110 protein-coding genes, 1 pseudogene and 1 riboswitch (1 of these 112 cut by a window edge) are annotated in these 110,272 nt (G+C 63.7%); of the genes and pseudogenes, 52 read left to right on the forward strand and 59 right to left on the reverse strand.

What is annotated here, in order from left to right:
- Positions 1 to 73: 73 nt before the first annotated feature.
- The 5 genes from ACGYLC_RS15515 to ACGYLC_RS15535 all read right to left on the reverse strand — a co-directional run bounded on the left by ACGYLC_RS15515 (position 74) and on the right by ACGYLC_RS15535 (position 6,345).
- On the reverse strand, positions 74 to 1,966 hold the full coding sequence (locus tag ACGYLC_RS15515; protein WP_394423746.1) for an NACHT domain-containing protein: 1,893 nt from the start codon (positions 1,964 to 1,966) through the stop codon (positions 74 to 76).
- A gap of 853 nt (positions 1,967 to 2,819) precedes the next feature.
- The gene (locus tag ACGYLC_RS15520) at positions 2,820 to 3,572 is read right to left on the reverse strand and encodes an ABC transporter ATP-binding protein (protein WP_394423748.1); all 753 of its coding nucleotides are present in this window, start codon (positions 3,570 to 3,572) and stop codon (positions 2,820 to 2,822) included.
- A complete protein-coding gene (locus tag ACGYLC_RS15525; RefSeq protein WP_394423750.1) occupies positions 3,569 to 4,513 on the reverse strand; it encodes an iron chelate uptake ABC transporter family permease subunit in 945 nt (314 codons plus the stop codon). Before ACGYLC_RS15525 ends, ACGYLC_RS15520 begins: the two co-directional genes overlap by 4 nt.
- Positions 4,503 to 5,450: an ABC transporter permease gene (locus ACGYLC_RS15530; RefSeq protein ID WP_394423752.1), complete on the reverse strand. Its 948-nt coding sequence runs from the start codon at positions 5,448 to 5,450 to the stop codon at positions 4,503 to 4,505. Before ACGYLC_RS15530 ends, ACGYLC_RS15525 begins: the two co-directional genes overlap by 11 nt.
- A gap of 4 nt (positions 5,451 to 5,454) precedes the next feature.
- Entirely contained in the window at positions 5,455 to 6,345 is an 891-nt protein-coding gene (locus ACGYLC_RS15535; RefSeq protein WP_394423754.1) for a siderophore ABC transporter substrate-binding protein, read from the reverse strand.
- A gap of 104 nt (positions 6,346 to 6,449) precedes the next feature.
- On the opposite strand from ACGYLC_RS15535, the gene ACGYLC_RS15540 reads away from it, so the two are divergent.
- A complete protein-coding gene (locus ACGYLC_RS15540) occupies positions 6,450 to 6,737 on the forward strand; it encodes a DUF2218 domain-containing protein (RefSeq protein ID WP_394423755.1) in 288 nt (95 codons plus the stop codon).
- Between the two features lie 84 nt (positions 6,738 to 6,821).
- On the opposite strand, the gene ACGYLC_RS15545 is transcribed toward ACGYLC_RS15540, so the two are convergent.
- The gene (locus ACGYLC_RS15545; protein WP_394423757.1) at positions 6,822 to 8,801 is read right to left on the reverse strand and encodes a TonB-dependent receptor domain-containing protein; all 1,980 of its coding nucleotides are present in this window, start codon (positions 8,799 to 8,801) and stop codon (positions 6,822 to 6,824) included.
- Positions 8,802 to 9,238: 437 nt separating this feature from the next.
- On the opposite strand from ACGYLC_RS15545, the gene ACGYLC_RS15550 reads away from it, so the two are divergent.
- The 4 genes from ACGYLC_RS15550 to ACGYLC_RS15565 are packed head-to-tail and all read left to right on the forward strand — an operon-like array spanning position 9,239 to position 13,159.
- The gene (locus tag ACGYLC_RS15550; protein WP_394401593.1) at positions 9,239 to 10,300 is read left to right on the forward strand and encodes an extracellular solute-binding protein; all 1,062 of its coding nucleotides are present in this window, start codon (positions 9,239 to 9,241) and stop codon (positions 10,298 to 10,300) included.
- A 60-nt stretch (positions 10,301 to 10,360) separates the two neighbouring features.
- Entirely contained in the window at positions 10,361 to 11,446 is a 1,086-nt protein-coding gene (locus ACGYLC_RS15555) for an ABC transporter ATP-binding protein (RefSeq protein ID WP_394423759.1), read from the forward strand.
- Positions 11,446 to 12,303, forward strand: coding sequence for an ABC transporter permease (locus tag ACGYLC_RS15560; RefSeq protein WP_209217402.1), 858 nt, complete (start codon positions 11,446 to 11,448; stop codon positions 12,301 to 12,303). The genes ACGYLC_RS15555 and ACGYLC_RS15560 overlap by 1 nt, the downstream gene beginning before the upstream one ends.
- Positions 12,304 to 12,307: 4 nt before the next feature.
- Positions 12,308 to 13,159 (forward strand): ABC transporter permease, encoded by an 852-nt coding sequence (locus ACGYLC_RS15565; RefSeq protein ID WP_394423761.1) that lies wholly within the window; start codon positions 12,308 to 12,310, stop codon positions 13,157 to 13,159.
- Here the strand turns inward: ACGYLC_RS15565 and ACGYLC_RS15570 are convergent.
- The 5 genes from ACGYLC_RS15570 to ACGYLC_RS15590 all read right to left on the reverse strand — a co-directional run bounded on the left by ACGYLC_RS15570 (position 13,156) and on the right by ACGYLC_RS15590 (position 18,995).
- Complete coding sequence (locus ACGYLC_RS15570; RefSeq protein ID WP_394423762.1) at positions 13,156 to 13,767, reverse strand: poly-gamma-glutamate hydrolase family protein; 612 nt, start codon at positions 13,765 to 13,767, stop codon at positions 13,156 to 13,158. The genes ACGYLC_RS15565 and ACGYLC_RS15570 overlap by 4 nt on opposite strands.
- A gap of 22 nt (positions 13,768 to 13,789) precedes the next feature.
- Positions 13,790 to 14,725 (reverse strand): class II glutamine amidotransferase, encoded by a 936-nt coding sequence (locus tag ACGYLC_RS15575; protein WP_394423763.1) that lies wholly within the window; start codon positions 14,723 to 14,725, stop codon positions 13,790 to 13,792.
- A 161-nt stretch (positions 14,726 to 14,886) separates the two neighbouring features.
- Positions 14,887 to 15,174 (reverse strand): SH3 domain-containing protein, encoded by a 288-nt coding sequence (locus ACGYLC_RS15580; protein ID WP_394423764.1) that lies wholly within the window; start codon positions 15,172 to 15,174, stop codon positions 14,887 to 14,889.
- Between the two features lie 60 nt (positions 15,175 to 15,234).
- Positions 15,235 to 17,631 carry a PAS domain S-box protein gene (locus tag ACGYLC_RS15585; RefSeq protein ID WP_394423766.1) on the reverse strand — a complete coding sequence of 799 codons (2,397 nt, stop codon included), beginning with the start codon at positions 17,629 to 17,631 and terminating at the stop codon, positions 15,235 to 15,237.
- 215 nt (positions 17,632 to 17,846) lie between these two features.
- Positions 17,847 to 18,995: an alpha-D-ribose 1-methylphosphonate 5-triphosphate diphosphatase gene (locus ACGYLC_RS15590; protein WP_394423768.1), complete on the reverse strand. Its 1,149-nt coding sequence runs from the start codon at positions 18,993 to 18,995 to the stop codon at positions 17,847 to 17,849.
- A 47-nt stretch (positions 18,996 to 19,042) separates the two neighbouring features.
- Here ACGYLC_RS15590 and ACGYLC_RS15595 point away from each other — a divergent pair, with 47 nt between their 5' ends.
- Positions 19,043 to 19,720: a DUF1045 domain-containing protein gene (locus tag ACGYLC_RS15595; RefSeq protein WP_394423770.1), complete on the forward strand. Its 678-nt coding sequence runs from the start codon at positions 19,043 to 19,045 to the stop codon at positions 19,718 to 19,720.
- Here ACGYLC_RS15595 and phnN read toward each other — a convergent pair.
- From phnN to phnG, 7 genes are read right to left on the reverse strand one after another with little or no spacing between them, the layout of a single operon-like run.
- Positions 19,696 to 20,247 carry a phosphonate metabolism protein/1,5-bisphosphokinase (PRPP-forming) PhnN gene (phnN, locus tag ACGYLC_RS15600; protein ID WP_394423772.1) on the reverse strand — a complete coding sequence of 184 codons (552 nt, stop codon included), beginning with the start codon at positions 20,245 to 20,247 and terminating at the stop codon, positions 19,696 to 19,698. The genes ACGYLC_RS15595 and phnN overlap by 25 nt on opposite strands.
- Positions 20,244 to 20,927 carry a phosphonate C-P lyase system protein PhnL gene (gene phnL, locus ACGYLC_RS15605; RefSeq protein WP_394423773.1) on the reverse strand — a complete coding sequence of 228 codons (684 nt, stop codon included), beginning with the start codon at positions 20,925 to 20,927 and terminating at the stop codon, positions 20,244 to 20,246. Before phnL ends, phnN begins: the two co-directional genes overlap by 4 nt.
- 52 nt (positions 20,928 to 20,979) lie before the next feature.
- Positions 20,980 to 21,750: a phosphonate C-P lyase system protein PhnK gene (gene phnK, locus ACGYLC_RS15610; protein ID WP_394423775.1), complete on the reverse strand. Its 771-nt coding sequence runs from the start codon at positions 21,748 to 21,750 to the stop codon at positions 20,980 to 20,982.
- On the reverse strand, positions 21,747 to 22,616 hold the full coding sequence (locus ACGYLC_RS15615; protein WP_394423777.1) for an alpha-D-ribose 1-methylphosphonate 5-phosphate C-P-lyase PhnJ: 870 nt from the start codon (positions 22,614 to 22,616) through the stop codon (positions 21,747 to 21,749). Before ACGYLC_RS15615 ends, phnK begins: the two co-directional genes overlap by 4 nt.
- A 47-nt stretch (positions 22,617 to 22,663) precedes the next feature.
- A complete protein-coding gene (locus tag ACGYLC_RS15620; protein WP_394423778.1) occupies positions 22,664 to 23,767 on the reverse strand; it encodes a carbon-phosphorus lyase complex subunit PhnI in 1,104 nt (367 codons plus the stop codon).
- A complete protein-coding gene (gene phnH / locus ACGYLC_RS15625) occupies positions 23,767 to 24,327 on the reverse strand; it encodes a phosphonate C-P lyase system protein PhnH (RefSeq protein ID WP_394423779.1) in 561 nt (186 codons plus the stop codon). Before phnH ends, ACGYLC_RS15620 begins: the two co-directional genes overlap by 1 nt.
- The gene (gene phnG / locus ACGYLC_RS15630) at positions 24,327 to 24,785 is read right to left on the reverse strand and encodes a phosphonate C-P lyase system protein PhnG (protein WP_394423780.1); all 459 of its coding nucleotides are present in this window, start codon (positions 24,783 to 24,785) and stop codon (positions 24,327 to 24,329) included. The genes phnH and phnG overlap by 1 nt, the downstream gene beginning before the upstream one ends.
- A 101-nt stretch (positions 24,786 to 24,886) precedes the next feature.
- Here phnG and phnF point away from each other — a divergent pair, with 101 nt between their 5' ends.
- Complete coding sequence (phnF, locus tag ACGYLC_RS15635) at positions 24,887 to 25,600, forward strand: phosphonate metabolism transcriptional regulator PhnF (RefSeq protein ID WP_394423781.1); 714 nt, start codon at positions 24,887 to 24,889, stop codon at positions 25,598 to 25,600.
- On the opposite strand, the gene ACGYLC_RS15640 is transcribed toward phnF, so the two are convergent.
- The 5 genes from ACGYLC_RS15640 to phnC all read right to left on the reverse strand — a co-directional run bounded on the left by ACGYLC_RS15640 (position 25,597) and on the right by phnC (position 30,212).
- Complete coding sequence (locus tag ACGYLC_RS15640; RefSeq protein WP_394423782.1) at positions 25,597 to 26,211, reverse strand: chloramphenicol acetyltransferase; 615 nt, start codon at positions 26,209 to 26,211, stop codon at positions 25,597 to 25,599. The two genes, phnF and ACGYLC_RS15640, sit on opposite strands and share 4 nt — an antisense overlap.
- Positions 26,211 to 27,446: a phosphonate ABC transporter, permease protein PhnE gene (gene phnE / locus ACGYLC_RS15645; protein WP_394423912.1), complete on the reverse strand. Its 1,236-nt coding sequence runs from the start codon at positions 27,444 to 27,446 to the stop codon at positions 26,211 to 26,213. The genes ACGYLC_RS15640 and phnE (ACGYLC_RS15645) overlap by 1 nt, the downstream gene beginning before the upstream one ends.
- 65 nt (positions 27,447 to 27,511) lie before the next feature.
- Entirely contained in the window at positions 27,512 to 28,390 is an 879-nt protein-coding gene (phnE, locus tag ACGYLC_RS15650; RefSeq protein WP_394423783.1) for a phosphonate ABC transporter, permease protein PhnE, read from the reverse strand.
- A gap of 73 nt (positions 28,391 to 28,463) precedes the next feature.
- Positions 28,464 to 29,372, reverse strand: coding sequence for a phosphonate ABC transporter substrate-binding protein (gene phnD / locus ACGYLC_RS15655; RefSeq protein WP_394423784.1), 909 nt, complete (start codon positions 29,370 to 29,372; stop codon positions 28,464 to 28,466).
- 45 nt (positions 29,373 to 29,417) lie between these two features.
- Positions 29,418 to 30,212 (reverse strand): phosphonate ABC transporter ATP-binding protein, encoded by a 795-nt coding sequence (phnC, locus tag ACGYLC_RS15660; RefSeq protein WP_394423786.1) that lies wholly within the window; start codon positions 30,210 to 30,212, stop codon positions 29,418 to 29,420.
- Between the two features lie 431 nt (positions 30,213 to 30,643).
- On the opposite strand from phnC, the gene ACGYLC_RS15665 reads away from it, so the two are divergent.
- From ACGYLC_RS15665 to ACGYLC_RS15690, 6 genes are all read left to right on the forward strand, one after another.
- The gene (locus tag ACGYLC_RS15665; RefSeq protein ID WP_209217383.1) at positions 30,644 to 30,898 is read left to right on the forward strand and encodes a hypothetical protein; all 255 of its coding nucleotides are present in this window, start codon (positions 30,644 to 30,646) and stop codon (positions 30,896 to 30,898) included.
- Between the two features lie 26 nt (positions 30,899 to 30,924).
- A complete protein-coding gene (locus ACGYLC_RS15670; protein WP_394423913.1) occupies positions 30,925 to 31,656 on the forward strand; it encodes a ChaN family lipoprotein in 732 nt (243 codons plus the stop codon).
- Positions 31,657 to 31,667: 11 nt separating this feature from the next.
- Positions 31,668 to 31,985, forward strand: coding sequence for an antibiotic biosynthesis monooxygenase family protein (locus ACGYLC_RS15675; protein ID WP_394423788.1), 318 nt, complete (start codon positions 31,668 to 31,670; stop codon positions 31,983 to 31,985).
- A gap of 160 nt (positions 31,986 to 32,145) precedes the next feature.
- Positions 32,146 to 32,322, forward strand: a complete 177-nt coding sequence (locus ACGYLC_RS15680; protein WP_156505605.1) for a hypothetical protein — start codon at positions 32,146 to 32,148, stop codon at positions 32,320 to 32,322.
- The gene (locus tag ACGYLC_RS15685) at positions 32,319 to 32,492 is read left to right on the forward strand and encodes a hemin uptake protein HemP (protein ID WP_394401531.1); all 174 of its coding nucleotides are present in this window, start codon (positions 32,319 to 32,321) and stop codon (positions 32,490 to 32,492) included. Before ACGYLC_RS15680 ends, ACGYLC_RS15685 begins: the two co-directional genes overlap by 4 nt.
- Before the next feature lie 81 nt (positions 32,493 to 32,573).
- Positions 32,574 to 33,002 (forward strand): YqaA family protein, encoded by a 429-nt coding sequence (locus ACGYLC_RS15690; protein WP_394423789.1) that lies wholly within the window; start codon positions 32,574 to 32,576, stop codon positions 33,000 to 33,002.
- Positions 33,003 to 33,005: 3 nt separating this feature from the next.
- On the opposite strand, the gene ACGYLC_RS15695 is transcribed toward ACGYLC_RS15690, so the two are convergent.
- Positions 33,006 to 33,527: a cell wall hydrolase gene (locus ACGYLC_RS15695; RefSeq protein WP_394423791.1), complete on the reverse strand. Its 522-nt coding sequence runs from the start codon at positions 33,525 to 33,527 to the stop codon at positions 33,006 to 33,008.
- Between the two features lie 142 nt (positions 33,528 to 33,669).
- Between ACGYLC_RS15695 and ACGYLC_RS15700 the strand changes: the two genes are divergently transcribed.
- Positions 33,670 to 34,398, forward strand: coding sequence for a UTRA domain-containing protein (locus ACGYLC_RS15700; protein WP_394423793.1), 729 nt, complete (start codon positions 33,670 to 33,672; stop codon positions 34,396 to 34,398).
- Positions 34,399 to 34,435: 37 nt separating this feature from the next.
- On the opposite strand, the gene hutU is transcribed toward ACGYLC_RS15700, so the two are convergent.
- From hutU to hutI, 4 genes are read right to left on the reverse strand one after another with little or no spacing between them, the layout of a single operon-like run.
- A complete protein-coding gene (gene hutU / locus ACGYLC_RS15705) occupies positions 34,436 to 36,103 on the reverse strand; it encodes a urocanate hydratase (protein WP_394423794.1) in 1,668 nt (555 codons plus the stop codon).
- Complete coding sequence (gene hutG, locus ACGYLC_RS15710; protein WP_394423915.1) at positions 36,100 to 36,900, reverse strand: N-formylglutamate deformylase; 801 nt, start codon at positions 36,898 to 36,900, stop codon at positions 36,100 to 36,102. The genes hutU and hutG overlap by 4 nt, the downstream gene beginning before the upstream one ends.
- Before the next feature lie 11 nt (positions 36,901 to 36,911).
- Positions 36,912 to 38,450 (reverse strand): histidine ammonia-lyase, encoded by a 1,539-nt coding sequence (gene hutH, locus ACGYLC_RS15715; RefSeq protein ID WP_394423796.1) that lies wholly within the window; start codon positions 38,448 to 38,450, stop codon positions 36,912 to 36,914.
- Entirely contained in the window at positions 38,447 to 39,655 is a 1,209-nt protein-coding gene (gene hutI, locus ACGYLC_RS15720; protein ID WP_394423797.1) for an imidazolonepropionase, read from the reverse strand. The genes hutH and hutI overlap by 4 nt, the downstream gene beginning before the upstream one ends.
- A gap of 85 nt (positions 39,656 to 39,740) precedes the next feature.
- Between hutI and ACGYLC_RS15725 the strand changes: the two genes are divergently transcribed.
- The 4 genes from ACGYLC_RS15725 (at position 39,741) to ACGYLC_RS15740 (ending at position 43,862) form a co-directional block, all read left to right on the forward strand.
- A complete protein-coding gene (locus ACGYLC_RS15725) occupies positions 39,741 to 41,099 on the forward strand; it encodes a formimidoylglutamate deiminase (protein ID WP_394423799.1) in 1,359 nt (452 codons plus the stop codon).
- Between the two features lie 109 nt (positions 41,100 to 41,208).
- Positions 41,209 to 41,427 (forward strand): hypothetical protein, encoded by a 219-nt coding sequence (locus ACGYLC_RS15730; protein WP_394401510.1) that lies wholly within the window; start codon positions 41,209 to 41,211, stop codon positions 41,425 to 41,427.
- Between the two features lie 120 nt (positions 41,428 to 41,547).
- Positions 41,548 to 42,537 (forward strand): ROK family protein, encoded by a 990-nt coding sequence (locus ACGYLC_RS15735; RefSeq protein WP_394423801.1) that lies wholly within the window; start codon positions 41,548 to 41,550, stop codon positions 42,535 to 42,537.
- Positions 42,538 to 42,584: 47 nt separating this feature from the next.
- Positions 42,585 to 43,862, forward strand: a complete 1,278-nt coding sequence (locus ACGYLC_RS15740; RefSeq protein WP_394423802.1) for a glycerate kinase — start codon at positions 42,585 to 42,587, stop codon at positions 43,860 to 43,862.
- 17 nt (positions 43,863 to 43,879) lie between these two features.
- On the opposite strand, the gene ACGYLC_RS15745 is transcribed toward ACGYLC_RS15740, so the two are convergent.
- The 6 genes from ACGYLC_RS15745 to ACGYLC_RS15770 form a co-directional block, all read right to left on the reverse strand.
- On the reverse strand, positions 43,880 to 44,968 hold the full coding sequence (locus ACGYLC_RS15745) for a zinc-binding dehydrogenase (protein WP_394423803.1): 1,089 nt from the start codon (positions 44,966 to 44,968) through the stop codon (positions 43,880 to 43,882).
- Between the two features lie 72 nt (positions 44,969 to 45,040).
- Positions 45,041 to 46,261 carry a TCR/Tet family MFS transporter gene (locus tag ACGYLC_RS15750; protein WP_394423805.1) on the reverse strand — a complete coding sequence of 407 codons (1,221 nt, stop codon included), beginning with the start codon at positions 46,259 to 46,261 and terminating at the stop codon, positions 45,041 to 45,043.
- Positions 46,262 to 46,381: 120 nt separating this feature from the next.
- Positions 46,382 to 47,185 carry a 3-oxoadipate enol-lactonase gene (pcaD, locus tag ACGYLC_RS15755; protein WP_394423806.1) on the reverse strand — a complete coding sequence of 268 codons (804 nt, stop codon included), beginning with the start codon at positions 47,183 to 47,185 and terminating at the stop codon, positions 46,382 to 46,384.
- 164 nt (positions 47,186 to 47,349) lie between these two features.
- Complete coding sequence (locus ACGYLC_RS15760) at positions 47,350 to 48,321, reverse strand: threonine/serine dehydratase (RefSeq protein ID WP_394423808.1); 972 nt, start codon at positions 48,319 to 48,321, stop codon at positions 47,350 to 47,352.
- Positions 48,318 to 49,139, reverse strand: a complete 822-nt coding sequence (locus ACGYLC_RS15765) for an alpha/beta fold hydrolase (protein WP_394423810.1) — start codon at positions 49,137 to 49,139, stop codon at positions 48,318 to 48,320. Before ACGYLC_RS15765 ends, ACGYLC_RS15760 begins: the two co-directional genes overlap by 4 nt.
- A complete protein-coding gene (locus ACGYLC_RS15770) occupies positions 49,139 to 49,825 on the reverse strand; it encodes a haloacid dehalogenase type II (RefSeq protein WP_394423811.1) in 687 nt (228 codons plus the stop codon). The genes ACGYLC_RS15765 and ACGYLC_RS15770 overlap by 1 nt, the downstream gene beginning before the upstream one ends.
- 193 nt (positions 49,826 to 50,018) lie before the next feature.
- Here ACGYLC_RS15770 and ACGYLC_RS15775 point away from each other — a divergent pair, with 193 nt between their 5' ends.
- Together ACGYLC_RS15775 and ACGYLC_RS15780 are read left to right on the forward strand one after the other, a co-directional pair.
- A complete protein-coding gene (locus ACGYLC_RS15775; protein WP_067261388.1) occupies positions 50,019 to 50,456 on the forward strand; it encodes a peptidylprolyl isomerase in 438 nt (145 codons plus the stop codon).
- A gap of 97 nt (positions 50,457 to 50,553) precedes the next feature.
- Entirely contained in the window at positions 50,554 to 51,669 is a 1,116-nt protein-coding gene (locus ACGYLC_RS15780; protein ID WP_394423813.1) for a class I SAM-dependent RNA methyltransferase, read from the forward strand.
- 243 nt (positions 51,670 to 51,912) lie between these two features.
- On the opposite strand, the gene ACGYLC_RS15785 is transcribed toward ACGYLC_RS15780, so the two are convergent.
- Together ACGYLC_RS15785 and fabB are read right to left on the reverse strand one after the other, a co-directional pair.
- Positions 51,913 to 52,704: an enoyl-ACP reductase gene (locus ACGYLC_RS15785; RefSeq protein ID WP_394401484.1), complete on the reverse strand. Its 792-nt coding sequence runs from the start codon at positions 52,702 to 52,704 to the stop codon at positions 51,913 to 51,915.
- 9 nt (positions 52,705 to 52,713) lie between these two features.
- Entirely contained in the window at positions 52,714 to 53,943 is a 1,230-nt protein-coding gene (gene fabB, locus ACGYLC_RS15790; protein WP_394423814.1) for a beta-ketoacyl-ACP synthase I, read from the reverse strand.
- A 163-nt stretch (positions 53,944 to 54,106) separates the two neighbouring features.
- On the opposite strand from fabB, the gene ACGYLC_RS15795 reads away from it, so the two are divergent.
- Both ACGYLC_RS15795 and ACGYLC_RS15800 read left to right on the forward strand, forming a co-directional pair.
- The gene (locus tag ACGYLC_RS15795; RefSeq protein ID WP_394423816.1) at positions 54,107 to 55,486 is read left to right on the forward strand and encodes an NAD-dependent succinate-semialdehyde dehydrogenase; all 1,380 of its coding nucleotides are present in this window, start codon (positions 54,107 to 54,109) and stop codon (positions 55,484 to 55,486) included.
- A 64-nt stretch (positions 55,487 to 55,550) separates the two neighbouring features.
- On the forward strand, positions 55,551 to 56,153 hold the full coding sequence (locus ACGYLC_RS15800) for an SDR family oxidoreductase (RefSeq protein ID WP_394423817.1): 603 nt from the start codon (positions 55,551 to 55,553) through the stop codon (positions 56,151 to 56,153).
- A 61-nt stretch (positions 56,154 to 56,214) separates the two neighbouring features.
- On the opposite strand, the gene fabA is transcribed toward ACGYLC_RS15800, so the two are convergent.
- On the reverse strand, positions 56,215 to 56,724 hold the full coding sequence (gene fabA / locus ACGYLC_RS15805) for a bifunctional 3-hydroxydecanoyl-ACP dehydratase/trans-2-decenoyl-ACP isomerase (protein ID WP_394423819.1): 510 nt from the start codon (positions 56,722 to 56,724) through the stop codon (positions 56,215 to 56,217).
- A 163-nt stretch (positions 56,725 to 56,887) separates the two neighbouring features.
- Here fabA and irrA point away from each other — a divergent pair, with 163 nt between their 5' ends.
- Positions 56,888 to 57,307 (forward strand): iron response transcriptional regulator IrrA, encoded by a 420-nt coding sequence (irrA, locus tag ACGYLC_RS15810; protein WP_394423820.1) that lies wholly within the window; start codon positions 56,888 to 56,890, stop codon positions 57,305 to 57,307.
- Positions 57,308 to 57,338: 31 nt separating this feature from the next.
- Here irrA and ACGYLC_RS15815 read toward each other — a convergent pair whose 3' ends face one another.
- The 4 genes from ACGYLC_RS15815 to ACGYLC_RS15830 form a co-directional block, all read right to left on the reverse strand.
- Positions 57,339 to 57,956: a class I SAM-dependent methyltransferase gene (locus tag ACGYLC_RS15815; RefSeq protein ID WP_394423822.1), complete on the reverse strand. Its 618-nt coding sequence runs from the start codon at positions 57,954 to 57,956 to the stop codon at positions 57,339 to 57,341.
- 1 nt (position 57,957) lies between these two features.
- Positions 57,958 to 58,737 carry a CDP-diacylglycerol--serine O-phosphatidyltransferase gene (gene pssA, locus ACGYLC_RS15820; protein ID WP_394401468.1) on the reverse strand — a complete coding sequence of 260 codons (780 nt, stop codon included), beginning with the start codon at positions 58,735 to 58,737 and terminating at the stop codon, positions 57,958 to 57,960.
- Between the two features lie 10 nt (positions 58,738 to 58,747).
- Positions 58,748 to 59,440, reverse strand: coding sequence for a phosphatidylserine decarboxylase (locus ACGYLC_RS15825; protein ID WP_394401465.1), 693 nt, complete (start codon positions 59,438 to 59,440; stop codon positions 58,748 to 58,750).
- 358 nt (positions 59,441 to 59,798) lie between these two features.
- Complete coding sequence (locus ACGYLC_RS15830; protein WP_394423823.1) at positions 59,799 to 60,668, reverse strand: hypothetical protein; 870 nt, start codon at positions 60,666 to 60,668, stop codon at positions 59,799 to 59,801.
- Between the two features lie 122 nt (positions 60,669 to 60,790).
- Here ACGYLC_RS15830 and miaB point away from each other — a divergent pair, with 122 nt between their 5' ends.
- Positions 60,791 to 62,095 carry a tRNA (N6-isopentenyl adenosine(37)-C2)-methylthiotransferase MiaB gene (gene miaB, locus ACGYLC_RS15835; protein WP_394423825.1) on the forward strand — a complete coding sequence of 435 codons (1,305 nt, stop codon included), beginning with the start codon at positions 60,791 to 60,793 and terminating at the stop codon, positions 62,093 to 62,095.
- Positions 62,096 to 62,150: 55 nt separating this feature from the next.
- Here the strand turns inward: miaB and ACGYLC_RS15840 are convergent, their stop codons facing one another.
- Positions 62,151 to 62,495, reverse strand: a complete 345-nt coding sequence (locus ACGYLC_RS15840) for a hypothetical protein (RefSeq protein WP_394423826.1) — start codon at positions 62,493 to 62,495, stop codon at positions 62,151 to 62,153.
- A gap of 457 nt (positions 62,496 to 62,952) precedes the next feature.
- Here ACGYLC_RS15840 and ACGYLC_RS15845 point away from each other — a divergent pair, with 457 nt between their 5' ends.
- The 7 genes from ACGYLC_RS15845 (at position 62,953) to metK (ending at position 69,181) form a co-directional block, all read left to right on the forward strand.
- Positions 62,953 to 63,495, forward strand: a complete 543-nt coding sequence (locus tag ACGYLC_RS15845) for an OmpA family protein (protein ID WP_394423916.1) — start codon at positions 62,953 to 62,955, stop codon at positions 63,493 to 63,495.
- Between the two features lie 13 nt (positions 63,496 to 63,508).
- Entirely contained in the window at positions 63,509 to 63,832 is a 324-nt protein-coding gene (locus tag ACGYLC_RS15850) for a hypothetical protein (RefSeq protein WP_394401456.1), read from the forward strand.
- 147 nt (positions 63,833 to 63,979) lie between these two features.
- Positions 63,980 to 64,969 carry a PhoH family protein gene (locus ACGYLC_RS15855; protein WP_394423918.1) on the forward strand — a complete coding sequence of 330 codons (990 nt, stop codon included), beginning with the start codon at positions 63,980 to 63,982 and terminating at the stop codon, positions 64,967 to 64,969.
- Positions 64,944 to 65,489: an rRNA maturation RNase YbeY gene (gene ybeY / locus ACGYLC_RS15860; protein ID WP_394401450.1), complete on the forward strand. Its 546-nt coding sequence runs from the start codon at positions 64,944 to 64,946 to the stop codon at positions 65,487 to 65,489. Before ACGYLC_RS15855 ends, ybeY begins: the two co-directional genes overlap by 26 nt.
- 27 nt (positions 65,490 to 65,516) lie before the next feature.
- A complete protein-coding gene (locus tag ACGYLC_RS15865; protein WP_394423828.1) occupies positions 65,517 to 66,419 on the forward strand; it encodes a hemolysin family protein in 903 nt (300 codons plus the stop codon).
- Positions 66,416 to 67,915 carry an apolipoprotein N-acyltransferase gene (gene lnt, locus ACGYLC_RS15870; RefSeq protein ID WP_394423829.1) on the forward strand — a complete coding sequence of 500 codons (1,500 nt, stop codon included), beginning with the start codon at positions 66,416 to 66,418 and terminating at the stop codon, positions 67,913 to 67,915. The genes ACGYLC_RS15865 and lnt overlap by 4 nt, the downstream gene beginning before the upstream one ends.
- 31 nt (positions 67,916 to 67,946) lie before the next feature.
- Positions 67,947 to 67,995: riboswitch (SAM-SAH riboswitch) on the forward strand.
- A gap of 4 nt (positions 67,996 to 67,999) precedes the next feature.
- Positions 68,000 to 69,181 carry a methionine adenosyltransferase gene (metK, locus tag ACGYLC_RS15875; protein ID WP_394423830.1) on the forward strand — a complete coding sequence of 394 codons (1,182 nt, stop codon included), beginning with the start codon at positions 68,000 to 68,002 and terminating at the stop codon, positions 69,179 to 69,181.
- Between the two features lie 44 nt (positions 69,182 to 69,225).
- On the opposite strand, the gene ACGYLC_RS15880 is transcribed toward metK, so the two are convergent.
- The 4 genes from ACGYLC_RS15880 to trmB all read right to left on the reverse strand — a co-directional run bounded on the left by ACGYLC_RS15880 (position 69,226) and on the right by trmB (position 72,498).
- Positions 69,226 to 69,852, reverse strand: coding sequence for a d(CMP) kinase (locus ACGYLC_RS15880; RefSeq protein ID WP_322329302.1), 627 nt, complete (start codon positions 69,850 to 69,852; stop codon positions 69,226 to 69,228).
- Entirely contained in the window at positions 69,849 to 70,352 is a 504-nt protein-coding gene (locus ACGYLC_RS15885) for a hypothetical protein (RefSeq protein ID WP_394401439.1), read from the reverse strand. The genes ACGYLC_RS15880 and ACGYLC_RS15885 overlap by 4 nt, the downstream gene beginning before the upstream one ends.
- A complete protein-coding gene (gene aroA / locus ACGYLC_RS15890; protein ID WP_394423832.1) occupies positions 70,349 to 71,701 on the reverse strand; it encodes a 3-phosphoshikimate 1-carboxyvinyltransferase in 1,353 nt (450 codons plus the stop codon). The genes ACGYLC_RS15885 and aroA overlap by 4 nt, the downstream gene beginning before the upstream one ends.
- A 95-nt stretch (positions 71,702 to 71,796) precedes the next feature.
- Entirely contained in the window at positions 71,797 to 72,498 is a 702-nt protein-coding gene (trmB, locus tag ACGYLC_RS15895) for a tRNA (guanosine(46)-N7)-methyltransferase TrmB (RefSeq protein ID WP_394423834.1), read from the reverse strand.
- A gap of 131 nt (positions 72,499 to 72,629) precedes the next feature.
- Here trmB and ACGYLC_RS15900 point away from each other — a divergent pair, with 131 nt between their 5' ends.
- From ACGYLC_RS15900 to ACGYLC_RS15920, 5 genes and pseudogenes are all read left to right on the forward strand, one after another.
- Positions 72,630 to 73,382 (forward strand): response regulator, encoded by a 753-nt coding sequence (locus ACGYLC_RS15900; RefSeq protein WP_394423835.1) that lies wholly within the window; start codon positions 72,630 to 72,632, stop codon positions 73,380 to 73,382.
- 397 nt (positions 73,383 to 73,779) lie between these two features.
- Positions 73,780 to 75,474: pseudogene (gene rpsA / locus ACGYLC_RS15905) on the forward strand (30S ribosomal protein S1); the annotation flags it as partial.
- 284 nt (positions 75,475 to 75,758) lie between these two features.
- On the forward strand, positions 75,759 to 76,043 hold the full coding sequence (gene ihfB, locus ACGYLC_RS15910; RefSeq protein ID WP_067261426.1) for an integration host factor subunit beta: 285 nt from the start codon (positions 75,759 to 75,761) through the stop codon (positions 76,041 to 76,043).
- On the forward strand, positions 76,043 to 76,393 hold the full coding sequence (locus tag ACGYLC_RS15915) for a lipopolysaccharide assembly protein LapA domain-containing protein (protein ID WP_067261428.1): 351 nt from the start codon (positions 76,043 to 76,045) through the stop codon (positions 76,391 to 76,393). The genes ihfB and ACGYLC_RS15915 overlap by 1 nt, the downstream gene beginning before the upstream one ends.
- A 9-nt stretch (positions 76,394 to 76,402) precedes the next feature.
- Positions 76,403 to 77,050: a phosphoribosylanthranilate isomerase gene (locus tag ACGYLC_RS15920; RefSeq protein WP_394414243.1), complete on the forward strand. Its 648-nt coding sequence runs from the start codon at positions 76,403 to 76,405 to the stop codon at positions 77,048 to 77,050.
- Positions 77,051 to 77,126: 76 nt separating this feature from the next.
- Here ACGYLC_RS15920 and ACGYLC_RS15925 read toward each other — a convergent pair whose 3' ends face one another.
- The 5 genes from ACGYLC_RS15925 to ACGYLC_RS15945 form a co-directional block, all read right to left on the reverse strand.
- Positions 77,127 to 78,623, reverse strand: coding sequence for a phosphomannomutase/phosphoglucomutase (locus tag ACGYLC_RS15925; RefSeq protein ID WP_394423836.1), 1,497 nt, complete (start codon positions 78,621 to 78,623; stop codon positions 77,127 to 77,129).
- A 27-nt stretch (positions 78,624 to 78,650) separates the two neighbouring features.
- Positions 78,651 to 79,484, reverse strand: a complete 834-nt coding sequence (gene kdsA, locus ACGYLC_RS15930) for a 3-deoxy-8-phosphooctulonate synthase (RefSeq protein WP_394423837.1) — start codon at positions 79,482 to 79,484, stop codon at positions 78,651 to 78,653.
- Positions 79,481 to 81,217, reverse strand: a complete 1,737-nt coding sequence (locus ACGYLC_RS15935; RefSeq protein ID WP_394423839.1) for a capsule biosynthesis protein — start codon at positions 81,215 to 81,217, stop codon at positions 79,481 to 79,483. The genes kdsA and ACGYLC_RS15935 overlap by 4 nt, the downstream gene beginning before the upstream one ends.
- The gene (locus ACGYLC_RS15940; RefSeq protein ID WP_067261436.1) at positions 81,195 to 81,854 is read right to left on the reverse strand and encodes an ABC transporter ATP-binding protein; all 660 of its coding nucleotides are present in this window, start codon (positions 81,852 to 81,854) and stop codon (positions 81,195 to 81,197) included. The genes ACGYLC_RS15935 and ACGYLC_RS15940 overlap by 23 nt, the downstream gene beginning before the upstream one ends.
- A gap of 230 nt (positions 81,855 to 82,084) precedes the next feature.
- Positions 82,085 to 82,708, reverse strand: coding sequence for an acyl-homoserine-lactone synthase (locus ACGYLC_RS15945; protein ID WP_067261478.1), 624 nt, complete (start codon positions 82,706 to 82,708; stop codon positions 82,085 to 82,087).
- 465 nt (positions 82,709 to 83,173) lie between these two features.
- Between ACGYLC_RS15945 and ACGYLC_RS15950 the strand changes: the two genes are divergently transcribed.
- Positions 83,174 to 84,577: a cell wall metabolism sensor histidine kinase WalK gene (locus ACGYLC_RS15950; protein ID WP_271691843.1), complete on the forward strand. Its 1,404-nt coding sequence runs from the start codon at positions 83,174 to 83,176 to the stop codon at positions 84,575 to 84,577.
- 129 nt (positions 84,578 to 84,706) lie between these two features.
- Here the strand turns inward: ACGYLC_RS15950 and ACGYLC_RS15955 are convergent, their stop codons facing one another.
- Both ACGYLC_RS15955 and ACGYLC_RS15960 read right to left on the reverse strand, forming a co-directional pair.
- Complete coding sequence (locus ACGYLC_RS15955; protein WP_394423840.1) at positions 84,707 to 85,738, reverse strand: permease; 1,032 nt, start codon at positions 85,736 to 85,738, stop codon at positions 84,707 to 84,709.
- Positions 85,731 to 86,072, reverse strand: a complete 342-nt coding sequence (locus ACGYLC_RS15960; protein WP_394423842.1) for an ArsR/SmtB family transcription factor — start codon at positions 86,070 to 86,072, stop codon at positions 85,731 to 85,733. The genes ACGYLC_RS15955 and ACGYLC_RS15960 overlap by 8 nt, the downstream gene beginning before the upstream one ends.
- A gap of 109 nt (positions 86,073 to 86,181) precedes the next feature.
- Here ACGYLC_RS15960 and ACGYLC_RS15965 point away from each other — a divergent pair, with 109 nt between their 5' ends.
- Both ACGYLC_RS15965 and ACGYLC_RS15970 read left to right on the forward strand, forming a co-directional pair.
- Positions 86,182 to 86,781, forward strand: coding sequence for a uracil-DNA glycosylase family protein (locus ACGYLC_RS15965; RefSeq protein ID WP_394401413.1), 600 nt, complete (start codon positions 86,182 to 86,184; stop codon positions 86,779 to 86,781).
- A complete protein-coding gene (locus ACGYLC_RS15970; RefSeq protein ID WP_394423844.1) occupies positions 86,762 to 87,568 on the forward strand; it encodes an SseB family protein in 807 nt (268 codons plus the stop codon). Before ACGYLC_RS15965 ends, ACGYLC_RS15970 begins: the two co-directional genes overlap by 20 nt.
- Positions 87,569 to 87,642: 74 nt before the next feature.
- Here the strand turns inward: ACGYLC_RS15970 and ACGYLC_RS15975 are convergent, their stop codons facing one another.
- The gene (locus ACGYLC_RS15975; RefSeq protein WP_394401407.1) at positions 87,643 to 88,260 is read right to left on the reverse strand and encodes a GcrA family cell cycle regulator; all 618 of its coding nucleotides are present in this window, start codon (positions 88,258 to 88,260) and stop codon (positions 87,643 to 87,645) included.
- A 374-nt stretch (positions 88,261 to 88,634) separates the two neighbouring features.
- On the opposite strand from ACGYLC_RS15975, the gene ACGYLC_RS15980 reads away from it, so the two are divergent.
- From ACGYLC_RS15980 to ACGYLC_RS15990, 3 genes are all read left to right on the forward strand, one after another.
- Positions 88,635 to 89,810 (forward strand): aspartate aminotransferase family protein, encoded by a 1,176-nt coding sequence (locus tag ACGYLC_RS15980; protein WP_394423845.1) that lies wholly within the window; start codon positions 88,635 to 88,637, stop codon positions 89,808 to 89,810.
- Positions 89,811 to 89,882: 72 nt separating this feature from the next.
- Positions 89,883 to 90,788: an ornithine carbamoyltransferase gene (gene argF / locus ACGYLC_RS15985; RefSeq protein ID WP_394423847.1), complete on the forward strand. Its 906-nt coding sequence runs from the start codon at positions 89,883 to 89,885 to the stop codon at positions 90,786 to 90,788.
- Positions 90,785 to 91,819 carry a 2-dehydropantoate 2-reductase gene (locus ACGYLC_RS15990; protein WP_394423849.1) on the forward strand — a complete coding sequence of 345 codons (1,035 nt, stop codon included), beginning with the start codon at positions 90,785 to 90,787 and terminating at the stop codon, positions 91,817 to 91,819. The genes argF and ACGYLC_RS15990 overlap by 4 nt, the downstream gene beginning before the upstream one ends.
- A 19-nt stretch (positions 91,820 to 91,838) precedes the next feature.
- Here the strand turns inward: ACGYLC_RS15990 and ACGYLC_RS15995 are convergent, their stop codons facing one another.
- Both ACGYLC_RS15995 and ACGYLC_RS16000 read right to left on the reverse strand, forming a co-directional pair.
- A complete protein-coding gene (locus ACGYLC_RS15995) occupies positions 91,839 to 93,320 on the reverse strand; it encodes an inorganic phosphate transporter (protein WP_394401396.1) in 1,482 nt (493 codons plus the stop codon).
- 160 nt (positions 93,321 to 93,480) lie between these two features.
- The gene (locus ACGYLC_RS16000) at positions 93,481 to 93,909 is read right to left on the reverse strand and encodes an NUDIX hydrolase (protein WP_231886276.1); all 429 of its coding nucleotides are present in this window, start codon (positions 93,907 to 93,909) and stop codon (positions 93,481 to 93,483) included.
- Positions 93,910 to 94,078: 169 nt separating this feature from the next.
- Between ACGYLC_RS16000 and gndA the strand changes: the two genes are divergently transcribed.
- Positions 94,079 to 95,527, forward strand: a complete 1,449-nt coding sequence (gene gndA / locus ACGYLC_RS16005) for an NADP-dependent phosphogluconate dehydrogenase (protein WP_394423851.1) — start codon at positions 94,079 to 94,081, stop codon at positions 95,525 to 95,527.
- Positions 95,528 to 95,674: 147 nt separating this feature from the next.
- On the opposite strand, the gene truA is transcribed toward gndA, so the two are convergent.
- A complete protein-coding gene (gene truA / locus ACGYLC_RS16010) occupies positions 95,675 to 96,448 on the reverse strand; it encodes a tRNA pseudouridine(38-40) synthase TruA (RefSeq protein ID WP_394423853.1) in 774 nt (257 codons plus the stop codon).
- Between the two features lie 89 nt (positions 96,449 to 96,537).
- Here truA and ACGYLC_RS16015 point away from each other — a divergent pair, with 89 nt between their 5' ends.
- Genes ACGYLC_RS16015 through ACGYLC_RS16025 form a run of 3 tightly spaced genes read left to right on the forward strand, consistent with a single transcriptional unit; the run spans position 96,538 to position 99,430 of the window.
- Positions 96,538 to 97,965, forward strand: a complete 1,428-nt coding sequence (locus ACGYLC_RS16015; protein WP_394423855.1) for a YcjX family protein — start codon at positions 96,538 to 96,540, stop codon at positions 97,963 to 97,965.
- Positions 97,962 to 98,426 carry a GNAT family N-acetyltransferase gene (locus ACGYLC_RS16020; RefSeq protein WP_394423856.1) on the forward strand — a complete coding sequence of 155 codons (465 nt, stop codon included), beginning with the start codon at positions 97,962 to 97,964 and terminating at the stop codon, positions 98,424 to 98,426. Before ACGYLC_RS16015 ends, ACGYLC_RS16020 begins: the two co-directional genes overlap by 4 nt.
- Positions 98,426 to 99,430, forward strand: coding sequence for a YcjF family protein (locus ACGYLC_RS16025; protein WP_394423857.1), 1,005 nt, complete (start codon positions 98,426 to 98,428; stop codon positions 99,428 to 99,430). Before ACGYLC_RS16020 ends, ACGYLC_RS16025 begins: the two co-directional genes overlap by 1 nt.
- A gap of 4 nt (positions 99,431 to 99,434) precedes the next feature.
- Here ACGYLC_RS16025 and ACGYLC_RS16030 read toward each other — a convergent pair whose 3' ends face one another.
- On the reverse strand, positions 99,435 to 100,214 hold the full coding sequence (locus ACGYLC_RS16030) for a sulfotransferase family protein (RefSeq protein ID WP_394423859.1): 780 nt from the start codon (positions 100,212 to 100,214) through the stop codon (positions 99,435 to 99,437).
- 148 nt (positions 100,215 to 100,362) lie between these two features.
- Between ACGYLC_RS16030 and ACGYLC_RS16035 the strand changes: the two genes are divergently transcribed.
- The 4 genes from ACGYLC_RS16035 to ACGYLC_RS16050 are packed head-to-tail and all read left to right on the forward strand — an operon-like array spanning position 100,363 to position 105,638.
- A complete protein-coding gene (locus ACGYLC_RS16035; RefSeq protein ID WP_394423860.1) occupies positions 100,363 to 102,414 on the forward strand; it encodes an HAD-IIB family hydrolase in 2,052 nt (683 codons plus the stop codon).
- Entirely contained in the window at positions 102,411 to 103,568 is a 1,158-nt protein-coding gene (locus tag ACGYLC_RS16040; protein ID WP_394423861.1) for a glycosyltransferase, read from the forward strand. Before ACGYLC_RS16035 ends, ACGYLC_RS16040 begins: the two co-directional genes overlap by 4 nt.
- The gene (locus ACGYLC_RS16045) at positions 103,540 to 104,484 is read left to right on the forward strand and encodes a glycosyltransferase family 2 protein (protein ID WP_394423863.1); all 945 of its coding nucleotides are present in this window, start codon (positions 103,540 to 103,542) and stop codon (positions 104,482 to 104,484) included. The genes ACGYLC_RS16040 and ACGYLC_RS16045 overlap by 29 nt, the downstream gene beginning before the upstream one ends.
- The gene (locus ACGYLC_RS16050; protein ID WP_394423865.1) at positions 104,481 to 105,638 is read left to right on the forward strand and encodes a glycosyltransferase; all 1,158 of its coding nucleotides are present in this window, start codon (positions 104,481 to 104,483) and stop codon (positions 105,636 to 105,638) included. The genes ACGYLC_RS16045 and ACGYLC_RS16050 overlap by 4 nt, the downstream gene beginning before the upstream one ends.
- Here the strand turns inward: ACGYLC_RS16050 and ACGYLC_RS16055 are convergent.
- Positions 105,635 to 106,384, reverse strand: coding sequence for a Crp/Fnr family transcriptional regulator (locus ACGYLC_RS16055; RefSeq protein ID WP_394401367.1), 750 nt, complete (start codon positions 106,382 to 106,384; stop codon positions 105,635 to 105,637). The two genes, ACGYLC_RS16050 and ACGYLC_RS16055, sit on opposite strands and share 4 nt — an antisense overlap.
- A gap of 373 nt (positions 106,385 to 106,757) precedes the next feature.
- Between ACGYLC_RS16055 and ileS the strand changes: the two genes are divergently transcribed.
- Positions 106,758 to 109,679 (forward strand): isoleucine--tRNA ligase, encoded by a 2,922-nt coding sequence (gene ileS / locus ACGYLC_RS16060; RefSeq protein ID WP_394423867.1) that lies wholly within the window; start codon positions 106,758 to 106,760, stop codon positions 109,677 to 109,679.
- Positions 109,680 to 109,936: 257 nt separating this feature from the next.
- Positions 109,937 to 110,272 carry the 5' portion of a methylated-DNA--[protein]-cysteine S-methyltransferase gene (locus ACGYLC_RS16065; protein WP_394423868.1) on the forward strand. 120 nt of this gene lie beyond the right edge of the window, so the window shows 336 of its 456 coding nt (coding positions 1-336); it begins with the start codon at positions 109,937 to 109,939; its stop codon lies off the right edge, out of view.

Raw genomic sequence — 110,272 nt, forward strand, 5'->3', positions numbered from 1 at the left:
CAAAACCTGCAAGTGCTCATCTTAATGAACCGTGATCTCGAGCGATGACCCACCTGTGGCCTACGCCGGATGCTTACAAAATATCGTCTGCCTTGAGGCTCCATTCGGCTTTTTGTGAGCTTATCCTAGCGAAATGGTCGATAGACTCAGACACGTACTCTGATAGCCCGACGGAAAAGTCGGCTACAGCGAGCTCTATTGAGGGTAAGCATTTATCAATAATTTGGTGCTTCTGGCGTTCTGACATGACACTTCCATCAAGCGTGTTGATCTCGAACCGAAGCTCTCCCGTCTGTCTCCAAGTTATTTCTAACGTGATCCCATTGGCGGGATAAAGGTTCTGAGGTAGCTTCTCGAGAACCTTAATTGAGCTGGAAAAGCGGGACAGTAGTGTAAGCCATTCTATCCTTCTGCCTCTAACCAGGTCCATAGCACTAAAAAATGTGCGAACTGCCTTGTCTGAAACCTCCGTGTTTGCGCTGCCGCCCCCTAAATCGCGCGGACTGATTACTACGTAGCTTGAGACTGCTAGCCTGTGCAAAATTCCCGGTGCGTCGTCTGAAGAGTTAAATGTGCCAGCGGCAAGCAGTTGAGCATGGATTGGCTCTAGAAAGTCCCAAATAAATCGGTCTTGCTGCATCTCGTAACACATCGAAAGAGTCGAGTCTGTATGCCGTTCACAGAAATTAGAAAGTACGCTTCGAAAATTTGAATCTGAAAGACTTGTGGCACATTCAGCAGCGAAAAATTCTTGGAAGGATCGATGTATGAAAAAGTAGTAGAACCCTTCTCTTACGATAAGGTTGGTGCCTTCATGGAAGTCCCTCCGTAGGTCCGCGGTTGAGATGTCGAGCAAGTCCGACATTCCAGAAAGGTTCACTACATGAGACTTGGCCTTCCCTATGTGCTCAACAAAATAGCTATCATCAAACTCGAACTTGTTGTCTAGGTAGGTCATCAAGCAGAAGATTCTAAATACCGCTCTGAACTTCTCTGGCGATATGCTGAGGTCCCTGGAGTAGCCATCCTTACTGGCGTCGTGCCACATTACCAGGGTATGAAAAGCCCGATTATAGAATTCGTTTAGGTTGGTTGGCAGCGAACCATTCTGCCCATAGGTCATTGCAAGCATTATAGAGAGAAGGGGTGTGGACAACAATTCCCCGTATAGATCGAAAAAGTCCTGTGAGAGGATTTTCAGGAAATTTTCTTTTAGGGAGCTTTCGAAATAGGCTCTTTCTATAACCTGTTGGACTTCTACGTAACTTAAACTGCAAAGATCACATGTAGAGAACCCAGCCCAGGAGAAAAAATGATCGTTGTCTCGGCCAGATACTGCTACCCCGCAATCGGGGTATCGCTCTGAAAGCTCAAGAATTTCGGTTTCTACATAGGTTCTCTGTTCTCGCGGGACTTCGTCGAAACCGTCGAAAAGAAAGATAAACTTGCCATCTTTGCAAAGTTGAGTGAAAACACTTTCCGAAAGGTTTCCGTCATCATATAGTGTTTTACGGCATAGATCGAGCAAGTTGTTGCTTGCTTTAGTGCTGTCAAATTTTCTCAGCTCGATGAGAATTGGTATTCTATTGTCATTGGATTTCATGAGGCTTAGGAATAACCATCTCATGAACATAGATTTACCGGAGCCACCTTTCCCTCTCAGAATGATCCGTCGTCCAGCAAGGATCGTTTCCAGGACTTCTTGGTCGCTGTACTGGGTGCCAAGACAGTCAAATCTTAATGATACATATATATCCTGCAAGTTTTGGGACACATCGCGAGCATTCAGAGTTTTTATGGTCGAACAGCGTCGTGCTTGCAGTATGTAGTACTTTTGAAAACTGGAGAAGTACTTCGCCTTTGTAACACCAAAGTGCTTTGTTGCTGCATCGAAGAAAGCGCCCAGTGTCTTGTCGACTAGAGTTTGGATTGCAGCGTTGCCGACATTATTGGAAAGATCAGCCATATTGGTTGTTACCTTTGCGGAGTAAGAAAATCTGACGCACCTGATTAAATTCAGTCGGACTTAGATGGCGATAGAAATTTGATTGCCATCAAATATAGCTCTTAGATGAACCGCATGGAAGCCATATCCTCGTTAGGTTCATCCCGGTTGATTTGCAAGTGTTGGTGCAAACGAGTAAGCTTTTACAACGAGCCAAATTGTTAGCAAGTCCGCTCGAGGTAGCGGCTATTCTGTTACCTATAACTCTCTCATATTTGCCCTGAAGCATCATAGTCGTTCATCTTGATCGGCGTCTACGTGTAAAACAGACAGTGGTATGAGTTACCTGCGAACTTTGCTTTGGTTTCTTTCATGAATTCCTTTTTCGATAGATACCCCATCGTTGGGCATCCTGTATCGTGCATGCCTTTGTCTTTTTGATCGAGTTGAAGGACGGGAGGAATCAGTATGGGTTCTTCGCAGGTGAACCGCAAAATGGGCCAAGGTCTTGATGCGGTAAATCTTCATAAAGTCTGGCGGTTTCCGTACCTTTTCTGAACCCTTTTGAGCGAAAATTCATAATTTTCGTGTGGTTCCCGCCAACTAGGCTGTCCCTTCTTTCCGGGAAAAACTTCTGTATAAACAATGATTTATCGAACTATTTCGAGGTTCTTGTTTAGCCTTGTCGCATCAGGTTCGATCCCTACCGCCGGGGCCAATTTCTCCAAAAGATCAATGAGATAATGCAGCCTTAGTAGGCGGCTTTTCTCGTTCTTAGAAGGGGATCGAACGCTCTTCTCGTCACGGCGCAAGACAAGAGGCAACCCCCGGCCAATCGCCCCCTGAACACCCCCCCCTCTCAAACACCCCCCCCTCAAACAGCCACCACAACCTTCTCCCCAATTCGATGCACCCGCGCCGAAGTCCCATAAACCTCCGAAAGCATCGCATCCGTCACGACCTCCCGCGCTGCGCCGTGATGTGTGATCCGCCCGTCCTTCATCGCCACGATCTGATCGGCATAGGCGGCGGCGTAGTTGATATCGTGCAGCACGATCACGATGGTCCGGCCATGGGCGCGGGCGAGGTCGCGTAGGCTGTGCATCAGGCCGCGCGAGGCCGCGATGTCGAGGTTGTTGAGCGGCTCGTCGAGCAGGATATAGTCCGTTTCCTGCGCAAAGGTCATGGCCACCTGCGCGCGCTGACGTTGACCGCCTGAAAGCGTATCGAGACGGCGCTCGGCAAGGGGGGTGAGGTCGAAGGTCGCCAGTGCCGCCTCTACCTTTTCGCGGTCCTCTGCGCTCGGGCGGCCCTTGTGGTAGGGGTAGCGGCCAAAGCTCACCAACTCGCGAACCGTCAGCAGGGGGGCCGCATCGCTGGTTTGGGGCAGGATGGCCAGGCGTCGGGCCAATGCGTCGTTCGCGCAGGCGCCGATTTGCAGGTCATCGATCATGATCTGCCCCTGCTGAAGCGGGATCAGCCGGGCGATCAGCGACAGCAGCGTCGATTTCCCCGCGCCGTTGGGGCCGATCAGCGCCGTGATCCCGCCGGTCTGCAAGGTCAGATTGATCTCGCGCAGGGTCGGCGTGCCGTCTCGGTCGTGGTTCAGGTCACGGATGCTGATCATCTGGGTTTCCTCCGCAGGAGCAGGATTAGAAAGACAAGGCCACCCAGCAGATCGACGATGACGACAAGCGGGGTCGAGGCCCGCAGGGCGCGCTCCAGCACCATCTGCCCGCCGACCAGCGTGATGGCCGAGACAAGACCCGCCGAAGGCAGCATGACGCTATGGAACATCACTGGCGTGATCTGCCGCGCCACGCTGACCACCAAGAGGCCAAGAAAGGCCATTGGCCCCACCAGCGCGGTCGAGACCGAGACGAGGATCGACACGAGGACCAGCACTTGGAACATGCCGCGTTTCGGGTCTTCGCCAAGGTTGACGGCGCTTTCATCGCCCAGCGACAGCACGTCAAGCCGGTGGCGCATCCGCCAAGCGGCGGCCAGCGCGCCGCCGGTCAAAAGGGCCGCGAGGGTGAGAAGCGGCGTGCCGACCCGGCCAAAGCGGGCAAAGGCATTGACCTGCACGACCATGAATTCATTGGGGTCGATGACCCGTTGCAGAAAGCTTGAGACCGAACGAAAGAGCCCGGCAAAGATGATGCCGGTCAGGATCATGCGAAACAGATCATGCCCGCCGCGGCGCAAGAGCGTGCCGAAAAGCGCCAGTGCGGCCCCCATCAGCAAGAGGCAGTTGACGAGGAACTGCGCGATCTCGGGCAGTTGGGTAACGGTCTGGCCGCCGAGCACGAAGATCAACACCGTCAGCGTCAGCAGATAGAGCGCATCGAACCCCATGACCGAAGGCGTCAGGATGTGATTGCGGGTGATGGTCTGGAACAGCACCGTGGCGGTCGAGACCGAGGCGGCGACCAGCAGCAAGGCGACCAATTTATTGGCACGAAACGATAGGACAAAGCCCCAGTTCCCCCGCGCGCCGAGCCCAAGGTAGAGCGCGGTGCAAAGGCCGAGCAGCGCCAGAAGCCACCAAAGGCGTTTAGGATACATGGCGGCTCGGCCCGTGCAGCAGCCACAGGAACAGGAAGGCGCCCACCACGCCGAAAACCGTACCCACGGGGATTTCGTAAGGATAGCGGATCAGCCGCCCAAGGATGTCGCACAGCAGCACGAGGCCCGCGCCGGTCATCGCGGTGAGCGGCAGGCTCCGCCGCAGATTGTCGCCCGCGAGCCGCGCCACGATATTGGGCACGACCAGCCCGACAAAGGGGATCAGCCCCACTGTCACCACGGTCAGGGCGGTAACGATGGAAATGGCCAGCAGCCCCAGCACCATCGTCTGCCCATAGTTCAGGCCAAGGTTGATGCTGGCCGTGCGGCCCATGCCGATGATCGCGAATTGATCGGCGGCGAGATAGGTCAGCGCCGCCACCAGCGCCACCAGCCAAAGCAGCTCATACCGACCCTGCAACACGCCGGAAAATTCACCGTTCATCCAGATCTCGACATATTGCAGCAGGTCCGCCTGATAGGCGATGAAGGTGACCGCCGCGCCGAGGATGCCGCCGTAGATCAGCCCCACCAGCGCCACCAGCAGGGGCTGGGTTGGGGGCAGGCGTTGCACGATGGCCAGAAATCCCGCGCCCGCCGCAAGGGCGGTGAGAGAGGCGAGGACCATCTTGACGAAAATGGAGGCCGCCGGCGCGAAGAGGGTGACCAAAAGGATGCCAAGCGCGGCCCCTTGGCCCGTGCCTGCGGTCATCGGTTCGACGAAACGGTTGCGCACCAGCATCTGCATGATGGCCCCGCTCACCGCCAATGCCCCGCCCGAGATCACCACGGCGATGGTGCGCGGCGCGCGGCTGACCACCAGCAGTTCTAGGGCCGCCGGATCAGACCAGAGCGCCGCCCAAGACAGGTCGATCACCCCGACAAAAAGCGAGGCGACCGACAAGATCACAAGGAGACAGGTAAGGGCAAGCGCCACGGGTTTACTGCTCCGTCAGGGCGGCGTTGATCCCATCCAGCGTGCGGGTCATCGACTGGATGCCGCCGCCCGCGATGTAAATGGGCGCGGCGCTCAGATGGACGACTTGGCCGGTTTTCCATGCGGTCGTCTCATGCACCAATGCGTTGTCGAGCGTGGCACGCGCGCCTGCGCTTTCCTGACCGATGGCGGCCATTCGGTCGATCACCAGCAGGATGTCGGGGTTGGCCTCGCGGATGAATTCAAAGCTGATCGCCTCACCGTGGTTGGCCATCTCGACATTCTGCACCGCTTCGGGCAGGCCAAGCGCCTCATGCAGCCAGCCAAAGCGCCCGCCGATGCCATAGGCGCTGATCTTCGGCCCATTGGTCATCACGATGAGCGCGCGGCCCTTGCCCGCCAGCGCTTCTTTGGTTTGGGCGAGCTTGGTCTCAAAAGCCGCCGTCAGGGCCGCGGCCTCCTCCTCTTTGTCGAAAACCTTGCCGTAGGCCTCCAACCGGGCAAGCCCTTCGCCGATGGTGTCTTGCCAAATGGTCATGTCCAAAGTGGGCGCGATCCGCGCCAGTTCCGGCACCTGTTCGGTGCTGCGCCCCCCGGCGATGATCAGGTCGGGATCGAGGGCGAAAAGCGCCTCGTAATCCGGCTCGAAAAGGGAGCCTATGACCTCGGTCCCCTTTGCCGCGGCTTCGAGGTAGGGCAGATAGACCGGGCGCACCAAGCCCTGCGGCGTGACGCCGAGCGCGGTGAGGCTGTCGAAGGCCGCCAGATCGTAGACCGCCACCGTGGCGGGAGTGAGCGGCGCCTCGGCAGGTCCGCGGGCGGTGTCGACGGTCACGGTCTCGGCCAGCGTGGGCGTGGCGAAAAGCAGGGCCAAAAGGGCAAGGGGTTTGATCATAGCGGTAACTCTTTCATCAGGGAGGAGGGGGAGCCGGGCCGGTGTTTACCATTCCCATGGCCCGGCTTAGGACTAAGGCAGAAAATACATCCGGAGAGAGCGCCATGCCGACGACCACAGGATTTTACCAGACCGAGAACGGCTCGAAATACTTGCAGCAGCTGTGCAAACATTTCGGCCATAAAATCGAGACCTCTTACGACGCCGAAAAGGGCTGGGCCGCTTTCGAGATGGGCACGGCCTATATGACGGCGGACAGCACGGGCCTCACCGGCACGGCGACGCTCGACGATCCCGAGATGGTGCCCGCGCTGCATAGTGTCATTGACCGGCATCTTGAAACTTTCGCCTTCCGGGAAGCAGAGAAGAACATGGTTTGGACGGTCGAATAGGCCGCCCCTTCACAGAAAATCCCGGCGCCGTAAGGGGCGCCGGGTAAAGGGCCAAACCGGAGTTCGGCCAATCGTTGCCTTGGATCAGAAGACGATCTCGGCGCTGAGGCGGATGGAGCGGCCCGGTTCGGTCAGCGGCTCCACTTCGCCCACGAACTCCTGGCCATAGGTGGCGCGGCTGCTGTATTGCTCGTCGAAGAGGTTGTTCACCTCGGCACGCAGGGTCAGGTTATCCATCCGTTTGGGCGTGTATTCGGCAAAGACATTGGCGATCGTGTAACCGTCCAACTCTGGCCCGCTGCCGCCTGTGGCGCTGTCATAGGTATCGTCAAAGTCGAAGGCCACCTGCACGTCGCCCCCCAAGAGAACGCCGTTGTTCAAACGATGCGCCACCTGGAAGGTCAGGAAATCCCCCATCGGCATGGTCAGGTAGTTGCCATAGTAGGAGTCGGCCGCGCGGCCATCAATCTCGGTGTCGATACGGGCAAAACCGGCGCGGAAGAAACCGTCTTCCCATGCGGTGCCAAGACCCAGTTCAAAGCCGCGCGATTGCACATCCGCCGTGAAGGCCGGGCCACCGCGATAGCTGGCGGCGCGGGCGTTGTCGATGTTGGTGGCGAACAGCTTGCCGTCGACGACCCATGCGCCCATGGTGTAATTTGCGGCAAGGTAGAGGTTGTCGGCGGTGACTTCCTCGATGCCGGAGCCATAGTTCCACGCGGGGTTGAGGATGTAGTTCTCGGCCAGTTCCAGACCGCCCCAGACGTGGGAATAGCCCGCGCTGATCGTCAAATCGCCCGAGACATCATATTCGCCCGAGATATTTCCCGAGAGGCCCGATTCAGACTGCGAGGAGCCATCGGTGCCCTCGAAATCCTGAAAATCGGCCCGCGCGCCGAAGGACAGACGCGCGTTGCTTGTGGGCTCCATCCGCGCTTGGGCGAAAAGACCGATGTTGCTGAGTTTCTCCGTCGCCGCCTCACGCGCGCCGGACGACAGGGCGAGATAGTCAAGATCGGCCTCATCGGAGTAGAAGTCGAGACCTGCGTTCAACTCACCCCAACTCAGTGCAAAGCGGTTTGAGAATTCGCCGCTCAGGCTCACCGTCTCACCGCTGGTGATCGAATTGGTGGACAGGGCCGACTCGTCGTTGACCAGTTTGGTCCCGCTATAGGCCAGCCGCGCGGTGGGGTTCCACATCGCGGTGGGCGTGGTGTCGCTGTAGCTCAGGACGATATTGGTGCGCTCCAGATCATAGGGGCGGTCTGCGGGAAGCGGGCGGCCCCCGACGATAGCGCCGATGTTCGCCCGGTAGGGGCGGATTTCATCGTCGACCACCCGTTCGTAGGATAGCTCGACCCGGTCGCCGCTTTGCGCCTCATAGGCCAGTTTGCCCAGCCCGCTGAGCAGGTCGGTGCCCGAGCCGATGATCTCATCGCCGTTGCCATCTTCGCGCAGCCCGCCTTCGGCGGCCTTTGCAAAGCCAAGGTATTCAAACCCGCCTTCGCGGCCATAGACCGACAGGCTGTTCGAGAAGATGTCGCCGTTGCTGTCGTATTCCAGCTTGTAGCGCCCGCCAAAGCTCTCGCCCGGGGCCAGCAGATCGCTTGCGTCCTTGGTCTCATAGGCCAGCGCGCCGCCCAATGCGCCCGGGCCCGCGTCCGCCGGGGCCACGCCGGGGTCGACGCGGGCGGCTTTCAGCAGGGCGGGGTCGATCAGCGTGGTGGTGTTGTGGTGGAACACCTTGTTGTTCTGCCGCGCGCCGTCGATGGAAATGGCGAGGTTGTTTTCTTCGATTCCGTTGACATAGACCTTTTGCGACATCGGGATCGAACTGCCCACCGCGATGGTCGGCTCGGCCACGAAAAGTTCGGACAGGTCCGCAGGATTGCTCAGCGCCAGCCCTTCGCTGGAGATGGAGATGTCATCGTCTTCCATCCCCGGAACGGCAGGCATCTCAAGAACGATGGTCCCTAGGAAGGCCTCGTCGTTATTGCTCTGCGCTTGGCCCGCGACGGGAAGCATCCCCGCGGCAAGGCAAGCAAATGCATGTGTCGGCTTCATCAAATTTCCCCTTATTCAAACGACCCAGACCCGGAAAATCACCCCCCGGACGGCGTTGCGGCGATTCCTTATAGAAATTGTCAGGAATCTCAAGAGGCTTGGTTTGAGCGGGGGGATGCCTGTGTCTTTTGGGTAAAGGTAAGGGGGTGGAAGCAGGGGGACGGGGCCGTCGACCACCTTGAAAAAGGGGCGGCTCGGACCGCGAAAAGCTGCACCCCCGGCTCCCGCGAAAGCGCAGGCAGCCCCATCAGCCGCCGGGCGCATGACCGCTGCCGCCGAAAGCAACCCTGCTAAAACAAACGGCATTTTTGGCCACTGTCACAAATCTTTAGCACGCGCAGGCCACAAGGAGCCGCGATGCGCCGAAGTATAAATTGACCAACTGGTCTAACATGCGCATTCTGCCGACAATGAGTACACTAGAAAGAGGATTTCCCATGACAAGAACCATTCTGATGGCCGGCACCATGCTGGCGGGGCTTGCCTCCGTGGCCCAAGCCGACACGCTGCGCCTTTTGACATGGGGCGGCTACGCACCTGAAGACGTGGTGGCGAAATTCGAAGAAGAGACCGGCCATACCGTCGAAGTCACGAAATCCAACAACGAAGAGATGATCGCCAAGCTGCGCGCCACGGGCGGCGGTGGTTTCGACCTCGCCCAGCCTTCGCAAGACCGCATCATGGGGCCGCAGATGGAATTCGGCATCTACAAGCCGATCGACGTCTCCAAGCTGAACAAAGAGCTTTTCATCCCCTCCATGCTCGACGCGACCATGGCCAACACAACCGTGAACGGCGATGTCTATGGCGTGCCGCATGTCTGGGGCACCTCCGGTCTGGTGATGAACACCGCCGAAGCGGGTGACACGGTCAAGGATTACACCGACCTCTGCGCGCCCGAAGTGGCGGGCAAAGTCTCCTACCGCCTGAAGCGTCCGACGTTGATCGGTTTCGCCTTCGCCATGGGCGAAGACCCCTTCGCCGCCTACGATGACGAGGCAAAATATGCCGAGATCATGGGCAAGGTCGAAGAGAAGCTGATCGAATGTAAAGAGAACGTCAAAACCTACTGGGGCGGCGGCGATGAGCTGATGAACCTGCTGCGCTCGGGCGAGGTGACCGCCTCCATGGCATGGGACACTGGCGGCTGGAAACTGAACGACGACAACGCCGACATCACCTTCGTGGCCCCGGCCTCGGGCGCTCTGGGCTGGATCGACACCTTCGTTCTGCCCGCCAAAGGGCAGGCCGACGATGTGGCCTATGCGTGGATCAACTTCGTCATGCAGCCTGAAATCGCGGCGATGATCACTGCCGCGGCGGGCAACTTCACCGCCTCCGCAGGCGCGGATGAATTTGCCGAAGACAGCCTGAAAGCCAAGTATCAGAACAGCTTCCCACAAGAAGCCATCGACAATATCAAATGGTATCCGCCGGTGCCCGCCGGTCTGGAAACCATCGAAGGCGAGGTGCTGGACCGCGTCCAAGCTGCCAATTGATTACTACCCTACGAGCGGCACCCTCCCATCGGGGGTGTCGCTCCTTTATACGGAATTCACATGACCCCAGATCTGGAATGCGTCGACCTCGTTAAGCGGTTCGGCGATACCACCGCTGTTAACAACGTCTCCTTCACGGTGCCGCCCGGCAGTTTCTTCTCCATCCTCGGGCCTTCGGGCTGCGGCAAAACGACGATCATGCGGATGATCGCGGGGTTTCTCGACCCTAGTTCTGGTGACATTCGGATCAAAGGCGGCTCGGTGCTCGACACGCCGCCGAACAAACGCCCGGTGAACATGGTGTTCCAACATCTGGCGCTATTCCCGATGATGACGATTGCCGAAAACATCGGCTACGGGCTGCGCCGCCGCGGCATGCCCAAGGCCGAGATTGCGCGCAAGGTCGATGAGGCGCTGGACCGGATCGGCCTGCCGGGCATCGGCGCGCGCAAGACCGATGAGCTTTCGGGCGGGCAGAAACAGCGGGTCGCCATCGCGCGCTGCATGGTGCTGGAGCCGGACGTGCTGCTGCTGGATGAGCCATTAGGGGCGCTGGACCTCAAGCTGCGTGAGCATATGAAGGTTGAGCTGAAGGCCCTGCAAGCCGCCTTTGACACGACATTCGTCTATATCACCCACGACCAATCCGAAGCGCTGGTGATGTCCGACCAGATCGCCGTGATGAGCGATGGCCAGTTCGAACAGGTGGGCCGGGGGCAAGACCTCTATTACCGCCCCGAAACACCCTTTGTCGCCGGTTTCATCGGAGAGTCGAACCGCTGGAAGGGCCGGATCGAACGGGTGGAGGGTGATGCCCTGCAACTGCGCACCGACAGCGGGCTTGCGATGCGCGCCACCGGCGCGGGGCTTGTCCAAGGGGCGCGGGCCGAGATTTTCGTGCGGCCCGAATCCATTCGGCTGGCTGCCAGTGCCGATGCGCTGTCGGGGTTCGACAATCAGCTAAAGGGCACCGTCACCAGCCTGTTGTTCAATGGCGCGGCTTCCCGCGTCTTGGTGCAGGATGATGTGGGTGAGACGCTCGAAGTCACGCTGCCGCAATCGGGGGAGTTCTCAAGCCTGAAACGCGGTGACGTGGTGCATATCGGCTGGGGCGCGGGGCAGGCGACCTGCTTTGGGGCCGCGTGATGCGCAGCCAATCCCGACTGACATTCTACCTGCTGCTGACGCCCTTGGTGCTGTGGCTGGGGCTTTTGATCATCATCCCGCATATCGACATGCTGCTGATTTCGCTGCGCGAGCGGATCAGTTTCGGCGTCTATGAAACCAGTCTGGCGCAATATGAAAAGGCGCTGACCGAACCGCTTTACCTGCGCACCTTCTGGCGTACGGCGGTAATGTCGGTGCTGGCAACCGCGCTGACGCTGCTGATCGCCTTTCCGGTGGCCTATTACATCGCCAAAATGGCGAAGGGGCGCTTGCAACAGGTGTTGTTCCTGCTCTGCCTGATCCCGTTTTACGTCTCGGAACTGGTGCGCACCTTTGGCTGGATGATCCTGCTGCGCGAGACCGGTCTCGTCTCGAACCTGTTGCAATGGGTGGGGCTGGCGGACCGCCCGGTGGAACTGCTTTACACCGATGCCACAATGATGGTCGGGCTGGTCTATACCTCCATGCTCTTCATGGTGGTGCCGCTCGTCACCACGCTGGAGAGCCTCGACGATAGTGTGATCGAGGCGGGTTATGATCTGGGCGGCAGCGGGCTTTCCGTCCTGCGTGAGATCATCATCCCCCATGCCATGCCCGGCATCGTGTCAGGCTGTATCGTCGTCTTCATGCTGAGCTTGGGCAACTACCTGACGCCGACGATGCTGGGCGGCAAGGACAGTCTGTGGTTCACCGAAATGATCTATAACCAGTTCATCGTGCGCTCCAATTGGGAGCTGGGCGCCGCCTTTGGCTTTATGCTTTTGGTGCTGTCTTCGGTGATCGTCTGGGGGATGCTCTGGCTGACGGGCCGGACCCTCAAGGAAACGATGGGGTGATCCAATGATCCCGACAATCCCGCAATCGCGCAGCTTTCGCATCGTCTATGGTGGCTATGTGGCGCTGTTCTTTCTCTATCTGGCCCTGCCGCTGACCGTGGTGGCGGTCTTTGCCTTTAACGACAGCCAGTTCCCCTCTCTTCCGTGGGAGGGGTTCACGTGGAATTGGTTCTTTGGCGCGGAGCGTCCGCAGATCGGCGTCTTTCACGAGCGCGGCATTCTGCGCGCGGTCGGCACCTCGGCCTTCGTGGCGCTTTGCGTGGCGGTGCTTTCCGTCTGCGTCGGCACGACCAACGCCTTTTTGTTCAACCGCTATGAGTTCCGTGGCAAGGGGTTTCTCTATGTGCTGATGCTGCTGCCGCTGGTGATCCCCGGCATCGTCTTGGGCATCTCGGTTCTGGTCTTCTCGTCGACGCTAGCCAATGGTGTCTGGGACTTGGCGCAGATTGACCTTCAGGCGCTGCGCCCCGGTCTGCTGTTGGTGATCCTTGGGCAGTTCAGCTTTATCACCACCATCGCCACGCTGGTGATCTCGGCCCGGTTGCAGAAATTCGACCGGACCTTGGAGGAGGCGGCGCTGAACCTTGGGGCGGACCGTCTGACGGCGGTGCGCACGATCACACTGCCGTTCCTTGCGCCTGCAATGGTCGGGGCCGTGGTGGTGGCCTTTTTGATGAGCTTTGAGAACTTCAACACCACGCTGATGCTCGTGGGTTCCGATGCGCCGCTGACCATCGCCATGTTCGACCGGCTGAAAGAGGGGTCGACCCCGCTGCTGAACGCCGTGTCGCTGCTTTTGATGCTGGGCTCGTCGCTTTTGGCGCTGCTGGTAATCCTGTTCCAGAAACGGGGCTAAGCCCCCTCGGCAGGCCCGCCAGCCGGGCCTGCCTCATCCGGCTGGAGTGCTGAACGTACCGCCCGGCTGAACCTTTCCAGAAAATTCGCATCCTGCGCCAATCGACGCCTCAGCGACCGGGACAGTTCAAGCTGTACCCCCGCGCCCTTGCGGGTGCGGTTGCAGATGTTCGTCTCATGCAGGCCGGGCAGGGTGGTATTCACCTCCGCCCCGAAGCCCGCCCTGCGCAGGGCGGCACCGATGGCATCGCGCATCGCCACGTCCCGCCCGCCGAGCCAGACCGTATCGCTGCCATCGTCCTTGCGGCCATGCACGGCGACGGCCCCCTCGGTGCCGCCGACAAGCGCCAGCGCCTGCGGCTCATCGAAACGGTGCGAGGTGATGTGAAAATCCCCATGCGCCCCCGCTTTCAACGCCTCGAAGAGGTAGAGCGACAGGTCCCGCCCCGCGATGGCCTCGGCGATCAGGCCCGTCTCGGGCTCGATCGTGCCGCCATGCGGGGCCAGAATGACGACCGCACTGCCCCGGTCCTCGGCTCGGATGCGGTAATCGACGCCATCGACCATTTCAGTGGAGAGGTCGGCGAAGTTTTGGAAACGATCTGTCATGGCCGGCTCCTGCTTGGGGCGATCACATGTCGAGCTTGCGGACCGTCTTGCGGATCCGCCCGTCTTTGCGCTCCAGAAAAACAATCTCGCCGAAGTCGATCTTCAGCCATTCCTCCCCGTTTTCGGTCAGCGGTTCCGACGCGAGGATGGCCGAGGTCGCCTCCCCCTCGGGGCAGGGGTCGATGTCATAGCTGTTGGCATAGTCCTGAAAGTTCGCCCCGGTCAGCAGATAGATCGGTTCGAGCAGCATGGAGAGGGGCAGATCCTCATCCCGCAGCTTTTGCCAATTGCCTGTGACATCCGTCTCACCCTCATGGCCGCAACCGAAGTTGACACCAATGATCCGCCCCTTGCTGACCAGCGCGATCTTGAGTTTGGTGATCGCCGCGAGGTCAAGGTCGCGGGCGGCTTTGCAGATCACCTGCAACAGCTTTTCGAACCCGCGCTGCACGTCTTCGTCGCTGTCGCCCTCCAGCAAGGACAGCAGCAGCACATAGAGGAATTCCGTATCCGTCGTGCCGCGCATCTGGGTGAGGTAACGATCCTTGCAATGAGGCAGGAGTTCGCGCTGCAACTGCCGCCAGTGGGGCAGGGCGCCGTTCTGGGCGATGATCCACGGCGTATGGTCAAAGGCGAAGGGGTGGCAGTTCTCATCGGCCTGCACCACGCTGGCGTCATAGGAGGCCGCGCGGATATGCGACAGCAGCGTATGCGCTTGCAGGCTGGGGATCACCGATCTGGCATTGTCGTCGTGAAAGGCGGCCTTGGGCCGGTGGTAGCGCAGCGGCGCGTCGGGGCGCAGCAGATGGTCGCTCCAAGCGGCGAACCCCCATCCGGCCAGTTGCAGACTGGGGTGCAGTTCCGGGTCGAGGCTTTGGTTCAGCAGGCTGTTCTCAGGGGCAAGGAGCAGCGACTCGATTGGCAGTTCAGGTCCGATATAGGCGAGGAAGCGGCACATGGTTTTCCTTACTCTTGAGATAGTTCAGCGACTTCGAAAAGGGTGTGAAGGGCTGAGATAGAGCAGGGCGCGCGAAAATCGACCAGGGACACGGCAGCGCGGTCTTAGCGCCGCGCCCGTCGGGGGGGCGACCCTCCAATCGGGCCGCCCAAGTTCATAAATCAGATGTCAGAGATATAATCCGCCGAGACATAGCCCTGCACCTCAGGCGCATCGGCGAGGGAGACGCGGCACCACAACTGCCCGATCTCGGTCACGCAATCGCGGCGGTTGAGGACGGTGCCGTCAGGCAGCCCCATGATGATCCCGAAATCCAAGCCCGGACCGGACCGCAGTTTCAAAAGCTCATTCGGCCCGGTGCGGTGCACCATCACGCGGTCACTGGCCACGCCCGCGCAACCTGCGATGAACATAGCGGTGGAAACTGCTGCGAATGTAATGCTGCGCATGATCTGTCTCTCTTTTGTTTTCTTTCTCATAGATCGAAAACCGGGCTGATCCTAGCCGCCTTATTCCGCCGCCGCCTTGCACTGCTCCAACGCCCGTTTCAACGAGTGTTCGTCATAGGGTTTCATCAAGCTGACATAGCGCGCCGCCTCTGCATCGCCTTCGGCATATTCCCGCGGATCGGCGCCCGAGGCGATGATCACGGCGATCTCGGGGCGCAGTTGCGTCACATGCTGCACCAGTTCCATGCCAGAGCCATCGGGCAGGCCAAGGTCGGTGAACATGATGTCGAACCGCTCGGCCTGAAGGCTGCGCTCCGCGGCGGCGACGCTGTCGGCCTCGGTCACCGCATAGCCCAGATCAGAGAGCATATCCGCAGTGGCCATGCAGATCAGCGCATCGTCTTCGACCAGCAGCACTTTGGGCGCGTCATCGGCGCTCGGCGCGGTCTCTGCGACTGGCGTGGCGGTCTCGGCGCTGGTTTGGCGCGAGAGGATCTCATGGATTTTCAGTGCCAGCCGCTCGCGGGTGTAGGGTTTGCTCAGCAGGTCGACACCTTCGTCAAGCCGCCCGGCATGGACGATGGCGTTTTGCGTATAGCCCGAGGTAAAAAGCACGCCGATATTCGGCAGATGCGCCTTGGCCTCGCGGGCAAGCTCGGGGCTGCGGATTTTGCCGGGCATGACCACATCGGTGAACAGCAGGTTGATCTGCATCCCGCTTTTCACGATCGCCAGCGCACTGTCGGCATTCTCGGCGGTGAGCACGCCATAGCCAAGATCGCGCAGCTGATCGACGGCGGTCTCGCGCACGGCGGCGTCGTCTTCGACCACAAGGATCACCTCGCCGCTGCCGGTGGGCGTGTCCGTGCTGGCGGGCAGCGGTGCGCTTTCCTCCTTGCGCTGCGTGCGCGGCAGGTAGACCCGCACGGTCGTGCCTTGCTTCTCTTCGCTGTAGAGCTTGATGTGCCCGCCGGACTGTTTAACGAAACCGTAGACCATGCTGAGGCCCAGCCCCGTGCCCTCGCCCGTGTCCTTGGTGGTAAAGAAGGGGTCAAAGACCTTTTCCATGATCTCGGGCGCGATGCCGGTGCCGGTGTCGGTGATCGCCAGCATGACATATTGGCCCGGCGCCACGTTCGGATGGTTCTGCGTATAGGCATCATCCAGCGCGGCATTGCCCACTTCGATCGTCAGCTTGCCGTGATGGGCCATCGCATCGCGCGCGTTGATGGCGAGGTTCAGGATCACGTTCTCCAACTGCGCCGGATCGACAAGACAGTTCCACAGCCCGCCCGAGATCACCGTCTCGACCTCGATCCCTTCGCCAAGGGTGCGGCGCAGCATGTCGTCCATGCCCCGCACCAATCGGCCAAGGTTCTGCGGTTTCGGCTCCAAGGGCTGCTGCCGCCCAAAGGCCAGCAATTGCGCGGTAAGCTTGGCCCCGCGCGACACGCCCGCCATGGCATTGTCGACGAACCGCCGCTTGGCGTCGCCTTCGGGCAATTCTTTCGACAGGAGTTGCAGGTTGCTGCCCACCACTTGCAGCAGGTTGTTGAAGTCATGCGCGATGCCGCCGGTCAACTGGCCCACGGCTTCCATCTTCTGCGCCTGCACCAATTGCGCCTCAAGCCGGTCCCGTTCGGCCATGGCCTCTTCGATCTTGGTTTTCAGCGCGTTGTTGAACTCGATCTCGGCATTGCGGGCGCGCAGTTCTTCGCGCAGGTCGCGCACCTCGATCACCGTCCCCACGGTCTTGCCGGTCTCGTCCTTCATCGGGGAGGCGGTGAAGCCTACGGGGTAAAAGCTGCCATCCTTATGGACAAAGGTCTCCTCCCCCTGGGTCTGGTGGTTCTCGGGAAAGGCGCGGTCGATGGGGCAGTCTTCGATAGGGAAAGGCCGCCCGTCTGGATGGGTGTGGTGGACCACGTCATGCAGCGGTCGGCCTGCGGTTTCCTCGAACCGATAGCCGGTCAGCTTTTCTGCCGCGCGGTTCATGAAAACGCATTGCTGCTTGTCGTCCATCATGAAGATGGCCATCGTCGTGTTGTCTAGGATCGCGTCCAGCCGGGCCGAGACTTTGGTCAGCGCCGCGTTGGCCTCTTTTTGTTTCGTGATGTCCTGAATGGCCGCGTAGAGGACCGTGTCATTCTCGGTAACGATCAATTGCAGATGGGTCAGTACGCTATAGCGCGACCCGTCCTTACGCTGGTGGATCGTCTCATATTCCAGCGTTGTCTTCTCACCGCTGAGCAGCGGTTGGACGAGTTCCAAAAACGCCTCGCGCGACAGGTCGGGCTTGATGTCCCAAGCCGCCATGCCGCGCAGCTCATCCATCGAATAGCCAAGGTTCTCGCGCGCGCCGCGATTGGCGAGAGTGAAGGTGAAGTCTTCGACTGAAAACAGGTAAACTTCGCTGGCCGCATCTTCGACGATCTGGCCAAGGCGATCACTCGCCAATCTGAATGCTTCTTGCACCATTTTCCTCAAGCTTGTCGGCCGCGATGACCGGCTAAATTATTCTGCAAGATGCAGGTTTGTTTAACCTAGCCTTATGGAGCGACAAGACGAGGGCAAAAAGCCACATTCGTATAAGGGGCGGGTTTTTGCGCAGATAAATGAGAGAGGCGCACCCGCCGAAACCAGCGGATGCACAAGGGGGGGGCGACGCGCGGTCACGCCACGCGGTTGCCCATCGCATAGACCGCGCGCAGGATCGGCGCGTCTTTCATGATGTCAAAGAGGATCAGATCGGCGCGCGCGCCCAAAGCGATCTCGCCCCGGTCGGTCAGCCCTGCATGATGCGCGGGCGTGCGGGTCACGGTGGCGAGGCCGCGCGCCATATCGCCCCATAGGGTGCCCAGTTGCACGGCGCCCAGCAAAAGCGCTGCGGGCACATAGTCCGAGGACAGGATGTCGAGCAGGCCCAGTTCCGCCAGTTCCCTCGCCGCGACATTGCCTGAATGCGAGCCGCCGCGCACGAGGTTCGGCGCGCCCATGATCGTGGCGATGCCTTGGGCATGGCACGCCTCTGCCGCTTCGCGGGTGGTGGGGAATTCGGCCAGCCGCACGCCATGGGCATGGCTGGTCGCGACCTGCGCGGCGGTGGTGTCGTCATGGCTGGCCAGCGCCGCCCCATAGCGCGCCGCCGCCGCCACCGCGGCCGCTTCATGTTTCGCGCCAAGCCGCTCTTGCAACCCATGCAGGAAGGTGACGTAATCGCCGAAGTCCTCGCGCGGCAGGCCGTTCTTGCCGCAGACGTAATCCTCGAATTTTTGCACGTCGCGGAATTGCCGCTGGCCGGGGGTGTGATCCATTAGGCTGACGATGCCGACCTTGTCGTCGGGGCCAAACTCGGCCAGTTCCTCCTCCAGCGTTTCCGAGCAGATCTCGGCGCGCAGGTGGATATGGTGGCTGATCGCCAGCGCCCCGCTGTCGCGCATCATCAGGATCTCATCGGCCATGTCGCGGGCGTATTTTCCGTAGCGTTTGCGCCCCGCGTCCGAGAGGATCGACCCCACCCGGATCGCATCGAAAACCGTGGTGATCCCGGTGCCCGCCAACTCGCGGTCATGGGCGATGATCGCGGCACGGTGCGGCCAGTCGACCTTGGGTCGCGGCTTCATATGGCGTTCAAGGTTATCGGTATGCAGTTCTACCAGCCCGGGGGCGAGAATGCGCCCCTCGCAATCGACCGCCCCTTTGGGCAGGGCGGTGCCTTCGGCGATATCGGCGATCATCCCGTCGCGCAGCACCACGCTGCCGGGGATCACCGCATCGGGCAGGATGATTTTGGCATTGGCGAGAATGGTTTCTTTTGTCATGTGAGCGTCACGCTTGTTGCGCATCCATGGATGCAGGGAGAAGATGAATGAAGTTCGACCGCTACGCGATCTATTACACGCCACAGGGCGCATTGGCCGAGGCTGGGGCCGCTTGGCTGGGGTGGGATTTGGCGCGCGGGCGTGCCGTGGCGCATCCTGAGGTCGCGGGGCTCGACGTGGCCGCCCTGACCCAGACGCCGCGCAAATACGGGCTGCATGGGACGATCAAACCGCCGTTCGTGCTGTCCGAGGGCACCACGGCTGACGGATTGCTGGCCGAGTTCGCGGCGCTTTGCGCGCGGCTTGCGCCGGTCACGCTCGACGGGCTCGCGCTCACCCCGCTGGGCCGCTTTCTGGCGCTGACGCCCGAGGGGGACACCGCCGCGCTCAACACCATGGCCGCCGAGGTGGTGCGCGGCCTTGACCCCTTCCGCGCCCCGCCGACCGAGGCCGATCTGGCCCGCAGGCGTCAGGCCAATCTGACCCCAGTGCAAGAGGCCAACCTCAGCCAATGGGGCTATCCCTACGTGATGGAGGCGTTCCGCTTTCACATCACCCTGACCGGCAAGCTGCCCAAGGGCGATCTGCCGCAGGTCACCGCAGCGCTCGCCCCCTATATCACGCCGCATCTGCCGCAGCCCTTCGTGCTGGACAGCCTGACGCTGGTGGGGCAGGCCGAAGACGGTATGTTCCATGAGGTTCACCGCGCGGCCCTTTCGGGATAAAGCGCCGCCAGCGCCTGTGCCACGGTCTGCGTGAGCGGACCGTAATTGTCGATCTCAATGGCGGCGATATGGTCGGGCAAGTCCCGTTCGGCGCGGGCCAGACGGGCGGTGATTTCCGCTTCGCTCTCGCGGCCACGGCCCCGCAGCCGCGCGGCCAGCACTTCGGGCGCGGCGGTGAGCGACAGCACCCCGAACCGGTCAAACCTGAGCTTCGCTTCGGTCAGCACCGCGCGCGAGAGGTTGGCCAGCACGTCGCGCCCCTCGGCCAGCGCCATATCGACCGCGATGGGAATGCCATAGCGCAGCCCATGCGCGGCCCAGCTGAGGGCAAAGGCGCCCTCTGCCTCCAACCGCAGGAATGTGTCCTCGTCGATCCCGTCGAAGTCTTCGCCGCCCGCTTCGCTGGGCCGGGTGATGGCGCGGCGGGCGAGGAAGAGGTCGGCCCGCGCTTCCGCCAGCGCTGCCATCACGCTGTCCTTGCCCACGCCCGACGGCCCCACCACTGCGATGAAACGCCCGCGCCTCATGCGGCCAGTCCGGGGGTGAAGCGGGTCACGTCCACTTCGCGGTCGCAGATTTGGTCGCGGGCGGCCTCATCATGGAAGATGCCCAAGATCGCCGTGCCGCGGGCCTTGGCCCCTTCGATCAGCGCCAGCACCGTGGCGCGGTTGGAGGGGTCAAGGCTCGCCGTCGGCTCGTCCAGCAGCAGGACGGGATAGGGATGCGCAAAGCCGCGCGCGATGTTCACCCGCTGCTGCTCCCCGCCGGAAAAGGTCGTGGGGCTAAGCTGCCAGAGCCGTTCGGGGATGTTGAGCTGTGCCAGCAATTCTCCGGCCCGCGCCCGTGCCTCGGCCTCGCTGCTGCCCACCGCGCGCAGCGGCTCGGCCACGACATCCAGCGTCGCCACCCGTGGCACGACGCGTAGGAACTGGCTGACATAGCCCAGCACATGACGGCGCAACGCCAGTATCTCGCGCGGGGCGGCTTGGGCGACATCCAGATCGCCCACCATGATCCGGCCCGAGGCGGTCAGGTAATTCCCATAGATCATCCGCATCAGCGTCGATTTCCCGGCCCCCGACGCCCCGGTCAGCGCCACGCATTCGCCCTGCGCCATGGTCAATTCGCCGCCGCGCATCACCGGGATCACCGCAGCGCCCTGATTGTGCAGGGTGAAGGATTTGCTTACATTTTCCACGCGTATCATGGTTTATCCTTGCTCGGTATACCGTTGGGATTGAAAGGTTTTCTTTGCATTTTCACACCTGTAGCACGCTAGAGACCAAAAGCTGCGTATAGCCGTGCTGCGGGTCGTCCAAGACCTGATCCGTGAGCCCGGTTTCCACTACATGGCCGTCCTTCATCACCATCAGCCGGTCCGCCAGCAGCCGCACCACCGCCAGATCATGGGTCACGATGATCGCGCTCAGCCCCATTTCGCGCACAAGCCCGCGCAACAGGTCGAGCAGCCGCGCTTGCACGCTCACGTCCAGCCCGCCCGTGGGTTCATCCATGAAGACCAGCCGCGGCCCGGTCACGAGGTTGCGGGCGATCTGCAAGCGCTGCTGCATCCCGCCAGAGAAGGCCGAGGGCCGGTCGTCGATCCGATCGGCGTTGATCTCAACCCGGCCCAGCCAATCGGTGGCGCTGGCGCGGATGTCGCCGTAGTGCCGGGCGCCCACGGCCATCAGACGCTCGCCCACATTGCCGCCTGCGCTGACGTTCATGCGCAGCCCGTCGCGGGCGTGTTGGTGCACAAAGGCCCAATCGGTGCGCGACAACATCCGGCGTTCGGGCTCGCTCATCGTTACCGTGTCGCGCAGCCCCTCGGCGCGGGTGTCGAAACGCACCGCCCCGCGATCCGGCGTGAGATGCCCCGCCAGCGTGTTCAGCAGCGTCGACTTGCCCGAGCCGCTTTCCCCGACGATGCCCATGACTTCACCCGGGTAGAGGTCAAAGCTGACATCCGTGCAGCCGATCCGCGCGCCATAGAATTTCGCGATGTTTTCCACTTGCAACAAGGGGGTCATGCCATGCCCTCCACCACAGGGACCGCATCCGCGCCGCGATGCCCGGCGGCCTGACGGGCCGCGCAGTAATCGGTGTCGGAACACATGAACAGACGCCCACCTGCGTCATCGACGATCAACTCGTCGAGATAGCTGTCTTCGGCCCCGCAAAGGCCGCAGGGATGCTCGGCCTTGCTCGCCTCGAAAGGGTGGTCCTCGAAATCCAGCGAGACGACCTGCGTATAGGGCGGCAGCGCATAGATCCGCTGTTCGCGCCCCGCGCCGAAGAGTTGGATCGCGGCCATTTCCAGTTTCGGATTGTCGAACTTCGGGATCGGCGAAGGGTCCATCACATAGCGCCCCTCGACCTTGACCGGATAGGCATAGGCCGTGGCGATCGCGCCGTGCTGCGCGATGTCTTCGTAAAGTTTCACGTGCATCAGACCGTATTCCTCCAGCTCGTGCATCTTGCGGGTCTCGACCTCCGAGGGCTCAAGAAAGCGCAGCGGTTCGGGGATCGGCACCTGATAGACCAGCACCTGATCCTCGCGCAGCGCGGCTTCGGGGATGCGGTGGCGGGTTTGGATAACGCTGGCCTCGGTCGTGGCTTCGGTCACGGCGACGCCAGCGGTCTTTTGGAAAAAGCGGCGGATCGAGACGGCGTTGGTCGTGTCGTCCGCGCCTTGGTCGATCACCTTAAAGGTATCCTCGGGCGTCAGTACGGCGGCAGAGACTTGCACCCCGCCCGTGCCCCAACCGTAGGGCATTGGCATCTCGCGGCTGGCAAAGGGCACCTGATAGCCCGGGATCGCCAGCCCTTTCAGGATCGCCCGGCGGATCATCCGTTTGGTCTGCTCGTCCAGATAGGCAAAATTGTAGTCGTTCATGCCCCGGTCCTTATGCCTGTCTTGGTCACTCTGTGTCATGGCAGGGTTCATTCCGCGGCCTCCCGCGCTGCGTCTTGCACCGCGGCTGTCGCCTCGCGGCGCAGTTTGCGGATCAGTTCGAGTTCGGATTGGAAATCGACGTAATGGGGCAGTTTGATATGCTCCAAGAACCCCGTCGCCTGAATGTTGTCGGCGTGATAGAGCACGAATTCCGCGTCCTGCGCCGGCGCGTCGAGGTTGTCTTCGCCCAACTCCTCCCAACGCAATGCCCGGTCCACCAGCGCCATGGAGATCGCCTTGCGCTCGGACATGCCAAAGACCAGCCCATAGCCGCGGGTGAACTGCGGCGGCTCGGTTTTGGAGCCTGTAAATTGGTTCACCGTCTCGCATTCGGTGAGCGCCACCTCGCCAATCTCGATGGCGAAACCCAGTTCGGGGATGTCCATTTCGACCGCGACTTTGCCGATGCGCAGTTCCGCGACGAAAGCGTGGTTGCGCGCATAGCCGCGTTGCGTGGAATAGGCCATGCCGAGCACGAAGCCCTCGTCGCCGCGGGTCAGCGCCTGCAGGCGCAGGTCGCGGGTGGCGGGCAGTTCCAGCGGTTCGCGCGTCAGGTCGCGCGGCGGGGTCTGACTGTCCGTGTCGCGTTGCATCAGCCCCTCGCGGTCAAGGAATTCCATGATGTGCGGCGTCTCCGCGGGTGGCGCGCCCTCGGGCGCTTCGGGGGCCGGGGGCACCTCACCATCGGCGGCGAGTTTGAAATCCAGCAGCCGGTGCGTGTAGTCGAAGGTCGGCCCCAAGACCTGCCCGCCCGGCGCATCCTTGAAGGTGGCCGAGACGCGGCGGTCGCAGGCCATGCTGCCGGTGTCCATCGGGCGCGAGGCCCCGAAACGCGGCAGGGTGGTGCGATAGGCGCGGATCAGAAACACCGCTTCGATCAGATCGCCGCGCGCCTGTTTGATCGCCAGCGCGGCGAGGTCGGGGTCGTAGAGCGAGCCTTCGGCCATCACTCGGTTCACCGCCAGCGTCATCTGCTCGCGAATTTGCGCGACGCTGAGTTCCGGCACGCTTGCGTCACCGCGCCGCTCTTCGGCCAGCCATGCGTGGGCGTTGTCGATCGCCCGCTCGCCGCCTTTTACCGCTACGAACATCAGGACACCTTTGTGCTTCGGGGCAGCGCCGCCAGACGGTCACCGCAGGTGAAAATGAAATCCAATCCGCGCGGGAAGAGTGCCGCGTTTTGCTGAAAGGCGGCGCGCTCGGGCAGCGACAGTGCCGCCTTATCCTTGATGCCGGGGCCGGAGAGGGCCGCGCCATCGCGGCGCAGATCGTCCACCTCGACGATCAGCGTGGCAGAGCGGTCGGGGTAGGCGGCGGTCCCGAGGGGGAAGTCGCCGCGCGGCAGGTCGTCCCAAGCGCCCAAGGCGAAGTGCGCCGCAGTTGCGGGGGCGAAGGGCGCGCCGGTGTGGAAGGTGATCCAGTCGCGTAGCTCAGGCCGGTCGAAGCCGGGCGCGAGGTAGAGCGGCGTTTCGGGGTCGCAGAGCGTCAGCAGGACGACCCCGGCGGCGGTGGAGAGGCCCGCAGGCGGTTCGGCTCCGGTCACGCGGTTGATCTCACCCGGTTTGGCCATGGCGTTCATCACCGCGCGAAAGGCGAAAGCGGCGTCTTTGGGCGCGTCGCGAAACCCGCCCGTCAGCGATAGGGTCTGCATCAGTCTTCTCCTCTGACCATAGTGAAGAAGTCGACCTTGGTGGCGGCGGCCTTGGCGGCACGGCTGGCGCGGCGCTGGCTTTCGATCCGGGCCAGCGGGTCGAGCAGTTTGGCGCGAACCTCATCCGCCGCGTCGCTCTGCATCAGCGCGTCGGTAAGGGCTGCTTGCAGCGCCTTGTCGCGGCTGCGGCCCTGCACATAGGCGTGGCCGTCTGGCCCCTCCAACAGCCGCACCGAGCAGCGCGTGACCGACATCTCCCCCATGTTGAAGGCATCGCCCACAGCGCCCATCCGGCCCCGCAGCATGACGCCGCCGATCTCGGGCGCGCGGAGCACCTCATGGGCGGGCAGGGGGCCAAATCCCTCCCACAGCCGGGCGAGATCGCGGGCCTCGGCCCGTGCGAGCAGGCCCATCCACGCCTGCCTGTCGCGGGTCTTTTCCTTGGTTTCAACGGTCATCTAGACACCTTGCGTATTTGTCTAATTTACTATACAACTAGACAAGTATTAGCCGCTGGCCTTCCGCTGGCGCAAGCATGGATATGTGAAACTTCTGCGACATGGCCCGTACTGCGATCTGGAAAACCATCACCGCCGCCCTGACCCATGACATCGCCACGGGGAAATACGCCCCCGGCGACCGGCTTCCGACCGAGGCGCAATTGGCGGCGCGGTTTGGGGTCAACCGCCACACGGTGCGCCGCGCGATCGGCGCCATGAACGAGAGCGGGCTGACCTATAGCCGCCGGGGCGCAGGCGTCTTCGTGGCGCAGCGGCCCACGGATTATCCCATTGGCAAACGGGTGCGCTTTCACCAGAACCTCGCGGCGGCGGGGCGGGTGCCGGCCAAGCAGATTTTGATGCTAGAGACCCGCGCCGCCTCGGCCCATGAGGCGGCGCAGCTTGGGCTGGAAGGCGCAGCGCTGGTGCATGTCTATGAGGGGCTGTCGCTGGCCGATGAGCAGCCCATCGCGATCTTCCGCAGCATCTTTCCCGCCGCGCGGTTTCCCGATCTGTTAACGGCGCTTGAGGCCAGCCGCTCGGTCACCACCGCCTTGGCGCAGGGTGGGGTGGCGGATTACACCCGCGCCTCCACCCGGCTGACGGCGAAGCTTGCCACTGCCACGCAGGCGCTGCATCTGCGGCTGTCCGAAGGCGCGCCGATCCTGCGCTCGGCGGGGATCAATGTGGACCCCGAAGGCGTGCCGGTGGAATACGGGGTGACCTGGTTCGCGGGCGACCGGGTGACGCTGACGCTCAACCCCGGCGACTAGCCGTATTTCTCAAGAAATGCTTCGGCGGGGAAGGTCTGGAAATCCTCGAGCGATTCTTGCAGCCGATCATGTGGCCAATCCCACCACGCCAATTCCTCCATTCGCGCTGCAATGCTTTCGGAAAAGCGGCGGCGGAGCGGTTTGGCGGGGATGCCGGCGACGATCATATAGGGGGCGACATCGCGGGTGACGATGGCCCCGCCCGCCACCACCGCGCCGTGCCCGATGGTCACCTCGGGCCGGACCTGCGCGCCGTGGCCCAACCATGTATCATGGCCGATCACCGTGCGGCGGCTGCGGCGCAGGGCGAACCAATCGGCGTCATTCTCGGCCCCGTCGAAGTAGTCTCCGGCGCGGTAGTGGAAGTGGTGCAGGCTGGCCTTTTCCATCGGGTGATCCGTGGCCCCGATGCGGACACCGGCGGCGATATTGCTGAACTTGCCGACTTGGGTGTTGGCGATGTCGCACCAGCGGTCGCAATAGGAGTAATCCCCGATTTCGGAATGGGCGAGGCGCGTGGCGCGCCCGATCTCGACATAGCGCCCGAACTGCGTGTCAGTCACTTCGCAGTCCGGGTGAAGGAAGGGCGCATCCGCTTTGAGACGCGCCATCAGTGGCCCACCTCATTGCCCGCGATCAGCTTGCGGCGCAGCCAGCCCGAGAAGCTGTCCATCGCCACGACCATCAGGATGATCAGCACGATGTAATAGCTCACCTCCTCCCAATCCTTTTGGGTGATGATGGCTTGGGTCAGCAAAAGGCCGATGCCGCCCCCGGTGATCGCGCCGATGATGGTGGCCGAACGGGTGTTGGACTCCAGATAGTAGAGCACTTGGCTCAGCAAGACCGGGGTGATCTGCGGGATCACGCCAAAGCGGTAGCGCTGCACGGGGGTGGCCCCGGTTGAGGCGATGCCCTCGATCTGCTTGTCGTCCACATTCTCCAGCGCCTCGGAAAAGATTTTGCCGAAGGTGCCGGTGTCTGTCAGCAGGATCGCCAGCGAGCCGGTCAGCGGGCCGGGGCCAAAGGCACGAGACAGCACGATGGTCCAGATCAGCCCGTCGACCCCGCGCAGGAAGTCGAAGAGGCGCCGCGCGGCAAAGCGCAGCGCGCCAAGCGGAGAGAAGTTCTTGGCCGCCAGAAACCCCAGCGGCAAGGCAATCATCGCCGCGCCAAAGGTGCCGAGAAAGGCCATGAGAACGGTCTCGACCAGCGCCCAAGCCACATCGCCATGACGCCACATCTTGTTGGTCCAAAAATCCTGCCAGATCGCGCCGTATTCACCGCTGCGCAGCAGTTCTAGCGGGGACATGCCGTAGTAGGGGCTGTCGAGCGTAAAGAAGAACAGCTCCCACCCGTTGAAATAGCGGAACACTTCGGCACGGTTGCGGGTGATCGTCAGGCGGCCTGCCTTCGTGGTCACGGCGAGGCGGTTTTTCGAGGCGTTGATCCACGCAGGCAGGGGGCCGTCGGGCAGGGTGGCATTGACGCCGCTGTGCCCCGGCGCGGCGGTGATCAGCCCGTAGCCCGGCACGTCATAGCGCACCTCTGGCCCCAGTTCGACGGTATGGCCGTTGCCCAACTCGACAAGCGTTGTCTCGCCCAAGGTGACCCAATCGGGGGCGGTGCCCGGCGCATAGCGGCCCTTGCGCTCGCCCTCGATGGCGATTTCCATCTCGCCGTTGCGGTTGTCCCGGGCGACATGGGTTTTGTAGCTATAGCTGTCGGCCACCAGCGTCTTCATGTTCGACACGCTGATGCGATCGCCTAGCCCGGCCACGTCGAAGGCGAAGAAGACGTAGGTGAGGTAGGCAAGGATCAGCGCCGGGGCGGCAAGGCTCGCCATCCGCTTGCGGCGAAAGCCGCGGCTGGCGACCTGCTGAGCGGGGAGGGTGGAAGCGGTAAGGTCGGTCACAGGATGGCCCCCTTGTCCTTATAGGCGCGGCCATGGGTCAGCCGGTCGCGGAAATGGCTTGAGATTTGGTCGACGATGATGATCGTGCCGAAGAGCAGCAGAAAGATCGCCGCTGCCTCATCGAATTTGCCTTGGCCCCAAGACATCGTGTTGCGCAGGTCATAGCCGATGCCGCCTGCGCCGACGAAGCCGAGGATGGCCGAGGCGCGGATATTGATCTCGAAGCGCAAGAGCGCATAGGAGAGGTAGTTGGGCGCGACCTGCGGCACGACGCCCAGCACCATGCGTTGCAGCCAGCCTGCGCCGACAGAGGCAAGGCCGTCCACGGGTTTAAGAGAGGCGTTTTCATTCACCTCGGAGAAAAGCTTGCCGAGCGCACCCACAGTATGCAGCGCAATGGCGATCATGGCAGGCACCGGGCCGCCGCCTAGAAGGAAGATCAGTACCAGCGCGACGACGATCTCAGGCACCGCGCGCAGCACGTCGAGCAGGCGGCGCAGCGGGGCCACGAGCCACGGGGCGGGGGCAAGGCCGCGGGTGGCCAGCAGAGCGGCGAAGAAGGCCAGCAGCGCGCCGATCAGCGTGGCGGCCCCGGCGATGTTCACCGTCTCGATCAAAGAGGGGAGGTATTTCACGAAATAGCCGGGCAGCAGATGAATGCGCTCCCAAGCCTCGCCCAGCACATCGGCGGGGAAGTCAAAGATATTGGGCAGCCCGTTCCAGAACCCGCCTGCGTTGCGGGTATTGGCGGTGCCGAAACCGCCGATCAGCAGGGCCAGGAAAACGACCAGCAGGATCATGTTCATCACCCGCTTTTGTCGGGTCTGGGCAAGGTAATCCGCCGTGATCTGCGGTGCGGTGGTGGTCTGGTGCATCTGTCGTCCCCCTATGACGACAGGCCCCGACAATCGTTGTCGGGACCTGCGAGATGTCTAGTCCTTGCTGCGATCAGTTGGATTTCGCCTTGCGCGCTTCGACGATCGAGACATAGGCGTCATGCGCGATCGGATCGAAACCGAGGCTCTCGCCTGCGGCCACGCCATAGGCGCAGTCGGCGTCCTTCTCGTTCAGTTCATCCACCAGTTGGGTCATCGTCGCCTTGACCTCTGCGGGCAGGGCTTTGCGCAGCACGACCGGGCCTTCGGGGATCGGCTTGGAGCGCCAGATTTCCACCAGATCGTTCATGTCGACGAGGCCCGCGTCCACGGCTTTGCGCAGCGCGCCGGAGTTGTAGCCGTCCTCCCAGTTGCCCTGACCGTCGGCCCATGTCACGCCGCCGTCGACATCGCCGTTGTTGACCGCGACGATGGTCTGCTCATGGCCGCCGGTGAATTTCACTTCGCCGAAGTAATCGCCGGATTCCATCGTCGCACCGGTGGTCTGCGGGATTTCGATGGAGGGGATCAGGTAGCCCGAGGTGGAGTTCGGATCGCCAAAGCCAAAAACCTTGCCCTGCATGTCTTCGAGGCTGTTGATGCCCGCATCTTTGCGCGCGAAACCGATGGAGTGATAGCCGTAGGAGCCGTCGAGGTTAATCTTGACCAGCACCGGCTCGACCGCTTCGGGGTCTTGCAGATGCACGGCGGCATAGGCCGAAGCGCCCAGCCATGCCATATCGAGCGTGCCTCCTAGCAGGCCTTGGATCACGCCGTTATAGTCGGCCGGGGCAAAGAGTTTGGCCGGAACGCCGAGGCGCTCTTCGGTGTAGCCGCGCAGACATTCGTAGGAGTTCATCCGGTCCTGCGCGTTTTCCCCGCCGAGGATGCCGATGCGGAATTCGTCGATCTCGGCACTTTGGGCCATGGCGGTGCCGGTGAGGGCCGTGGTTGCCAAGGCGGCGGCGATGAGCTTTTTCATTGTGTCGTCTCCGTTTGCAAAAAATGCCCCTGGGGGCGGGTCGTGTCAGGCTGGCACCTTGTCCAGCGTTTCGATCTCGGTTGAGGTGGCGGCTTCGGAAAAGCTGCTGTCCGCGCCGTAGATTTCGCGGGCCATGCCGGTGGTCAGCTGCTCGGGCGTGCCGTCAAAGACGATCTTGCCGTCGCGCATCCCCACCACGCGGTCGCAGTAGCGGCGCGCGGTATCCAGCGTGTGAAGGTTGGCGATGACCATGCGGCCATCTTCCTCGTGAATGCGGCGCAGCGATTGCATCACCACCTGCGCGTTCATCGGGTCAAGGCTGGCGATGGGCTCATCCGCCAGAATGATCTGCGGATCCTGCATCAGGGCGCGGGCGATGGCGACGCGCTGTTGCTGCCCGCCGGAAAGCGCCTCGGCCCGTTTGGGCGCGTGCTGTGCGATGCCCAGCCGGTCGAGGATGTCGATGGCGCGGGTGATGTCGGCATCGGGGTAGAGGTTGAAGATGCTGGCGAGCGCCGAGCGGCGGTTGAGCGTGCCGTGCAGCACGTTCGATACCACATCCATCCGCGGGACGAGGTTGAACTGCTGAAAGATCATCGCGCATTCCGCCTGCCAGCCGCGCCGGGCCGCGCCGCGCAGCGCAGTCACGTCGCGCCCTTGAAACAGGATCTGCCCCGAGGAGGCATCGGTCAGCCGGTTCAGCATCCGCAGCAGGGTGGATTTGCCCGCGCCGGAGCGTCCGATGATCCCGATCATCTGCGGCTTGTCGACCTTTAGGTTGGCGCGGGCCACCGCTGTGTTCGCGCCGAATGTCTTGGTCAGTTCAGAAATGACGAGCATAAGTCCCCCGGGGTTTGCGGGGCGAGCTATCGCAGCGGTGAATGTCACGAGTGTTTAAGTTTGACGAAGCTTTTGTAACGCGTCCCTTTTTGCGGAACGGCTGCCTAAGGCCGCGCGTTTATGATTGTTTTATAGGCGCTTGCGCGATCCCGCTGCCGTTGCGCGTGGGGCCAAACGCGCGGGGACGCCGGGGTCAAAGAGCCGCTGAGACGCAATGAAACACGCGCCTGCGAAATAGAGCTTGCGGAACAAACCGCGCGGATTAATGCTTTCTCTCACAAGGCGGTTCAGATAGGGCCGCACCCGGTCAGGCGCGCAATTGGCGCAGCCACCGGTACGATCTTTGGCCGGATCACCGCGCGCGCAGTGTCCTCCACCCGCGCCCCCTATGGTGAGACAGGCCCCCGACAAGCATTCAAAGGAGCGCGTTCATGGACGCCCAAGTTATCGCATTTCTGATTCTGCTGCCGATCACGCTGGTTTTCGTCTACGCCGGCATCCACGAGTTTCGGCGCTACAAAAGCGAGGGCAAGGCGAACTACGGGCTGGTCTTTGACGAGGAAAGCGGCACCACCCATGTCAGCGGCATCGCCGAGGACGAAGACCCGTTCGACCCCGAAGACTTTGACCCCAACGATTACAACGACCCCGAAATCAAAACCGACACGGATGAGCGCAAATCGTGAGCGTAAAGCGCCTTTGCGCCGCGCTGATGCTTTCGCTGGCATTGCCCGCGCAGGCTGACACCCCCGCCGAGATCGTGATCTTGGGCGAGGTGCACGATAATCCCCACGCCCATCTCGAACAGGCCGCCGCACTACAAGCGCTGCGTCCTACGGCTGTGGTCTTTGAAATGCTCACCGCCGAAGAGGCGGCAATGGCCGACGCCGACCGCAGCCTCATCGCGCAGGCTTGGGCGGCGAGCGGGTGGCGGCATTACGATATCTATGCGCCGATATTTGAGGCTTTGGGAGACGCCCAAATCATCGGTGCCGCCGCCCCGCGTGAGGCTGTGCGGCGCGTGTACCGCGAGGGGGCCGCCGCGCTTTTCGGGCCTGAGGCCGCGCGCTTCGGCCTCGACCAGCCTTTGCCAGAGGATCAACAGGCCGCGCGGGTAGAGTTGCAATTCGCCGCCCATTGCGAGGCCATGCCGCGCGAGATGATGGGCGGCATGGTCGCCGTGCAACGCTACCGCGACGCCAGCTTCGCCCGCGCCGCGCTCGACGCGCTCAAGGCCTATGGCCCGCCGGTGGCGGTGATCACCGGCAATGGCCACGCCCGCACCGACTGGGGCATTCCCGCTCTCATTGCTAAAGCCGCCCCCGAGGTCACGACCCATGCCATCGGCCTTGTTGAGGCCGAGACCGAGGTGCCTTTCGATGAGACCCGTCTCATCCCGCCCGCCGAGCGCGACGACCCCTGTAACGCCCTGATCGAAAATTAAAGGACAGGCCCATGTATCTTGCCATGAACCGCTTCACCGTCTTGCCCGAGAATGCCGCCGCTTTCGAAGCGCTTTGGCTGAACCGGGAAAGCCATCTGAAGGAGAGCGAGGGCTTCGTGTCCTTCCACATGCTCAAAGGGCCGGAGGCGGAGGGGGCGATCCTCTATGCCTCTCACACCGTTTGGGAAAGCGAGGCGCATTTTCGGGCTTGGACGACCAGCGATGCCTTTCGCGCGGCCCATGCGCGGGCGGGGCAGACCCGCAAGCTGCACGAGGGCGCCCCGCGCTTCGAAGGCTTCAGTGCCATTCAAAAGATCGACGCGGAATAACGCGGAAGGGCCGGGGTTTCTATACTTGACTAAAATAATCGGATTAAGTAGCCGTTAAAGGAACCCGGGCTTTTTGCCGGGGTATGAACGACTTTACGCCGAAACCGTCCAAGCCACCGCGCGTCGGAAGCCCGGATGTCAATGGAAAGGAGCCCGCCCCGTGAGGACCCCCGTGACCACGCCCGAGCCAATGGCTCATGCCCGGCTACAGACCCCATCCAACAACAGCTGGCGCGACATCGCGCTTGGCAGCAACGATGCCGCAGCCTGCGACGGTTTTGGGCTGGAGCATCTCATTGATCTGCAACGCGCCCGCCAAATGGGAGAGATGGCATGAGCCTGATGCAAAAACTGCCCGATCCATCGCCCGCCGCCCAACCGGTCCAAGAAGCGGTGCATGATGCCCGCGCCTTGGTGCCCAATGGCTCGACCGCGAATATCGTCTTGGATGGCCAAACCTATACGCTGCGCATCACGCGGGCAGGCAAGTTGATCCTGACCAAATAAGCGGGCACGGCTTGCCCTAGCGATGCGGCGCCTTTACTGACGCGCCATGCCCTGCCGCCTCTGCCCACTCTCGCCGCTGACATGCTGGCCCTGCTGAGCCTGTTCTTCGCGGCGCTGCTGGCGGCCACCCTGATCCCCGCGCAATCCGAAGCGGTGCTTTTGGGGCTGATGTGGTCGGGCAGCCATGCCACGGCGCATTTGTGGCTGGTGGCGACGCTGGGGAACGTGCTGGGATCGCTGCTGAACTGGTGGCTGGGCCGCTCCCTCAGCCATTTCGGCGATCACCGCTGGTTTCCCTTCTCGGCCAAGCAGATGGCCCGCGCCTCTGGCTGGTATCGGCGTTGGGGCTATTGGAGCCTGCTGGCCAGTTGGGTGCCGATCATCGGCGATCCGCTGACCTTGGCCGCAGGCATGTTACGCGCGCGGCTCTGGCGGTTTTTGCTGATCGTCACCCTCGCCAAGGGCGGGCGCTACCTTGTGCTGATCCTGATCGCCCGCGGGGTTTTGTGACCCTTAGTGCGGGGTGATCCCTTCGAGCGGCGGCAGCGGGTTGGGCGCGGTCACAAGATGGGCGCGGCGCTTTTCGTAAAAGGCATTGCCGCCTGCGGTCACCACATAATGCATGTTGTTGTAGTTGGCATTGTACCACGCTGCGTGAAAGAATTTCGCACGGGTGACCTTCGGGTGCCGCTCTCCCTGAAGCACCGCCAGCGCGGTGGCGCGGGCCAGCGGGGCGCCGCGGTCGGTCATCGGTTTCGTCATCACGCCGGGGGCGAATTGATTGGGCTGGCCGACCACGCCGCAGACCGTATCGGGGAAGGCTTCGGAGTGCAGGCGGTTCAGCACCACCGTGCCTACCGCCACCATGCCGTCGCGGCTGGAGCGGTTGGATTCGAAATACATCGCGCGGGCCATACACTCCACCTCATCCGCCGGAACCGCGACGACTTCAGTCTGTTTGCCACCGCAGGCGGCAAGCAGACCGAGGCCCAAAAGCAGAGCGGCAGTGCGGATTTTCGGGAGCTGAACGCGCATGGGCGGCCTTTCTGGATAAGGGGGCAGGTGGCGCGTAATTTTCCAGCAAAGGCGGCGGGAGGCAAGACCCGCGCCCGGCCCCGGCGGTTTCCCTCCGGACCGGGCGCGTGGGGGCGCTTGGGCTGGGGATTGATCTAGTGTAATGCTTGATAAAACAGTCATGATCGCAGCGGGCCGCCCTATGAAAGTCACCTACCGGGATGTGAAAACCGACATCCTGTCAAAGATCACCAAGGGCGAGTGGCCGTTGGGCAGTCTTGTGCCCAATGAAGTCGATTTGGCCGAGACCTATGGCTGCGCCCGGGCGACGGTCAACCGCGCCATGCGCGAATTGGCGGAAGAGGGTTTTATCGAACGGCGGCGCAAGGCGGGCACGCGGGTCCGCATGGCCCCGCTGCGGCAGGCGCGGTTCGACATTCCGCTGGTCCGGGCCGAGATCGAAGAGAAGGGCGCCGACTACCGGTATTCGCGGGTGAGCCACCGGGTCGAGCCCGCGCCCGACTGGCTGCGCGCCCGGCTCAAACTGGACGCAGAGAGCGAGGCGTTGCATCTGGTCTGCATGCATTACGCCGATGGCGACCCCTATCAATTTGAGGACCGTTGGATCAACCTCGCCACCCTGCCACAGGCGCGGGAAGAGAGTTTCACCGAAGCCGGGCCGAACGAATGGCTGATCTCGGCCATTCCCTTTTCGGATGTGGAGATCAGCCTTTCCGCCGGTCTGGCCGATCAGCGGCTGAGCGAATACCTCGCCTGCGGCTTGGGGGATCCGGTCTTTACCGTCGAGCGGTCGACGTGGTGGGAGGGGCGTGCGGTGACCTATGTGCGGCTGTCCTACCGCCCCGGTCACCGCCTGACCACGCGCTATTAAGCTGCCGCCGCCGCGGGTGGGCGGCGGCGCGCAGCGCTCAAAGGATACCCGGCAAGTTCAGCCCATGTTCGCGGGCGCAATCGCGCGCTTCCTCATAGCCCGCATCCGCATGGCGCATCACGCCCGTCGCCGGGTCGTTCCAGAGTACCCGCTCGATCCGGCGGTCGGCGTCCTCGGACCCGTCACAGCAGATCACCATGCCCGAGTGTTGCGAGAAGCCCATGCCAACCCCGCCGCCGTGGTGCAGCGAGACCCAAGTGGCCCCCGAGGCAGTGTTCAAAAGCGCGTTCAGCAGCGGCCAATCCGAGACGGCATCCGAGCCGTCTTTCATCGCCTCCGTCTCGCGGTTGGGCGAGGCGACGGAGCCGCTGTCGAGGTGATCGCGGCCAATCACCACCGGCGCGCTCAATTCCCCTGTGCGGACCATCTCATTGAAGGCCAGCCCCAGCTTGTGGCGCACGCCTAAGCCCACCCAGCAGATCCGCGCGGGCAGCCCTTGGAAAGAGATACGCTCCCGCGCCATGTCGAGCCAGTTGTGCAAATGGGTATCCTCAGAGAGGATTTCCTTCACCTTGGCGTCGGTCTTGTAGATATCCTCGGGATCGCCCGAGAGTGCCGCCCAGCGGAAGGGGCCGATGCCGCGGCAAAACAGCGGGCGGATATAGGCCGGGACGAAACCGGGGAAGTCAAAGGCGTTCTGCAATCCTTCCTCAAGCGCCATCTGGCGGATGTTATTGCCATAGTCGACCGTGGGGATGCCCGCGGCGTGGAAATCCACCATCGCCTGCACCTGCGCCTTCATCGAGGCGCGGGCGGCTTTTTCGACGGCTTTGGGATCGCTCTCACGTTTCTCGCGCCATTCGCCCATCGTCCAGCCCTGCGGCAGGTAGCCGTTCACCGGGTCATGGGCCGAGGTCTGGTCGGTCACGATATCGGGGCGGACCCCGCGTTTCACCAGTTCGGGAAAGACATCGGCGGCATTGCCCAGGAGTGCAACCGATTTCGCCTCGCCCGCGGCGGTCCAGCGGTCGATCATCGCCAGCGCCTCATCAAGGCTGTCGGTCTTTTCGTCGACGTAGCGGGTGCGCAGGCGAAAATCGATGCTGTCGGGATTGCACTCCACCGCCAGACAGCAGGCACCGGCCATGACCGCCGCCAAGGGCTGCGCCCCGCCCATGCCGCCCAAGCCCCCGGTGAGGATCCACTTGCCTTTGAGATCACCGCCATAGTGCTGGCGGCCTGCTTCGACGAAGGTCTCATAGGTGCCCTGCACGATGCCTTGGCTGCCGATGTAGATCCACGATCCGGCGGTCATCTGGCCGTACATCGCCAGACCCTTTTTATCGAGTTCGTTGAAATGGTCCCAATTCGCCCAATGCGGCACGAGGTTGGAGTTGGCGATCAACACGCGGGGCGCGTCCTTATGGGTTTGGAAGACGCCCACGGGCTTGCCCGATTGCACCAGCAGCGTCTGGTCCTCTTCCAAGGCGCGCAGGGAGGCGACGATCTGGTCGTAGTCCTTCCAAGTCCGTGCCGCGCGCCCGATGCCGCCGTAGACGACCAGTTCATGCGGGTTTTCGGCCACGTCGGGGTGCAGGTTGTTCATCAGCATCCGCAGCGGCGCTTCGGTCAGCCAGCTTTTCGCCGAAAGCTCGGTGCCGGTGGCGGGATAGACGTCACGGGTATTCTTGCGCGGATCGCTCATGCTGTGCCTTTCAGGGTAGGGGCCAGTGCGGCCAGAGTTGTCAGGATATCGGTCAGATGCACGCGCAGCCGCGCGGCCTTTTCGGGGTCATAGGGCCAAGGCGCAGCCTCGGTGCCGAGGTAGCTGCTTTGCGCCAGTTCCATCTGGATCGCGTGGACCCCTTCGGCAGGGCGGCCATAGTGGCGTGTGGTCCAGCCGCCTTTGAAGCGCCCGTTGCTGACGGCGGTGTAGCCGGGTGCTGCGGCGCAGGTCTTCTCAACAGCCGTTTCGATCTTGGGCGCGCAGGTAGCGCCGAGGTTCGTGCCGATGTTGAAATCGGGCAGCGGGCCGTCAAAGAGGAAGGGGATCAGCGAGCGGATCGAGTGGCAGTCATAGAGGATCGCGACCCCATGCAGGTCGCGAACGCGGGCCAGTTCGGCCTCGAGTGCCGCGTGATAGGGCGCGTGGTACGCCAGGCGGCGGGCCTCAACCTCGGCTGCGTTGGGCGGGGTGGTCCAGATGTCCTGCCCATCGAAATCCGTCAGCGGCACCAGCCCGGTGGTGTTCTGCCCGGGATAGAGCGATGCGCCCGATGGGTCGCGGTTGGCGTCGATGACATAGCGGTGGAAGGTCGCGCGGACCGTTGTCGTGCCGGGCAGCAACCCGTCGTAGAGCCGGTCGATATGCCAGTCGGTATCCGCCAATTCCCGCCCGCGCGGGTTCAGATCGCGCCGGACGGCTTCGGGCAGATCGGTGCCGGTATGGGGCAGGCCGAGCACGATGGGGCTGTCGCCGCGGGTGATCTCGACGGGTGTGATCTCAGCGGGAGTCATGTGGAAAGCCCCGGCATCTCGCAGGCGGCGGCGCGGGTGATCTCTCCGCCCGCCACCATCCGTGCCGCGCGTTCCAGATCGGGGGCGAGGTAGCGGTCCTCTTCCAGCGTCGCGACCTCTTCGCGGACCCGCGCGACCACCCGCTGCAAGGTCTCGCTGGTGGCCAGCGGCGCGCGAAAGTCGATGCCCTGCGCGGCGCAGAGCAGTTCCACGCCGAGGATGCGGTTCAGGTTCTCGACCATCTGCCCCAGCCGCCGCGCGCCATGGGCGGCCATGCTGACGTGATCTTCTTGGTTGGCCGAGGTCGGCGTGCTGTCGGTGACGCAGGGATTGGCAAGATGTTTGTTCTCGCTCATCAGCGCGGCGGTGGTGACTTCGGCGATCATATAGCCGCTGTTGAGGCCGGGGGTCGGCGTCAGGAAAGGCGGCAGGTTGAAGCTGAGCACCGGGTCCACGATCAGCGCCACCCGGCGCTGCGCGATGGCGCCAATCTCGGCTACGGCGAGGGCGATCATATCGGCGGCGAAACCCACCGGCTCGGCATGGAAATTCCCGCCTGAGACGATGAGGTCAGCCCCCGTCAGCACAAGCGGGTTGTCGGTGGCGGCATTGGCTTCGACCTCCAGTGTGGCGGCGGCCATGCGCAGCACATCCATCGCCGCCCCCGTCACCTGCGGCTGGCAGCGGATGCAGTAAGGGTCTTGGACGCGGGCATCATTCGCCACATGGCTTTCGCGGATTTCGGAACCATTGAGCAGGGCGCGCATGGTCTCGCCCGCCTCGATCTGGCCGCGATGGCCGCGCAGGGCGTGGATCTCGGGCTGTAGCGGTGCGGTGGAGCCCATGATTGCATCCGTCGACAGGGCCGAGATCACCAGCGCCGAGGTCGCGGCCCGCCATGCGTCGAAGAGCCCCGCCAGCGCGAAGGCGGTCGAAAATTGCGTGCCGTTGATCAGCGCCAGCCCTTCTTTGGGGCCGAACTCAAGCGGGGCGAGGCCCGCGGCGGCCAGTGCCGCGCTTCCGGGCATCACGCGGCCCTCGAACTCCGCCTCGCCATGGCCCATCATCACGGCGGCCATATGCGCCAAGGGGGCCAAATCGCCCGAGGCGCCGACCGACCCTTGGGCCGGGATCACCGGGGTCACGCCCTGCGCCAGCATGGCTTCGATCAAGTCCACGACCGCCAGCCGCACGCCCGAGGCACCGCGCCCGAGGCTCAGCAGTTTCAGCGCCATCAAAAGCCGCGCATGGCCGCGCGGGATCGCGGGGCCGACGCCGCAGCAATGCGACAGGATCAGGTTGCGTTGCAGCGCCGCCGTATCCTCTGCCGCGATCTTGACCGAGGCGAGCTTGCCGAAACCGGTGTTCACGCCGTAAACGGCATCCTCGCCCGCCACGGCCCGAGCGATGCGCGCATGGGCCTCTTCGATTGCGGGGCGGCAGGCGGGGTCGAGCCGCACAGATGCCTCTTCGCGGTAGATGCGGGCGAGATCGTCCAAAGTGGCCGCGCCGGGGGTGAGGGTCAGGGTGGTCACGATTGGCCTCCGAAAATGCGGGAATGAAGCGGGTTGAAGCCGATGCGATAGGCAAGCTCGGCCGGGTGTTTGATGTCCCAAACGGCGAGGTCGGCGCGCAGGCCGGAGCGGATCATGCCGCAGTCGGCCCGCCCGAGCGCGCGGGCGGCGTGCTGCGTGGCGCCGCGCAGCGCCTCCTCCGGCGTCAGGCGGAACAGGGTGCAGCCCATGTTGAGCGCCAGCAGCAGCGAGTTCAGTGGCGAGGAACCGGGGTTGATATCCGTCGCCAGCGCCATCGGCACGCCATGTCGGCGCATGAGGTCGATGGGCGGCGCTTGGGTCTCGCGCAATGTATAGAAGGCACCGGGCAGCAGAACGGCGACGCTGCCCGCCTCGGCCATCGCGATCACGCCGCTCTCATCAAGGTATTCGATATGATCCGCCGAGAGCGCGCCATAGGAGGCCGCGAGCCGCGCCCCGCCCAAGTTCGACAATTGCTCGGCATGGAGTTTGACCGGCAGGCCCAATTCCCGCGCCACGTCGAATACGCGCGCGATCTGGGCGGGCTGGAAGGCGATGCCCTCGCAGAACCCGTCGACCGCATCGACCAGCCCTTCGGCATGGGCGGCGCGCAGGGCGGGGAGGCAGACATCGGCGATATAGGCATCCGCGCGGCCTGCGTATTCGGCGGGCACCGCATGGGCGCCGAGGAAGGTGGTGGAGACGCGGATGGGGCGCTGCTCTCCAATGGCGCGGGCGGTGCGGAGCATGCGCAGCTCGGTCTCAAGGTCCAGACCATAGCCGGATTTGACTTCGATCGCCGTGACCCCTTCGGCGATCAGTACATCGACGCGGCGCAGGGCATCGGACAGCAACTCTGTCTCATCGGCGGCGCGGGTGGCGGTGACGGTTGAGACGATGCCGCCCCCGGCGCGGGCGATTTCCTCATAGCTGGCCCCCTTAAGCCGCATCTCGAACTCCCGCGCGCGGTCGCCGCCGTGCACGATATGGGTGTGGCAATCGATCAGCCCGGGGGTGACAAGCCGCCGGCCCAGCGATTCGGCGGGCAGGTCGCGATAGCCTTGTGGCAGGTCATCGCGCGGGCCGACCCATCCGATCTGGCCCCCGGCAATCGCGATCGCCGCATCTTCGATCAAACCATAGGGCTGTGGGCCATCCATTGTCGCCGCCGTGAGGTCGACCAAGACTCGATCCTGCGCTGCCATCCTATCGCCTCCTCCTCAGGTTTCGCTTTTCTACATCGGTTTTATTTGATATATGTCTATACATAAAGAAGCAAAGGGCCGTCAAATGATTTTCGCTACACATGCAAAACTGCCGCAGGGATGGGCGCGGGACGTTCGGATCACGGTGGTCGACGGGCGGGTGACGCAGGTGAAGACCGGGCAGGCACCGCAGGCCGATGACACCCGTGTCGACACCCTGCTGCCCGCGCTGGCCAATCTGCACAGCCACAGCTTCCAACGCGCCATGGCCGGGATGACCGAGACGCGTATGGCCGGGAAGGACAGCTTCTGGACATGGCGCGACCTGATGTATCGCTTCACCGCCCATCTTACGCCCGCGCATATCGAAGCCATCGCGGCCTTCGTCTTCTTAGAGATGCAAGAGGCCGGTTTCGCCAGCGTGGGAGAGTTTCACTACCTCCACCACCAGCCCGGTGGCACGCCCTATGACGATCTGGGCGAGCTATCGGCCCGGATCGCGGCGGCGGCGGCGCAGACGGGGATCGGGTTGACCCATCTGCCGGTGCTTTATACCTATGGCGGGGCGGGGCAGCAGCCCTTGCAGGCAGGGCAGGCGCGGTTTGGCAATGGGGTGGCGCGCTTCGGCGCGCTGGTCGCGCGGGCGCAGCAGGCGGTGCGTGAGCTTCCCGCCGATTGCCGCGTCGGCATCGCGCCCCATTCGCTGCGCGCCACCGCGCCGGCGGAATTGGCCGAGGTGCTGGCCGCTCACCCCGATGTACCAACCCATATCCACATCGCCGAACAGCCCAAAGAGGTCGCGGATGTCTCCGCATGGCTTGGCGCACGCCCGGTCGAGTGGTTGCTGGCCAATGCCGAGGTGGCCGAGAACTGGTGCCTGATCCACGCCACCCATATGACGGAAGGTGAGACCTCTGCCATGGCCCGCAGCGGCGCGGTGGCAGGGCTTTGTCCGGTGACGGAGGCCAATCTGGGCGATGGGCCGTTCAACGGGCCGGGCTACCTTGGCGCCGGGGGGCGGTTTGGCATCGGATCGGATTCCAACGTGTTGATTTCGCTGACCGAGGAGTTGCGCATGTTGGAGTATTCCCAACGTCTGCGGGATTTGGCGCGCAATGTGATGGTGGCGGGCGAAGGCTCGGTCGGGGCGGCGCTTTACACGGGCGCGGCACGTGGCGGGGCGCAGGCGGTTGGCCGGGGCCGGGGTGAGATCGCGCTCGGCGAGTGGGCCGATCTCGTGGCGATCGACAGCCAAGACCCGGCACTCTGCGCGCTGCGGCCCGACCAACTGCTCGACGGTCTGGCCTTTGCCGCCAAGGACCGGGTGGTGACCGATCTGTGGTCAGCGGGCCGCCATGCGGTGACGGGCGGGCGGCACCGGCAGCGGGACCGGATCGTGGCGGATTACCGTCGCACCATGGCAGAGGTGATGGCGCTTTTGTGAAACCTTCCCTTTTCGGGAACTTTGGCGCGGCCTGCCGGGTTGGCCCGGTAACAAGGCCCGCGCGACTTGTCGCGCGGCACAGCCCGGATACATCGAAAGGGAGCGGATCATGAGTCCACCAGACACGAACCTCAAAAAGCAGGAAAGCCGTCACAAATGGCCCCTGATCGGCATGGCGCTTGTGGTGATCTTTGGCGTTGGGATCATCGTCTTCTGGACGGGCGAGGAAGTCGCGACCGCGCCCGGAACCGAAGAGGAAGTTATCGTCGACGAGGAAAACGTCATTGAGGGCGACGATGAAGCATCGGTGCCGGTCGCGCCTGATTGATCCGAACATACAGCACCCAAATGCGAAACCCGAAAGCCTCGGCTTTCGGGTTTTGTTGTTTGACCTCTGCCGTCTGGGCGGGCCATCTTGCATCGGTATCGAGGGCAGCGGGGCAGGCACATGTGGTATCTGGTAGGGGACATCGGCGGCACCAATCTGCGCCTCGCGGCGGTGGATCCGGCGGGGGCGTTGGTAGAGCGCCGCAGCCATCCCACCGACGGGCTGACCACCTTGCCCGACGCCTGCGCGACGTTTTGCGCCAAGATGGGAAGCCCGCCCGACGGGGTTGCCATGGCGGTGGCCGGGGTCGTTGTCGACGGGCAGGTACGGATGACCAATGCCGCGCGCAGCATCTCGCGGGATGATCTGGCGCGGGCCTGCGGTTTGGACCCCACCAAGGTGCTGTTACTCAATGATTTCGAAGCGGCGGCCTGGTCCTTGGCCACGCTGGATGCAGACAATGTGACCTATCTTCAGGGCGGGCCCGACCCGCGACCGGGGGCGCGGGTGATCATCGGCCCGGGGACGGGCCTTGGCGTTGGGTCTTTGGTCTGGCAGGGTGCGCGGCCCACGGCGGTGCCGGGCGAGGGGGGGCACCTGCGGCTCACCCCCCATAGCGCCGAGGAAGTGGCCTATTTCGACGCGCTGATCGCGCTTTGGCCCGAGGTGCAGATGGGCGAGGGGCTGGCGGTCGAGGCCGAGGCGATCTTGTCGGGCACCGGCATGCCCTATTGGTATCGCGCCATCGCCTCCGCCCGGGGCGAGACGGCGCATTTGGAGGGGGCGGCGGCGATCTTTGCGGCGGCCAAGGCCGGGGAGGACGCGAGCGCCTGTCGCGCAGTTGCATTGATGGCGCGGTATCTTGGCGGGGTCGCGGGGGATCTGGGCTTGGTCATGGGCGCGCGCGGCGGGGTCTTCATCACGGGGGGCGTGGCCCAACAGAACCCCTGGATGCTGGATGACAGCTTCCGCGCCGCCTTTAACGCGGGCGGGCGGCACAGCAAATGGCGCGAAGCGATGCCCTTGGGCCTGTGCAGCGACCCCGACTTTGGCCTCATGGGTGCGCGCAACTGCCTGTTTGTGCAACATGAGCGCCCCCTGCCGGATTGACAGCAGACAACGGGCCGCCATGATCGCCGCAGCAGCCGGAGTGCCCTATGCCCAACCTCAATGACCCGAAGCGCCAGTTCTTGGCCGAATTGTTCGACACCGCAGTCGCCGCCGCCGATCCGCATTTGATCCTGAAAGACCGGCTGCCGCCGCCGCCCAAGGGGCGCACGGTGGTGATCGGTGCGGGCAAGGGGGCCGCGCAATTGGCGCAGGCGTTCGAGGCGATCTGGCCGCACCCCTATGACGGTGTCGTGGTCACCCGCTACGGCTATGGCGCGCCATGTCAGCGGATCAAGGTGCTGGAAGCCGCGCACCCGGTGCCCGATCAGGCCGGTGTGGAGGCCGCGCGCGCCTTGCAGGAAGCGCTGCGCGGGCTGGGGCCGGAGGATCAGGTGATCGCGCTGATCTGCGGCGGCGGCTCATCGCTCTTGCCCGCCCCGCCCGAGGGGCTGACGCTGGAGGATTTGCAGGCGTTGAACGCAGCGCTTTTGGCCTCGGGCGCGCCGATTTCGGTCATGAATGACATCCGCAAGCAGTTCAGCACGGTCAACGGCGGGCGTCTGGCGGAACTGGCCCATCCTGCGCGGGTGGTAAGCCTTGTCGTCTCGGACGTGCCGGGGGATGATCCGGGGGCCGTGGCCTCCGGCCCCACGGTGCCGGGGCGGCGGGCTGCGGCGGCGGTGCTCGAGGAGGTGGCCGCGCGGGGGTTGGAACTGCCGGAGCGCTGTATGGCGTTTCTGGAAAAGGCCGCCGCGCAGCCTCAGCAGGAGGCGCCGAGCACGACGCAGACCCATGTCATCGCCTCTGCCGGTCTGTCCCTTGCCGCTGCGGCCAAGGCCGCGCAGGCGCGGGGGGTGAACGCGTGGATCCTGTCGGACGCGATCGAGGGCGAGGCGCGGGAGGTGGCGCTGGTTCATGCGGCCCTTGCCCGGCAGGCGCAGGAAAGCGGTTTTCCCCAGCCCGCGCCGCTGGTGCTGCTCTCGGGCGGTGAGACGACGGTCGCCCTGCGCCACAAGGGGCGCGGCGGGCGGAATAGTGAATTTGCCCTGTCCCTCGCGCTGGCGCTCGAAGGGCAGGAGGGGATCACGGCCTTGGCCGCGGATACCGACGGCATTGACGGGTCAGAGGATAACGCGGGCGCTTTCGTCGCGACGGGCACGGCGGCTGCGATGCGCGCGGCGGGGGTGGACCCGCGCGGCGCCTTGCAGCGCAATGATGCCTATGGCGCGTTCAAGGCGATTGATGCGCTGTTTCACACCGGCCCCACCGGGACCAATGTGAATGATTTTCGCGCTTTGCTGATTGGCGATTTGCCGCAGCGTTAGCCTGCCTCAGGGCCGATTTAGGACCGGTCGAAGACGATGACATTGCGCCGCGCGGCGCCGGTCTTGGTGTCGGCAATCGCCTCGTTGATCTGATCCAGCCGCCAGCGGCCTGAAATCAGGCTGTCGAGTTGCAAACGGCCCTGAAGATAGAGGTCGACCATCCACGGGATATCGCGCTGGATCACCACATCGCCCATTTTGGAGCCGACCATGCCTTGCCCTAGGGCCGCGAGCACCACCGGCTCATAGCTGGCCTCGGCCCCGCTGTGGGGCATGCCGACCATGATTACCCGGCCCCCGGCGGCCAGATAGCGCGGCGCGGTTTGATAGGCGGGGATTGCGCCCACGGTGACGATGACGGCATCCGCCCCGCGCCCCATGGCCTTGAAGGCGGCGCGCCACGGCTTCGCCTCGGTGGCAAGCACGGTGTCGGTCGCGCCGAATTCGCAGGCGATGGCGAGTTTGTCTTCGGTCATGTCGACCGCCACGATTCGCCGCGCCCCCGCGATGCGCGCCCCCTGGATGGCGTTGAGGCCGACCCCGCCCGCGCCGATCACCACCACGTCTTGACCCGCGCGCAGGCCCGCTGCGTTGACCACGGCGCCGACGCCAGTGATCACGCCGCAGGCGATCAGGCAGGCGGCGTCTTTGGGAATGTCATGCGAGATCTTCACGACCTGCGACCGGTCGACGACGACCTTCTCGGCGAAACCGCCGGTGTTCATGGCCTGAACGAGCGGTGCGCCCTCCGCCGTTTGCAGCGGCCCTTCGGGCGCTTGCGGGGTTTCGCAGATCGTCGGCTGGCCCGAGGCGCAGTTGGGGCAGCTGCCACAGGCGCGGATCAGGGTGACCACCACGCTGTCGCCCTCGGCCAGACCCTGCACATTCGGCCCCACGGCGCTGACCCGGCCTGCGGCCTCGTGCCCATAGACGGCGGGCAGGGTGCCGCCCCAGCCGCCTTCGGCAAACAGTATGTCGGAATGGCAGATCGCCACGGCATCCAAGGTCACCTCGACCTCGCCCGATTGCGGTGCCTTGATGCGGATGTCTTCGACGCTCAGCGGGCTGTCAAAGGCATGGCAGACGGCGGCTTTGATGGTTTGCAATGGCCTGTCCCTTTCTTTCAATCCTCGCCAGCCTGACGCGGATGGGCCGGTGGCGCAAGGCGGGGAATGGGCTTACTGCGGCGAAGTTCCACCTTGTGACGTGGGGGTAGGGCGGCTGGCAAAGAGCACTAAGCCACCGAGGGTCAGCAAAAGCGCCAACAGGAAGGGCGCGCCGGGCAGGTAGACCGCAGCCTCCGGCGCGGTGAAATAGGCGAAAACCGCCGTCATCGTCAGCGGCGAGAGGATCATCGCCAGCGCGGTGGAGGAACTGAGCGCGCCGTGCAGCTCGCCTTGGGCATCGGCGTTGACGCGGGCCGACATGATGCCTTGAAGCGCGGGCGGGATCACCCCGGCCAGCGCGGCAAGCGGGGTCATGATCAGCGCCCAAGTGCCCGAGGTCAGCAGGGTCAGCGCGGCGAAGGCGGCAAGGGCAAAGACATGGCCCAAAATCACCGTGGTGCGCGCGCCCAAGCGGCGGATCACGGGGCCGATCATGGCGCCTTGGACAAGCGCCATCTGCACGCCGAAGAGGCCGAGCGACAGGCCGATCATCGTCGGCGACCAGCCAAACCGCTCGACCCCGAAATAGGCCCAGATCGCCGGATAGGCGGCAAAGCCCACATGGTAGATGAAATAGACCGCGAGCAGCCTGCCAACCTCGGGCAGGCGGCCTAGGGCGCGTAGCGCGCCCAGCGGATTGGCCCGCCGCCAGTCGAAGGCGCGGCGCTGCGTCGGGGGCAGGGTTTCGCGCAGCACGGCCCAGCCGAGCGCCGCATTGCCCGCCGCCAGCAGCGCCGCCGCCCAAAAGGGGGCGCGAGTGCCATATTCGCCGAGGACGCCGCCCATCAGCGGCCCCAGAACAAAGCCCGCGCCAAAGGCCGCGCCGATCAGCCCGAAACGCGCCGCGCGGTCCTGCGCCGGGGAGATATCGGCCATATAAGCCGAGGCGGTGGCATGGGTCGCTGCCGTGATGCCGCCCACGAGCCGCCCGATCAGCAGCAGCCAGATGCTGCCCGCGAGCGCCATGACGCCGTAATCCACCGTCATCACGATCAGCGCCAGCAGCAGGACCGGGCGGCGGCCAAAACGGTCGGAGAGCCCGCCGAGCACCGGGCCGAAGAGAAATTGCATCGCGGCAAAGCCCGTGGCCAACACGCCACCCCAAAGGGCCGCATCGCTTAGCCCGCCGCCGCGAACTTCGCGGATCAGGTCGGGCATGACGGGCAGGATCAAACCGACGCCCATGGCATCGATCATCACCGTCACAAGGATAAAGATCAGTGGCAGCGGCATTCGGTCAGATCTGGTCCGCGCAGGCGGTGAAGGCAAGGGTGAACGTCGCGATAGGGCGCGAATGCGGCAGGCGTTGCGGGCGCATGGCCCGCTTGCCGCCAGAGACACCTGCCGCCACGCTCAGCCCTGTGCCTTCGCGATATGCCCGACACTGGCAAGAAAATCGTTTAGCGTATCAGCGTATTCCTGCGGCTGCTCGACACAGGGCAGGTGGCCGGCGCGGCGGATCAGTTTGAATTTCGAGGCCGGGATCAGGTCCATCAACTCGCGCACCAGATCGGGCGGGGTCGAGCCGTCTTCCGTCCCTGCGATGCCAAGCGCGGGCAGGCGCAGGCCGGAGGTCGGCGTCATGAAGTCACTGTGCGAAATCGCCGCCGAACAGCCTGCATAGCCTGCGTCGGGCTGCCGCGTCAGCATGTTGCGCCAGAGCGCCAGTTCCGGCGTGGCGCGGAATTGGGCGGAAAACCAGCGCTCCATCACAGCATCGGCAAGGCTTTCGATGCCGCCTTTCTCGACGTCGGCGATCCGGGCATCCCAGATGTCGCGGTTGCCGATCTTGGTGGCCGTATTGCTCAGCACCAGCGCGCGGATCATGTCGAGCCGTTTGACCGCTAGCCCCTGCGCGATCATCCCGCCGATCGACAGGCCCACGAAGACGCAGTCGCGCACCTGAAGGTGGTCGAGCAGCCGCTCGGTGTCGGTGATGAGCGACCCCATCGAATAGGGCGCGGGTGGGCAAGACGACAGGCCGTGGCCGCGTTTGTCGAAACGGATGATGCGCAGACCGGGCGTGAGCAGCGGCATGATCGGATCCCACAGGCGCATGTCGGTGCCGAGCGAATTGGCGAAGACCACGGGCGCGCCGTCTTCAGGGCCGTCGACGCGGTAGTGCAGCTGCACCTCGCCGGTGTCGAAAATCTGCATGGGAGGTCTCCTGTAAGCGGCATTGAGGGGGCAGCATATCGTGCGAACGCGGGAGGTCAAAGTGCAGGGCTTCAGCTAAGGACCGCCCGGCCGTAGGCCGGGCAGCGCCGACCCGCGGGGCGGCGCTTTCAGCACCACCCCGCGGGTCGGCGCTGCCCTAATCGTTACCCCAGTGTCTGTAAAGCGCGGGTGAACATATCCGCGTCCACGTTCCCGCCGGAGATCGTAACGATCACATCGTCCCCTTCAATCTCTCCGCCCCGGAACAGTGCCGCCGCGAGCGCCACGGCACCGCCCGGTTCGGCCACGAGTTTTAACCGGTTGAACGCGTGCGCCATCGCCTGCAACGCCTCCTCGTCGCTCACCACCAGTCCCGGCCCCACCAATCGCTGCATGATCGGGAAGGTCAGCTCCCCCGGCGCAGGCGTCACGATGGCGTCGCAGATCGAGCCGAGCGCCTTCGCATTTCGCTCGATCTGGCCGGAAAGCAACGAGCGGGCGGCATCGTCGAACCCCTCGGGTTCCGCCGGGCGCACGCGGAATTTCGGCGCTTCGGCCTCCAACGCCAATGCGATGCCGGAGGTCAGGCCGCCGCCGCCGCAGCAGACGATCACTTCGGCCGCCGCGATACCGGCCTCGGCGGCCTGCTGGGCGATTTCCAGCCCCGTGGTGCCTTGGCCCGCGATGACCTGCGGCTCGTCATAGGGTTTGATCAGCGTGAGCCCGCGTTCCTCGGCCAAGGCGGCGCCGATCTCCTCGCGGCTCTCATTCGCGCGGTCATAGAGCACCACCTCGGCGCCATAGGCGCGGGTGTTGGCGATCTTCAGCCGCGGGCTGTCCTTGGGCATCACGATCACGGCGGGCGCGCCGTGCATTTTGGCGGCCAGTGCCACGCCTTGGGCGTGGTTGCCACTGGAATAGGCGATGACGCCCTTGGCGCGCTGCGCGCTTGGCAAGGCCGAGAGGGCCGACCACGCGCCGCGAAACTTGAAGCTGCCGGTATGCTGCAAACACTCGGGTTTGACCCAGACCCGGCGGCCCGCGATCTCGTCCAGAAAAGGAGAGTTCAAGAGCGGCGTGCGCCGCACATGCCCCTTGGCGCGGTCGGCGGCGGCGCGGATCATGTCGATGTTCATTTGATTTGTCCTATCCATTCGTGCAGCGCGGCAAGCGCTTGGGGTTCGTCGAGAAAGGGGACATGGCCGCGGTCCGGCACGTCGGCCACGATCATATCGGGGCGGCGGGCCTGCATCTGCATCAGCGTCTCGCGGCTGAACAGGGTGGAATTGGCCCCCCGGATCGTGACCAGCGGCAGCCCTTGCAGCGCATCGAAGAACGGCCAAAGGTCGACAGTCTGTTGGCCTGCGGCGGCCACGGCATCGCGCAGATGCGGATCATAGGTGATCTTCAGCCCCTCGTCGGTCGCCCTGTAGTGGCGTTTGACCTCCTCAAGCCAGCGGCTCTCGGGCACGCCGTGAAACTCGGGGAAGGCGCGGGCCATGGCGGCGGCGGCCTCCTCATACGTTTTGGCGGCGGGGTTGCGGCCAAGATAGCCCATGATGAATTCCACGCCTTTGGGATCAAGCTCGGGGCCGACGTCGTTCAGCGCCACGCCCAAAAGGTGATCATGGGCAATCATCGCCAGCGCCATGGCATTCAGCCCGCCGCGCGAGGTGCCGATGAGGGCGACCTGTTCCAAGCCCAGATGCGCGAGCAATTCCAGCACGTCGCGGCATTCCACCGAGAGCGTGTAGTTCCGCCAATTCGCGTCGAAATCCGAACGGCCCCGGCCCCGGTAGTCCATGCGGATCAACCGGTGATCGGCCAAATGCGGGGCGAGGTAGTCGAAATCCGCGCCGGTGCGGGTGAGACCGGCAAGGCAAAGGATCGGCAGGCCGCGGCCCTCATCCGTGTAATGTAGCGACAACCCGTCGGAGGTGGTGAAACGGGGCATTACAGACCCGCCAACGCGGGAATGCCGCTGAGTTCGCGCAGCTGATGCGCGGGTTTCCACGGCAACCGGTCCACCGGATCGCCGCCCCGGTTTACCCATGCGGTGGTGAACCCATAGCCCGTCGCCGCTGCCGCGTCCCAGCCGTTGGAGGACACGAACAGCACCTCGTCCTTGGCGCAGCCGAAGTGTGCCCCGACAAGGTCATAGACCGACGTATGCGGTTTGAAAACGCCGACGCTTTCGACCGAGAGCGAAACATCCAAAAGACCACCGATTCCCGCCGATTGCACCGCCCCGTCCAACATCGCGGGCGCGCCGTTGGACAGGATCGCGGTGTTCAGGCCCCCGTCCTTGAGCGCTTGCAGCATGGCGGGCACCTCGTCATAGGCGCGAAGCTCCCAGTAAAGCGCCAGCAGGCGCTCGCGCAGGGCAGGGTCATCGGCGAGGTTCATCTTCTCCAGCGTCCAGTCCAGCCCCTCTTGGGTGACCTGCCAGAAATCGTCATGCGCCCCGGTCACGGCCCGCAGCCATGAATACTGCAACTGCTTGAGACGCCAGTGTTCCGCCAGTTCCGGCCATGTCTCGGCAATGGCGGCGAAAGCGGGTTCGGCTGCGGCCTCACGGGCGGCGGCGGCCACGTCGAAGAGGGTTCCATAGGCGTCGAAAACGCAGGTGGTGATGGGCATCTGACAGGCTCTCCCTTTCCGTGTCGCGGCAGAGTGGCACGCAGGGGCGGCGGCGAAAAGGGGCGAATTCCGCGTTCGACCCGGACGGGGGGTTTACTCTCGGGGTCACAATCTTCATGCTGTCGCGGATTTTGGAGCACCCGCGCAGATACGCGGCCTCCTTCCCTTTTCCCCTACAGATTGGAGACACCCGATGGCTGAGGTCAAATCCGGCGACACAGTACAGATTCACTATACCGGCACGTTGAAAGACGGCACCACATTCGACAGCTCCGAGGGCCGTGACCCGCTTGAGTTCGTCGTGGGTTCGGGCCAGATCATCCCCGGTCTCGACAGCGCGCTGCCCGGCATGACCGAGGGCGACAAGAAGGTCGTTCAGGTGCCCAGCGAAGAGGCCTATGGCCCCGTGAACCCCGAGATGCGTCAGGCCGTGCCGCGCGAAGGCATCCCGGCGGATATCCCGCTCGATCCCGGTACGCAGCTGCAGATGCAGACCCCCGAAGGCCAAGCACTGCCGGTGACCGTGGTCGAGGTTGACGAGACCACCGTCACGCTCGACGCCAACCACCCGCTGGCGGGCAAAGACCTGCAGTTCGACATCGAACTGGTCAAGATCGCTCCGGCGGCCTGATATCGGTGGCCGGGGGGCTTCCCCCCGGCACGCCCCAAAGACGTATCTGGCGTTTTTTCCCCTCGCACGCCCGCGCATTGGCGCATATGCAGGGGCCATGGATACCCCAGATACATTCGAGATTTTCCTCGTCTGCCCGCCCGGGCTTGAGGATTTGCTCTGCGCCGAAGCGCAGGAAAAAGGTTTTGCAGCAGCGCAGGCCCAGCCCGGTGGCGTGCGCGTGCAGGGCGGCTGGCCCGAGGTCTGGCGCGCCAATCTGGAGCTGCGCGGCGCCGCGCGGGTGCTGGCGCGGATCGGCGGTTTCATGGCCTTCCATCTGGCGCAGTTGGACAAACGCTGTCGGAAGTTCCCCTTCGGTGACGTTCTGCGGTCGGATGTGCCGGTGAAGGTGCAGGTGACGACCAAGGCGTCGAAGATTTACCACGCCGGAGCGGCGGCGCAGCGGGTCGAGACGGCGCTGCGCGAGAGCCACGGTATTCCTGTCGATGCCGAGGCCGCGCTGATGTTGAAAGTGCGCATTCACGACAATCAGGTAACCTTCAGCCTCGATACCTCCGGCGAGGCGCTGCACAAACGCGGCCACAAGGAGGCCGTGGGCAAGGCGCCGATGCGCGAGAACATGGCGGCGCTGATGCTGCGGTCTTGCGGCTATGTGCGCGGTGAGCCGGTGGTTGATCCGATGTGCGGCTCGGGCACGTTCCTGATCGAGGCGGCCGAGATCGCGGCGGGGCTGAAGCCCGGACGCTCGCGGCGCTTCGCCTTCGAGGATCTGGCGAGTTTCGATGCCAGGGCGTGGGGCGCGATGCGCGCGGAGGGGGAGGTGGCCGAGCCTGCCGCGCGGTTCTACGGCTCGGACCGGGACGCGGGCGCGGTGCGCATGAGCACGGCCAATGCCGACCGGGCCGGGGTGGGGGAATGGTGTCATTTTGCCTGCCACGGGGCCGGGGAGGTGCAGCCGCCCGAAGGCCCGCCCGGACTGGTGATCGTGAACCCGCCCTATGGCGGGCGGATCGGCAACAAGAAGCTGCTTTATCCGCTCTACGGGACGCTGGGGGAGACGCTGAAAGCGCGCTTCCGCGGCTGGCGCGTGGGGCTGGTGACCTCGGAGCCGCCGCTTGCGAAGGCGACCGGGCTGCCGTGGAAGGGGCAGGGACCGGCGATCGCGCATGGGGGGATGAAAGTGTGGCTTTGGCAGACCGAGGCGTTGCGGTAGAGGGCGCCACCCCGGGCCGGAATCAAGCCGCAGGCGCCGGGCCATCGCCTGCCCGCCCCCCGGGTAGGCGATTTGGTGAGGCTGGGCGAAACTTCGCGAATTCACGTCACTGCTGAACCATAAAGTGGCATGGTTCAACCGTTGGATCGCCGACCCGCGGCCAGGCGATGGCCCTCAGGTCAATATTGCCACCCCGGCCCGGCGCCTGCGGCTTGATTCCGGGCCGGGACAGTCGAAACCGCTTTACAGGTTCTCCGCCTGCGGCATCCCCAGCACGTGGAAGCCACCATCCACGCGGATGATCTCGCCCGTCGTGCAGGCACCCGCATCGGACGCCAGATAGACCGCCGTGCCGCCCACGGCCTCTAGCGTCGCGTTGGACCGCAGCGGCGCGTTCTGATCCGTGTGCTTGTAGGTCTTGCGCGCGCCGCCAATCGCCGCCCCGGCAAGCGTCTTCATCGGCCCCGGCGAGATCGCGTTCACGCGGATGCCTTCGGGGCCCAGGTCATTCGCCAGATAGCGCGTCGCACTCTCCAGCGCCGCCTTGGCCACGCCCATCACGTTGTAATTCGGCGTCACCCGGTTCGAGCCCATGTAGGTCAGCGTCATCAGCGTGCCGCCATTGTCCTTCATCAGCGGATGCGCGCGGCGCGCCACGTCGATGAAGGAATAGGCCGAGATATCCATCGAGTTCTTGAAGTTCGCCCGGCTGGTGTTCAAAAAACGCCCCGTCAGTTCGGATTTGTCCGAAAAGGCAATGGCATGCACGACGAAGTCGATCGTCGGCCAGCGCGCGCCCAGCTCCTCGAAAGCGCGGTCGAGCGAGGCGTCGTCGGTCACGTCGACATCGACCATGAAGTCGGAGCCGACGCTCTGCGCCAGCGGCTCCAGACGTTTGCCAAAGGCCTCGCCCTGGTAGGTAAAGGCCAGTTCCGCCCCGGCCTCGGCCATTGCCTTTGCGATGCCCCAGGCGATGGAGCGTTCATTGGCCACACCCATGACAAGGCCGCGTTTTCCTGCAAGCAATCCAGACATGCCCAGCCCTCAGCCTTGGTACTTCGACAGGATCATCGACCCGTTGGTGCCGCCGAACCCGAAGGAGTTCGTCATCACCGAGTCGAGGCCCGCGTTGTCGACCCGCTCGAGCGCGATCTCGGACGCATCCAGCGCCGGGTCGAGGTTCTGCACGTTGATCGACTTGGCGATGAAGTCATTGTCGAGCATCAAGAGCGAGAAGATCGCCTCAAGCGCGCCGGCAGCGCCTTGTGCGTGGCCGGTCATCGACTTGGTGGAGCTGACGGGCGGGGTGTTGCCCTCACCGAAGACGCGGCGCACCGCCTCGATCTCGCCCACGTCGCCCACGGGCGTCGAGGTGCCATGGGCGTTGATATAGCCCACCTTGCGGCCCTCGGGCAGGGTCTCCAGCGCCAGACGCATCGCGCGCTCGCCGCCCTCGCCAGAGGGGGCGACCATGTCATGCCCGTCGCTGGTGGCGGCATAGCCGGTCACCTCGGCGTAGATTTTCGCACCGCGCGCCAGCGCGTGGTCGAGGTCTTCGAGCACCAGCATGCCGCCGCCGCCGGAGATCACGAAACCGTCGCGGTCGGCATCAAAAGCGCGGCTCGCCGTCTCGGGCGCGTCGTTGTATTTCGAGGACATCGCGCCCATGGCGTCGAAGAGGCAGGAAAGCGTCCAGTCCAACTCCTCGCCACCCCCGGCGAACATCACGTCCTGCTTGCCCAGCATGATCTGCTCGGCCGCGTTGCCGATGCAATGCAGCGAGGTGGAGCAGGCCGAGGTGATGGAATAGTTGATGCCCTTGATCTTGAAAGCGGTCGACAGGTTCGCGCTCACGGTCGAGGACATGCATTTCGGCACCGCGAAGGGCCCGATGCGCTTGGTCGCGCCGGTGTCCTGCACGATGTTATGCGCGGCGAACATGGCCGAGGTCGATGGCCCACCGGAGCCTGCCACCAGACCGGTGCGCGGGTTGCTGATTTGCGCCTCGTCCAGACCCGCATCCTTGATCGCCTGCTGCATGGCGACATAGGCATAGCCCGCGCCCGGCCCCATGAAGCGCAGGGTGCGCTTGTCGATGTGATCGGCCAGATTGATCTTCAGCGTCCCGGCAACGCGGCTGCGGAACCCGTGTTCGGCCATCTCCGGGCTGGCTTCGATCCCGGAGGTGCCGTTTTTCAGTGCTTCGAGCACTTCTTCGGCGTTGTTTCCGATGGATGAGACAATCCCCAACCCTGTGACGACGACGCGGCGCATGCGCAGCACTCCTTTGTTTTGGCAGACCCGGTGTATGCCAGCACGCCCATACGGCGCAAGCGGTTTGCCGACCCACCACGCGCGAAGATCGCGGTCAAGGTTCTGTGATGGAACGGGGCAGGTGCAGGCGGTGTTGCCCCCCCGAGACATGAAGGAGGTTAGAATGCCCAAGATCAATACGGTAAATCCCGCCACCGAAGAGGTGCTCGACACCTATGACGTGATGTCCGAAGCCGAAGCGACCCAAGCGGTCGAAGCCACGCATAAGGCCTTTAAGGAGTGGCGCAAGCTGACCCATGCCGAACGCGCGCCCTATCTGAAAAAGATCGCCGAGAAGCTGCGCGAGAATAAGGAAAGCCTGTCGGAGTTGATGACCCGCGAGGTGGGCAAGCTCTACAAAGACGGGCTGACCGAGGTCGAACTCTGCGCGCAGATCTTTGAGTATACCGCCGAGAACGGCCCCGACATGCTGAAGGACGAAGAGCGCAAACACGCGGGCGGCAAGAAACGCGGTGTGGTGACCTATCAGCCCATCGGCGTAATCTATCAGATTCAGCCGTGGAACTTCCCCCTCTACCAGCCCGTGCGCGTGCTGGCCGCGAACCTGATGACCGGCAACGGCTGCGTCCTGAAACATGCGGAAATCTGCACCGGCAGCGGCCTGCGACTGAAAGAGCTTTGCGAAGAAGCGGGCCTGCCCAAAGACCTGTTCAACGTCATTATCATCGACCACGATACCTCCGACAAGCTGATCGGGCACAAGCTGGTCCGCGGCGTGACCATGACCGGCTCTGACAGCGCGGGCAGCCATATAGGGGCCGAGGCCGCGAAACATCTGAAGAAATCCGTGCTCGAACTGGGGTCGAACGACGCCTATCTCGTGCTTGACGACGCCGATATCGAAACGGCGGTGAAATTCTCGACCATGGGGCGGCTTTACAACAATGGCCAGACCTGCGTGTCGGCCAAGCGTTTCATCGTGACCGAGAAGAATTACGACGCTTTCGTTAGCGCCTATGTCGATGCGATGAAGGCGATCCCGATGGGCGATCCGATGGACGAAGACACCAAGCTTGGACCTTTGTCGAGCCAAGAGCAGTTCGAAACCGTCCGCGATCAGGTGAAAGAGAGCGTCGAGAAGGGGGCCAAGGTGCTTTGCGGTGGCGAAGTGCCCGACCGCACGGGCGCCTATTATCCTGCGACCGTATTGGCCGAGGTCAAGCCGGGCATGCCAGCCTATGACGATGAAATCTTCGGCCCCGTCGCCTCGGTCATCCGGGCGAAGGATGACGAAGACGCGATGCGCATTGCCAATGACAGCCGCTATGGTCTGGGCGGCGGCATCTTCTGCACGGATGAAGAACACGCTCTGCGCCTTGCGCGCGATGAATTCGACACCGGCATGGTGCGGATCAACAACTTTGGCGCTGCCGATCCGAATATGCCTTTTGGCGGGGTGAAGGACTCCGGCTACGGGCGCGAGCATGGTGGCTTTGGCATGAAAGAATTCGTCAACGCCAAGTCGATTTTCCTGCCGTCGTAACCGGAAAAGGGCGGGCGGCGCCTGTGCCTCCCGCTCGTCTAAAATAAAACCCAAGAGGTTCCATATGACCAAGAAAGTACTTGTCGCCGGTGCGACCGGCAAAACCGGGCGTTTGCTTGTCAGTGAATTGAAAGATCGCGGGGCCGAGCCGATCGCACTGGTGCGCGACGGCTCCGACACGTCTGTTCTGCCAAAGGGCACCGAAGAGCGGAAGGGTGATCTAACCAACCTGCAAGCGGGTGTCTGTGACGGTGTTGACGCCGTTGTCTTCGCCGCCGGGTCGGGCAGCAGCACCGGGCCGGAGATGACGGAAAAGGTCGACCGCGAAGGCGCGCAGCGTTTGGTTGATCTGGCCCGCGAGGCTAGGGTCGACCGCTTCGTGATGCTGAGTTCGGTGGGCGCCGACAACCCGCCTGAGGATCATGAGATGACCCATTACCTAAAGGCGAAACAGGCGGCGGATGAACATCTGCAAGGCTCTGGCCTGACCCATTCGATCCTGCGGCCCGTGGCGCTGACCGATGACCCCAAGACCAATGCGGTCAAACTGGGCGAGGGTGTCGATCAGAAGGGTGAGGCGCATCGTGCTGACGTGGCCGCCGTATTGGCCGAGGCCGCTGTGACCGGGCGGCATGACGGTAAGGTGCAAGACATGCAGACGCTTTGAGCGGCAATGCAAAAGGGGGCCGCCTGGCCCCCCGTTTTTATATCCGTAAAATCGCAGCGGCTCAGCTCTCGCTAAGGGCGACTTTCATGTCTTTTACCTGATAGATCACTTCGCCATCGGCTTCGACGATGCCGTCAGCCACGCCCATGGTCAGGCGGCGGGTCTGCATCGCCTTGGTGAAGTCGATCTTGTAGGTCAGCATCTTGCGGTCCGGGCGCACCATGCCGGTGAGCTTCACCTCGCCCACGCCGAGCGCATAACCGCGCCCCTGCCAGCCGCGCCAGCCGAGGTTGAAGCCGGTGAGCTGCCACAGACCGTCGAGGCCAAGGCAGCCGGGCATGATCGGATTGCCGGGGAAGTGGCATTCAAAGAACCACAGGTCCGGGGTGATATCGAACTCGGCGGTGATATGGCCCTTGCCATGGGCGCCGCCATCGGCCGAGACATCGGTGATCCGGTCCATCATGAGCATCGGCGGGGCGGGAAGCTGTGCGTTGCCGGGGCCAAAAAGCTCACCGCGGGCGCATTTCAGCAGATCTTCCTTGTCGAAACTCGTGGGGTAGTCGGCCATCCTGCGGCTCTCCTGCTGCTCTGTTATAACGTCCGGCCCCGTTTAGCACCCCGCCGCCGCGTGCCGCAAGGGCGCGGCAGGGGCGCTGCGACGATTGATGCAAGGTTTTCAATTGAAAACCGGGGATTTCCTCCTTTATATGACCCTGAAAGGCAGGGAACTGATGTCCGTAGAGGTACAAGAGGTCGGAACGCGCTGGTTAGCTCAGGCCGGGCTGCGCCCCACGCGCCAACGTGTCACGCTGGCAAGCCTTCTGGTGGGCGATGGGCAAGACCGCCACGTCACCGCCGAAAGCCTGTTCGAGGCCGCGAAGGGGCAGGGCGAGGCCGTGTCGCTGGCCACGGTCTACAACACGCTGCGCGCGTTCTGCGATGCCGGGCTGTTGCAGGAGGTGACTGTGGATGGCTCGAAAAGCTATTTCGACACCAACACCCATGACCACCCGCATTTCTTCTGGGAAGACGACAGCAAGCTGACCGATGCGCCCTCGGAGCAATTGGTCATCGCACAGCTTCCCTATGCGCCCGAAGGGGCCGAGATTGCCTCGGTCGATGTGGTGATCCGGCTGCGCCGGAAGACCTGAACCGGCGGGGCACACCCCGCCGCCTGCGTGATCAGCCGCCTTTGCGCAGCACCAAGAAGGTCATCATCCCCATGGGCGGCAGGGCGCGTTCGTCTTCGACCTCCAGCGCGTCTTGTTGCAGCACGGTCTCCATCTCGAAATCCGAATGCCAGCCGAGCGTATTCGCAAAGGGGGCCGAGACTTTTTCCAGAAAGCCGAGCACGCCCGTGGTGCGCATGAAATGGTTGGCGATAACCACCTGACCGCCGGGTTTCAGCACGCGGGCGATTTCCTCCATCACACGCTCGGGCTCGGGCACCACGGAGAGCACATGCATCGCGGCGATCGTGTCGAAACTGGCATCGGGGAAGTCGAGGTCGCGCGCGTCCATCTGGCGCAAGCCCGCGACATGTTGCAGCCCTTCGCGGGTGACGCGCTGGCGGGCCTTGGCAAGCATTTCGTCACTGAAATCAATGCCGGTGACCGAGAGGTGCGGCGCATAGTGGGGCAGGGACAGGCCAGTGCCGACCCCCACTTCAAGGACAGAGCCGCTGCCCTTGTTGATATGGGCCACGACATGGCGGCGACCGCCACTGGTCAGGGCGCCGAAGGTCTTGTCGTAGATCGGTGCCCAACGGGCATAGGATGTCTCGACCGCCTTGATGTCCATTTCAATTCCTTTTGGTTAAACCCGTTTTCCGTGCTCTCAGAAGCCCCCAGATCACCATGCCGATATAGGCCAAGCAAAGCACGACGAGCGTGGTCCAAGCGTAGGTGGCCAGGGCGGCGGCGAAAATTGCCACGCCCACCAGCAGGTATTTCACATGGCGTCGGGAGACTTTGGTGGTTTTGAAAGACCATGTAGGGATGCGGCTGATCATCAGAAAACCGATCAGCACCATATGCAGGCAGATCATCCAGTCGGGCAGGATCGGCCGATTGTGAAAAGCAAAGGACAGCGTCATCGGCAAGAGCACCAGCAGCGCGCCCGCGGGCGAGGGGATGCCGGTGAAGAAAGAACCGGATTCCCCCACCGCATCGCCGTTCTTGGCCTTGGCCGCTTCGGCCTTGTCGTTGACGTTGAACCGCGCCAGTCGCACCACGCAGCAAACCGCATAGATCAGCACGGAAATCCAGGCCGCCGAGCGCATGTCCTGCAGCGCCCAAAAATAGAGGATCAGCGGCGGGGCCACGCCGAAGTTCAGGAAATCGGCCAGCGAGTCGAGTTCCGCGCCCATCGGGCTGGAAGACCGCAAAAGCCGCGCAAGCCGCCCGTCCAAGCCATCCAGCACGCAGGCCAGAAGGATCAGTTGCACCGCCAGCACGTAGTTGCCCTGCACCCCAAAGCGGATCGCCGATAGCCCTGCGCAAATCGCGGTGATCGTCAGCGCATTGGGCAGAAGCTGGATCAGCGCAAGGTCCGCGCCGGTCTTTTCAGAAGGGGGGCGCATGGGGTCTTTCCTAAAGCGGGGCGGTCTCTGCAACCGGCTGTTTCAACTCGGCCAGCACGGTTTCCCCGGCGACCATGGTCTGCCCGATGCGCACCATCGGGTCGACGCCTTCGGGCAGGTAAACATCTAGCCGGGAGCCGAAGCGGATCAAGCCGAAGCGTTCGCCGGTCTCAAGCCCGTCGCCGGATTTCACGAAGCAAACGATGCGCCGCGCCACGAGGCCCGCGATCTGCACCACCGCGATGTCGCGCCCGTCGTCCATGCGGATGCACAGGCTGTTGCGCTCGTTGTCGGCGCTGGCCTTGTCGAGCGAGGCGTTGAAGAACTTGCCCGGCCGGTAGGCCACGGCCTGCACCTTGCCCGCGACCGGGGCGCGGTTGATGTGGCAGTTAAAGACGCTCATGAAAACGCTGACGCGGGTCAGCGGCACATCCGGCATGCCCAGTTCGGCGGGGGGCACCGCAGGCTCGATGAGTGAGACGATGCCATCGGCGGGGCTGACGATCAGGTCGGGCCGGTCCGGAGTCACACGCTCGGGGTCGCGAAAGAAGTAGTAGCACCAGATCGTCAGGCCCACGCCGATCCAGCCGAGGACTTCTTCGATAGCGAAGAGCACCAGCGTGACGGCGGCGAAGATCGCCACGAATTTGATGCCCTCGCGGTGCATCGGTTTGATGAATGTGTCGAGCATGTTGACGGCCATCGGACCCTCCGTTGTGGCTGTCTTCCGTCATAGGAGCATGGCGGGCGAGTGCAAGGAGGTTTTGGGCGCGCGCCGGATTTGGGCGGTTGGACGTAAAGCGGTAAGGGCAGCGCACTTCGGGGGAAAGTTTGAGAGGGCCACCGATGCCGGCGGCGTCTTGTCCATGCGTCGAAAAGGCCAGCCGCCATGCGCAGAGGGCATCGCCCACCCTGGTGGGCGATGAGCGGTCGCGTGATGTGGGGCGGTCATTCTAGACCTTTGCCGGTCCGTCTGGCGAAACATGGCAAGATCGCCCTCCGGGGGGAGGGAGGGCGATGCCCGTGGTTCCCACGGGCGGGTCGGTTGAAAGGGGAGCCTGTCAGAACCACTGCCCCGGCTCCATCAAACCCAGATCCATCAACTGCCGGGAATGCCACTCGAACGGCTCGGAGTTATGCCATTGGAATGTGGGAATGTCATAGCGGCTGCCGGGATTGCGCTTCAGCGCCTTGGCCGTGCGGAACGAGCAGATCGCCGCCGTGACGTTGTGATGCCATTCGCAGGCGTAGGTGTTGTATTCTTCGTCGTTGAACCTGTGGTCGCCGCGCAGCTGCAGCCCCGGTTTGGCGCGAAACAGCGGAATACGGTCGATCTTGCGGCTTTGTGGCGGCACATGTTCCTCGAACCGCCAGCGCAGCCCGCCAAAGAAATCAAGCTGCCGTTCCTTGGGATGCCCGTCTCGGGCCGTATCCTTGCGCGCCAGCGCGTAATAGCCCGAGCGGTCCAAATGCGCCTGATCCAGTGAGACGGCATTGGGGTGTCGCTTGAGGTCCAGCGCATAGAGGTCCACCACATAGGCCAGCATCGCATCGCGCCGCTCTTCGCTGTGAAAGGCCAGCAATTCCTTGACGTTGCGCGTCTCGCTGAAAGGGTGAAACAGGTATTCCGCGTTGTAGCAGTAGTAAAGCCACTGCCCCGGCACCGCCGCGATCATGTGGTTCACGGCCCGCTCCAGCGCGGCTTCGGCGGTGGCGTCATAGTCCACCCGCAGCACGCTTTCCTCCAGGTCGCGGGGCAGGTCGAAACCGGGCGGCATCAGCGCCACGACGCTGTCGAACCCCGCCTGCTGATGGTGGCGCAGGGTGGTGTCGACCTCAACCGCATCCTCGACAAAGATCATGGCGATGGGGCCTGTGTTCAGCACCGTGCGGGCCTCTTTGATAAGCTGGTCGAGATCGCGATATCGCATAGGCCCCCGCTGGAATTTGCCGCTGGTAAAGTCGGCCAATTCCGGGTGCATTGCAAGACGCGGCCACCGCTGTTAGACGACGCCATCTGCCCGAAATCCGTCAAAACCCTTGGATGCCCGCCATGACCCAACCGAAAAAGCTGTTCATCAAGACCTATGGTTGCCAGATGAACGTCTATGACAGCGAACGCATGGCCGAGAGCTTGGGCGGGCAAGGCTATGTCACCACCGACCGCGCCGATGACGCGGATATGATCCTGCTCAACACCTGCCATATTCGCGAGAAGGCGGCGGAGAAGGTCTATTCCGAACTGGGCCGCTTGAAACCGCTGAAAGACGCGCGGCCTGATCTGAAGATCGGCGTGGCGGGCTGCGTGGCCCAGGCCGAGGGCGAAGAGATCATGCGCCGCCAGCCCGCCGTCGATCTGGTGGTTGGCCCGCAAAGCTATCACCGTCTGCCCGAGATGGAGGCGAAGGTGCAGGGTGGGCAAAGCGCGCTCGACACCGATTTCCCGGCAGAAGACAAATTCGACCACCTCAAGGGCCGCCCCAAGGCGAAACGCGCCCCCGCCGCCTTCCTGACCGTACAAGAGGGCTGCGACAAGTTCTGCGCCTTCTGTGTGGTGCCCTATACCCGCGGTGCTGAAGTCTCCCGCCCCGCCGAGAAGGTGCTGGAAGAGGCGCGCGATCTGGTCGAGCGCGGCGTGCGCGAGGTGACGCTACTGGGTCAGAACGTCAACGCCTATCACGGCGGCATGACGCTGGCCGGGTTGATCCGCGCGCTGGCCAAGATCGACGGATTGGAGCGTATCCGCTACACCACCAGCCACCCCAATGACATGGGCGACGACCTTATCGCGGCCCATGGTGAAGTCCCCGAACTGATGCCCTATCTGCATCTGCCGGTGCAATCGGGCAGCGACCATATCCTGAAACGAATGAACCGCAGCCACACCGCCGAAAGCTACCTTAAGCTGCTGGAGCGCATCCGCGAAGCGCGCCCCGACATCGTGCTGTCGGGGGATTTCATTGTCGGCTTCCCGGAAGAGAGCGAAGCGGATTTCGAGGCCACGATGGAGCTCGTCCGGCAGGTGCGCTACGGCTATGCCTATTCGTTCAAATACTCCACCCGCCCCGGCACGCCCGCCGCCGAACGCCCGTTGGTCGATCCGGCTGTGGCCGATGACCGTTTGCAGCGGCTGCAAGGGCTGATTACCCAGCACCAGCAGGAAATCCAGCAGTCGATGGTGGGCCGCGAAGTGTCGGTTCTGGTCGAGAAGAAGGGCCGTTTGCCCGGCCAGATGCTGGGCAAGTCGGAATACCTGCACGCGGTACATATCGAAGACAGCACGGCGCAGATTGGTGACATCCAGCGCGTGCGTGTGACCGAGGCCAAGACCAATTCACTGGCCGCCGTTCTGGTCTGATCCGCAGTCCTAAGGGGCTAGCAACGGGTGCGCGTCGCCGCGCACCCGTAGTCTTTCAGTAGTTGTGTTTGCGGTGCGATGCGGCATCCGCAAAAATCCGCTTCATCGTCGCTTTCAGCCCCTCGGGGTTGCCGACGAGTGTGTGATCCCGGCAGACCCGTTCGGCCACGGCATGGGCGGTGGAAAAGTCATAGCCCACGGCCACGAGGCTATCCACGAAGACCGAGTTTGGCCGGTCCCAAATCACGTCGTTCCACGGGCCGCGGTAGCAGCTGACGTGGATCACATTGCCCGTGGGATGGGCCACTCCTTGGTTGTGATAGGCGTATTTCACACCTCCCGCGAAGGCGGGCAGGGCAAGCAGGCCGGTGACGGCGGTGGCGAGTAGCGTTTTCATCATAAGTTGGTCCCCCAGTTTTCATTGCAGCAGTCGAGATCGGCAAAGCCGCGCGAAGTCCCACCCTCGCGATCCGATGGAATGAGGTTTAGGTCTAAAGGTGCGGTTTTCAAGAAAATTCAATGGCAGGGGGTGCTGCCTGCGAACAATCCCACTGGCTCGTGTGTGATTGTCGCCGGACCGTATTTAATGGTGGTTTTTCGGCGCATCGGGGCAAGGAAGCGGGGCCGTCCTTTAAAGCCGATTTGCCGCTATCGCGCGGCGGATTCGTTGTAATGCGGCAAGGTTCGGCCACAAAATGTTGATTTCACAGCTTCACAGCGAGACCGTTTTTACCTAACCTGACCCTATACTCAAAAGGCGCGGGTCCGGGGAGGGGTCGCATTTGCCAAAGATAAGAACCAGAAATTAGAATAGGACAAACGCTGTGGGACCCACTATTTCCAAAGCACTGCGCGCCATGGCCAGCCTGACGATGGCAGCGGCGCTGACCGTGGCCAGCACCTCGGCCGATGCGCAGACACCCTCGCAACAGGGCCGTGACAAAGGCGTTTACACGCCGACCATCTGGGTAGACCCGGATGGCTGTGAACATTGGGTCATGGATGACGGGGCCGAGGGCTATATGACCCCGCATACCACCCGTCAGGGCATTCCGGTCTGCCGCCGCGGCGATGTCTGCGGCGTGATGGAGGCGGATCAGTTCTTTGCCACCGACAAATACAGCATCTCGCCGCAGGGCCGGGCGCGTCTGGCGAATTTCTTCCAGTCGACCGGGGCGGTGTCCTATATCATTACCGGCCATACCGACAGCCGCGCGTCGGACGCCTATAACATGCGCCTGTCCTACAACCGGGCCAATGCCGTGGCGCGCATCGCCAACCAAGTCGGCGCTAGAATCGCCGATGTGCGGGGCTATGGCGAACGGATGCCCGCCGTGCCGAACAATTCCGCTGCGAACATGGCTAAGAACCGCCGTGTCGAAATCATCTGCATTCGCTGAAGGGGCCGTAAAAGTGATTAAGACGAAACTTCTCATGGTCACAGCCTGTGCCGTCGGCCTTTCGGCCTGTACCGATTACGAAGGCGGTTTGGGCCGGGGCTACCCTTCGGACAAGACCTTTGACCGGGGCATCGACAAAAAGCATCTGAGCCAGCTTCAGGCGGGCATCTGGGTCGATCCCAACGGGTGCGACCACTGGATCATCGACGACGGGGTCGAGGGCTATCTTTCGGCGCGGCTTGATAAATTCGGCAAGCCGGTCTGCTCGGGCGTGGCGCCGCCGACACATACCGCGGGCCACTTCAAAGGCGGCTCCAACATCAAAGACCCGAACTGACCTTGGCGGGCCATATCACAGACCCCGGGCCGGAGCGCGTTGCGCTTCGGCCCTTTTTGTCGCGACGGGTTGGTAATTCGGTCCGGTCTGACTATTTCAACATTCAGTGCTTCACAAAGGATACGCGCATTGCCTTCAACTGATCTGATGACACCGGAAACCGCGGCCGAACGGGTGGTGGAATTTCCCGACAACCGCCTTTTGATCGACCTCTGCGGCGCCTATGACGCGCATCTGGCGGCCATCGAAAAATCGCTTGAGGTGCAGATCATCCGGCGCGGCAATCACCTGCAAATTCTGGGCGAAGCCGAGGCTGTTGAGAAGGCCGAGAGCCTGCTCAATGCGCTCTATCTCCGGCTGGAAAGTGGCCGCGCGGTTGAGCCTGCGGATGTGGACGGTCTGCTGCGCATGGGCAATTCCGGCGCGGGCACCGGCGTGCGTCAGGGCGACCAGTTGGAGATGCCGATCTCGGACGCGATCGAAATCCAGACCCGCAAAAAACGGGTTGAGCCGCGCACCGATGCGCAAAAAGCCTATGTGCAGTCGCTCTTTGACAATGAGCTGGCCTTCGGCATCGGCCCTGCGGGCACCGGCAAGACATACCTCGCCGTCGCCGTGGGCGTGTCGATGTTCATCGGCGGCCATGTCGACCGGATCATCCTCAGCCGCCCCGCGGTCGAGGCGGGCGAGAAGCTGGGCTATCTGCCGGGCGACATGAAGGACAAGGTCGACCCCTACATGCAACCGCTCTATGACGCGCTGAACGACTTTTTGCCGGGCAAGCAACTGGCCAAACTGCTGGAGGAAAAGCGGATCGAGATTGCGCCGCTGGCCTTCATGCGGGGGCGCACGCTCTCAAATGCCTTCGTGGTGCTGGACGAGGCGCAAAACGCCACCTCGATGCAGATGAAGATGTTTCTGACCCGGTTGGGGCAGAACTCGCGCATGGTGATCACCGGCGACCGCACCCAGATCGACCTGCCGCGCGGGGTGCAATCGGGGCTTCAGGACGCGGAGCGGCTGCTCAAGCAAATCCCCAGCATCAGCTTCAACTACTTCACCTCTAAAGATGTGGTGCGTCACCCGCTGGTCGCCGCGATTATTGAGGCTTATGAGGCCGATAGCGGTGCCGCTTGACGTGATGCTGGAAGATTTCGACATCGTGATCGAAGACGACCGCTGGGCGGCGGTCGACCTTGAGGCGCGCGCCCATGCTGCGGCACGCGCCACTTTGGGCCATCTCGGCCTTGATGCCAAAACCGCCGAGATGACCCTGCTGGCCTGCGACGACACCCGCATCGCTGCGCTGAACGAAGACTTTCGCGGCAAGGCCAAGGCGACCAACGTGCTAAGTTGGCCTGCCGAGGAACGCGGGGCGGTCACCCCGGGCGGCGATCCGCTGCCCGTCACCCCCGGCATTGACGGGATGCTCGAACTGGGCGACATCGCCTTGGCTTTCGAGACCTGCGCCGCCGAAGCCGAGGCGGCGGAGAAGCCATTAGATGCCCATGTGACCCATCTCATCGTGCACGGGCTGTTGCATCTTCTGGGCTATGACCATGAAAATGACCCCGACGCGACGTTGATGGAGGGGTTGGAGCGCGAAATACTTGGCAAAATGGGTTATGATGACCCATATAAGGAAAATGGGCCTTGAGGGGCTTTGTAACACAGACGGGACCCAATGGGCGATACAGACGGATCATCTGACGCGGCGCAGAGCGCGCTGACAGATGAAGACAGACATGAGCAGCCGGACGATGGCGCGATGCGCACCGGCAATTTCTTTTCTCGGGTGTTCGAGGCATTAAGCCCATCGGACAGCGAGGAGGACACGCCACAAACCTCGGCAGAGGCCGAGCGGCCCACGGGCCATGGCATGATGAACCTGCGCCGAATGCGGGTCGATGACGTGGCGATCCCTAAGGCGGATATCACCGCCGTGCCGGTCAGCGCCACGCTGGATGAGCTGGTCTCGGTCTTCAAGGAAAGCGGCATGACCCGCCTGCCGGTCTACGATGGCACGCTCGATACGCCCGTGGGCATGGTCCACCTCAAAGACCTTGCGCTAAACCACGGGTTCAATGGCAAAAACACCAAGTTCGATCTGCGCACACTGCTGCGGCCCTTGGTCTATGTGCCGCCGTCGATGACCATCGGCGTGCTGCTGACCAAGATGCAGGCCGAGCGGCGGCATATGGCCTTGGTGATCGACGAATATGGCGGTGTCGACGGGCTTGTGACCATTGAAGACCTGATCGAACAGGTTATCGGTGAGATCGAAGACGAACATGACGTGGACGAGGGCACCTATTGGACAGTCGAAAAGCCCGGCACCTATCTCGCGCTTGCCAAGACCCCGCTGGGGGATTTCGAGGCTGAGATTGGCCATTCCCTGACCGACCATGAGACCGTCGACGAAGAAGAGATCGACACGCTCGGCGGCTTGGTCTTTATGCTGTCGGGCCGCGTGCCCGCGCGGGGCGAGGTGGTCTTGCACCCCGATGGGCCGGAGTTCGAGGTGATCGACGCCGACCCGCGCCGCATCAAACGGCTGCGGGTCCGCACCCAAGGGGCCGGGGGATGAGGCAACGGCTGGCGATGCGGGGCCGGTTGCTGCTGGCCCCCCTCGCCGGGGCCATCGCAGCCTTCGGGCAAGCGCCTTATGAGCTGCCTATTCTGCTCTTTGCCGGGCTGGTGGCGGCGTTTTGGCTGTTTCGGGCGCAATCCGGCGGGCCGATGCGCGCGGCGCTTTTGGGCTGGGGCGTTGGCTTTGGTTATTTTCTGCATGCGCTGCAGTGGATCGTATCGCCCTTCATGGTCGATGTGGCGCGGCATGGGTGGATGGCGCCTTTTGCGCTGATCCTGCTGGCTGCTGGCATGGCGCTGTTCTGGGGGCTGGCCTTTGGCCTTGCCCGTTGGATCGCGCCGAAACGCGGGCTGGCGCTGGCGCTGACTTGGGCGGCGGTTGAACTGCTGCGCGCCTATGTCTTCACCGGCTTCCCATGGGCCATGCCCGCTCAAGGACTTGTCGGCGTGATGGCGGGGCAGGGGCTCGCCTGGGTCGGCCCCTATGCGCTGAACCTCTGGCTATTCGCCATCGCCGCGATCCTGCTGCTGCGTGGCCCTTTGAGCCTGCGGTTGGGGCAGGGGGTGCTGGCCTTCTCGACGGTGCTGCTGTTGCTGCTGCCCCCGCAAGCGCCGCCTGCGGTGCTGACCGAGAATGTGGTGCGTTTGGTGCAACCCAATGCCGCGCAGCGGGATAAGTGGAACCCCGATACCTTCGAATTCTATTTCTCCCGCCAACTCGACTACACCGCCGCCGCGCCGCAAGACGAAGGCGCCGCCCCCGATCTGGTGATCTGGCCCGAGACCGCGATCCCCTGGTCGCTGGACATGGCCGGAAGCGCCTTGGATGAGATCGGCGCGGCCTCGGACGTGCCAGTGGTGCTGGGCGTGCAGCGCCGGTCGAACATGCGCTATTTCAACTCGCTTGTTGTGTTGGACGAAGGCGGCGCGGTCGATCAGCTTTATGACAAACATCACCTCGTGCCCTTTGGCGAATACATGCCCTTGGGGGATCTGATGGGGCGTTTCGGCATCCACGGCCTCGCCGCGCAGGAGGGGAACGGCTTTTCCAGCGGCCCGGGCGCGCAGGTTTTGGATATCGGGCCGCTCGGCGTCGCATTGCCGTTGATTTGCTACGAGGCCGTCTTTGCCCATGATGTGAACGCCGCCCCGGCCCGGCCCGCCTTCCTGATGCAGGTGACCAATGACGCTTGGTTCGGCAAGGCCGCAGGCCCGCGCCAGCATCTGGCCCAAGCGCGGATGCGCGCGATCGAACAGGGGCTGCCCATGGCCCGCGCGGCCAATACCGGCATCTCGGCGATGATCGACCCGCAGGGGCGGGTGATCGCGTCGCTGCCGCTCAATTCCGCAGGCTTCATCGACGCGCCGCTGCCGGCGCCGCTGGCGCCCACGCTTTACAGCCGCAGCGGCGATTTGCCTTTGACGCTGCTGCTGGCGCTCTGCCTTGGCGGGCTTGCCGTGGCCCGCCGTCGCAGCCCGGGGAATGCCGATTGACCATCCACCAGCGGTTGTCTAAGCCGTTGGGAGAGCACCACAACGGCTTCCTGACGTGGTGCGTAATTTTTATTGGAGCACTACATGTCCCGTCAGAACTATACTTTCACTTCGGAATCCGTTTCCGAGGGGCACCCGGATAAGGTCTGCGACCGGATTTCCGATGCCATCCTCGACGCTTTCATCAGCGAGGAACCCGAAGCGCGGGTCGCCGCCGAAACCTTTGCCACCACCAACCGCGTCGTGATCGGGGGCGAGGTCGGGCTGGCCAACAAGGCCAAGCTCGATGAATATCTGGCGGGTGTTGAGGATATCGCCCGCGCCTGCATCAAAGACATCGGTTACGAGCAGGATGAGTTCCACCACGCGACATGTGAGATCACCAATCTGCTGCACCCGCAGTCGGCGCATATCGCTCAAGGCGTCGATGCCGCCGATGGCAAGGAAGAGGGCGCAGGCGATCAGGGCATCATGTTCGGTTTTGCCACCGATGAGACGCCCGAGTTGATGCCCGCACCGATCCACTACGCCCATGCGATCCTGCGCCGTCTGGCCGAGGTGCGCAAAGACGGGACCGAGCCGACCCTGCGGCCCGATGCGAAAAGCCAACTTTCGGTGCGTTACGAGAACGGCAAGCCGGTCGGCGTAAGCTCCATCGTGCTGTCGACCCAGCATGAGAGCGAAAGCCAGACCAGCGCCGATATCCGCCTGATCGTGGAGCCCTATATTCGCGAGGTTCTGCCCGAGGGGTGGATCGACGCCGACACCGTCTGGCACGTGAACCCCACCGGCGTTTTCGTGATCGGCGGGCCGGATGGCGACGCGGGCCTCACCGGGCGCAAGATCATCGTCGACACCTATGGCGGGGCCGCACCGCATGGCGGCGGGGCGTTCTCGGGCAAAGACCCGACCAAGGTCGACCGTTCGGCGGCCTATGTGGCGCGCTATCTGGCCAAGAACGTCGTGGCGGCGGGGCTGGCGAACAAATGCACCATCCAACTTAGCTATGCGATTGGGGTGAGCGAGCCGCTGTCGATCTATTGCGACACCCATGGCACCGGTGACGTCCATGACGCGGCGATCGAAAAGGCGATCCGCCAGATCATCGACCTGACCCCGCGCGGCATTCGCGAGCATTTGCAATTGAACAAGCCGATCTACCAGCGCACGGCGGCCTATGGCCACTTTGGCCGCGCGCCCGACGCGGATGGCGGTTTCAGCTGGGAGCGCCGCGATCTGGTCGATCAGTTGAAAGCGGCTGTATAAGTATCAAGGGGGTGGGCGACAGCGCCCACCTTTTTGCAGCGGGGTTAGCCCCGTTTCGCCTCGACCAAGGCCACGGCGGCGGCCACCGCATCTTCGATCGCCATTTCCGTCGTGTCGATCTGCTTGGCGTCCTCAGCAGGTTTCAGCGGCGCTTGGTCCCGGCTCATGTCGCGCAGGTCGCGCTGGCGCACGTCCTCCAACACGTCTTCATAGCTGGTCTCGATCCCCTTGCCCGACAGTTCGGCGAAACGGCGCTGTGCGCGCACTTCGGGGCTGGCGGTGATGAAGAGTTTGACCGGCGCGTCGGGGCAGATCACCGTGCCGATGTCGCGCCCGTCGAGCACCGCACCGCCCGCGCGGGTGGCAAAGCTGCGCTGGAACCGCACGAGGGCGGCACGCACCGCGGGGATCACGGCCACTTTGCTGGCCTCTTGCGCCACCTCGGGGCTGCGCAGGCTGGGGTCTTCCAAATCGACGGGGGCGAGGGTCCGGGCCGCTTCCTCGGGGTCCATCCCGGTGAGGGTCTTGGCCGCGACCGCGCGGTACAAAAGCCCGGTGTCGAGATGCGCGAAGCCGAAATGCGCCGCCACCGCCTTGGCCACGGTGCCTTTGCCCGCCGCCGCGGGGCCGTCGATGGCAACGGTGATGCCGTTGGTTCTGTTATCTGTCATTGCAAATTCCTTTTGTTCCGGGCCCGCAGGCCAAGCAGCAGGGCCGCCGTGAAACAGCCCGCCAGTATCACCCATTTCGCCACTGTGAACAGGCTCGCCGTTGCGACGGCCTGTGCGGTGATCCGGTCCGGCCCCAATTCGACCAGCCGTCCGATCAGCATGTTTTCGGTGTAATCCGCCCCCAGATACAGCGCCACGGCTAGCGTCAGCCCCAGCCGCAGCCCGCCCGCCGACCAGCGCCGGAACCACAGCAGCAAGGCCAGTGCCAGAAGGGCGGGGACGGCGGTGTCGGCCAGCCGGAACTGGCCGAGATACAGCGCCGTCTGCGCGGGGCTGAGAGCGGCCAGATAGGCGCGCGCCTCGGTCAGATCATAGCCCAGAAGCCGCCCGTCCAAAACGCCCATGCCCGCCGCGCGCAGATGTGTCTCGGCAAAGCCCGCGAGGGCTGCAAAGGCCAGTGCAGCGCAAAGGCTGAGCCAGATCAGCCGGTCGCCTGTCACGCAGGCAACCGTTCGACCTGCGCACCCAAGGAGGCCATCAGCGGCTCGAAAATCGGGAAGGAGGTGGCGATGGGTCCGCCATCGTCCACCTGCACGGGCTGTTGCGCGACCATGCCAAGGATCAGGAACGACATGGCGATGCGGTGGTCGAGATGGCTCTGGCAGGTCGCACCACCGGGGATATTGCCATGGCCCAGCCCTTTGACGGTCCACCAATCGGGCCCGTCCTCGACCGCGACCCCATTGGCGCGCAGCCCGCTGGCCATGGCCTCGATCCGGTCGCTTTCCTTGACGCGCAGTTCCTTGACGCCGCGCATCACGGTCTCGCCCGTGGCGCAGGCCGCCACGACCGAGAGCACGGGGTATTCGTCGATCATGCTGGCAGCCCGTTCGGGCGGCACTTCGATGCCCTTGAGGTTGGGCGAGAACTTCGCACGCAGGTCGGCCACGGGCTCGCCGCCCTCGGTACGTTCGTTTTCATACGTCAGATCCGCGCCCATCTCGCGCAGGGCGGTGAACAGCCCCGCGCGGGTCGGGTTCAGGCCGATGCCCGGCACCAGCACGTCCGAGCCGGGCACGATCAGTGCGGCGCAGACGGGGAAGGCGGCGGAGGAGGGGTCGCGCGGCACGTCGATATGCTGCGGCTTCAACTCGGGCTGGCCGGTCAGGGTGATGACGCGGCCTTCGTCAGTCTCTTCGACCGTGATCTCGGCACCAAATCCTGCCAGCATCCGCTCGGTATGGTCGCGGGTGGCCTCGGCCTCGATCACCACGGTTTTGCCCGGCGCATTCAGCCCCGCCAGCAGCACCGCGGATTTCACCTGCGCCGAAGGCACTGGCACGGTGTAGCGCACCGGCACAGGCTCGACCGCGCCCACGAGTGTCATCGGCAGGCGGCCCCCGGCGCGCCCCACCGATTGCGTGCCGAACAGCGCCAGCGGATCGGTCACCCGCGCCATCGGGCGGCTGTTGAGGCTGGCATCGCCGGTGAAGGTCACCGAGATCGGAGAGGTCGCCATCGCCCCCATCAGCAGCCGCACGCCAGTGCCGGAATTGCCGCAGTCGATCACATTGTCAGGCTCGGCGAAACCGCCGACGCCCACGCCGTGCACGGAATAGGAGCCGCCGCCATGGTCGACCACCTCGGCTCCGAAAGCGCGCATGGCTTTGGCGGTGTCGAGCACGTCTTGCCCTTCCAAAAGCCCGGTGATCGTGGTTTCGCCCACGGCCATGGCGCCAAGGATCAGGCTGCGGTGCGAGATCGACTTGTCGCCGGGCACTTCGGCGATGCCGCTAAGCGGCCCGCAGGCGCGCGATGACATGGGAATGGGGCTGCCGTGACTGGACATGAGGTACCTCTGATCTGCTCAAGGTTCCTATTATCGCAGGCGGGCGGCAGCGTCCATCGCCGCGCGTGCGATGGCTGGCGATCAGGCGGCGCGGTTCAGTGTTTGCGGAAGGTCAGGTAATGCGGCGTGCGGCCTTCGCGCAGCGCCTTTTGCTCATAGCGGGTCGAAATCCAATCATCCCAAGGCGCGCGCCAATCGTCCGGCCCTTCGGCCAGCCAGTCAAACCCATGCTGCGGCACCTGTTCGAGCGTCTGGCGAACGTAATCCTCGATATCCGTCGCCACGCGGAAGATCGCGCCGGGTTTCAACACGCGGGCCAGCGGCTCAAGATGCTCGGGCGTGACGAAACGGCGGCGGTGGTGGCGGGTTTTCGGCCAAGGATCGGGATAGAGCAGGAACGCCCGGTCGATGGAGGCTTCGGGCAGCACATCGAACATATCGCGCACGTCACCGGGGTGAATGGCGAGGTTGTCCACGCCCGCGCGTCGGATTTTGCCCAGCAACATCGCGACGCCGTTGATATAGGGCTCGCAGCCGATGATGCCCACATCGGGGTTCTGCCCGGCCTGATGCACCAGATGCTCACCACCGCCAAAGCCGATTTCCAGCCAGACCTTGCGCCCGCCAAACAGCGTATCAAGGTCGAGGGGCTTGCGGTCGGGATTGCTCTCCCAATCGACGGCCCCCGGCGACAATGCGTCGAGGTTTTCGTCGATATAGGTCTTTTGCGACTTCTTCAGGGCCTTGCCTTTGAGGCGGCCATAGAAGTTGCGGCGGGGGCGTGTTGTATCACTCATGGCGGCTCATGTAGCGGCCCCGCCGCGCCACCGCAACATTCCTCTTTCAGAGCGGCGCGGGAATAGAGGGCGGTTAACCGTTTGTTAGGCTCCATGGGGCTAAATGCCCAGGCAAAGCAGGGGGACGGCTGATGAGCGTGGCAAAACGCGGAAGCGGTGCAGGCAATAGGGCGGATGGCGCGGCGAAACCTGTGACGGCGGCGCGTATTCTGATCGTGGATGACCAGCGCTTCGACCGGATGCGGATCAAGCGGCTCTGCGGCGGGCTGGACTTTCCTGTCTCCCTGACGGAGGCAGAGAGCCTTGCCGCCCTTGGCCAGCAATTGGATGAGGGGGCGTTCGATTTGATCCTGTTGGACTATACCCTGCCCGATGGGGATGGTTTGCTGGGTTTGCAAATGATCCGCGCCCACCCGCGCAACGGCGGTGTCGCCACGGTGATGATCACCGGGACAGAGCAAAGCGAGGTTGCGATCGAAGCGCTGCGCGGCGGCTGTAGTGACTATATCGCAAAGGATGAACTGTCTCAAAGCACGCTGAGGCGTTCCGCCTTTCACGCGCTTCACAAGACCGCGCTGCAACTGGGCGTGGCCACGCAGGAACAAAGACGGTGTGAGTTGCAAAGCGTTCTGCGGCGGTTCACCGAGGAATGCGCGCGGGATATCAAGCCGATGGTGACCGACAGCATGCACGCCCTTTCGGCCTTGGACCGGTCGAACCCCGCCGCCGTGGCGGAGGTGCTGACCAAGATCGACGACACCTTTCTGCGCCTTTGGGAGTTCGTTGAGGATTTGGCCAGCTATCAGGGCAGTGACCTTGCCGAAGGGGATCTGGCCAATCCGCCGAAACCCACGCCGGGGCTGGGCGCGGGCTGGGGCGGGTAAGCGGCAGGCTTACCGCGGCGGGGGGCGGTAAAGATCGCTCGGAAAAGGGTGCAGCGCGGCGCTCGGCCTGATCCGTTGTGCTGCCCTCTTTGCCCGGGCTTGCTACGGAACCCTTGCCCGGCAGAACCCCGCATATTCCCCGGCCGACACGCCATAGCCCTTGCAGGAGCGGCAAAATTCGCCTATACGCGCCCTGTCTAAGGGGCGGTTACAGCTTCGGGCGCGATATAACGGGCAGGGTCGGTACCAACCGGCCCTCTTTTGTTTGCGTTCGGCTGCGGGTCAACCGCTGTGCTTGATGTCGGAGCTTTTCTGACAAGAACGGCACGGTGCCACCACAACGACCAATTGCAACTCCAGACCGGCGGAGACAACCGCGCGGCCAGAAACATTTGATAAGGATACGAAAAGCTACATGACCAAAGCAATGGACGAATTCGAAGCGCTTCTTAACGAAAGCTTTGAAATGGACACGCCCCAAGAGGGCACAGTCGTCAAAGGCAAGGTGATCGCTGTCGAAGCGGGCCAAGCCATCATCGACGTCGGCTACAAAATGGAAGGCCGCGTTGAGCTGAAAGAATTTGCTGATCCCGGCGAATCCCCCAAAATCGAAGTTGGCGACGAAGTCGAAGTTTTCCTTCGCCAAGTCGAAAACGCGCGTGGCGAAGCTGTCATCAGCCGCGAAATGGCCCGCCGTGAGGAAGCCTGGGATCGTCTGGAAAAAGCCTATGCCGCAGAAGAGCGTGTCGAAGGCGCGATCTTTGGCCGTGTCAAAGGTGGCTTCACCGTCGACCTCGGCGGCGCAGTTGCATTCCTGCCGGGCTCGCAGGTTGACGTGCGCCCCGTGCGCGACGCAGGCCCGCTCATGGGTCTCAAGCAGCCGTTCCAAATCCTCAAGATGGACCGCCGTCGTGGCAACATCGTTGTATCGCGCCGTGCGATCCTCGAAGAGTCCCGCGCCGAACAGCGTGCCGAAGTCATTGGCAACCTGACCGAAGGTCAGACCGTCGATGGTGTGGTCAAGAACATCACCGAATACGGTGCCTTTGTTGACCTCGGCGGTGTTGACGGCCTGCTGCACGTCACCGACATGGCATGGCGCCGCGTGAACCACCCCTCCGAGATCCTGTCGATCGGCGAGACCATCAAGGTTCAGGTCATCAAGATCAACAAAGAGACCCACCGCATCAGCCTCGGCATGAAGCAGCTGCAGGAAGATCCCTGGGATCTGGTCGGCGCGAAATACCCGCTGGGTTCCGTGCACAGCGGCCGCGTGACCAACATCACCGACTACGGCGCATTCGTCGAGCTGGAGCCCGGTGTCGAAGGTCTGGTCCACGTCTCCGAGATGTCCTGGACCAAGAAGAACGTGCACCCCGGCAAGATCGTGTCCACAAGCCAAGAAGTCGAAGTCATGGTTCTGGAAATCGACAGCGCCAAGCGTCGCGTTTCCCTTGGTCTCAAGCAGACCATGCGTAACCCATGGGAAGTCTTCGCTGAGACCCACCCCGAGGGCACCGAAGTCGAAGGCGAAGTCAAGAACATCACCGAATTCGGTCTGTTCGTTGGCCTGCCCGGCGACATCGACGGCATGGTTCACCTGTCGGACCTCAGCTGGGACCAGCGCGGCGAGGAAGCGATCCAAGACTACCGCAAGGGTGACGTGGTTCAGGCCGTCGTCTCCGAAGTGGACGTCGAGAAAGAGCGCATCTCGCTCTCGATCAAGAACGTCGGCGGTGACAAGTTCGCCGAAGCCGTAGGCGGCGTGAAGCGCGGCTCGATCGTGACCGTGACCGTGACCTCCATCGAAGATGGCGGCATCGAAGTCGAATACGAAGGCATGAAGAGCTTCATCCGTCGTTCCGACCTCAGCCGTGACCGTGCCGAACAGCGCCCTGAGCGTTTCTCGGTCGGTGACAAGGTCGACGTGCGCATCACCAACGTTGACGCGAAAGCACACCGTCTTGGCGTCTCCATCAAGGCACGCGAGATCGCGGAAGAGAAAGAGGCGGTACAGCAGTACGGTTCTTCCGACTCCGGCGCGAGCTTGGGCGACATCCTTGGTGCGGCGCTGAAAGGCGACGACGAGTAAGCATATTCCGCGTTGAATATGTGACCTTAGCGAAGGCCCCGCATGGCGACATGCGGGGCCTTTTGCTGTTCCGGGGGCGCGGTCGAATCGCAAAGCGGGTTTTGCCCGTCGTGCCCAATCCCCGCGCGCTGCGGCCTTCAGCGCCGAAAGGCGGCGGAAAAAAGCCGAAAAAACAGGGGTTTCGCTGCGAAAAATCTATCGCGGCGCTGGCGGAACACCTTCCCGTGTGGGGCGTTATTTCCTATAGTCGGGTAAGACATCAATAAATTCTCGGGGGACGTGCCATGATCCGGTCGGAACTGATCCAGAAGATCGCTGACGACAATCCGCATCTTTATCAGCGTGATGTTGAGCGGATCGTAAACACGGTCTTTGATGAGATCACGGGCGCCATGGCGCGTGGGGACCGGGTGGAATTGCGCGGCTTCGGTGCTTTTTCCGTTAAGAAACGCGATGCCCGCGTGGGGCGCAACCCGCGCACGGGTGAGACGGTGAATGTCGAAGAGAAGCATGTGCCCTTCTTCAAGACGGGCAAGCTGTTGCGTGACCGGCTGAACGGGAAAAGCTGATGCGTTACATTCGTTATGCTTGCATCGCGCTTTTCGCGATTGCGCTGGTTTCCGTTGCTTTGGCGAACCGGAATATCGTGACACTTCAAGTGCTTCCGACCGAGATTTCAGGTTGGTTTGCCGTGAACCCCTCTATCGAACTGCCGCTCTTTATCGTGATCCTTGGCGGGATTATCGTGGGGCTTTTGGTGGGCTTCGTTTGGGAGTGGATCCGCGAACACGGCCACCGCGCCGAACTGGCGCGGCAAGCGCGTGAGCGTCGTCGGTTGGAGCGGGAGGTGATCCGCCTCAAGGAAGAGAAGCATCAGGGCAAGGATGAGGTGCTGGCGCTGCTTGACGAAGCAGGCTAAACCCCACCCATGCCTGAGAACGTTAACGTAAAAATCTGCGGTTTGACCGACCCTGCCGATGTGCCCGCTGCCCTCTTGGCGGGCGCACGCACGCTGGGGTTTGTCTTTTTCGAAAAATCCCCCCGCCATCTGTCGCTGGAAGCCGCGGCCCATATGACCGAAGCCGTGCCTGACGGGATTTGCAAGGTCGCGCTGACCGTCAATGCCGACGATGCGGCGCTGGATGCGTTGCTGGCGGCGGTGCCCTTTCTGGACATGCTACAGCTGCACGGCAGCGAAAGCCCCGCGCGGGTGGCCGAGGTCAAGGCGCGCTATGGGCTGCCGGTGATGAAGGCAGTGGGCGTGGCGGATCGCGATGATCTGGCGCTGCTGAACGACTATGTCACCGTCGCGGATCAACTTCTGGTCGATGCCAAACCGCCCAAGGATGCGGTGCTGCCGGGCGGGAATGGGCTGGCCTTTGACTGGCGGCTGATCGCCGGGCGGCGCTGGCCCAAGCCTTGGATGCTCGCCGGCGGTCTGAACGCCGAGAATGTGGCGGAGGCGATTGCTCTGACCGGGGCGCGGCAGGTCGATGTCTCTTCCGGGGTCGAAAGCGCGCCGGGGGTGAAGGATGCCGAGCGCATTCGCGCCTTCTGCGAGGCGGCGCTGAAGTAACCCGCTCTACTTAAAAGAAAAAAAGGCCCGGTGGCGATGCCCCGGGCCTTTGTCGTTCTGGTGCCAAAATTGGCGATCAGATCGATTGATCGTAATCGCCCACGTTCGGCTCGGTGCGGATCACCGCGTCGATATCGGCGAAGATCGCGCGCATTTCCGCGTCGGATTCGGGGCTCTCGCAGACCACGACAAGGTTCGGCGTGTTGGAGGAGGCCCGCACAAGGCCCCAGCCGCCATTGTCCAGCATGACGCGCGCGCCGTTGACGGTGATGACCTCGGCAATCGCGCGGCCACCGATCTTCTCCCCGGCATCGGCCTTGGCGACAAGCTTTTCCACGATCCGGTCGAGGATGTCGTATTTTTCGGTGTCCGAGGCATAGGGCGACATGGTGGGCGTCGAATAGGTCTGGGGCAGGGCGCGGCGCAGGTCCGACATGGATTTGTCGGGGTTGCGGTCCATCAGCTTACAGATTTCCACCGCCACGCGCATGCCACAGTCATAGCCCCGGCCAATTGGCTCGGCCAAGAAGTAGTGACCGGACTTTTCGAAGCCCGCCAGCGCGCCCAGTTCTTTGACCCGGCGTTTCATGTGGCTATGGCCGGTTTTCCAATAGTCCGCCTTGGCCCCGTGTTTCTGCAACTCAGGGTCCGAGGCAAAGAGACCGGTGGATTTCACATCGGCGACGAAGGTGCTGTTTGGGTGCAGCTTGGCCAGATCACGGGCCATGATGACGCCCATCTTATCGGCGAAAATCTCTTCGCCCTCGTCATCTACCACGCCGCAGCGGTCGCCGTCCCCGTCGAAACCAAGCGCCAGATCGGCACCGGAGGCGCGGACGCTGTTGGCCATGTCATGCAGCATTTCCATGGCTTCGGGGTTCGGGTTGTAATGGGGGAAGGTGTAGTCGAGCGTGTTGTGGCTATCGACGACTTCGACCCCCAAGCGGCGGAAGAGTTCGGGCGCGAAAGCCGAGGCGGTGCCATTGCCGGTGGCGCAGACGACCTTGAGTTTGCGGGTCATTTTGAAGTCACCGACAAGGTCATCCAGATAGGCTTCGCGCACGCCGTCGACGAACTCATAACCCCCGCCCGGACGCCGCTCGCCCCGGCCATTCAACACGATGTCGCGCAGCTCGGCCATCTCATCGGGGCCGTGGGTCAGGGGGCGTTGAAAGCCCATTTTCACGCCGGTCCAGCCGTTCGGGTTGTGGCTGGCGGTGACCATGGCAACGGCGGGGGCATCGAGGTGGAACTGGGCGAAATAGGCCATTGGGGAAAGCGCCGGGCCGATATCCTTGACCGTGATCCCGGCCTGCATCAGCCCCAGCATCAGCGCGTTTTTGATCGAGAGCGAATAGTCGCGATAGTCATTGCCCACGGCGATGACAGGCTCGATCCCGCGCGCATGCATCTGCATGCCAAGGCCGAGGCCAAGGGCGGTGATGCCGGGCAGGTTGATGTCGTCGGGGTATTTCCAACGCGCGTCATACTCGCGAAAGCCTGTCGGGGTGATCATCGCATCGCGGAGAAATTCCCAAGTGTTCGGGGTCACGGTGGAGGCCGGTTTGCTCACGTCAAATACTCGCTTTTTAAGATAAATTTAGAAAGTCAGCGGATGGCTTTTGGCCAGCGCGTCGAATTGCATCAACAGGTTGATCAGCCCCGGCATCTGATCGAGGTAGATCATATTGGGCCCGTCACTGGGCGCGCGGTCGGGGTCTTCGTGGGTTTCCATGAAGATCGCCGCCACACCGATGGCAGCCGCGGCGCGGGCCATGACAGGGGCAAACTCACGCTGACCGCCCGAAGAGCCGCCCTTGCCGCCCGGCTGGGCGACGGAGTGGGTGGCGTCCATCACCACCGGATAGCCGGTCTGAGCCATCTGCGGCAGGCTGCGCATGTCGGCAACCAACGTGTTGTAGCCAAAGGTCGTGCCGCGCTCGGTCAGCAGGATGTTCTTGTTGCCCGTGCTTTCGATCTTGTCGACGATGTTCTGCATTTCCCAAGGGGCGAGGAACTGCCCCTTCTTCACGTTCACCGCCTTTCCCGTCTCCCCGGCGGCGAGCAGCAGGTCGGTTTGGCGGCAGAGGAAGGCGGGGATTTGCAGCACGTCGACCACCTCACCGGCCTGCGCGCATTGCGCCTCGTTATGCACATCCGTCAGCACCGGCACGTCATTGGCACGCGCCACAGATTGCAGGACTTGCAGCCCCTTCTCGATGCCCAGCCCGCGCTTGCCCGAAAGGGAGGTGCGGTTGGCCTTGTCATAGCTGCCCTTGAAGATGAACTGCGCGCCTGCGGCGTCACAGGCTTCTTTCAGAACCCCCGCGACCATCTGCGCGTGGTCTTCGCTCTCCAACTGGCAGGGGCCAGCGATCACGGTGAGGGGACGATCATTGCCGACGGTCAGATTGCCGATGCGCAGCTGGGTCATGAAGTTACCTGTTCTCTTAGAATGGACGCTGTCAGGGATAACATCAGGTAGATGCCTGCAAAGATAAGGAAAGCCAATATCGTGTTTTCGAACTTGCGCGGGTAGGTCGCCTCGTCCGGGGCGACGGGGTTGACCGCCACAGTGAGGTAGCGGACCTGCCGCCCAGCCTCGGTTCGGGCCTGTTCCATTGCGGTTTGCGCGCTTTGCAGCACCATGTCGGCAGAGGCCAGATCGGCCTGCGCAAGCTGTGCGGCGACGGCCTGTTGCGCCAGCGAGTTTTCGCCTTCACTGGCGGCGGTCATCCGCTCGCGTAGTTTGGTAAGCTGCTCGCGCAGCCGTCGCACATCACCGCGCGCGCCATCGACCTTGGCTTGGTTCGGGCGCTGGTTGTCGAGCAGGGCGGCGAGTTCGAGTTCCTTTTCGATCAGCAGGGTCTCGTAATTGGTGATCTGTGTGCGGATTGAGGCGATCATCGCCTCGGGGTCGACGTTGTTGTCGACCTGCAATTTGATCAGCGCCTCCTGCGCTGCACGGCGGTTTTCCAACGCCGTTTCATAGCCCTCAAGCGCGTCGCGCATCCCGTCTTCGCGCTTTTGCTTGCTCAGGTTGTTCACCCGCTCTTCGGCATAGGTGAGCAGACGTTTCGAGAATTGTTCCGAGACCTCGGGATCGGCGGCGATCACCTCCATCCGGATCACGCCTTCGGTCGGGTCGTAGCCGATTTTGACGTTCTTCTTGTAGGTCTTGTAGGCTTCTTCGTTGCTGGGGTTCTCCGAAAGCCGTTGGATGGCGTCGATCTCAGGATCGGCGAAATGGGCGCGAAACCCTGCGTCTTCGTCGAGCCGCAGCATCGCGTCTTTCGATTGCAGATAGGCCTGCGTGGCGATGCTGTCGGCGCTATTGGCGAATTGCGTGGGCAGCAGCCCGCCAAAGGGGCTGGAACCGCCGCCACCTTCGTTCTGAATGATCAGAAACTGGCTTTCGGTGGCATACATCGGCGTGGCGATTTTGTAGAAATAGTAACCCGCGGCAATAGTCGGCAGCATGACGAAAAAGGCGAGCCGGACCAGCAGCATGGCCGCTTTGCGGCGGCGGCGGCGGGTGATGTCGCGCTGAATGTCCGAGATCTCGCGCTGGCGGCGTTCGGCGGGGCTGACATCGGTCGAGGGCAGGCCGCGCGGGCCGCGGGGCGTGGTCTGGGGCAGTTGCACCTTCGGATCGCCGGGCTGGCCGCGGGTGGCGGGCAGACCGCTGCCCGCCGGATCGCCCGACTGCGGCACCACGAGTTCCAGCATGTTGGACCGCTGAAACGGGTCGATCCCCTTGGCCCGCAAAAGGCGCACCGCGTCGAAATCCGAGGTCGGCGCCAACCCGTGTTTCTGCGCCACGCGGCGCGCCATGCGCAATTGGCGGCCCGTCAGCCCCTCGCGGCGGATCGCGTCGATATCCTGCTCGGCCGAAACTTCATTGGCAGAGGACACCTCGCCCGAGCGGGCGTTCTCGGAATGGGGGGCTTTGCCGCTGCGCGCGGCGTGTTCCAAGGCTTCCTTGCTGTGCGAGGGCTCTACCTCGGTCGCATCCGCAACGGCGCGCAGTTTGGCCTTGCGCGCGGCCTTTTCGGCATCGCTCTGGGCGGCCTGCGCCTTCTCGGCGCTGCTCGGCGCGGCGCTGCCGCTGGAGGGGGGCGGCGCCTTGCGGATGCGGAATTTTCTAGCCTTGGGTTTCGTAGTCATAGAGCTGTTTCGCTTCTTCCAAGGTGTCGAACATATGTAGCTTGCCATCCAGAAGGACAGCGGCGGAGCGGGCAAATTTCTCAAGCGTATGGGCCTGATGCGAGACGATGATGATCGTCGTGGTGCGCAGCCGTTCTTTCAGAATATCGCCCGCCTTGCGGTTGAATTCCACGTCTGTCGTGCCGGGCATGCCTTCGTCAATCAGATAGATATCAAAATCCAGCGCCAACATCAGCGCGAAAGAGAAGCGCGCCCGCATCCCGGCGGAATAGGTGCCGAGCGGCTGATCGAAATACTCCCCCAGACCGCAGAGCCAGCGGCAAAAGCTTTCCACGTAATCGGGGTCGAGCCCATAGAGCCGCGCGATATAGCGGGCGTTCTCCATGGCAGAAACCTTATTGACCACGCCGCCCATAAATCCCAATGGAAACGAGATGTTACAGCCGCGCCTGATCTCTCCTTCGTCGGGTTTTTCCAGCCCCGCCATCATGTTGATCAGGGTCGTTTTGCCGGTGCCGTTGGGGGCCAGAATGCCCAAAGAGTTGCCAAGCTCCACGCGAAAAGACACCCGGTCAAGAATGACCTTGTGCTGCGATCCCGTCCAAAAGGACTTGGACACATTTTCAAATTCCAGCATTCGCTGCTCCGGTTGGTGCTAAGCGGGGCGTCGCGGCGCCTCTGGCATCAGAGGTATCATAACCGTTTATTCACGGAATTTGACCACAATATGTCGAAACGCAGGCGTTCACTGGGACAGGCCGCCGCGCAGGGCAGTGCGGCGGCGGTAAAAACTGTTGCCGCAGGGCGGGAATCCTGCGGGGGTTAGGGGCATGGCGGCAGGGCATGTCGCCCCGCGCCCGCGCGGGGTCAGTGCAGCGTGTGGGTGCTCTCGGTCGGGGCCATCTCGCCGATGTAGCTGACGTTCATCAAGGCCGCCTGCGTGCGGTCACCGTCGATGTTTTGCACCGGGCCGACGGGCACGGCGCTCATCAGCCCAAGCCGGGTCATCCAGCGGCTGAAGGTGGCGGGCACGATGCCCAGAACATGGCTTGCGCCCATGGCATAGGCGGCGCCGGCCATCTGGTTCATCAGCATACGCTGCACGGCGATGCGGCGCTGCGCGGGGACCGCGCTGGTCAGGAAAAGACGGGTCGCTTCCCAGATGTCGTCGCGCACGGGGGCTTTGAAGAACAGCACATCCTGCGGAATGTCCGGCAGCATCCCCAGTTGCGCGTCGCGCAGCATATAGCTGTATTGCGCGCAGGTCGAAGTGGTGGGCATCAGGCGCACGCCGCCCATGACCTCGCCATATTCGTGCAGAACGATCCAGCGGGCGCGGGGCGTGTCGTATTGGTCAAACTCCATCCCATCAACCTGAGGGAGATCCCATTGCTTGTCGTCGATGAAGATTCGGCGCCGCGCCCGGAGGAAATTAACGAACAATTCCCCATGCTGGTGCATGTTCAAAAATGACAAAGTTGTGGCACGCATATAGGGGTTGGCCCGCGCAAGGGCTTCGGGGCTATAGGGGTCAGTCTCTGTCGATTTGCTGCCAAGCAGCTTTCGCGGAAAGCGGTTGTTCTTTACTTCCAACGCCTTAGCGTCCTGTGGGGTCAGTTCGGGAAGAACATCCTGCCAAGATTTTCCACTGAAGCTCCGTCCTTGCAGACTCATGTTGGACCTCAAAAATTCGCTGTAAAAATACCTCTTATCAAGAGGCTAACCTCTAGTTGCATGAAATGGCCATACTTATGTCCCATTTCCGGGTGTAGAAAGGAAGATGATCGCGTCTAACATGTGCTTCGATGCTGAAATGCAACATGTTAAGAGCGTTTGTCGGCAGAATGCCGGCATTCGAGCAGCCGACCGAAGAAAACGAGAGCGATGTCGCAGGAAAAAGTAACATACGGCCCGATTCATACGCCGCATCTGGCAGACGCGACTAAGGTGCAGCAGATGCGGGACTACTCCCAAGTCGGCGTCAACCTGTTTTGGCAGCGGCAGATGATCTTTGCGGCGGCCATTTGCTTATCTGCGTTCTACTATGATCTGTGGCTGTCGATCTCGACCGTAATCCTGATCGCGATTTCCGAGACTTTCGACTATCTGCTTTTCCTGCGCATCACCCGCTGGCGGGGGCGCAGCCCACGTTTGGCGCGTTTGTTCATGAACCGGATCTATATCGGCACGGTGCTGAGCGCCGGGGTGATCAGCTATTTCGCTCTTGGGATTGCGCTGCAGCAGGGGGCGACGACGCATTTCCTGCCGCTGTTCTTCCTTTTCGCGGCGGCGCTCTTCGCCTCGATGAACAACCATCATATCCTGCCGGTGTTGATGCTGCGGCTTGCGATCTATGGTGTGACATTCCTTTTCATCCCGATCTGGGACATCGTGCGCACGGGGGCAAGCATCGAATCCGAGCTTTGGACCCAGTTGTTCACCGTGGTCTTCGTGCTCTATTTCATCGTCGATTGCTCTCGCATCTTTTTGAAGATGTACCGCACCAACCTGCGCCAACTCGAAGAGTTGAAGGTCGAGCATGAGAAAACCAAAATCGCCTTTAAGGTGAAGACCGAGTTCGTCTCGACCATCAGCCATGAGCTGCGCACGCCGATGACCTCGATCAAAGGGTCGCTCGACATGGCCTGCGCCGGAGTTTTGGGCGAGATGACCCCGCAGATGGAGAAGGTTCTGAAGATCGCGCAGCGCAATTCGGCGCGGCTGACGTCGATCATTAACGAGATCCTCGACCTGCAGAAGTTTGAGGCGGGCAAGGTCAGCTTTGATATCGAGCCGCTTGAAGTGCAGACCATCATCGAAGACGCGATCGAGCTGAACCAGTCCTTTGCGGGTAACCTTGGCGTGACGCTGCGCTATGCCAAACCGTCGGAGCCTGCGGGGATCGCCACCGACGAAAAGCGGCTGCAACAGGTGATGTCCAACCTTCTGTCGAACGCGGCCAAATTCTCGCCCGCGGGGTCGACGGTCAAGGTGACCTCGGTCAACCTCGGCGACAAGGTGCGGATCAGCGTGATCGACGAGGGGATCGGCCTTGCCGAATCCGAGCGCGAGAAAGTCTTTGACGAATTCTCGCAGATCGATTCCTCTGATCAGCGGGCCGTGGGCGGCACCGGGCTGGGGATGAACATCTCCAAACGGATCATCGAAGCCTTGGGTGGGCAGATCGACTATTTCAAGAACGACGGCCCCGGCACGACCTTCTATATCGATATGCCCTTGGGCAACGGTACGGGGAAGGAATTGGCCCATGGGATGCACGTCAAGGACATGGTGAATGGTGAGGGGCCGATTGGGGATGAGACCTCTGAGAAGCCACGCGGGGAGCGCGCGGCGGCCTAAGTCAGGCGCGTTTCGCTGCCCCGGCCTCTCGGCGCGAGCGACATCGGCCTTCGCCCCAGTGACAATCTCAAACGGAAAAGGGGGCGGCATTTCTACCGCCCCCGCATTCGGATCGTCCGTCCGACGCGGTCACGCGACCAGTTGCCAGATCACACCCGCAAAGATCGCCCCGACGAAGGCAAAGCCGATATAGGCGGCGAAAACATGCGGTTTCACCAGTGCCCAGACCGCGACAGCCGCTGGAATGCAGCTTACCCCGCCCGCCACGACAAAGGACATGGCCGCGCCTTGGGTCATCCCTTGCGCCAGCAGCGCGTCGATCAGGGGCACGGCGGCATAGCCGTTCAGGTAAGCCGGTGCGCCCACGAATGCGCCCAGAATGATCGGCATGATCCCGGTGCCGCCCAAGACATTGGCGATCCATTCGGCGGGCACATAGGTCAGCATGAGGGCTTCGACCACATAGGCGAGGGTCAGCCATTTGACGAGGAACAGCGCATTGGTCAGCGCCGTGTCGGCAAAGCTCGCGCGGCGCTCGGCCTCTTGCCAGAACTTCCAGACCGGCGCGCCGGAGAAGGGTTTGGCCGAAGAACAGCAGCTGCTTTTCGCGGGCTGGGGGCGCAGGGGGTCATTGAAAATCGGCGTGCGGGACAGGGCCATGACGGTGAAGCCCCCGAACATGCCCACGCCAAGCGCCGCGATGGTTTTCGCCAGGGCGAAGTCGAAGCCGAGCGTGCCCGAGGTGATCGCGAACATCGCCAGGTCCATCAGCGGGGAGGCCAGCCAAAAGGCCATCACCGCGCCGAGCGGGGCACCGACCGCCAGCAGCGCGGCGATGAAGGGGATCACCTCGCAACTGCAAAAGGGGGACAGGCCGCCAAGCGCCGCCGCCATCACCACCATCCGGGCCGGGTTGCCCTCAAACGCGCGGGCAAGCAGGCTCTCCGCCCCGCTGGCTTTGAGGTAGGCCACGGCCAGCACCGCGAAGGCGATGAAGGGGGCGGTGTGCAACAGTGCTTCAGCCGCGAAGATGACCGTCGGCACGACCTGCGGTGGATCCAGCAGCGCGATCAGCGCCAAGAGCGCCAGCGTGATGCCCCAAGCGCCTTTCAGAAAGGCCAAGCGGTGCAGTGCGGGGAGGGTTTGGGTGGTATCAGCCATGGTTATGCTCCGTGCAGCCTTCGATTGCGTCCGCGCAGCATTCGGTCAGCAGGAAATTCGCCAGCGCCTGCACCTCTTCATAGGCGACGGCGGCGCAGATGGTGCTTCGGCCTTGTTTTTCCTGTTTCACCAGACCGGCAGAGGCCAAGAGTTTCAGGTGATGTGTCAGGGTCGAGCCGGTAACGCCGGTGCGTTCGCCCAGCGTGCCGATGTTCAGCCCCTCTGTTCCGGCGCGCACCAACGTGCGCAGCACCAGAAGGCGTTGTTCCGATCCAAGCGCCGCAAAGCTGCTGGCGGCGAGGGTGAGGGCGGGGGTTGCGGATTCTTGTTTCATTCTTCTAGAAATATCGAAACGTCAGCGCGATGCAAGTTTTATTTCGATAATTATCGAAATTAACGCCCGCGGCCCTTTATCTTTTGGCCCTACCGCTTATCTCCTGCTCATGAAGGATATCCGAGATGATCTGGCGGCCTGCCGCCTTTGTGCCGAGCGTTTCGCGGTGACCGCCACCCAGCATCGCCCGCGGCCCATCGTCTGGTTCAAACCCGGCGCGCGGCTGCTGATCGCCAGCCAAGCGCCCGGCAAACGGGTGCATGAGGCGGGCAAACCCTTCTGGGATATGTCCGGCACCCGCCTGCGCGACTGGCTGGGGCTGGATGAGGCGACATTCTATGACCGGGACCGTGTGGCCATCGTGCCGATGGGCTTTTGCTTTCCGGGCTATGACGCCAAGGGCAGTGACCTGCCACCGCCGCGTATCTGTGCGCAGACTTGGCGCAAACCGGTGCTGGAGATGCTGCCCGATCTGCGGCTCACGGTGTTGATCGGGGCCTATGCGATGAAATATCACCTGCCCGGATTTCGCAATGTGACCGAGGCCGTGGCGGGCTGGCGGGATCATCCGCCGGGGGTCTTTGCCTTGCCTCATCCGTCGTGGCGCAATACCGGGTGGTTGAACAAGAATCCCTGGTTCGCGGAAGAGGTCTTGCCCCGTCTGCGCACCGCCGTGTCCGAGGTGATGAATGACCGACCGCCAAACTGACCCCAAGACCGAGCCGACCCCGCTCGACCAAGCCCATGCCGCGATGGCCTCCGCCCCCGACGACGATGCGGCGCGGCTACGGTTTTACGAGCGTATCGCGGATGTCGAACTGTTCATGCTGCTTGAGGATGAGCCGCAGGGCGATCAGATCAGCCCCGTGCTGCTCGACGACAGCTATGTCATGGTCTTCGACCGTGCGGCGCGGCTCTCGGCCCATGTGGGGGAGGCGTCTCCTTACGTGGCGCTGTCGGGCCGCGCGATTGCCGCGATGTTGGAGGGGCAGCCCTTGGGCATGGCGGTCAATATCGGTGTGGCCCCGTCCGAGATCCTGCTGCCTGCCGAGGCGATGGACTGGCTGCGCAGCACATTGGCCCATGCGCCGGGCGAGGTGGAGGCAGGCATCGACCGCCTGTTCCCGCCGCAGGGGCTGCCTGAGACGCTGATCGCCGCGATTGACGCAAAGCTTGCCACGGCCACGGGCATGGCGGCAGGGGCTTTCCTTGTCGGCGTCGAATATAGCGGCGGCGGGCGGGGGCATCTGCTGGCCTTCGTCGGGGCGATCCCCCGGGCGCAAGACGCGCTGGTGCGCGCGGCGTCCGAGGCGCTGACCTTTTCGGGGATCGAGGCCGGGGCGATGGATGTCGGCTTCTTCGGCCCCAATGATGCGGTGGTCGAGAAGCTGGCCCGCGTCGGCCTGCGTTTTGACCTACCGCAGATGGAGCCTTTGCAAAACACGCCTCGGATGGCCCCGGGCAGCGATCCGGCGAAACCGCCGAAACTGCGCTGATCTTAACCTCTGGCAAGAAAAAGGCGGGCAGGGCATTTAAGCCCGCCCGCCTTTCTTATTCCATCCCGCCCGCTTTAGCGACGGCGGTCGCGTCGGGCGCTCATCGGTTGGAAGGCGACGCCGACATGGGCTTCGCAATAGGGTTTGCCCTGCTGCACGGGCAGGCCGCAGAACCAGAAATCATCGGTCGCCGGGTCGCCCACGGGCCATTTGCAAGTGCGTTCGGTCAGCTCCATCAGGCCGATCTTCTTGGCCTTCTTCTCGACTTCGCTGACCTTGGCCAGCGCCTCTGGGCTGATCTCATTCGCCGACGGCTGCGGCGGCAGGGGTTGGCCTGCGGGGATGATCTGCTTGCGCGCGGGCAGGTTGGGTTTGGGCGCCGGGGCTGCGGCGGGCTCTTCAGCTTCGGGCGCGGGGGCGGCCTCGGCCTCCGGCTCGGGCGCGGCTTTGGCGGCGGGCTTTGCCTTGGCCTCGGCCTTGGGGGCTGCGGGCTTGGCCTTGGGTTCCGGCTTGGCCGTCGCTGCCGCGGCGGCGGGCGCGCCCGCGGTGCGGTTCGACAGGCCCAGACGGTGCACCTTGCCGATCACGGCGTTGCGCGTCACCCCACCCAGTTCTTTCGCGATCTGGCTGGCGGACTGGCCTTCGCCCCACATCTTTTTCAGTGTCTCTACGCGCTCATCAGTCCAGGACATACGGGGTTCCCCAGTTAAAAAGCGGCCCCTTAGCCCGGACCGCTTTGTCAGTGTATCGGCCCCTATTTTATCTTCTGGGGCCGCAGGTGCAAGCGCCGATGCCCTCCGGGGGCGGGGCGTTGCGATTGGGGCTTTACGTGGGGGATGCAGGGCGGCTATGCAAGAGCCATGATCAAATCCGCCACATATTCCATCCGACGACGCTTCGTCCGATAACATGGTGCCCCCCCCCCCCCCCGTTGGGGGGCGGCGTGATGGCCTGATCTCGCAGCATGCGTGCTGCATCCTTTCAAAAACAAGCAAATCCCATTGACCCTGCGCCAGCCCCATGCCCTTTTACCGGCGTGACACGGCCCTCTTTCAAGGACAAACAGATGATCCCTTCCGTTCTGCCAACCTATAATCGCGCCCCTTTGACCTTCGTCAAAGGCGAAGGCACTTGGCTGATCGAGGCGGATGGGCGGCGTTTCCTCGACCTTGGCGCGGGGATTGCGGTGAACGCCCTTGGCCATGCGCATCCGGCGCTGGTAAAGGCGCTGACCGATCAGGCGCAGGCATTGTGGCATACGTCGAACCTCTACCACATCCCACAGCAAGAGGCGCTGGCCGACCGGCTGGTGGCCGAGACCTTTGCCGACACCGCCTTCTTTTGCAACTCGGGGACCGAGGCCTGCGAATTGGCGGTGAAGATGGCGCGCAAGTATTTCTATGAGGCGGGCCAGCCCGAGCGGGTCGAGATCATCGCCTTCAACGGGGCCTTTCACGGCCGCTCTTCCGCCGGGATCGCGGCGGCGGGGTCTGAGAAGATGACCAAAGGCTTCGGCCCGACGCTGCCGGGTTTCGTGCATCTCGACCTTGGCGACAGCGCCGCGCTTGAGGCCGCCATCACCGACAAGACTGCTGCCATCATGGTTGAGCCGGTACAGGGCGAGGGCGGTATCCGCGCGGTGCCGGATGCCGAGTTGCAACAGATGCGTGCGCTGTGCGACGCCCACGGGCTTTTGCTGATTTGCGATGAGGTGCAATGCGGCGTAGGCCGGACCGGGCGGCTTTTTGCCCATGAATGGGCCGGGATCACCCCCGACATCATGATGGTCGCCAAGGGCATCGGCGGGGGCTTTCCGCTGGGCGCGGTGCTGGCCACGGAGAAAGCGGCCTCGGGCATGACCGCAGGCACCCATGGCTCGACCTATGGCGGCAACCCGCTGGGCTGTGCCGTGGGTTGCGCCGTGCTGGACGTGGTGGCCGACCCGGCCTTTCTGGCCGAGGTGAGCCGCAAGGCGGGGCTGCTGCGCCAACGTCTCGAAGGGCTGGTGGCAGAGCATCCGGAGGTCTTTGAAGAGGTGCGCGGCGCGGGGCTGATGCTGGGGCTGAAATGCAAGGTGGCGAATGCCGACGTGGTTGCCTCGGGCTATGCCCATGAGCTGATCACCGTGCCCGCCGCCGACAATGTGATCCGCCTGCTGCCGCCGCTGACCATTTCCGACGATGAGATCGCCGAGGCGGTCACCCGGCTCGACGCCATCGCGCGTGACCTGACCCCGGCCTGAGCGCCATTCACCGCCATCATTCCTCGGGCTTTCAAGGCCGTGGCCTTGGACCCCGCAAGACAGAGACGACAGATGAACCATTTCCTCGATATCCACCAAACCGACCCCGCCGATCTGCGGCAGATCATCGACAATGCCGCTGCCATGAAAGCCGCGCGCAATGGCCGCCCGCGCGGCGCGCCGGATGATGACCAGCCACTGAAAGATCACATGGTCGCGCTGATCTTTGAGAAGCCCTCGACCCGGACGCGTGTCTCCTTCGACGTGGGCGTGCGTCAGATGGGCGGGCAGACCATGGTGCTTTCGGGCGCCGATATGCAACTTGGCCACGGTGAGACCATCGCCGACACCGCCCGCGTGCTGTCGCGCTATGTCGATATGATCATGATCCGCACTTTTGAGGAGCAGACCCTGCTGGAGATGGCGGAATATGCCTCCGTTCCGGTGATCAACGGGCTGACCAACCGCACGCATCCCTGCCAGATCATGGCCGACATCCAGACCTTTGAGGAACACCGCGGCCCGATCAAAGGCCGCAAGGTGGTTTGGTCGGGCGACGGCAACAACGTCTTTGCAAGCTTCGCCCATGCGGCCAAGCAGTTCGACTTCGATCTTGTCTTCACCGGGCCGGAGCCGCTCGACCCCGAGCGCGCGCTCGACGGGCTTTATACCACCGAGCGCGACCCGCAGAAGGCCGTGGAGGGCGCTGATCTGGTGGTCACCGACACATGGGTCAGCATGCATGATCCGCAGTCGGCGCGCGAGCGGCGGCACAACCAGTTGCGCGGCTATCAGGTCAACGATGCGCTGATGGCACTGGCCAAACCGGATGCGCTCTTCATGCATTGCCTGCCCGCGCACCGCGATGACGAGGCGACAAGCTCGGTCATGGATGGGCCGCATTCGGTGATCTTTGACGAGGCCGAGAATCGTCTGCACGCGCAGAAAGCCATTATGCGCTGGTGTCTGGGCGCATGAGCGACGGCCCCCGCATCGTTGTTGCGGGCGCGGGGGCGGTGGGCTGCTTTGTCGGCGGGCTGCTGGCCGGAGCGGGCCATGCCGTGACCCTGCTGGCGCGGCCCCGCATTCAGGCCGAAATCCGCACCCATGGGCTGACCCTCACCGATTTCGGCGGCATGGCGCGTTACCTTTCGGCGGATGATCTGAGCCTTGCGGGGGATGAGACCTGTCTGCGCGATGCCGATATCGTGCTGGTCACAGTCAAATCGCGCGATACCGAAGACATGGCCCGGCTGATCGCCCGCCACAGCGCGTCGGGCGTGCAGGTCGTCAGCCTGCAAAACGGCATGGGCAACCGCGCGGCCTTGGCCCGGCACCTGCCGCAGCATGATCTGCGGGCGGGGCTGGTGCCGTTCAACGTCGTGGCGATGGGGCAGGGCTGCTACCACCGGGCAAGCTCGGGCGATCTGGTGATCGAGGCGGGCCCGGCTGATCTGGCCGCGCGCCTGTCGCTGCCGGAGCTGAGGGTGGAGGAACGCGCCAATATCACCGCCCTGCAATGGGGCAAGTTCCTGATGAACCTCAACAACGCGCTGAATGCGCTAAGCGGCCTGCCGCTCCAAGCGCAGTTGCAGGATCGGGCGTGGCGGCGTCTGATGGCCGATCAATGGGCCGAGGCGCTGGCGGTTCTGCGCGCCGATAAGGTCCGCCCCGTCCTGACCTCGCCGATCCCAGCCCGACTGGTGCCAACGCTCCTGCGTCTGCCGACGCCGATTTTCACCCGCGTCGCCGCGGCGATGTTGCAGATCGACCCGCAGGCGCGGACCTCCATGGCGCAAGACCTCGCCGCGCGCCGCCCGACCGAGATCGACGCGCTTCAGGGTGAGGTGCAGCGCCGCGCAAGGGCGCTTGGCCGGGCGACGCCGGTGACGGATATGGTGCTGCGGGTGATGGGCTGGGCAGAGCTTGCAGGCGAAGGGCTGCCGCATTTGCCGGTCGCCGCCCTGCGGGCCGAAATGGCGGCAGGGCAGGACCGGCAAGAGGGGTGAGGCGCGCCCGCGCCTGACCTTAGTTCACAAAGGCGTTCAACACCCAAAAGACGATGCCAGAGAGCAGCGCCGCTGCGGGCACGGTGATCACCCAAGCCGCGACGATGGTCATGAAATGCGAGCGGCGCACCAGCTTGCGGCGGCGGCGCTCTTCCTTGGCGATGCGCTTGACCTCACCGGTCTTGGCCCCGATCCGGCGCAGGCGGCGCTCCATATGCCACTCGCGGTAAAAGCCCACGCCAAAGACCCCGCCCACGGCGATATGGGTGGAGGACACGGGCAGGCCCAGCCACGATGCCACGATCACCGTGATCGCAGCCGAAAGCGCCACGCAATAGGCGCGCATCGGGTTCAGCTTGGTGATCTGGCTGCCGACCATGCGGATCAGTTTCGGCCCGAAGAGGAACAGGCCGAAGGAAATGCCGAAGGCGCCGATGATCATCACCCAGGTGGGGATGCTTACCTTATCCTCGAACCCGCCGAACTCGGTCGCATGGACGATCGCCGCCAGCGGACCCACCGCATTGGCCACGTCATTGGCCCCATGGGCAAAGCTGAGCAGGGCGGCAGAGAGCACCAGCGGCAGGCCAAAGAGCGTCTTGACCGAACGGTTGCGGTTCTCCATCCCTTCCGAGGCGCGGCGGATCAGCGGGGCGGAGATGGCATAGACCACCAGCCCCGTCACCAGCCCGATGATCAGGGCGACCGGCATGTCGATGCTGATGATCTTTTTCAGCCCCTTCAGCGCCAGATAGGCGGCAAAGACCCCGGCCATCAGCCCCACCAGCACCGGCACCCAAGTGCGCGAAGCGGCGATCTTGTCGTCTTGATAGAGGATGCGCGCCTTGATGAAGGCCAAGAACATCGCCGCCACGGCACCGCCCAACACGGGCGAGATCACCCAGCTTGCGGCGATCATGCTCATCGAGCTCCAGTTCACCGCGCCAAGGCCCGCTGCCGCGATGCCAGCCCCCATGACACCGCCGACGACCGAATGGGTGGTCGAGACCGGCGCGCCGACCCATGTGGCAAGGTTGACCCAGAGCGCGGAGGAGATCAGCGCCGCCATCATCGCCCAGATGAAAATGCGCGTATCCGCCACGCTCGACGGGTCGATGATGCCCTTGGAAATGGTCGAGACGACATCGCCCCCCGCCAGAAGCGCCCCGGCGGATTCGCACAAGGCCGCGATGACAATCGCGCCGCCCATGGTCAGCGCATTGGCCCCCACGGCGGGGCCCATGTTGTTGGCCACGTCATTCGCGCCGATGTTCACCGCCATATAGGCGCCAAAGACCGCCGCCGCGATCACGACAAAGCTGGAGGGTTGATGCCCAAAGAATACCGCCGCAACGGCACCTGCCACCACGATAAAGGCCAGCGCGATGCCCGGCGCCACGAGGGGGCGGGCGACATAGGTCGCGGCCAGTTCGACTTGCGAAATGCGGTTGAGGTCTTTGTCCAGCGTCTTCCACTGGCTGCCCTGCGGTTCCGTTGCCATTCCTGTATGATCTCCGATCCTAACGTTCAGCGGGGGGTGACATAAGGCTACCGAGGGCGCAAGTCACCCTGTCACAAAATTGTAACATCCCGAAACGGGCAGAGGCGGCAATGGGGCAGGAGGGACAGGGCACCGGACAGCGGCCCGGTGCAGAGGGCGCTTAATGGAAAGCGGATAAGATTGCTTTAAGATCAGGCTCATCCACGAGTTCCGACGCCTCTTGCGGGGTGAACCACGCGCGTTTGCGCATGCCCGCTTCGGGGTATTCCTCGCTCAGATCGCGAACGCGGGTGAGATAGACCTGTGTGGTCACGGGCACGGTCAAGCCTTCGCCGAGACCCTTGTCATAGTCGAAAATGCCCATCGGATCGGATTCGATATCCGCTTTGGTCACCCCGGCCTCTTCCCACGCTTCCTGCAAGGCGGCGCCGGCGCCGTCGAGCCCGTCGATCGGCCAGCCCTTGGGCAAAATCCAGCGGCCCGTGTCGCGGCTGGTGATCAGCAGAACCTTTTTGCCCGCCTCGGTGTCGCGGTAGCACAGGGCGGCAACCTGCACACGGCGGGGACGTTTGAAAATAGGAAGGACCATATCCTCCCATGCGCGTCTAAATACTTGTGTCATTACAGAACTATGCCTCGGTCGGGTGTTTTTCTTGTTATCCCCGCATTATATAGTCTTCCCGAACGCAAATCAAACTGCAGCGCGCCGGATCGGCGGGCTTGGCAGTATGACCGGCTAGAAATGAGGCAGGATCGTTATGGCAACTGGCACGCAGGCGGACGGAAGCGCGGCACGGGGCGCAGGCGCCGATATCGGGGTATACGGTCTGGGCACCATGGGCTCGGCACTGGCGCTGAACTTGGCCGACAATGGATTTACCGTGGCGGTCAGTAACCGAGAGGCCGATTGGATCGCGCCGTTCCTTGACGAGGCCGGGCCGCTGGCCGAGCGCCTGATCGGGACCGAGCGGCTTGAGGATTTCGTCGCCGCCATCGCCCGCCCGCGCAGCATTCTTTTCATGATCCCCTCCGGCGCGCCGGTCGATGCGATGATTGAGGCGATCAAACCGCTGCTGGACGAGGGCGACACTTTGATCGACGGCGGCAACGCCGATTTCCACGACACCCGCCGCCGCAGTGCCGAACTCGAAGGCACGGGGCTGCATTTCGTCGGCATGGGCGTGTCGGGTGGCGAGGCCGGGGCGCGCAATGGCCCGTCGATGATGGTCGGCGGCAGCGCGCATTCTTGGACCCAGTTCAAACCGATGGCCGAGAAGATTGCCGCGCAATTCGAGGGCACGCCTTGCGTGGCGCATCTCGGCCCCGATGGGGCGGGGCATTTCGTCAAAACGGTGCATAACGGCATCGAATATGCCGACATGCAGATGATCGCCGAAGTCTATGGCCTGCTGCGCGATGCGGGCGGGCAGGGCGCGGTTGAGATTGGCAACCTCTTTGCCGAGTGGCGCAAGGGGCCGCTGAACTCCTACCTGATCGAAGTCTCGGCCGCGGCGCTTTTGTCGGTCGACACCCAGACCGGCACGCCGATGGTCGATGTGATCCGCGATCAGGCCGGGCAAAAGGGCACCGGGCGCTGGACCTTGATCGAAGCGCTCAAGATGGGACAATCGGCCAATACCATCGAAGCCGCCGTCGGCGCGCGCGGATGGTCGAGCGAGAAGGCCGTGCGCGAAATGGCCGAACCGCTGCTGCCCGAAGGCGTGCAGGACGCGCCGCTGCCCGAGGTGGCGGATCTGGAGATGGCCCTTTTGGCGGGTCGGATCATCGGCCACGCGCAGGGCTTTCGCATGCTTTCGGCGGCGTCGGAGGAGTTTGGCTGGTCGCTCGACATGGCGCGGATCTCCGAGATTTGGCGGGCAGGCTGCATCATCCGCTCGGCGCTCTTGGACGCGTTCGCCGATGCCTTCCGGGGTGAGTTGCCCGGCGGGCATCTGATCCTTGCCCCCGCGATGCGCAAACGCTTGGAAGAGAGCATTCCGGCCCTACGCCGGGTGGTGGCGGCGGGCGCATTGCTCGGTGTCGCGCTGCCCGCGCTTTCAGCGGCGCTGGCGTGGTACGACAGCATGCGCCGGGCGCGCGGCACGGCGAATATGATCCAAGCGCAGCGCGATTTCTTTGGTGCGCATGGGTTCGAGCGGATCAGCGAAGAGGGCAAGTTCCACGGGACGTGGACGCCTCTGCCGTAAGAGGGCCCATAAGTCCGGCAACAAGTCGAAAGCGCTAGACAATCGCCCGCCCGGTCGGGGAGGCGATTTAGCTATGGGCGGAACACGACTAAAAGCGCACCCGTGGTTGCGCAGGATCACCACCCCGCGGGCAGGCGATGGTCCTCGTCACACCACAGCGAACGGGTCCACCGGATAGCTCACATGCGCCAGATACAGCCCCTGCGGCGGGCAGACCGGCCCGCAGGCGGCCCGGTCCTTTGCCGCGAGTGCTGCACCCATATCCGCCACGCTCCAAGACCCCGCGCCGACCCGCTCCAGCGACCCCACGAAGCTGCGCACCTGATTGTGCAGGAAGGACCGCGCGCGCACGTCGAAATGATACTCCGTCCCGGCCATGGTCTCGACCTGCGAAACCTGGAGCCGGTCGAGCGTCTTCACCGGGCTTTCCGCCTGACAGACGGTCGAGCGGAAGGTGGTGAAATCGTGTTTGCCCACCAAAAGATCCGCCGCCGCCTGCATGGCGGCGACATCTAGGCGGTGTTTGATCTGCCAGACCAGCCCCGCTTGATGCACCGCAGGGGCGCGGCGGCTGAGAATGCGGAAGTGGTAGCGCCGCTCAAGCGCCGAAAAGCGGGCGTGAAAATCTTCGGGCGCCAGCACGCAATCGGTGATCGCAATGGGCTGCGGCTTGAGGTGGTAGTTCAGCGCCTCGCCCAGCCGGAAGGGCGACCAATCGCGGGCCATGTCGCAATGCGCGACCTGCGCCAGCCCATGCACCCCGGTATCGGTGCGCCCGGCGGCGGCGATGGTGTGGTCGCCGGGTTCCAGCTTGGCCAAAGCGGACTCGATCGCGCCTTGCACTGTGGGCTGGTCGATCTGACGCTGCCACCCATTGAAGGGCGCGCCGTGGTATTCGATTTTCAGGGCATATCTGGGCATGACCGGGGCCTTAGCGCGGGCGGGCGCTTCTGGCAATCCCCGGCTGCCGGCCCTATGTTGAGAGCAAAGAAAGAAGGACGGGCACAGCTTTGGGTATCACAGGCATTGCCGACGGGATTTGGCGGCAGTTCGAGAATGTCACCGACACGGTGGGCGAGACGTTTTTCGAGCCGGTGATCCGGCTTGGGGTCACGGGGCTTGCGCGCTCAGGCAAGACGGTTTTCATCACCTCGTTGGTCGCCAACCTGCTGGACCGGGGGCGGATGCCGGGGCTGCTCGCGGCCTCTGAGGGGCGGATCGAGGCGGCGTTTCTGCAGCCCCAGCCCGACGATACCGTGCCCCGGTTCGAGTATGAGACCCACCTCGCCGCGCTGACTGGCAAGACGCCCCATTGGCCCGAAAGCACGCGGGCGATTTCGGAACTGCGGCTCTCGCTCAAGGTGCGGCCCAATGGGTTGCTGGCGGGGTTTCAAGGGCCGCGCACCTTGCATCTGGATATCGTGGATTACCCGGGAGAATGGCTGCTTGATCTGGCGCTGATGGATGTCACCTATGCCGAATGGTCGGCGCAGGTGACCAATCGCATCGCAAACCGCGAGGAGGCGGCGGGCTTTCGCGCACTGGCCGGGCAGACCGACCCTCATGCCGAGTTAGAGGAGCCCACCGCCCGCAGGCTTGCAGACAGCTTTGCCGACTACCTGCAAACCGCCCGCGCCAATGGCTATTCCGACTGCACGCCGGGGCGGTTCCTGCTCCCCGGTGATCTGGCCGGATCGCCGGTGCTGACCTTCGCGCCGCTGCCGGGATCGGAAGGCGCGCCGCGCAAATCCTTGGTGCGCGAGATGGCGCGGCGGTTCGAGGCCTATAAGAAACAGGTGGTACAGCCCTTCTTTCGCGATCACTTTTCACGGATCGACCGGCAGGTGGTGCTGGTCGACGCGCTTGGCGCCATCCACCAAGGGCCGCAGGCGGTCGAAGATCTGCGCGGCGCCATGGCCGATATTCTGGGCGCGTTCCGGCCGGGGAGGAACAACTTTCTGAGCACGCTCCTGCGGGGCAAACGGGTCGAGAAAATCCTTTTTGCCGCGACCAAGGCCGACCATCTGCACCACAGCCAGCATCCCCGGCTAAGCGGTATCATGCAGGCGCTGATCCGTGAGGCACGGGACCGGGCGCAATATGCGGGGGCGGGCACGCGGGCCATGGCCATCGCCAGCCTGCGCGCCACGACCGAAGACGTGATGACCCATGGGGGAGAGCCGCTCGACGTGGTGCGCGGGACGCTCTTGAACGAGGATGAGACGCGCGGGCGGCGAGCGGCCTTCTATCCCGGTGAACTCCCCGAAGACCCGGCCCATCTGCTGACCCCCGCGCGGCAGGGCGCGCAGGAATGGCTGGGGGCGGATTATCAGATCATGCGCTTTGCTCCGGCGGTGTTGGACCTGCGCCCCGGCGACGGGCCGCCGCATATCCGGCTCGACCGCGCGGCGGAATTCCTGATTGGGGATCGGCTGTGAGCGCGGTTGTGACACGCCCCGCCACCCTGCGCCCGGCGCAGCCGCTCGACGCGGGGGCCGTGGGCGGCATCATGAGCGATTTCGCCCGTGACACCGCTTGGTTGCCGCGCATTCATACCGGCGCCGAGGATATCGCCCATGCCGATGCGATGATCGCCCGGGGCTGGGTCACTGTGGCCGAGCGGGAGGGCCGCGTCGCCGGTTTCGCGGCTTGTCAGCGCGGCGCATTGGATGCGCTTTTCGTGGCGCGATCGGCCCGGGGGCAGGGCATCGGCTCGGCTCTTTTGGGCGCGTTAAAGACGCGACATAAGTCACTGACCTGTTGGACCTTTCAGGCCAATGCCCAAGCCATCGCCTTCTACCGCCAACACGGGTTCGCCGAGACCGGACGCGGCGATGGCAGCGCCAATGACGAAGGGCTGCCCGATTTGACATTGCACTGGCAAAGGGAGGCCGCCTGATGGCCCGCGGACCGATCCTGTTCGACCTCGAAGAAGACGCCAAGCCACAGCCCTCGGTCGCCGATGCGCCCGCCGTGCCCGAGTTGGACATCGAGGCGCCGGCGCCCAAGGGTCAAGCGATGCAGATCGCCGCCCGGCTCGCCGCGCGCAAACCATCGCGCTTGGTGCGGCTGTTCTGGGTGTTGGCGGGCGCATTGGTCACGGCGCTGGTGTCGATCGCGGCTTGGACCTTCGTGACCGACCTGATGGCGCGCTATCCGCTGCTGGGCTGGGCGATGACCCTGTTGATCGGGGCGTTCCTCTTGGTGCTGCTTTTGCTGTCGCTGCGCGAAATGGCGGCCTTTGGACGGCTCGCGCGGCTCGACGGGCTGCGCCATGACGCGGGTCAAGCGCTGGCGCAGGGGGATCTGACCGCCGCGCGCGATGTCGCGGACCGGCTTGAGGCGCTTTACAAGCACCGCGAGGATACCCGCTGGGGCCGCGACCGGCTGACGGAGCTGCGCGGCGACCAATTCGATGCCGAAGCGCTTCTGGGGCTGGCCGAGAGCGAGGTTCTGGCCCCGCTGGACCGTGCCGCTACGCGTGAGGTCGAGGCCGCAGCCCGGCAGGTCGCCGCCGTCACCGCGCTGGTGCCTCTGGCGCTGGCCGATGTTGCCGCCGCCCTCAGCAGCAACCTGCGGATGATCCGACGCATCGCGGAAATCTACGGCGGGCGGTCGGGTTTTTTCGGCTCGTGGCGGCTGACCCGGGCGGTGCTGTCGCATCTGGTGGCGACGGGGGCCGTGGCCGTGGGGGATGATCTGATCGAACCGCTCTTAGGCGGTTCTATCGTCGCCAAGCTGAGCCGTCGTTTCGGCGAGGGGCTGGTGAACGGGGCGCTGACCGCGCGCGTGGGCGTGGCCGCGATCGAGGTGTGCCGCCCGCTGCCCTTTGCCCGCGAGAAACGCCCCGGCGTGCGGGGCATCATCAAACGCGCGCTGACCGGGGTGCTGGGCGAGGGTTAACCGGTCAGGCCGCGTCGACCGCCTCGCGCACCGCGCGCAGGGGGTGCTGGATCAGGCCGGGCCAAGGGGCGATTTGCAAGCCGGGGGCGTAGCCCCACTGCGCAGCCTCGCCCGCCTGTGCGGTCGTCAACTGCGTGGCCCCGGCGTAGGTCCGGTTTCCATCGGCGATACCTTCGGGCAATGCCGCCTCGGGCAGGTCGACGAAACGCGCGATCCGGCGCAGGGCGCGGGGGGCATCGGCGACGATATCCTCGTATCGTAGGACCATCACCGCATGCAGATAGGGCAGGTCATCCAGCATCTGCGCCTGCGCCGCGATCCAATGGTCGATCAACGCCTGCGACGGGGCATCGACCCATGACGCGACCGAGGCGGCGACAGCCTCGGGGTGGCGCAGGACGACGATGAATTGCGACATGGGAAAGAGTTGTTGCATCAGCCGCATGCGGGTCAGGTTCACCGGCGATTTCTCGACCCGCCAATGCAGGTTCGGGGCAAACCACGGCGCCCAGTCCTGCGTCAGCCGGGTCTTCGTCTCCAAACTGTTGAGCGGATGCGCCTCGGTCAGATGTTCCTCTGGGTTGGTCGCGAAATGCATGGGCCGCCCGGATTGCGCCGTATGGGGGATGGCCCCTTGCAGATAGACCCCCTCATTCTCGGGCGCTGCCGATCCGGTGATGCCGCCCGCGCCGGGCAGGGCATTGGCCAGGCGATTGACCAGCGAGGTGCCAGAGCGGTGCAGCCCACCGATGAACAGGTAGCACGGGGGGATTTCTGTGGGCATCGGGGTGGCTCTGATTGGGGAGAGAGGCGGGGTTCAGTGGCAGGCACCTAGGGCGGTCATGCCCCCTGTCCACAAATGTATGCATTAACATTTGTTATCGGAACGGATGGGCCGTGAGGGGGTCACCTCTGCATAAGGAGATCCATACATGTTCATTTGTCACATTGCCCTCGGGGGCTGCCTCACGGCGCCATCTGTTAACTACGGTGTGACTGAAGACACCGGCGGTCACATCGCCTATATCTTGGGGGCGGCCCACGCGCAGGCGGCGCGGGGGGATGTGGATGCGGTGCAGATCGTGACCCGCGCATTCGATGAACCGACCCTTGGTGCCGTACACGCCCAGACCGATCAGCAAGTTAGCCGTGGCCTGTCGATCCGGCGGCTTTGGACGGCGGAGCGGGGGTATCTGAGTAAGGAAAACCTCGCCGCGGAGATCCCCGCGCTGGTTGAGGCGTTTTTAGAGGATCTGGCGCAGGCCAAACGGCTGCCGGATGTGATCCACGCGCATTTCGCCGATGCGGCGCAATTGGCGCTGGCAGCACGGGCGCGGTTCGGCATTCCGGTAATCTATACCCCGCATTCGCTGGCCCTGAGCAAATCGGGGGCAGAGGTGGATGCCGCGCGCGTGGCGGCAGAGCGCCGGGCGCTGTTGGAGGCGGATGCGGTGGTGCTCTCCTCGCGCGATGAGGCCGAGGTGCAGGTCGCGGCCTATGGGGCGGATGCACAGGCGCGGGTGCACCGCGTCTCTCCGGGCGTGTCGCTGCGCCGCCCGGCTGAGGCCGGGGCAGGCCGTGCCCTCTTGGCCGATCAGTTGAGCGACCCCGACCGCCCCACGCTGCTCGCCGTGGCGCGCCCCGTGGCCCGCAAGAACCTTGCGACCTTGGCGCGGGTCTATGCGCAAAGCCCTGCTTTGCAGGCGCGGGCGAACCTTGTGATCCTTGCCGGTCAGCATGGTGATGCGCTGCAGGCGAATGCAGAGGCGCGCGCGGAGCTGTCCCGCCTGCGAGAGACGTTGGAGGTGCCGAAGCTGCGTGGCAAAGTGGCGCTGCCGCCGCGCCATACGCAGGGCGATGTGGCCGCCCTCTATGACCGCGCGGCGCAAACCGGCGGGGTCTTCGTCAACCTCGCACTGCATGAGCCCTTTGGCCTGACCATGTTGGAGGCGGCATCGCATGGCCTGCCGGTGGTGGCCACGCGCGAAGGCGGGCCTGCCGATATCGTGGCGGACCTTGGCCATGGTCTCTGTGTGCCGCCTTGCGATGATACGGCCATCGAGACGGCCCTGTTGAAGCTGTTGGACGATCGCGCATTCTGGGTCGCGGCATCGGAAGCCGGGCGCGCTCATGTCGGGCGCTACGACTGGTCGAAATGGGCCGAGGAAGTGCAGCACATCTGCGAAGACATCCGCCACCCCGCGCCGATGACAACGCCCGCGCCGGTGCTGCTGGCCAGCGATATCGACAACACGCTGACGGGCTGCGCCCCATCCGCGGCCCTGTTCAATGCATGGATCGCCCGCGACCGCCCGCTTTTTGCCGTGGCCACGGGGCGCAGCCTGCCCGAGGCGCGCCGCATCCTGCGCGATTGGAACCTGCCCGCCCCGCGTGTCTTCATCACCTCTGTCGGGACCGAGGTCTATCTTCCCGATGCCGAGGGGCGGCTTTGTCTGGATGAGCGTTTCGCCCAAAAGCTCGACACCGGGTGGGACCGTGCCCGAGTGGAGCGGGCGCTGAAGGACTTCGGCTTCAACTGGCAAGCGCCGGTCGAGCAGCGGCGGTGGAAGCTGAGCGGTTTCGGCGACACGCGCACCGCGCGCCGGTTGGAGCGGCATTTGGCCCGGCGTGGTGCGGCGGCGCAGATCGTCGCCTCGCATGGGCGGCTGATCGATGTTCTACCCTTGGCGGCGGGTAAGGGGCCTGCGGTCTGTGCCGCCGCGCGGCGGTTGGGCATGCCGATGGACCGGGTCGTGGTGGCCGGGGACAGCGGCAATGATTTCGACATGTTGCAGGCGGTGGAGGATGGCCCGGGCCGGGGTATCTTGGTTGGCAATGCGATGGATGGGCTGCGCGAACGTCTGAGCGGCAGACGGCTTTACCACGCGCGCGCGGCGCACGCCGCCGGGGTTTTGGAGGGGCTCGAGACCTTCGGCTTCGCCCTCAACGCGATGGAATCGCCCGTGAAGATGGTGGCGCAATGACGCGGCCCATCGGTTACTTCGTCCACCATCAAGGCCGGGGCCATGCGGAGCGCTGCGCCGCCGTGGTCAACGCGCTGCCCGAAAGCCAGCCGGTGACCGTCTTCTGCGCGAAACCGGACATTTTCCCCGCCTTCACTCTGGCGGTGGAGGTCGTCACCCTGCCATCGCTTTTCGAGGCGACAGGGGCCGAGGACATCAACGACACCACCAGCGCGCCGGATACGGTGCATTGCGCGCCGCTTGGCTGGCCCGGCATTCGGCAGGCCATGGCGCAACTGGCCGCTTGGTTTGCCAGCGCCAATCCGGTGCTGATGATCAGCGATGTCTCGGCAGAGGTGGCGCAGCTTGCGCGGATCTGTTCCGTGCCGCATGTAAAGGTGCTGCAACACGGCCAGCGTGGTGATCCGGGGCATCAGGCGGCCTATGATGGGGCGGTCGGTCTGCTTTGCCCCGCCGCCAAGGCGCTGGCGCAGCCGGACTGGCCCGCGCGGCATTTGGCCAAGACGCATTTCGCCGGAGGCTTGGGCGTCGATGTGAAACGCCCCGATCCGGCGCGGCGTGCCAAGTTGCGAGAAGGGTTTGGCGTCGGGCCAGAGCAGCGCATGGTGCTGGTCATGTCGGGCGGGGGCGGCACGGGGTTCGCCTCTGCGCCTTTCGGCATCGCGGCGCGGGCAATGCCTGAGACGGCCTTCATCAGCATCGGGCGCATGGCGCGCGATTGGCACGCCACCGAACCCGCCAACCTGCACCATCACGGCTGGGTCGAGAACGCGGCGGATTATCTGGCGGCGGCGGATATGGTCGTGGCCTCGACCGGGAACACCACCTGCCACCAGATCCTTGCGGCAGAGACCCCGTGGCTCGCTGTCCCGGAGTGGCGCTATTTCGACGAACAGGTCGAAAAGGCCGAGGCGTTGGCGCGGGCGGGGGCGGCGCATCACCTGCCGCATTTCCCCTCGTCCGCCGCAGCGTGGCGCCGCGCGATCCAAACTACCTTCGATGCCCATGACCCGGCCTTGCAACGGGCCTTGGTTAACGAGGATGCCGCGACAGAGACGGCCAATTGGCTGATCGGCCTTACCGACCAGCTGCTATCAGAAACAACTAAAGATACCGGAGACTTACATGACGTCGTTCACCCCATCCGTGCCTGAGAATACCACAGTTAGCGCGCTGACGCTTGCGCGCGGGCGGGCGGCGCATCTGCGCAATGTGATCCTTGGCCTGACCCGTCAGACCCGGCAGCCGGATGAGCTGGTGATCGGGGTCATGCAGGACAGGCTTTACGACGACCTGCCGCAGACCGATTTCCCGATCCGGCAGGTTCAGGTGACGGGCAGTGAACTGCCGCTGTCGCGCGCGCGCAATACCGTCGCGGCAGAGGCCACGGGCGACTGTCTGGTCTTTCTCGACTTGGATTGCATTCCGGCGCAGGAACTGATCGCCGACTATATGGGCTATGCGGTGCCGGGCAACGGGCTGATCATGGGCGAGGTCAACTACCTCCCGGCGGGAACCGCCACCGAAGGTTGGAATTATCACAAACTGGAGGCCGTGGCCGTGCGCCATTCCGACCGTCAGGGGCCGCCCGCCGAAGGCTTGAAACGCTGCAATGACTACCGCTGCTTCTGGTCGCTCAATTTTGCCATCCACCGCGAAGATTGGGACCGCTCCGGCGGGTTTGACGAGCGTTTCACCGGCTATGGGGGCGAGGATACGGATTTTGGCCGAGAGTTGGACGAACGCGGCGTGCCGATCCATTGGGCGAAGGGCGCGAAGGTGTTTCACCAGCACCACCCGCATTGCATGCCGCCGATCCACCACATCCCCTCGATCCTGCGCAATACAGAGATTTTCGCCGACAAATGGGGCCACCGGACCATGAACCATTGGCTCACCGCCTTTCGCCTGATGGGGCTGGTGGGGACGGATGGCGATGCATTGGTGCAGCTGCGTGAACCGGATGCGGATGACTTCGCGCTTTGCGAGCAGCAGTCGGACCAGCCTTACGCCAATACCGCGCGGGTGCTGCGCTATCTGCGCGGCGAAGAGCGGATTGCGGCGGAATGACCCTGCGCATCGCCATCGTCGGCCATATTCGCCATCCCATCGCCGCCCCCTTCAAAGGCGGGATGGAGGCGTTTACCCACGGGCTTGCCCGGATCCTGGCCGGTCGCGGCCATGAGGTGACCCTATTGGCCAGCGGGGACAGTGCTGCGAGCCTGCCGCCGGGGGTGAAGCTGCTGCCGGTCTGTGACGCGCATTACGACGCGCGTTTTCCATGGCATGACTTTCACGGCACCGATGCGCTGAACGACCATCTCGACGCCTGCTATGCCCGCGCCGCGCGGCTCTTGCTGGAGGGCGGCTTTGACGTGGTGCACAATAACGCGCTGCACCGCTTCCTGCCGCGCCTGTCGCGGGCGGAGCGCCTGCCGATGGTGACCTCGCTGCATATCCCGCCCTTCAAAGTGCTGCGCGGCGCGCTGACGGATGGGGCGGCGCCTTGGCATCTGTCCTCCGTCGTCTCGGCCCGGCAGCGCGGCATCTGGTGGCCCGAAGGCGCGCCCGAGACGGCGCATGTGGTGCACAACGGGATCGACCTTGACGAATGGCCTCAAGGCGGGGCGGGGGATGGCAGCGCCGTTTGGGCCGGGCGGATCACCCCGACCAAGGGCACCCATCTGGCGGCAGAGGCGGCGCAGATCGCCGGGGTGCCGCTGCACATCTATGGCGTAGTCGAGCATCAGGATTACTTTAACGATATGGTAAGACCGCATCTTTATGGCGATGTGGCCTATGTCGGGCATCTGGAAACGGCAGCGCTTGGGGCGGCCTATGGGCGGGCCTCGGTGGCGCTTTTTACCCCGCAGTGGGAGGAACCCTTTGGCCTTGCCGCGGTGGAGGCGATGGCGACAGGGCTGCCTGTCGCCGCGACCCCGCATGGCGCGGTTGAGGAGGTGCTTGGCGAGGCGGGTGTCATCGCGGCAGAGGATAGCGCGGATGCCTTGGCGGATGCTTTGTTACGCGCGCGCGATATCCCCGCCGAAGTGCCCCGCGCCCGTGTGGCACGGCTCTTTGATGCGCAGGCGATGGTGACGAAGTTCGAACGGCTCTACCATGCGGCCCGGGCGCAAAAGGGTGTTGCCCTGCCGCGTAAAACCTACCCGGCGATTGCCTTGCAGGTGGAACATGCGCCGCAGCCTCTAGCAGAGGCGGGTTAAAGCGCAGCTTCCGCTTGGGGCATATAGAGGTAGGCAGGCTCGAACTGGCCGACCTTATGCAGCCCCGCACGGTCGTGGATCAGCAGCTTGCCGCCCGTCACGGCACAACAGCCATGCTCGCGCAGCTCGCGCAGGGTGCGGCTGACATGGACCGAGGTGAGGCCGGTGGCATCGGCGATATCGGTCTGGCGCAGGTTGAAGGGCAGGCTTTGACGCTCCATCCCATAGGCGGCGGTCATGCGGGCGTCGAATTCGCTCAGGAAATTCGCCACCCGCGCCAGCGCGCGCATGGCGCTGTTGCGCATCACCCAATGGCGGTGGATGGAGGCATCGACCAAGGTCATCAGCCAGAGTTTCCGCGCCATCTCGACATCGCCATTGAGCAATTCGCGCAGCGGCTCGTGCGAGATGATGGCGACCCGTGTATCGGTCAGCGAGATGACATCGTGGTCGAGTTGTTTCAGCGGAAAGGCGTGCAGATCGACAAACTCCCCGGGGAATTGGAGGGCGACGAAGGTGCTGCGGGCGCGCTGTCCGCGTGGCACGCTGCGCGCGATCAACCCATCCAGCAACAGCAGGCTGTGATGCAGTAAATCGCCCCGTCGGCTGACCACGCTTCCGGCCGTGAAATGCTTGTGTTGGGTCATCAGCGGGGCAAGTTTGGCCCATTGCGCGCCGCTCAGGTGGTCTACCATGCCCGCAGGCTTTACGGACATGTCGTGATAAAAGGTGTCTTTAATCGTCACACGCAGGTCTTTCCGCCCATTAAAAATGACGCGGTAGCCACAATGCAGGGTCCGCGTGAATTCAGCTCTGTCGAATGCCCTATGATGCTGTTTTCGCCGAAAAATTCAAGCGAAGGCCGGGGATCATAAAAAATGTTAAGTTCGGTGGCCTGCGTTTTAGGTGGCGTTTTCCACCCTGATTGTCGCGCCTCTTCCGGGGCTTGTCGGGGCAGGGGGGGCTGTTTATAAGCGGGCGCATGACACGCCTCACCGCGATCATTATTCGAATTATATTCCCGGCGCTCTGAGCAATTGAGACGCCGGGCCGAGGTGCTTGAGCCATTCGCACCGACCGAGATTGAATAACCCCCCAAATGCCTGAAGGACGCCCCCCATGTGCGCCGAGACCCCCGACTACAAAGCCACGCTGAACCTGCCCAAGACCGATTTCCCCATGCGCGCCGGACTGCCCAAGCGCGAGCCCGGCTGGCTGGAGCGGTGGGAGAAGATCGGCGTCTATGACCGCCTGCGCGAGAAGGAGGGCCGCAAGCCCTTTACCCTGCATGACGGCCCGCCTTACGCGAACGGCAATCTGCACATCGGCCACGCGCTGAACAAGACGATCAAGGACATGATCGTGCGCAGCCATCAGATGATGGGCTATGACGCGCGCTACATCCCCGGCTGGGATTGCCACGGCCTGCCGATCGAGTGGAAGATCGAAGAGCAGTACCGCAAGAAGGGCCGCGACAAGGATCAGGTGCCGATCAACGAGTTCCGCGCCGAGTGCCGCGACTTCGCCGCCAAATGGGTCGATGTGCAGCGCGAGGAGTTCAAGCGCCTCGGCATCACCGGCAATTGGGCGAACCCCTACCTTACCATGGACTTCCACGCCGAGCGGGTGATCGCCGAGGAATTCATGAAGTTCCTGATGAACGGCACGCTCTATCAGGGCTCCAAACCCGTGATGTGGTCACCGGTCGAGAAGACCGCGCTGGCCGAGGCGGAGGTCGAGTATCACGACAAGGAAAGCTTTACCGTCTGGGTGAAGTTCGACGTCGTTGGCACCGACAGCGATCTCGACGGCGCCAAGGTGGTGATCTGGACCACCACGCCTTGGACCATGCCCTCGAACAAGGCCGTGGTTTATGGCGAGGGGATCTCCTACGGCCTTTACGAGGTCACCGCCACGCCGGACGAATGCTGGGCCAATGTGGGCGACCGTTACCTTCTGGCCGACGATCTGGCCGCCGATGTGCTGGGCCGCGCACGGCTCGAAGATGGCATGTGGCAGCGTGTGCGCGGCGTCGACAATGACGAACTGGCCAGGGTCTCGCTCCAGCACCCCTTTGCGGGGGCCGAGGGCGCGAATGGCGAATGGGACGATCTCCGGGACTTCCGCGCCGCCGAATTCGTGACCTCGGACGAGGGCACCGGCTTTGTGCATTGCGCGCCGTCCCACGGTCTGGAGGAATACGAGCTCTACCGCGATCTTGGCATGCTGCCGCAGGTCATCACCTACAACGTGATGGAGGATGGCCGCTTCCGCGACGATCTGCCCTTCTTCGGCGGCAAGGCGATCCTCAAGCCGAACGGCAAGGAAGGCAACGCCAACAGCGCCATCATCGACAAGCTCGTCGAGGTCGGCGGCCTGCTGGCGCGCGGCAAGATCAAGCACAGCTACCCGCATAGCTGGCGCTCCAAGGCGCCGGTGATCTACCGCAACACGCCGCAGTGGTTCGCCGCCATCGACAAGAAGGTCGGCGACGGGCTGGACCAGAACGGCGAGACCATCCGCGAACGCGCGCTGACCTGCATCGACAAAGTCAACTGGGTGCCGAAATCCGGCCGCAACCGGCTCTATTCCATGATGGAGGCGCGGCCCGACTGGGTGCTGAGCCGCCAGCGCGCCTGGGGTGTGCCGCTGACCTGTTTCGTGCGCAAGGGCGTGGCGCCGACGGACGAGAACTTCCTGCTGCGCAATGAAGAGGTGAACCAGCGCATCGTCGAGGCTTTCGAGGCCGAAGGCGCCGATGCCTGGTATGCCGAGGGCGCGAAGGAGCGCTTCCTTGAGGGCATCGTCGACCCGGCGGCGTTCGATCAGGTGACCGACATCCTCGACGTGTGGTTCGACAGCGGCTCGACCCATGCCTTCACCCTGCGCGACCGTGAGGACGGGACCGAAGACGGCATCGCCGATGTCTACATGGAGGGCACGGACCAGCATCGCGGCTGGTTCCACTCCTCGCTGCTGCAATCGGTCGGCACCACGGGCCGCGCGCCTTACCGCAACGTGGTGACCCATGGTTTCACGCTGGATGCCAAGGGCATGAAGATGTCCAAGTCGATCGGCAACACCATCGTGCCCGAAAAGATCGTGCAGCAATATGGCGCCGATATCCTGCGGCTCTGGGTGGCGCAGACCGATTACACCGCCGACCAGCGGATCGGGGACGAGATCCTGAAAGGCGTGGCCGACAGCTATCGCCGCCTGCGCAACACCATGCGCTACATGCTGGGCGCGCTGAGTGACTTTTCCGAGGCGGACCGCGTCGACCCGGCTGAGATGCCGGAACTGGAGCGGTGGGTGCTGCACCGGGTGGCGGAACTCGACAAGGTGGTGCGTGACGGTTTCGCGCGTTTCGACTTCCAGGGCGTGTTCCAAGCGGTCTTCACCTTTGCCACGGTCGATCTTTCGGCCTTCTACTTCGATATCCGCAAGGACGCGCTTTACTGCGACGGCGACACCCTGCGCCGCCGCGCCGCGCGCACGGTGCTGGATATCCTCTTCCACCGTCTGACCACATGGCTGGCGCCGGTGCTGGTCTTCACCATGGAAGAAGTCTGGTTGGAGCGCTTCCCGGGCGACGACTCCTCGGTGCATCTGGTCGACATGCCCGAGACGCCCGAAGCATGGCTGAACCCGGAACTCGCGGCGAAATGGGCCAAGGTCCGCGCCGCACGCCGCGTGGTGACCGCAGCGCTCGAGGTGCAGCGGACAGAGAAGGTGATCGGCGCGTCGCTTGAGGCGGCACCGGTGGTACATGTCGAGGACGCGGCGCAGCGGGAGGCGCTAGAAAGCGTGTCCTTCGAAGATGTCAGCATCACCTCCGACATCACCGTGACCGGCGATCCGGCGCCGGCCGAGGCGTTCCGCATGCCCGAGACCGATGGCGTGGCCGTGGTCTTTGAAAAGGCCGAGGGCGCGAAATGCGAGCGCTGCTGGAAGGTGCTGCCGGATGTCGGCACGCATGAATACCCCGGTGTCTGCGGGCGCTGTGATGAGGCTGTGCGCGAGGCGTTGGTGGAAGCCTGAGGGTTTCTAAGAGAGTGATCGAACGGGCGTCGGGGAACCGGCGCCCGTTCTTGTTTGTCAGGTCGCCAATGCCCCGCCCGTGGGACCACGGGCATCGCCCTCCCTCCCCCCGGAGGGCGATTTTGCAGCGTTTGCGCAATTCGCCCCTTTAGCGTCTCTTGCAAGCCCACACCCGCCAGATAGGGCGTATCGCCCCCAGGGAGGGCGATGCCCTCAGCTCTCTTTCGCAGGCGTGATTTCTGGCGCAGAATGGGGCGATGAAACAAGCCTCCCTCTCCACGCCCTTTGGCGATCTGACCGTCACTGAAGAAGACGGCGCGATCACGGCGCTCGGCTGGGGGCAGGCGGCGGGGCAAGACCGCTCGGAATTGCTCGACACCGCTTTGATGCAGATTAACGAATATGCGACAGGCCAGCGTCAGCGCTTTGACCTGCCGCTGCGGGTCACTGGCAGTGACTTCCAACGCGCGGTCTGCGCCGCCATCTCGGCCATTCCCTTCGGTCACACCCGCACCTACGGCGAGATTGCCCGTGATCTCGCCGTGCCCGCGCAAGCCGTGGGCGGGGCCTGTGGCGGCAATCCGATCCCAATC

This window comes from Sulfitobacter sp. 1A12157 (assembly GCF_043557345.1).
Lineage (GTDB): Bacteria > Pseudomonadota > Alphaproteobacteria > Rhodobacterales > Rhodobacteraceae > Sulfitobacter.

Coding starts and splice junctions, on each gene's coding strand:
- ACGYLC_RS15795 (WP_394423816.1), top strand. CDS start 54,107: ATGCCCAAGATCAATACGGTAAATCCCGCCACCGAAGAGGTGCTCGAC.
- kdsA (WP_394423837.1), bottom strand. CDS start 79,484: ATGACCCAGCTGCGCATCGGCAATCTGACCGTCGGCAATGATCGTCCC.
- ihfB (WP_067261426.1), top strand. CDS start 75,759: ATGATCCGGTCGGAACTGATCCAGAAGATCGCTGACGACAATCCGCAT.
- hutI (WP_394423797.1), bottom strand. CDS start 39,655: ATGGCAGCGCAGGATCGAGTCTTGGTCGACCTCACGGCGGCGACAATG.
- ACGYLC_RS15765 (WP_394423810.1), bottom strand. CDS start 49,139: ATGCCCCGTTTCACCACCTCCGACGGGTTGTCGCTACATTACACGGAT.
- phnF (WP_394423781.1), top strand. CDS start 24,887: ATGGCCCGTACTGCGATCTGGAAAACCATCACCGCCGCCCTGACCCAT.
- ybeY (WP_394401450.1), top strand. CDS start 64,944: ATGAGGCCGATAGCGGTGCCGCTTGACGTGATGCTGGAAGATTTCGAC.
- ACGYLC_RS15560 (WP_209217402.1), top strand. CDS start 11,446: ATGCGCAGCCAATCCCGACTGACATTCTACCTGCTGCTGACGCCCTTG.
- ACGYLC_RS15780 (WP_394423813.1), top strand. CDS start 50,554: ATGGATACCCCAGATACATTCGAGATTTTCCTCGTCTGCCCGCCCGGG.
- pcaD (WP_394423806.1), bottom strand. CDS start 47,185: ATGCAGATTTTCGACACCGGCGAGGTGCAGCTGCACTACCGCGTCGAC.
- ACGYLC_RS15590 (WP_394423768.1), bottom strand. CDS start 18,995: ATGACAAAAGAAACCATTCTCGCCAATGCCAAAATCATCCTGCCCGAT.
- ACGYLC_RS15775 (WP_067261388.1), top strand. CDS start 50,019: ATGGCTGAGGTCAAATCCGGCGACACAGTACAGATTCACTATACCGGC.
- argF (WP_394423847.1), top strand. CDS start 89,883: ATGAACCATTTCCTCGATATCCACCAAACCGACCCCGCCGATCTGCGG.
- phnD (WP_394423784.1), bottom strand. CDS start 29,372: ATGAAAAAGCTCATCGCCGCCGCCTTGGCAACCACGGCCCTCACCGGC.
- fabB (WP_394423814.1), bottom strand. CDS start 53,943: ATGCGCCGCGTCGTCGTCACAGGGTTGGGGATTGTCTCATCCATCGGA.
- ACGYLC_RS16035 (WP_394423860.1), top strand. CDS start 100,363: ATGTTCATTTGTCACATTGCCCTCGGGGGCTGCCTCACGGCGCCATCT.
- ACGYLC_RS15580 (WP_394423764.1), bottom strand. CDS start 15,174: ATGCGCAGCATTACATTCGCAGCAGTTTCCACCGCTATGTTCATCGCA.
- ACGYLC_RS15595 (WP_394423770.1), top strand. CDS start 19,043: ATGAAGTTCGACCGCTACGCGATCTATTACACGCCACAGGGCGCATTG.
- ACGYLC_RS15640 (WP_394423782.1), bottom strand. CDS start 26,211: ATGGCGCGTCTCAAAGCGGATGCGCCCTTCCTTCACCCGGACTGCGAA.
- ACGYLC_RS15740 (WP_394423802.1), top strand. CDS start 42,585: ATGCCCAACCTCAATGACCCGAAGCGCCAGTTCTTGGCCGAATTGTTC.
- ACGYLC_RS15575 (WP_394423763.1), bottom strand. CDS start 14,725: ATGTGCCGCTTCCTCGCCTATATCGGACCTGAACTGCCAATCGAGTCG.
- pssA (WP_394401468.1), bottom strand. CDS start 58,737: ATGCGCCCCCCTTCTGAAAAGACCGGCGCGGACCTTGCGCTGATCCAG.
- ACGYLC_RS15615 (WP_394423777.1), bottom strand. CDS start 22,616: ATGAACGACTACAATTTTGCCTATCTGGACGAGCAGACCAAACGGATG.
- ACGYLC_RS15570 (WP_394423762.1), bottom strand. CDS start 13,767: ATGACAGATCGTTTCCAAAACTTCGCCGACCTCTCCACTGAAATGGTC.
- ACGYLC_RS15670 (WP_394423913.1), top strand. CDS start 30,925: ATGCTTTCGCTGGCATTGCCCGCGCAGGCTGACACCCCCGCCGAGATC.
- phnL (WP_394423773.1), bottom strand. CDS start 20,927: ATGATACGCGTGGAAAATGTAAGCAAATCCTTCACCCTGCACAATCAG.
- ACGYLC_RS15725 (WP_394423799.1), top strand. CDS start 39,741: ATGATTTTCGCTACACATGCAAAACTGCCGCAGGGATGGGCGCGGGAC.
- ACGYLC_RS15735 (WP_394423801.1), top strand. CDS start 41,548: ATGTGGTATCTGGTAGGGGACATCGGCGGCACCAATCTGCGCCTCGCG.
- ACGYLC_RS15515 (WP_394423746.1), bottom strand. CDS start 1,966: ATGGCTGATCTTTCCAATAATGTCGGCAACGCTGCAATCCAAACTCTA.
- metK (WP_394423830.1), top strand. CDS start 68,000: ATGTCCCGTCAGAACTATACTTTCACTTCGGAATCCGTTTCCGAGGGG.
- trmB (WP_394423834.1), bottom strand. CDS start 72,498: ATGAGTGATACAACACGCCCCCGCCGCAACTTCTATGGCCGCCTCAAA.
- ACGYLC_RS15700 (WP_394423793.1), top strand. CDS start 33,670: ATGCTTGATAAAACAGTCATGATCGCAGCGGGCCGCCCTATGAAAGTC.
- ACGYLC_RS15565 (WP_394423761.1), top strand. CDS start 12,308: ATGATCCCGACAATCCCGCAATCGCGCAGCTTTCGCATCGTCTATGGT.
- truA (WP_394423853.1), bottom strand. CDS start 96,448: ATGCCCAGATATGCCCTGAAAATCGAATACCACGGCGCGCCCTTCAAT.
- ACGYLC_RS15845 (WP_394423916.1), top strand. CDS start 62,953: ATGGCCAGCCTGACGATGGCAGCGGCGCTGACCGTGGCCAGCACCTCG.
- ACGYLC_RS15545 (WP_394423757.1), bottom strand. CDS start 8,801: ATGAAGCCGACACATGCATTTGCTTGCCTTGCCGCGGGGATGCTTCCC.
- ACGYLC_RS15555 (WP_394423759.1), top strand. CDS start 10,361: ATGACCCCAGATCTGGAATGCGTCGACCTCGTTAAGCGGTTCGGCGAT.
- ACGYLC_RS15520 (WP_394423748.1), bottom strand. CDS start 3,572: ATGATCAGCATCCGTGACCTGAACCACGACCGAGACGGCACGCCGACC.
- ACGYLC_RS15940 (WP_067261436.1), bottom strand. CDS start 81,854: ATGCTGGAATTTGAAAATGTGTCCAAGTCCTTTTGGACGGGATCGCAG.
- irrA (WP_394423820.1), top strand. CDS start 56,888: ATGTCCGTAGAGGTACAAGAGGTCGGAACGCGCTGGTTAGCTCAGGCC.
- ACGYLC_RS15665 (WP_209217383.1), top strand. CDS start 30,644: ATGGACGCCCAAGTTATCGCATTTCTGATTCTGCTGCCGATCACGCTG.
- aroA (WP_394423832.1), bottom strand. CDS start 71,701: ATGTCCAGTCACGGCAGCCCCATTCCCATGTCATCGCGCGCCTGCGGG.
- ACGYLC_RS15915 (WP_067261428.1), top strand. CDS start 76,043: ATGCGTTACATTCGTTATGCTTGCATCGCGCTTTTCGCGATTGCGCTG.
- ACGYLC_RS15540 (WP_394423755.1), top strand. CDS start 6,450: ATGCCGACGACCACAGGATTTTACCAGACCGAGAACGGCTCGAAATAC.
- ACGYLC_RS15525 (WP_394423750.1), bottom strand. CDS start 4,513: ATGTATCCTAAACGCCTTTGGTGGCTTCTGGCGCTGCTCGGCCTTTGC.
- phnE (WP_394423783.1), bottom strand. CDS start 28,390: ATGCACCAGACCACCACCGCACCGCAGATCACGGCGGATTACCTTGCC.
- ACGYLC_RS15685 (WP_394401531.1), top strand. CDS start 32,319: ATGAGCCTGATGCAAAAACTGCCCGATCCATCGCCCGCCGCCCAACCG.
- ACGYLC_RS15900 (WP_394423835.1), top strand. CDS start 72,630: ATGAGCGTGGCAAAACGCGGAAGCGGTGCAGGCAATAGGGCGGATGGC.
- ACGYLC_RS15980 (WP_394423845.1), top strand. CDS start 88,635: ATGATCCCTTCCGTTCTGCCAACCTATAATCGCGCCCCTTTGACCTTC.
- ACGYLC_RS15750 (WP_394423805.1), bottom strand. CDS start 46,261: ATGCCGCTGCCACTGATCTTTATCCTTGTGACGGTGATGATCGATGCC.
- ACGYLC_RS16025 (WP_394423857.1), top strand. CDS start 98,426: ATGGCCCGCGGACCGATCCTGTTCGACCTCGAAGAAGACGCCAAGCCA.
- gndA (WP_394423851.1), top strand. CDS start 94,079: ATGGCAACTGGCACGCAGGCGGACGGAAGCGCGGCACGGGGCGCAGGC.
- ACGYLC_RS15620 (WP_394423778.1), bottom strand. CDS start 23,767: ATGTTCGTAGCGGTAAAAGGCGGCGAGCGGGCGATCGACAACGCCCAC.
- ACGYLC_RS15865 (WP_394423828.1), top strand. CDS start 65,517: ATGGGCGATACAGACGGATCATCTGACGCGGCGCAGAGCGCGCTGACA.
- ACGYLC_RS15690 (WP_394423789.1), top strand. CDS start 32,574: ATGCTGGCCCTGCTGAGCCTGTTCTTCGCGGCGCTGCTGGCGGCCACC.
- ACGYLC_RS15800 (WP_394423817.1), top strand. CDS start 55,551: ATGACCAAGAAAGTACTTGTCGCCGGTGCGACCGGCAAAACCGGGCGT.
- phnH (WP_394423779.1), bottom strand. CDS start 24,327: ATGCAGACCCTATCGCTGACGGGCGGGTTTCGCGACGCGCCCAAAGAC.
- ACGYLC_RS16050 (WP_394423865.1), top strand. CDS start 104,481: ATGACCCTGCGCATCGCCATCGTCGGCCATATTCGCCATCCCATCGCC.
- ACGYLC_RS15965 (WP_394401413.1), top strand. CDS start 86,182: ATGAAGGATATCCGAGATGATCTGGCGGCCTGCCGCCTTTGTGCCGAG.
- phnK (WP_394423775.1), bottom strand. CDS start 21,750: ATGACCCCCTTGTTGCAAGTGGAAAACATCGCGAAATTCTATGGCGCG.
- ACGYLC_RS16040 (WP_394423861.1), top strand. CDS start 102,411: ATGACGCGGCCCATCGGTTACTTCGTCCACCATCAAGGCCGGGGCCAT.
- fabA (WP_394423819.1), bottom strand. CDS start 56,724: ATGGCCGACTACCCCACGAGTTTCGACAAGGAAGATCTGCTGAAATGC.
- ACGYLC_RS15950 (WP_271691843.1), top strand. CDS start 83,174: ATGCGGGACTACTCCCAAGTCGGCGTCAACCTGTTTTGGCAGCGGCAG.
- ACGYLC_RS15840 (WP_394423826.1), bottom strand. CDS start 62,495: ATGATGAAAACGCTACTCGCCACCGCCGTCACCGGCCTGCTTGCCCTG.
- phnG (WP_394423780.1), bottom strand. CDS start 24,785: ATGACCGTTGAAACCAAGGAAAAGACCCGCGACAGGCAGGCGTGGATG.
- ACGYLC_RS15945 (WP_067261478.1), bottom strand. CDS start 82,708: ATGCGTGCCACAACTTTGTCATTTTTGAACATGCACCAGCATGGGGAA.
- ACGYLC_RS15815 (WP_394423822.1), bottom strand. CDS start 57,956: ATGGACATCAAGGCGGTCGAGACATCCTATGCCCGTTGGGCACCGATC.
- ACGYLC_RS15830 (WP_394423823.1), bottom strand. CDS start 60,668: ATGCGATATCGCGATCTCGACCAGCTTATCAAAGAGGCCCGCACGGTG.
- ACGYLC_RS15955 (WP_394423840.1), bottom strand. CDS start 85,738: ATGGCTGATACCACCCAAACCCTCCCCGCACTGCACCGCTTGGCCTTT.
- ACGYLC_RS15675 (WP_394423788.1), top strand. CDS start 31,668: ATGTATCTTGCCATGAACCGCTTCACCGTCTTGCCCGAGAATGCCGCC.
- ACGYLC_RS15995 (WP_394401396.1), bottom strand. CDS start 93,320: ATGGCAACGGAACCGCAGGGCAGCCAGTGGAAGACGCTGGACAAAGAC.
- ileS (WP_394423867.1), top strand. CDS start 106,758: ATGTGCGCCGAGACCCCCGACTACAAAGCCACGCTGAACCTGCCCAAG.
- ACGYLC_RS15825 (WP_394401465.1), bottom strand. CDS start 59,440: ATGGCCGTCAACATGCTCGACACATTCATCAAACCGATGCACCGCGAG.
- lnt (WP_394423829.1), top strand. CDS start 66,416: ATGAGGCAACGGCTGGCGATGCGGGGCCGGTTGCTGCTGGCCCCCCTC.
- ACGYLC_RS15760 (WP_394423808.1), bottom strand. CDS start 48,321: ATGAACATCGACATGATCCGCGCCGCCGCCGACCGCGCCAAGGGGCAT.
- phnN (WP_394423772.1), bottom strand. CDS start 20,247: ATGAGGCGCGGGCGTTTCATCGCAGTGGTGGGGCCGTCGGGCGTGGGC.
- ACGYLC_RS15975 (WP_394401407.1), bottom strand. CDS start 88,260: ATGTCCTGGACTGATGAGCGCGTAGAGACACTGAAAAAGATGTGGGGC.
- miaB (WP_394423825.1), top strand. CDS start 60,791: ATGACCCAACCGAAAAAGCTGTTCATCAAGACCTATGGTTGCCAGATG.
- ACGYLC_RS15990 (WP_394423849.1), top strand. CDS start 90,785: ATGAGCGACGGCCCCCGCATCGTTGTTGCGGGCGCGGGGGCGGTGGGC.
- phnE (WP_394423912.1), bottom strand. CDS start 27,446: ATGGCGAGCCTTGCCGCCCCGGCGCTGATCCTTGCCTACCTCACCTAC.
- ACGYLC_RS15960 (WP_394423842.1), bottom strand. CDS start 86,072: ATGAAACAAGAATCCGCAACCCCCGCCCTCACCCTCGCCGCCAGCAGC.
- ACGYLC_RS15970 (WP_394423844.1), top strand. CDS start 86,762: ATGACCGACCGCCAAACTGACCCCAAGACCGAGCCGACCCCGCTCGAC.
- ACGYLC_RS16000 (WP_231886276.1), bottom strand. CDS start 93,909: ATGGTCCTTCCTATTTTCAAACGTCCCCGCCGTGTGCAGGTTGCCGCC.
- phnC (WP_394423786.1), bottom strand. CDS start 30,212: ATGCTCGTCATTTCTGAACTGACCAAGACATTCGGCGCGAACACAGCG.
- ACGYLC_RS15535 (WP_394423754.1), bottom strand. CDS start 6,345: ATGATCAAACCCCTTGCCCTTTTGGCCCTGCTTTTCGCCACGCCCACG.
- ACGYLC_RS15855 (WP_394423918.1), top strand. CDS start 63,980: ATGACACCGGAAACCGCGGCCGAACGGGTGGTGGAATTTCCCGACAAC.
- ACGYLC_RS15920 (WP_394414243.1), top strand. CDS start 76,403: ATGCCTGAGAACGTTAACGTAAAAATCTGCGGTTTGACCGACCCTGCC.
- ACGYLC_RS15550 (WP_394401593.1), top strand. CDS start 9,239: ATGACAAGAACCATTCTGATGGCCGGCACCATGCTGGCGGGGCTTGCC.
- ACGYLC_RS15935 (WP_394423839.1), bottom strand. CDS start 81,217: ATGACTACGAAACCCAAGGCTAGAAAATTCCGCATCCGCAAGGCGCCG.
- ACGYLC_RS15785 (WP_394401484.1), bottom strand. CDS start 52,704: ATGTCTGGATTGCTTGCAGGAAAACGCGGCCTTGTCATGGGTGTGGCC.
- ACGYLC_RS15770 (WP_394423811.1), bottom strand. CDS start 49,825: ATGCCCATCACCACCTGCGTTTTCGACGCCTATGGAACCCTCTTCGAC.
- ACGYLC_RS15880 (WP_322329302.1), bottom strand. CDS start 69,852: ATGACAGATAACAGAACCAACGGCATCACCGTTGCCATCGACGGCCCC.
- ACGYLC_RS16045 (WP_394423863.1), top strand. CDS start 103,540: ATGACGTCGTTCACCCCATCCGTGCCTGAGAATACCACAGTTAGCGCG.
- ACGYLC_RS16030 (WP_394423859.1), bottom strand. CDS start 100,214: ATGCCCACAGAAATCCCCCCGTGCTACCTGTTCATCGGTGGGCTGCAC.
- ACGYLC_RS15695 (WP_394423791.1), bottom strand. CDS start 33,527: ATGCGCGTTCAGCTCCCGAAAATCCGCACTGCCGCTCTGCTTTTGGGC.
- ACGYLC_RS15730 (WP_394401510.1), top strand. CDS start 41,209: ATGAGTCCACCAGACACGAACCTCAAAAAGCAGGAAAGCCGTCACAAA.
- hutU (WP_394423794.1), bottom strand. CDS start 36,103: ATGAGCGATCCGCGCAAGAATACCCGTGACGTCTATCCCGCCACCGGC.